The 113549-nt window shown below is 65.3% G+C and carries 106 protein-coding genes and 4 tRNA genes (1 of these 110 running past the window's edge); 22 read left to right on the top strand and 88 right to left on the bottom strand.

Going from position 1 to position 113549, the window contains the following annotated elements; genetic code table 11:
• The 3 genes from G7Y82_RS10835 to G7Y82_RS10825 form a co-directional block, all read right to left on the bottom strand.
• A protein-coding gene (locus tag G7Y82_RS10835; RefSeq protein ID WP_168148093.1) for a COG4705 family protein crosses the window boundary here: on the bottom strand, positions 1-711 show its 5' portion. 123 nt of this gene lie to the left of the window's left edge; 711 of the gene's 834 nt are visible here — the first part of the coding sequence; it begins with the start codon at positions 709-711; its stop codon lies beyond the left edge, outside the window.
• A 146-nt stretch (positions 712-857) separates the two neighbouring features.
• Positions 858-1337, bottom strand: a complete 480-nt coding sequence (gene ssb, locus G7Y82_RS10830; RefSeq protein WP_168148291.1) for a single-stranded DNA-binding protein — start codon at positions 1335-1337, stop codon at positions 858-860.
• Between the two features lie 146 nt (positions 1338-1483).
• On the bottom strand, positions 1484-2668 hold the full coding sequence (locus G7Y82_RS10825; protein WP_168148091.1) for an MFS transporter: 1185 nt from the start codon (positions 2666-2668) through the stop codon (positions 1484-1486).
• A 148-nt stretch (positions 2669-2816) separates the two neighbouring features.
• Between G7Y82_RS10825 and uvrA the strand changes: the two genes are divergently transcribed.
• Positions 2817-5651: an excinuclease ABC subunit UvrA gene (gene uvrA / locus G7Y82_RS10820; RefSeq protein WP_168148089.1), complete on the top strand. Its 2835-nt coding sequence runs from the start codon at positions 2817-2819 to the stop codon at positions 5649-5651.
• A 118-nt stretch (positions 5652-5769) separates the two neighbouring features.
• Complete coding sequence (locus G7Y82_RS10815; RefSeq protein WP_168148087.1) at positions 5770-6471, top strand: SIR2 family NAD-dependent protein deacylase; 702 nt, start codon at positions 5770-5772, stop codon at positions 6469-6471.
• Positions 6472-6722: 251 nt separating this feature from the next.
• On the opposite strand, the gene G7Y82_RS10810 is transcribed toward G7Y82_RS10815, so the two are convergent.
• Positions 6723-7619: a LysR substrate-binding domain-containing protein gene (locus G7Y82_RS10810; protein WP_168148086.1), complete on the bottom strand. Its 897-nt coding sequence runs from the start codon at positions 7617-7619 to the stop codon at positions 6723-6725.
• Positions 7620-7719: 100 nt separating this feature from the next.
• Between G7Y82_RS10810 and G7Y82_RS10805 the strand changes: the two genes are divergently transcribed.
• Positions 7720-8772, top strand: coding sequence for a YeiH family protein (locus G7Y82_RS10805; RefSeq protein WP_168148084.1), 1053 nt, complete (start codon positions 7720-7722; stop codon positions 8770-8772).
• Positions 8773-8832: 60 nt separating this feature from the next.
• Here G7Y82_RS10805 and G7Y82_RS10800 read toward each other — a convergent pair whose 3' ends face one another.
• Positions 8833-9039: a hypothetical protein gene (locus G7Y82_RS10800; RefSeq protein ID WP_168148082.1), complete on the bottom strand. Its 207-nt coding sequence runs from the start codon at positions 9037-9039 to the stop codon at positions 8833-8835.
• Between the two features lie 123 nt (positions 9040-9162).
• On the bottom strand, positions 9163-10179 hold the full coding sequence (locus G7Y82_RS10795; RefSeq protein ID WP_168148081.1) for a hydrolase: 1017 nt from the start codon (positions 10177-10179) through the stop codon (positions 9163-9165).
• 61 nt (positions 10180-10240) lie between these two features.
• Between G7Y82_RS10795 and G7Y82_RS10790 the strand changes: the two genes are divergently transcribed.
• A complete protein-coding gene (locus G7Y82_RS10790) occupies positions 10241-11185 on the top strand; it encodes an oxygenase MpaB family protein (protein WP_168148080.1) in 945 nt (314 codons plus the stop codon).
• 90 nt (positions 11186-11275) lie between these two features.
• Here the strand turns inward: G7Y82_RS10790 and G7Y82_RS10785 are convergent, their stop codons facing one another.
• From G7Y82_RS10785 to G7Y82_RS10750, 8 genes are all read right to left on the bottom strand, one after another.
• On the bottom strand, positions 11276-11593 hold the full coding sequence (locus G7Y82_RS10785; RefSeq protein ID WP_168148078.1) for a high-potential iron-sulfur protein: 318 nt from the start codon (positions 11591-11593) through the stop codon (positions 11276-11278).
• Between the two features lie 115 nt (positions 11594-11708).
• Positions 11709-13085, bottom strand: a complete 1377-nt coding sequence (locus G7Y82_RS10780) for a heavy metal sensor histidine kinase (RefSeq protein WP_168148076.1) — start codon at positions 13083-13085, stop codon at positions 11709-11711.
• Positions 13082-13771: a heavy metal response regulator transcription factor gene (locus G7Y82_RS10775; protein WP_168148074.1), complete on the bottom strand. Its 690-nt coding sequence runs from the start codon at positions 13769-13771 to the stop codon at positions 13082-13084. Before G7Y82_RS10775 ends, G7Y82_RS10780 begins: the two co-directional genes overlap by 4 nt.
• Before the next feature lie 122 nt (positions 13772-13893).
• Positions 13894-15543 (bottom strand): Aq_1262 family (lipo)protein, encoded by a 1650-nt coding sequence (locus tag G7Y82_RS10770; RefSeq protein ID WP_168148073.1) that lies wholly within the window; start codon positions 15541-15543, stop codon positions 13894-13896.
• An 8-nt stretch (positions 15544-15551) separates the two neighbouring features.
• Positions 15552-16790 carry an alkaline phosphatase family protein gene (locus G7Y82_RS10765; protein ID WP_168148071.1) on the bottom strand — a complete coding sequence of 413 codons (1239 nt, stop codon included), beginning with the start codon at positions 16788-16790 and terminating at the stop codon, positions 15552-15554.
• Positions 16791-16830: 40 nt separating this feature from the next.
• Complete coding sequence (locus G7Y82_RS10760) at positions 16831-18249, bottom strand: alkaline phosphatase family protein (RefSeq protein WP_168148069.1); 1419 nt, start codon at positions 18247-18249, stop codon at positions 16831-16833.
• Between the two features lie 125 nt (positions 18250-18374).
• Positions 18375-19790: an alkaline phosphatase family protein gene (locus G7Y82_RS10755; RefSeq protein WP_168148067.1), complete on the bottom strand. Its 1416-nt coding sequence runs from the start codon at positions 19788-19790 to the stop codon at positions 18375-18377.
• Positions 19791-19918: 128 nt separating this feature from the next.
• Entirely contained in the window at positions 19919-21118 is a 1200-nt protein-coding gene (locus tag G7Y82_RS10750; protein WP_240954236.1) for an alkaline phosphatase family protein, read from the bottom strand.
• Positions 21119-21433: 315 nt separating this feature from the next.
• On the opposite strand from G7Y82_RS10750, the gene G7Y82_RS10745 reads away from it, so the two are divergent.
• On the top strand, positions 21434-24295 hold the full coding sequence (locus tag G7Y82_RS10745) for a M36 family metallopeptidase (protein WP_168148064.1): 2862 nt from the start codon (positions 21434-21436) through the stop codon (positions 24293-24295).
• Positions 24296-24378: 83 nt separating this feature from the next.
• On the opposite strand, the gene G7Y82_RS10740 is transcribed toward G7Y82_RS10745, so the two are convergent.
• Complete coding sequence (locus G7Y82_RS10740) at positions 24379-25776, bottom strand: TAXI family TRAP transporter solute-binding subunit (protein WP_366515652.1); 1398 nt, start codon at positions 25774-25776, stop codon at positions 24379-24381.
• A 230-nt stretch (positions 25777-26006) separates the two neighbouring features.
• Here G7Y82_RS10740 and G7Y82_RS10735 point away from each other — a divergent pair, with 230 nt between their 5' ends.
• Entirely contained in the window at positions 26007-27152 is a 1146-nt protein-coding gene (locus tag G7Y82_RS10735; RefSeq protein WP_168148060.1) for a sulfotransferase family protein, read from the top strand.
• A gap of 15 nt (positions 27153-27167) precedes the next feature.
• On the opposite strand, the gene G7Y82_RS10730 is transcribed toward G7Y82_RS10735, so the two are convergent.
• Both G7Y82_RS10730 and G7Y82_RS10725 read right to left on the bottom strand, forming a co-directional pair.
• A complete protein-coding gene (locus G7Y82_RS10730) occupies positions 27168-27467 on the bottom strand; it encodes a hypothetical protein (RefSeq protein WP_168148058.1) in 300 nt (99 codons plus the stop codon).
• Between the two features lie 24 nt (positions 27468-27491).
• Positions 27492-28382, bottom strand: coding sequence for a DUF808 domain-containing protein (locus G7Y82_RS10725; protein WP_206370564.1), 891 nt, complete (start codon positions 28380-28382; stop codon positions 27492-27494).
• Positions 28383-28640: 258 nt separating this feature from the next.
• On the opposite strand from G7Y82_RS10725, the gene G7Y82_RS10720 reads away from it, so the two are divergent.
• The 5 genes from G7Y82_RS10720 (at position 28641) to G7Y82_RS10700 (ending at position 33803) form a co-directional block, all read left to right on the top strand.
• Positions 28641-29810, top strand: a complete 1170-nt coding sequence (locus tag G7Y82_RS10720; RefSeq protein ID WP_168148056.1) for a cell surface protein — start codon at positions 28641-28643, stop codon at positions 29808-29810.
• Positions 29807-30517, top strand: coding sequence for an OB-fold-containig protein (locus G7Y82_RS10715; RefSeq protein ID WP_168148055.1), 711 nt, complete (start codon positions 29807-29809; stop codon positions 30515-30517). Before G7Y82_RS10720 ends, G7Y82_RS10715 begins: the two co-directional genes overlap by 4 nt.
• Positions 30517-32148, top strand: a complete 1632-nt coding sequence (locus G7Y82_RS10710; protein WP_168148053.1) for a flotillin family protein — start codon at positions 30517-30519, stop codon at positions 32146-32148. The genes G7Y82_RS10715 and G7Y82_RS10710 overlap by 1 nt, the downstream gene beginning before the upstream one ends.
• Before the next feature lie 215 nt (positions 32149-32363).
• Positions 32364-32612 carry a CPCC family cysteine-rich protein gene (locus G7Y82_RS10705; RefSeq protein WP_168148051.1) on the top strand — a complete coding sequence of 83 codons (249 nt, stop codon included), beginning with the start codon at positions 32364-32366 and terminating at the stop codon, positions 32610-32612.
• Between the two features lie 783 nt (positions 32613-33395).
• Positions 33396-33803, top strand: a complete 408-nt coding sequence (locus G7Y82_RS10700) for a GFA family protein (RefSeq protein ID WP_168148050.1) — start codon at positions 33396-33398, stop codon at positions 33801-33803.
• Positions 33804-33839: 36 nt separating this feature from the next.
• On the opposite strand, the gene G7Y82_RS10695 is transcribed toward G7Y82_RS10700, so the two are convergent.
• The 6 genes from G7Y82_RS10695 to prpB all read right to left on the bottom strand — a co-directional run bounded on the left by G7Y82_RS10695 (position 33840) and on the right by prpB (position 41247).
• Positions 33840-34568: a DUF899 domain-containing protein gene (locus G7Y82_RS10695; protein ID WP_168148048.1), complete on the bottom strand. Its 729-nt coding sequence runs from the start codon at positions 34566-34568 to the stop codon at positions 33840-33842.
• 109 nt (positions 34569-34677) lie between these two features.
• Positions 34678-35103, bottom strand: coding sequence for a hypothetical protein (locus G7Y82_RS10690; protein WP_168148047.1), 426 nt, complete (start codon positions 35101-35103; stop codon positions 34678-34680).
• Positions 35104-35176: 73 nt separating this feature from the next.
• The gene (gene prpF, locus G7Y82_RS10685) at positions 35177-36364 is read right to left on the bottom strand and encodes a 2-methylaconitate cis-trans isomerase PrpF (protein WP_168148046.1); all 1188 of its coding nucleotides are present in this window, start codon (positions 36362-36364) and stop codon (positions 35177-35179) included.
• 72 nt (positions 36365-36436) lie between these two features.
• Positions 36437-39043, bottom strand: coding sequence for a Fe/S-dependent 2-methylisocitrate dehydratase AcnD (gene acnD, locus G7Y82_RS10680; RefSeq protein WP_168148045.1), 2607 nt, complete (start codon positions 39041-39043; stop codon positions 36437-36439).
• A 127-nt stretch (positions 39044-39170) separates the two neighbouring features.
• On the bottom strand, positions 39171-40325 hold the full coding sequence (gene prpC, locus G7Y82_RS10675; protein ID WP_168148044.1) for a bifunctional 2-methylcitrate synthase/citrate synthase: 1155 nt from the start codon (positions 40323-40325) through the stop codon (positions 39171-39173).
• Between the two features lie 37 nt (positions 40326-40362).
• A complete protein-coding gene (gene prpB, locus G7Y82_RS10670) occupies positions 40363-41247 on the bottom strand; it encodes a methylisocitrate lyase (RefSeq protein WP_168148043.1) in 885 nt (294 codons plus the stop codon).
• A 247-nt stretch (positions 41248-41494) separates the two neighbouring features.
• On the opposite strand from prpB, the gene prpR reads away from it, so the two are divergent.
• Entirely contained in the window at positions 41495-43093 is a 1599-nt protein-coding gene (gene prpR, locus G7Y82_RS10665; protein WP_168148042.1) for a propionate catabolism operon regulatory protein PrpR, read from the top strand.
• A gap of 316 nt (positions 43094-43409) precedes the next feature.
• Here prpR and G7Y82_RS10660 read toward each other — a convergent pair whose 3' ends face one another.
• The 6 genes from G7Y82_RS10660 to G7Y82_RS10635 form a co-directional block, all read right to left on the bottom strand.
• Positions 43410-44369, bottom strand: a complete 960-nt coding sequence (locus G7Y82_RS10660; protein ID WP_168148041.1) for a beta-ketoacyl-ACP synthase III — start codon at positions 44367-44369, stop codon at positions 43410-43412.
• Positions 44370-44493: 124 nt separating this feature from the next.
• Complete coding sequence (locus G7Y82_RS10655; protein WP_168148040.1) at positions 44494-47580, bottom strand: efflux RND transporter permease subunit; 3087 nt, start codon at positions 47578-47580, stop codon at positions 44494-44496.
• 18 nt (positions 47581-47598) lie between these two features.
• Positions 47599-48843 carry an efflux RND transporter periplasmic adaptor subunit gene (locus G7Y82_RS10650; RefSeq protein WP_206370563.1) on the bottom strand — a complete coding sequence of 415 codons (1245 nt, stop codon included), beginning with the start codon at positions 48841-48843 and terminating at the stop codon, positions 47599-47601.
• Between the two features lie 39 nt (positions 48844-48882).
• Positions 48883-50394 carry an efflux transporter outer membrane subunit gene (locus G7Y82_RS10645; protein ID WP_168148039.1) on the bottom strand — a complete coding sequence of 504 codons (1512 nt, stop codon included), beginning with the start codon at positions 50392-50394 and terminating at the stop codon, positions 48883-48885.
• Complete coding sequence (locus G7Y82_RS10640) at positions 50375-51100, bottom strand: TetR/AcrR family transcriptional regulator (protein ID WP_168148038.1); 726 nt, start codon at positions 51098-51100, stop codon at positions 50375-50377. Before G7Y82_RS10640 ends, G7Y82_RS10645 begins: the two co-directional genes overlap by 20 nt.
• A 73-nt stretch (positions 51101-51173) precedes the next feature.
• Positions 51174-52400: an RsmB/NOP family class I SAM-dependent RNA methyltransferase gene (locus G7Y82_RS10635; protein WP_168148037.1), complete on the bottom strand. Its 1227-nt coding sequence runs from the start codon at positions 52398-52400 to the stop codon at positions 51174-51176.
• A 396-nt stretch (positions 52401-52796) separates the two neighbouring features.
• Here G7Y82_RS10635 and G7Y82_RS10630 point away from each other — a divergent pair, with 396 nt between their 5' ends.
• Entirely contained in the window at positions 52797-53447 is a 651-nt protein-coding gene (locus tag G7Y82_RS10630; RefSeq protein WP_168148036.1) for a response regulator, read from the top strand.
• Positions 53448-53450: 3 nt separating this feature from the next.
• On the opposite strand, the gene G7Y82_RS10625 is transcribed toward G7Y82_RS10630, so the two are convergent.
• From G7Y82_RS10625 to G7Y82_RS10615, 3 genes are all read right to left on the bottom strand, one after another.
• Positions 53451-53846 (bottom strand): DUF423 domain-containing protein, encoded by a 396-nt coding sequence (locus tag G7Y82_RS10625; RefSeq protein WP_168148035.1) that lies wholly within the window; start codon positions 53844-53846, stop codon positions 53451-53453.
• Positions 53843-55024, bottom strand: a complete 1182-nt coding sequence (locus G7Y82_RS10620; RefSeq protein WP_168148034.1) for a saccharopine dehydrogenase family protein — start codon at positions 55022-55024, stop codon at positions 53843-53845. Before G7Y82_RS10620 ends, G7Y82_RS10625 begins: the two co-directional genes overlap by 4 nt.
• Before the next feature lie 83 nt (positions 55025-55107).
• Positions 55108-55710, bottom strand: a complete 603-nt coding sequence (locus G7Y82_RS10615) for a DUF2845 domain-containing protein (protein WP_168148033.1) — start codon at positions 55708-55710, stop codon at positions 55108-55110.
• A 64-nt stretch (positions 55711-55774) separates the two neighbouring features.
• On the opposite strand from G7Y82_RS10615, the gene G7Y82_RS10610 reads away from it, so the two are divergent.
• A complete protein-coding gene (locus tag G7Y82_RS10610; RefSeq protein ID WP_168148032.1) occupies positions 55775-57889 on the top strand; it encodes a protein-disulfide reductase DsbD family protein in 2115 nt (704 codons plus the stop codon).
• Between the two features lie 16 nt (positions 57890-57905).
• Here G7Y82_RS10610 and G7Y82_RS10605 read toward each other — a convergent pair whose 3' ends face one another.
• Positions 57906-59288 (bottom strand): high affinity choline transporter 1, encoded by a 1383-nt coding sequence (locus tag G7Y82_RS10605; protein WP_240954235.1) that lies wholly within the window; start codon positions 59286-59288, stop codon positions 57906-57908.
• 131 nt (positions 59289-59419) lie between these two features.
• On the opposite strand from G7Y82_RS10605, the gene G7Y82_RS10600 reads away from it, so the two are divergent.
• Positions 59420-60319: an isoaspartyl peptidase/L-asparaginase family protein gene (locus tag G7Y82_RS10600; protein ID WP_168148031.1), complete on the top strand. Its 900-nt coding sequence runs from the start codon at positions 59420-59422 to the stop codon at positions 60317-60319.
• A gap of 23 nt (positions 60320-60342) precedes the next feature.
• Here the strand turns inward: G7Y82_RS10600 and G7Y82_RS10595 are convergent, their stop codons facing one another.
• Positions 60343-61638 carry an adenylate/guanylate cyclase domain-containing protein gene (locus G7Y82_RS10595; protein WP_168148030.1) on the bottom strand — a complete coding sequence of 432 codons (1296 nt, stop codon included), beginning with the start codon at positions 61636-61638 and terminating at the stop codon, positions 60343-60345.
• A complete protein-coding gene (locus G7Y82_RS10590) occupies positions 61635-63413 on the bottom strand; it encodes a monovalent cation:proton antiporter-2 (CPA2) family protein (RefSeq protein ID WP_168148029.1) in 1779 nt (592 codons plus the stop codon). Before G7Y82_RS10590 ends, G7Y82_RS10595 begins: the two co-directional genes overlap by 4 nt.
• A gap of 146 nt (positions 63414-63559) precedes the next feature.
• Between G7Y82_RS10590 and G7Y82_RS10585 the strand changes: the two genes are divergently transcribed.
• The gene (locus tag G7Y82_RS10585) at positions 63560-64174 is read left to right on the top strand and encodes a type IV toxin-antitoxin system AbiEi family antitoxin domain-containing protein (protein ID WP_168148028.1); all 615 of its coding nucleotides are present in this window, start codon (positions 63560-63562) and stop codon (positions 64172-64174) included.
• A 20-nt stretch (positions 64175-64194) separates the two neighbouring features.
• A complete protein-coding gene (locus G7Y82_RS10580; protein ID WP_168148027.1) occupies positions 64195-65205 on the top strand; it encodes a phospholipase A in 1011 nt (336 codons plus the stop codon).
• Between the two features lie 69 nt (positions 65206-65274).
• Here G7Y82_RS10580 and rplQ read toward each other — a convergent pair whose 3' ends face one another.
• The 50 genes from rplQ to G7Y82_RS10330 form a co-directional block, all read right to left on the bottom strand.
• Complete coding sequence (gene rplQ / locus G7Y82_RS10575) at positions 65275-65658, bottom strand: 50S ribosomal protein L17 (protein WP_168148026.1); 384 nt, start codon at positions 65656-65658, stop codon at positions 65275-65277.
• Between the two features lie 35 nt (positions 65659-65693).
• Positions 65694-66674, bottom strand: coding sequence for a DNA-directed RNA polymerase subunit alpha (locus G7Y82_RS10570; RefSeq protein ID WP_168148025.1), 981 nt, complete (start codon positions 66672-66674; stop codon positions 65694-65696).
• Positions 66675-66725: 51 nt separating this feature from the next.
• Entirely contained in the window at positions 66726-67346 is a 621-nt protein-coding gene (rpsD, locus tag G7Y82_RS10565; protein ID WP_168148024.1) for a 30S ribosomal protein S4, read from the bottom strand.
• Positions 67347-67358: 12 nt separating this feature from the next.
• Positions 67359-67757, bottom strand: coding sequence for a 30S ribosomal protein S11 (rpsK, locus tag G7Y82_RS10560; protein ID WP_168148023.1), 399 nt, complete (start codon positions 67755-67757; stop codon positions 67359-67361).
• A gap of 22 nt (positions 67758-67779) precedes the next feature.
• Positions 67780-68148 (bottom strand): 30S ribosomal protein S13, encoded by a 369-nt coding sequence (gene rpsM, locus G7Y82_RS10555; protein WP_168148022.1) that lies wholly within the window; start codon positions 68146-68148, stop codon positions 67780-67782.
• 199 nt (positions 68149-68347) lie between these two features.
• Complete coding sequence (gene rpmJ, locus G7Y82_RS10550; protein WP_020651319.1) at positions 68348-68461, bottom strand: 50S ribosomal protein L36; 114 nt, start codon at positions 68459-68461, stop codon at positions 68348-68350.
• Between the two features lie 31 nt (positions 68462-68492).
• Entirely contained in the window at positions 68493-69848 is a 1356-nt protein-coding gene (secY, locus tag G7Y82_RS10545; protein ID WP_168148021.1) for a preprotein translocase subunit SecY, read from the bottom strand.
• A 12-nt stretch (positions 69849-69860) separates the two neighbouring features.
• Positions 69861-70295 (bottom strand): 50S ribosomal protein L15, encoded by a 435-nt coding sequence (gene rplO / locus G7Y82_RS10540; protein WP_168148020.1) that lies wholly within the window; start codon positions 70293-70295, stop codon positions 69861-69863.
• Positions 70296-70309: 14 nt separating this feature from the next.
• The gene (rpmD, locus tag G7Y82_RS10535; RefSeq protein WP_168148019.1) at positions 70310-70498 is read right to left on the bottom strand and encodes a 50S ribosomal protein L30; all 189 of its coding nucleotides are present in this window, start codon (positions 70496-70498) and stop codon (positions 70310-70312) included.
• 14 nt (positions 70499-70512) lie between these two features.
• On the bottom strand, positions 70513-71025 hold the full coding sequence (gene rpsE, locus G7Y82_RS10530) for a 30S ribosomal protein S5 (protein ID WP_168148018.1): 513 nt from the start codon (positions 71023-71025) through the stop codon (positions 70513-70515).
• A 3-nt stretch (positions 71026-71028) separates the two neighbouring features.
• Complete coding sequence (rplR, locus tag G7Y82_RS10525) at positions 71029-71385, bottom strand: 50S ribosomal protein L18 (protein WP_168148287.1); 357 nt, start codon at positions 71383-71385, stop codon at positions 71029-71031.
• A gap of 99 nt (positions 71386-71484) precedes the next feature.
• Positions 71485-72015 carry a 50S ribosomal protein L6 gene (gene rplF, locus G7Y82_RS10520; RefSeq protein WP_168148017.1) on the bottom strand — a complete coding sequence of 177 codons (531 nt, stop codon included), beginning with the start codon at positions 72013-72015 and terminating at the stop codon, positions 71485-71487.
• 10 nt (positions 72016-72025) lie between these two features.
• Positions 72026-72421 (bottom strand): 30S ribosomal protein S8, encoded by a 396-nt coding sequence (gene rpsH, locus G7Y82_RS10515; protein ID WP_168148016.1) that lies wholly within the window; start codon positions 72419-72421, stop codon positions 72026-72028.
• Positions 72422-72433: 12 nt separating this feature from the next.
• The gene (gene rpsN / locus G7Y82_RS10510) at positions 72434-72739 is read right to left on the bottom strand and encodes a 30S ribosomal protein S14 (RefSeq protein WP_168148015.1); all 306 of its coding nucleotides are present in this window, start codon (positions 72737-72739) and stop codon (positions 72434-72436) included.
• A 13-nt stretch (positions 72740-72752) separates the two neighbouring features.
• A complete protein-coding gene (gene rplE, locus G7Y82_RS10505) occupies positions 72753-73289 on the bottom strand; it encodes a 50S ribosomal protein L5 (RefSeq protein WP_168148014.1) in 537 nt (178 codons plus the stop codon).
• Positions 73290-73300: 11 nt separating this feature from the next.
• Positions 73301-73624 carry a 50S ribosomal protein L24 gene (gene rplX, locus G7Y82_RS10500; protein ID WP_206370562.1) on the bottom strand — a complete coding sequence of 108 codons (324 nt, stop codon included), beginning with the start codon at positions 73622-73624 and terminating at the stop codon, positions 73301-73303.
• A gap of 13 nt (positions 73625-73637) precedes the next feature.
• A complete protein-coding gene (rplN, locus tag G7Y82_RS10495; protein WP_168148013.1) occupies positions 73638-74003 on the bottom strand; it encodes a 50S ribosomal protein L14 in 366 nt (121 codons plus the stop codon).
• 15 nt (positions 74004-74018) lie between these two features.
• Positions 74019-74294 (bottom strand): 30S ribosomal protein S17, encoded by a 276-nt coding sequence (rpsQ, locus tag G7Y82_RS10490; protein ID WP_168148012.1) that lies wholly within the window; start codon positions 74292-74294, stop codon positions 74019-74021.
• Positions 74291-74494, bottom strand: a complete 204-nt coding sequence (rpmC, locus tag G7Y82_RS10485; RefSeq protein ID WP_168148011.1) for a 50S ribosomal protein L29 — start codon at positions 74492-74494, stop codon at positions 74291-74293. Before rpmC ends, rpsQ begins: the two co-directional genes overlap by 4 nt.
• A complete protein-coding gene (rplP, locus tag G7Y82_RS10480; RefSeq protein ID WP_168148010.1) occupies positions 74494-74907 on the bottom strand; it encodes a 50S ribosomal protein L16 in 414 nt (137 codons plus the stop codon). Before rplP ends, rpmC begins: the two co-directional genes overlap by 1 nt.
• 18 nt (positions 74908-74925) lie before the next feature.
• On the bottom strand, positions 74926-75612 hold the full coding sequence (gene rpsC / locus G7Y82_RS10475; RefSeq protein WP_168148009.1) for a 30S ribosomal protein S3: 687 nt from the start codon (positions 75610-75612) through the stop codon (positions 74926-74928).
• Positions 75613-75642: 30 nt separating this feature from the next.
• Positions 75643-75978, bottom strand: coding sequence for a 50S ribosomal protein L22 (gene rplV / locus G7Y82_RS10470; RefSeq protein WP_168148008.1), 336 nt, complete (start codon positions 75976-75978; stop codon positions 75643-75645).
• Positions 75979-75983: 5 nt separating this feature from the next.
• The gene (gene rpsS / locus G7Y82_RS10465; RefSeq protein ID WP_168148007.1) at positions 75984-76256 is read right to left on the bottom strand and encodes a 30S ribosomal protein S19; all 273 of its coding nucleotides are present in this window, start codon (positions 76254-76256) and stop codon (positions 75984-75986) included.
• A 12-nt stretch (positions 76257-76268) separates the two neighbouring features.
• Positions 76269-77102 carry a 50S ribosomal protein L2 gene (rplB, locus tag G7Y82_RS10460; RefSeq protein ID WP_168148006.1) on the bottom strand — a complete coding sequence of 278 codons (834 nt, stop codon included), beginning with the start codon at positions 77100-77102 and terminating at the stop codon, positions 76269-76271.
• 13 nt (positions 77103-77115) lie between these two features.
• The gene (gene rplW, locus G7Y82_RS10455) at positions 77116-77418 is read right to left on the bottom strand and encodes a 50S ribosomal protein L23 (protein ID WP_168148005.1); all 303 of its coding nucleotides are present in this window, start codon (positions 77416-77418) and stop codon (positions 77116-77118) included.
• Entirely contained in the window at positions 77415-78017 is a 603-nt protein-coding gene (gene rplD, locus G7Y82_RS10450) for a 50S ribosomal protein L4 (RefSeq protein WP_168148004.1), read from the bottom strand. The genes rplW and rplD overlap by 4 nt, the downstream gene beginning before the upstream one ends.
• A 22-nt stretch (positions 78018-78039) precedes the next feature.
• A complete protein-coding gene (gene rplC / locus G7Y82_RS10445) occupies positions 78040-78678 on the bottom strand; it encodes a 50S ribosomal protein L3 (RefSeq protein WP_168148003.1) in 639 nt (212 codons plus the stop codon).
• A gap of 13 nt (positions 78679-78691) precedes the next feature.
• Complete coding sequence (gene rpsJ / locus G7Y82_RS10440; protein WP_168148002.1) at positions 78692-79009, bottom strand: 30S ribosomal protein S10; 318 nt, start codon at positions 79007-79009, stop codon at positions 78692-78694.
• A gap of 86 nt (positions 79010-79095) precedes the next feature.
• Positions 79096-80289, bottom strand: a complete 1194-nt coding sequence (gene tuf / locus G7Y82_RS10435) for an elongation factor Tu (protein WP_168147991.1) — start codon at positions 80287-80289, stop codon at positions 79096-79098.
• Positions 80290-80346: 57 nt separating this feature from the next.
• Entirely contained in the window at positions 80347-82440 is a 2094-nt protein-coding gene (gene fusA, locus G7Y82_RS10430) for an elongation factor G (RefSeq protein ID WP_168148001.1), read from the bottom strand.
• 75 nt (positions 82441-82515) lie between these two features.
• Positions 82516-82989, bottom strand: coding sequence for a 30S ribosomal protein S7 (rpsG, locus tag G7Y82_RS10425; RefSeq protein ID WP_168148000.1), 474 nt, complete (start codon positions 82987-82989; stop codon positions 82516-82518).
• Positions 82990-83060: 71 nt separating this feature from the next.
• Complete coding sequence (gene rpsL, locus G7Y82_RS10420) at positions 83061-83462, bottom strand: 30S ribosomal protein S12 (RefSeq protein WP_168147999.1); 402 nt, start codon at positions 83460-83462, stop codon at positions 83061-83063.
• A 213-nt stretch (positions 83463-83675) separates the two neighbouring features.
• On the bottom strand, positions 83676-87950 hold the full coding sequence (gene rpoC, locus G7Y82_RS10415; RefSeq protein ID WP_240954234.1) for a DNA-directed RNA polymerase subunit beta': 4275 nt from the start codon (positions 87948-87950) through the stop codon (positions 83676-83678).
• A gap of 24 nt (positions 87951-87974) precedes the next feature.
• On the bottom strand, positions 87975-92123 hold the full coding sequence (rpoB, locus tag G7Y82_RS10410; RefSeq protein ID WP_168147997.1) for a DNA-directed RNA polymerase subunit beta: 4149 nt from the start codon (positions 92121-92123) through the stop codon (positions 87975-87977).
• 187 nt (positions 92124-92310) lie between these two features.
• Positions 92311-92688 carry a 50S ribosomal protein L7/L12 gene (rplL, locus tag G7Y82_RS10405; RefSeq protein ID WP_168147996.1) on the bottom strand — a complete coding sequence of 126 codons (378 nt, stop codon included), beginning with the start codon at positions 92686-92688 and terminating at the stop codon, positions 92311-92313.
• Positions 92689-92742: 54 nt separating this feature from the next.
• Positions 92743-93276: a 50S ribosomal protein L10 gene (rplJ, locus tag G7Y82_RS10400; protein ID WP_168147995.1), complete on the bottom strand. Its 534-nt coding sequence runs from the start codon at positions 93274-93276 to the stop codon at positions 92743-92745.
• A 295-nt stretch (positions 93277-93571) separates the two neighbouring features.
• A complete protein-coding gene (gene rplA / locus G7Y82_RS10395) occupies positions 93572-94267 on the bottom strand; it encodes a 50S ribosomal protein L1 (RefSeq protein ID WP_168147994.1) in 696 nt (231 codons plus the stop codon).
• A gap of 3 nt (positions 94268-94270) precedes the next feature.
• The gene (rplK, locus tag G7Y82_RS10390; RefSeq protein WP_168147993.1) at positions 94271-94702 is read right to left on the bottom strand and encodes a 50S ribosomal protein L11; all 432 of its coding nucleotides are present in this window, start codon (positions 94700-94702) and stop codon (positions 94271-94273) included.
• 341 nt (positions 94703-95043) lie between these two features.
• Entirely contained in the window at positions 95044-95577 is a 534-nt protein-coding gene (nusG, locus tag G7Y82_RS10385; protein WP_168148285.1) for a transcription termination/antitermination protein NusG, read from the bottom strand.
• Positions 95578-95579: 2 nt separating this feature from the next.
• Positions 95580-95966, bottom strand: coding sequence for a preprotein translocase subunit SecE (secE, locus tag G7Y82_RS10380; protein WP_168147992.1), 387 nt, complete (start codon positions 95964-95966; stop codon positions 95580-95582).
• A 43-nt stretch (positions 95967-96009) separates the two neighbouring features.
• Positions 96010-96085, bottom strand: a tRNA-Trp gene (locus G7Y82_RS10375).
• Between the two features lie 67 nt (positions 96086-96152).
• Positions 96153-97346, bottom strand: coding sequence for an elongation factor Tu (gene tuf / locus G7Y82_RS10370; protein ID WP_168147991.1), 1194 nt, complete (start codon positions 97344-97346; stop codon positions 96153-96155).
• A 318-nt stretch (positions 97347-97664) separates the two neighbouring features.
• Positions 97665-97740: transfer RNA gene (locus tag G7Y82_RS10365), tRNA-Thr, on the bottom strand.
• A gap of 40 nt (positions 97741-97780) precedes the next feature.
• A tRNA-Gly gene (locus tag G7Y82_RS10360) sits at positions 97781-97854 on the bottom strand.
• Between the two features lie 37 nt (positions 97855-97891).
• Positions 97892-97977 (bottom strand) — tRNA-Tyr (locus tag G7Y82_RS10355).
• A gap of 100 nt (positions 97978-98077) precedes the next feature.
• The gene (gene purD, locus G7Y82_RS10350) at positions 98078-99361 is read right to left on the bottom strand and encodes a phosphoribosylamine--glycine ligase (RefSeq protein ID WP_168148284.1); all 1284 of its coding nucleotides are present in this window, start codon (positions 99359-99361) and stop codon (positions 98078-98080) included.
• Between the two features lie 114 nt (positions 99362-99475).
• A complete protein-coding gene (locus G7Y82_RS10345) occupies positions 99476-100081 on the bottom strand; it encodes an outer membrane lipoprotein (RefSeq protein WP_168147990.1) in 606 nt (201 codons plus the stop codon).
• 180 nt (positions 100082-100261) lie between these two features.
• The gene (locus G7Y82_RS10340) at positions 100262-101512 is read right to left on the bottom strand and encodes a serine/threonine-protein kinase (RefSeq protein ID WP_168147989.1); all 1251 of its coding nucleotides are present in this window, start codon (positions 101510-101512) and stop codon (positions 100262-100264) included.
• A gap of 27 nt (positions 101513-101539) precedes the next feature.
• Positions 101540-102418 carry an alpha/beta fold hydrolase gene (locus G7Y82_RS10335; protein WP_168147988.1) on the bottom strand — a complete coding sequence of 293 codons (879 nt, stop codon included), beginning with the start codon at positions 102416-102418 and terminating at the stop codon, positions 101540-101542.
• Positions 102415-103353 (bottom strand): alpha/beta hydrolase, encoded by a 939-nt coding sequence (locus G7Y82_RS10330; RefSeq protein ID WP_168147987.1) that lies wholly within the window; start codon positions 103351-103353, stop codon positions 102415-102417. The genes G7Y82_RS10335 and G7Y82_RS10330 overlap by 4 nt, the downstream gene beginning before the upstream one ends.
• A gap of 247 nt (positions 103354-103600) precedes the next feature.
• Between G7Y82_RS10330 and G7Y82_RS21895 the strand changes: the two genes are divergently transcribed.
• The 4 genes from G7Y82_RS21895 to G7Y82_RS10310 are packed head-to-tail and all read left to right on the top strand — an operon-like array spanning position 103601 to position 107742.
• Entirely contained in the window at positions 103601-105388 is a 1788-nt protein-coding gene (locus G7Y82_RS21895; RefSeq protein WP_168147986.1) for a M61 family metallopeptidase, read from the top strand.
• Positions 105389-105407: 19 nt separating this feature from the next.
• The gene (plsY, locus tag G7Y82_RS10320; RefSeq protein WP_168147985.1) at positions 105408-106055 is read left to right on the top strand and encodes a glycerol-3-phosphate 1-O-acyltransferase PlsY; all 648 of its coding nucleotides are present in this window, start codon (positions 105408-105410) and stop codon (positions 106053-106055) included.
• Positions 106040-107017, top strand: a complete 978-nt coding sequence (birA, locus tag G7Y82_RS10315) for a bifunctional biotin--[acetyl-CoA-carboxylase] ligase/biotin operon repressor BirA (protein WP_168147984.1) — start codon at positions 106040-106042, stop codon at positions 107015-107017. Before plsY ends, birA begins: the two co-directional genes overlap by 16 nt.
• Positions 107014-107742 (top strand): type III pantothenate kinase, encoded by a 729-nt coding sequence (locus tag G7Y82_RS10310; RefSeq protein WP_168147983.1) that lies wholly within the window; start codon positions 107014-107016, stop codon positions 107740-107742. Before birA ends, G7Y82_RS10310 begins: the two co-directional genes overlap by 4 nt.
• Before the next feature lie 12 nt (positions 107743-107754).
• Here G7Y82_RS10310 and G7Y82_RS10305 read toward each other — a convergent pair whose 3' ends face one another.
• From G7Y82_RS10305 to G7Y82_RS10295, 3 genes are all read right to left on the bottom strand, one after another.
• Positions 107755-109584 carry a TadG family pilus assembly protein gene (locus tag G7Y82_RS10305; protein WP_366515651.1) on the bottom strand — a complete coding sequence of 610 codons (1830 nt, stop codon included), beginning with the start codon at positions 109582-109584 and terminating at the stop codon, positions 107755-107757.
• A gap of 15 nt (positions 109585-109599) precedes the next feature.
• Entirely contained in the window at positions 109600-110040 is a 441-nt protein-coding gene (locus G7Y82_RS10300) for a TadE/TadG family type IV pilus assembly protein (RefSeq protein ID WP_206370560.1), read from the bottom strand.
• Positions 110041-110108: 68 nt separating this feature from the next.
• Positions 110109-110657: a TadE/TadG family type IV pilus assembly protein gene (locus G7Y82_RS10295; RefSeq protein WP_168147980.1), complete on the bottom strand. Its 549-nt coding sequence runs from the start codon at positions 110655-110657 to the stop codon at positions 110109-110111.
• Positions 110658-110882: 225 nt separating this feature from the next.
• On the opposite strand from G7Y82_RS10295, the gene hrpB reads away from it, so the two are divergent.
• Positions 110883-113384: an ATP-dependent helicase HrpB gene (gene hrpB / locus G7Y82_RS10290; protein ID WP_168147979.1), complete on the top strand. Its 2502-nt coding sequence runs from the start codon at positions 110883-110885 to the stop codon at positions 113382-113384.
• Positions 113385-113549 lie beyond the last annotated feature (165 nt).

Raw genomic sequence — 113549 nt, 5'->3', positions numbered from 1 at the left:
ACCGGCGTCGATCGGCTTGTCGAGAAAATCGCCGACCACCGCTCCGAGCGGACGGGTCAACACGAACGCAGCCCAGAACAGCACGGTACGCGAGACCTGCGACCAGCGCTGCAGTGCGGCGAGCCCCAATAGCAGGCTACCGAACAGCAGCGCGGCGCTGCCGTAGCCCAGGCCCGGTGCATCGGCAACCCAATCGCCCCATGCGGTGCCGAGCGTTTGCGAGCACATGATCGTCACCCAGTAGAACGCCTCGGCGCGTGGCGTGACGACGCTGTCGACGGCAACCGAGCCCAGCGTCCGGCGCCAGGCCCACAGCGAAACCAGCAACAACGACAGCAGCAAGGTCGAACCACCGGCATAGCCGATCCCCAGCGAACGATCGGCAAAGTCGGCGAGCGTCGTGCCAACCGTGGTTGTCGCGATGATCGTCGTCCAGTACGGCAGCGGATGAAAGCGGTGCATGCGGATCTGCACCGTCACCGCCAGCACGAAGATCACCGCGAAGATCAGCGTGCCGACGAGGTAGCCGAGCTGCATCGACATCGACACCGCGTCGCCGCCGGTCTCGCCGAGCGTCGTCGCGGCGATCTTGATGATCCAGAACAGCAGCGTGATTTCCGGCACCTTGCTCGGGCGCGCATGACCGCCGTCCTGCAGCGCCCTGGGTTCGACCGCCCGCGCGGGGGCGATCCGTTCGGTCGAATCCGACATCGTGTTTCGTTCGGGTCTTGCCTACATGGCCGCCCACTGTGCCGGTCGCTACGTCAATCGCACGTGCCCGGCGTACAGCCCCAACGAAAAAACCCCGGACCGAAGTCCGGGGTCTGGCGATACGGGCGCGAACCGCCGCTGCCGGTTCAGAACGGAATGTCGTCGTCCTCGAACGGCGCGTCCATGTCGGCAGCCGGGGCGGCGGCCGGCGCGCTGCGCGGCGGCGCACGTGACGGCTGCGGCGCGCCGTAGCCACCGCGCTCCTCACCCATCGGCGCGGCACCGCCGGCACGACCATCGAGCATTTGCATTTCCTGCGCGCGGATCTCGGTGGTGTAGCGCTCCTTGCCTTCCTTGTCGGTCCACTTGCGCGTGCGCAGGGAACCTTCGACGTAGACCTTGGAGCCTTTCTTCAGGTACTTGCCGGCGATCTCGCCGAGCTTGCCGGGGAACACGACGTTGTGCCACTCGGTCGCTTCCTTGGCTTCACCGGTCTGGCGGTCCTTCCAGCCCTCGGTGGTGGCGATCGTCGCGTTGGCGATCGCGTCGCCGCTCGGGAAGTAGCGAACCTCGGGATCCTTGCCGAGATTGCCGATCAGGATGACTTTGTTGACGCCACGGGCCATGGTGCCTCCGAAAAATGCGGGAATGAAGAAGGCCGCCGGATCGGCGACCCCGGCCACGCCATGATGGCGCATGCGGCCGGATCGGATGCGGAATTAGAGCACAAAACCCGCCGCCGGGCCGACGGCGGCGGGCCGCCCCGCGAGGCTCAGGTGCTCGATTCCGGCGGCTGCGGCGCGTGCGCGGCCGGCGGCGCCAGCGTGAACGCAAACGTCAGCCAGACCAGCGGCAGCAGGCCGGCGGCGGCGAACGCACCACCGATGCCCCAGTGCGCCAGCGCGAAGCTGCCGATGGTGCTGCCGGCGAAGCCGCCGAGGAACTGGCTGGTGGCGTAGACGCCAAGCGCCGCGCCCTTCTGGTCGGGCGGCGCGCGACGCGAAATCATCGACGGCAACGAGCCTTCCAGGTAGTTGAATCCGATGAAGAAGATCAGCAGTGCCAGGCACAGGCCGGCCGCGTGTGCATGAACCTCGGACGCGGTCAGCAGGGCGATACAGATCAGCATGATGGAGCCCAGCAGCGCCGCCTTGACGCGGCCCTTGGCCTCGATGCGGCGGATCATCGGGAACACCGGGATGATCGACAGCAGCAGCACCGGCAGATAGACCTCCCACTGCCGCGCGTTCGGCAAGCCCAGGGTCTGCTCGATGGCCTGCGGCGCGGCGATGAACAGGGTCGTCATCATCGCGTGCAACAGAAAGATGCCGCCGTCCAGGCGCAGCAGCTGCGAGTCGGCCAGCGCCCGGCGCAGGCCGCCCGGCACCGATGGCTGCCGCGGCGCATTGGGCGCCAGGAAGACGATACCGAAGGCCGCGGCGATCGCCAGCACACCGGTCAGGTCGAAGATGCCCGGCACGCCGATGATGCCGCTCAGCACCGGCCCCAGCACCAGCGCGATGATGAACGACATGCCCATGCCGGCGCCCATCACCGCCATCGCGGTGGTGCGCACCTGCGGCCGGGTCACGTCGGCCAGCAGGGCCGAAACGGCCCCGGAGATCGCGCCGGCGCCCTGCAGCGCACGGCCGGCGATGATCCAGTGAATGTCTTCGGAGTGGCCGGCGACGAAGCTGCCGGCGGCGAACAGCACCAGGCCGAAGAGAATCACCGGCTTGCGGCCGATGCGGTCGGACAGCATGCCGAACGGAATCTGCAAACAGGCCTGGACCAGGCCGTAGACGCCGATCGCCAGACCGATCTGCATCTGGCTGGCACCACCGGGGAGGTCACGCGAGTAGAGTTCGAGGACCGGCAGGATCATGAACATGCCGAGCATGCGCAGGGCCTGCAGGAGCGAGAGCGCGGAGGTGGCGCGCCATTCGTGTGCGTTCATTTCGTAACGTGCTTGGCGAAGGCTGAGAAGTCGTGCAGAAAGACCGATCAGCGACTCAGAGGTTCCCCCGCACGCTTCGCCTTTGAATGAGCACGGGCCGGACCCATATAGTACGCCGTTCCCTGCCTTTTTCATCCCGAGCGTCCACATGGACACGATCCGCATCCGCGGCGCCCGCACGCACAATCTCAAGAACGTCTCGCTGGATCTGCCGCGCGACAAACTGACCGTCATCACCGGCCTGTCCGGCTCCGGCAAGTCCTCGCTGGCATTCGACACGCTGTATGCCGAGGGCCAGCGACGCTACGTCGAATCGCTGTCGGCGTACGCGCGCCAGTTCCTCGGGCAGATGGACAAGCCCGACGTCGACGCCATCGAAGGCCTGTCGCCGGCGATCTCGATCGAGCAGAAGTCGACCTCGCACAACCCGCGTTCGACGGTCGGCACCGTCACCGAAATCTACGACTACCTGCGCCTGCTCTACGCCCGCGTCGGCACCGCGCGCTGCCCGGACCACGGCGTCGCGCTGGAAGCGCAGTCGGTGTCGCAGATGGTCGATCTGGTGCTCGCCAAGCCGGCCGAGTCGGCCTGGCTGCTGCTGGCGCCGGTGGTGCGCGGCCGCAAGGGCGAGCACCTGGAGTGGTTCGAGCAGGCGCGTGCGCAAGGCTTCGTGCGCGTGCGCGTCGACGGCCGCGTCTACGAGCTCGACGAGGTGCCCAAGCTCAACCGCAAGCTCAAGCACGACATCGAAATCGTCGTCGACCGCTTCAAGGTCCGGCCCGACCTGAAGCAGCGCCTGGCCGAGTCGTTCGAGACCGCGCTGCGCCTGTCGGAAGGCATCGTCTACATCGCGCCGTACAACCACGACGGCGAGGAAGTCACGCTGTCGTCGAAGATGTCGTGCCCGCACTGCGGTTATGCGATCGAGGAACTGGAACCGCGCCTGTTCTCGTTCAACGCACCGCACGGCGCCTGCCCGAAGTGCGACGGTCTCGGCCAGTTGCAGGTGTTCGACGCCGAGCGTGTCGTCGTCGCACCGGAGCTGTCGCTGGCAGCCGGCGCGATCCGCTCCTGGGACAAGCGCAATCCGTACTACTGGCACTTCATCACGTCGCTGGCCAAGCACTACGGCTTCGATCCGGAAAAGCCGTTCAACAAACTCGCCGTCAAGGCGCGCAACGTGCTGCTCTACGGCAGCGGCGACGAGCGCATCGAGTTCCGCTATCCGGACGAGCGTGGCCGCATCCAGACGCGTTCGCACAAGTTCGAGGGCATCATCCCGAATCTCGAACGCCGCTACCGCGAAACCGAATCGGACGCGGTGCGCGAGGAACTGTCGAAATACCTCAGCGACAAGCCCTGCCCGGAATGCGAGGGTCAGCGCCTCAACCGCTCGGCGCGCAACGTCTTCGTCGCCGACCGCAACCTGCCGTCGATCAGCGAAATGTCGGTGCGCGACGCCGAGGGCTTCTTCGCCAAGATGAAGCTGCCGGGCCACAAGCAGGGCATCGCCGACAAGATCGTCAAGGAAATCGGCGCGCGCCTCGGCTTTCTCAACAACGTCGGGCTCGACTATCTGACGCTGAGCCGCAGCGCCGAGACGCTGTCCGGCGGCGAAGCGCAGCGCATCCGCCTCGCGTCGCAAATCGGCGCCGGCCTGGTCGGCGTCATGTACGTGCTCGACGAGCCGAGCATCGGCCTGCATCAGCGCGACAATGAACGTCTGCTGCAGACCCTGTTCCGCCTGCGCGATCTCGGCAACACGGTGATCGTCGTCGAGCATGACGAAGACGCGATTCGCCACGCCGACCACGTCATCGACATCGGCCCCGGCGCCGGCGTGCACGGCGGTCAGGTGATCGCCGAGGGCACGCCCAAGCAGGTCGAGAAAAACAAGGCATCGGTGACCGGCCGCTATCTATCCGGCGCCGAGTCGATCGCCGTGCCGGCGACGCGCACACCGCGCCAGCCGAAAAAGCACATCACCATCCGCAATGCGCGCGGCAACAACCTGAAGAACGTCGACGCGGAGATTCCGCTGGGTCTGATCACCTGCGTGACCGGCGTCTCCGGCTCGGGCAAGTCGACGCTGATCAACGACACGCTGTACGCCTATGCCGCGCGGCAGTTGAACAATGCGTCGACGCAGCACGCGCTGTGCGACGGTATCGACGGTCTCGATCAGCTCGACAAGGTCATCGACATCGACCAGTCGCCGATCGGCCGCACACCGCGCAGCAATCCGGCCACCTATACGCAGTTGTTCACGCCGATCCGCGAGCTGTTCGCCGGCGTACCCGAATCGCGCGCGCGCGGCTACGGTCCGGGCCGCTTCAGCTTCAACGTCAAGGGCGGCCGCTGCGAGACCTGCGAAGGCGACGGCGTCATCAAGGTCGAGATGCACTTCCTGCCGGACGTCTACGTGGTCTGCGACACCTGCCGCGGGCGCCGCTACAACCGCGAGACGCTGGAGATCAAGTACAAGGGCAAGACCATCGACGAAGTGCTGGCGATGACCGTCGAAGAAGCGCTCGAATTCTTCAAGCCGGTGCCGGCGCTGCGCAAGAAACTCGAAACGCTGATGGACGTCGGCCTGTCGTACATCACGCTCGGCCAGAACGCGACGACGCTGTCGGGCGGCGAGGCGCAGCGCGTCAAGCTCGCCAAGGAACTGTCGAAGCGCGATACCGGACAGACGCTCTACATCCTCGACGAACCGACCACCGGCCTGCACTTCCACGACGTCGCGCAGTTGCTCAAGGTGCTCGAACGCCTGCGCGATCATGGCAACACCGTGGTGATCATCGAGCACAACCTCGACGTCATCAAACGCGCCGACTGGCTGGTCGACCTGGGGCCGGAAGGCGGCTCCGGCGGCGGCGAGATCATTGCGTCGGGCACGCCGGAGACGGTGGCGAAAACCGCGCGCTCGCACACCGGTCGCTTCCTCAAGCCGATGCTCAAGCCGATGCTCAAGCGCTGACACGAAGCTGCGGATGCGCAGCGAGCCTGCGCATCCGCAATGGCGCGCCGCCAGCGCGGCGATACCCACTTGCGTGGCCATCGGCCTATGCTGTCTCGCCGTGCAGCAGGAGCCATCGATGTCGCCGATTCGCCTCGCCGATTTTCACTCGGTCGTGTTCTTTATCGGCGCCGGCATGTCGGCCGAATCCGGCGTGCCGACCTATCGCGGCGCGGGCGGCATCTGGGGGCAGTACCGCTACGAGGAATACGCTTGCCAGCGTGCCTTCGACCGCGATCCCGTCAAGGTGCTCGACTTCCACGAACTGCGCCGCGGCATGGTGCTGGAATGCGCGCCGCATGCCGGTCATGCAGCGCTTGCCGCATTGCAGGCCGCGCACCCGCGCGTCCACGTCGTCACACAGAACATCGACGGCATGCTGCAGCGCGCCGGCGTCCAGGTCGCCGCCGAACTGCACGGCTCTCTGTGGCGACTGCGCTGCGCACAGCATGGCGTGCGCGAGGATCTGGCTGCCGCAGCGTACCAAAGCCGCCATTGCGAGCAATGCGGCGCCACGCTACGACCGGACATCACCTGGTTCGAGGACATGGTTGACGAGACCGTCTTTGCACGCGCCGGCGAACTGATCGCGACCAGCGCGCTGTTCGTCTCGGTCGGCACTTCCGCCGTCGTCTACCCCGCCGCCAGCTTCATCCCGCTCGCCCAGCGCGCCGGTGCCTACATGATCGAGGTCAACCCGGAAGCGACCGACGCCTCACGCCTGTTCGAACGCTGCATCACCGAGCCCGCGAGCACCGCGATCGGCGCGCACTTCGTCTGAGTCCGGCAACGGCGGAACCGCAGATACGCGCAAAGCAACAGCGGTTTAACCACAGATTTCACAGATTCCACAGATATTGAATTGGGGGTCGCGGCTGGCGCCACTCCTACAACCCGACCTTCGTCGTAGGCGTGGCGTCAGCCGCGACAAAAGACCGGAAGGAGCCCAACCGGGTGGGCGACAACTCAATGCGTCTCAATCTGTGGAATCTGTGAAATCTGTGGTTCCGCTTTGCGCTTTTCACCGCACGCTCAGCCCTCGATCAGCACGCCCGGCGCGAGCACGTCGAGCATCGTGCGCAGGCCGGGGCCGATGAATTTGTTGCGGTGGCGGACCAGCCACAGCGTGCGATGCAGATCGAGGAACGGTGTTTTCAGCGCGACCAGTTCGCCGCGCGCGACGGCGTCGGCGACGACGAACTGTGACAGGCAGGCGACGCCGGCGCCCGTGGCCGCGGCGCGCAGCACGGCCTGCGGATGGCCGAGTTCGAGCGCGATACGCGGTGTGAAGCCGGCGGCGTGCGCCGCGCGGCCGAAGATCTCGCGGCCACCGGAACCGGCTTCACGTGTGATCCAGCGCGCAGCGGCGAGATGCGCAACCGTCAGCCGCCGTCGCGCCAGCGGGTGATCGGGCGCAACGACAATCAGCATCTCGTCGTCACGCCAGCGATGCGTCAGCAAATCGGGATGACGAATCAAGCCTTCGACGAAGCCAGCGTCGGCGCGAAACGCGGCGACCTCGTCGATCACCTGCAGCGTGTTGTGGATCTGCAATTCGACACGCGCCTCCGGCTCGCGCAGCAAGTGCGCGCCCAGCAGTTCCGGCAGCAGGTAGGCACCGATGGTCAGCGACGCCGCCAGGCGCACGCGCGGCGGCGGCATCGCATGGCGACCGCGCAGGCTGGCCTCGGCGATCTCGGCGCGTTCCAGCAGCTCGGCGGCGTACGGGCGCAGTTGCTCGCCACGCTCGTTGATCTGTAGGCGCCGACCGATGCGGTCGAACAACGCGCCGTCGAGCGCGGCCTCCAGCTCGGCCAGCGCCTGGCTGGCCGCCGACTGCGACAGGCTGACATCCTGAGCGGCGGCCGTGACGCTACCAAGCCGGCAGATCGCGTCGAACACTTCGAGCTGGCGCAGGCTCAAACGCATATATAAGAAAAACCGATTTATTTAAGACGAAAAATACGCTTTTCCGATTTCATGGGCAATCCTACGCTGGCCGCAAGCCTGCATTCCAAGGACTTGCCCCATGAGCACACTGACCGCCACGCAGCCGACGCTGCCGGGTCGCGTCGCCGGCCTCTTGCCCGGCCTCGCCATCGTCACCGGCATCGCCGTCACGGCGATGGCGCTCGACCGCATTCCGGGCATCGGCTCGTCCGGCATCGGCGTGCTGACCGTCGCCATCGCGCTCGGCATGCTGGTCTCGCAATTCGCCTCGGCCCGTATTCACGACCGCGCCGCGCCCGGCGCGGCGTTCTCGCAGCGCACGCTGCTGCGCACCGGCGTCGCGCTCTACGGACTGCGTCTGACACTGCACGACATTGCCGCCGCCGGCCTGCACGGCATCGCGGTGGACGTGATCATGATCAGCGCCGTGCTCGGCACCGCCTGGTTCGTCGGCACGCGCCTGCTCAAACTCGATCGCGACACCGCGCTCTTGGTCGGCATGGGCAGCGCGGTCTGCGGCGCCGCCGCAGTGATGGCCACCGAACCCGTATTGCGCGCGCCGCCTTACAAGGTCGCGATCGCCGTGGCGACCGTCACCGTGTTCGGTTCGTGTGCAGTGTTCCTCTACCCGGCGCTGTTCCCGCTGCTGGGCCTGGACCCGCAGCAATACGGCATGTTCGTCGGCTCGACCGTGCACGAAGTCGCACAGGTGGTGGCCGCCGGCAAGGCGGTCAGCGCATCGGCGGGCGACGAGGCGGTGATCGTCAAACTGCTGCGCGTCGCGATGCTGGCGCCGATCCTGATCATCATCGGCCGCCTGGTCGCCCGCACCGACAAGGACGAAACTCCGGGGAAGTCGTCGGCGCCCATCGTGCCGGGCTTCGTCATCGCCTTTGCCGGCTTGGTGCTGCTGCATTCGCTGGGCTGGCTGCCGGCCGCGGCGCATGCCGCCTTGCTGCAGCTCGACGGCGTGCTACTGGCGCTGGCGATGGCGGCGCTCGGCTGGTCGGCGCGAATCAGCATGATGAAGGCCGCCGGACCACGGCCGCTGGTGCTCGGCGCGGTGCTGTTCGGCGTGCTGACGATCGGCGGCTACGCCCTCAACTGCGCGCTGAACCTGCTGCCGTTCTGAGCCACAGACCTCAGTGATGAAAAAGGCCCGCGATGCTTGCGGGCCTTTTGATTGCCGAGTTCAGCCCGGACCACCGTGCGAGTCATGCGAGTCGTGCTGGTCATGCCCGCCGCCACCACCGCCCGGCTGCTGTTGCTGGCCACCACCACCGCCGCCCGGACCACCGCCGCCGCCACCGCGTCCACCATAGGCGCCCGGCGGCGGACAACCGGCCAGCGTCGTACACAGCCCGACGACGGCGGCCAGCAAGAACAGTTTTGCTTTCATCGATCGCTCCTGATTGCAGTTTGACGACATCAGGCCGATTGTCCGGCAAGCACCGGCGCTCGTGGGCGCCTCGAAACACATCCGTACATTCCTGACCGCCAGCCGTACGGATGCTGCCGCCGCCTACGTGTGGTCCGCCGGCACCGCCGTCTCCAGCCAGTCCGCCAGTCGCGTTTCCAGCCAATACGTGAGCCGGCCGCGCTGCCCTTCGGCGATGAAGCCGACGTGGCCACCGCGGCGCGTCAGTTCCAGCGTCACCGATGGCGCCAGTTCGCTGGCCCGCGGCACGATGTCTCGCGCCAGGAACGGGTCGTCCCTGGCGTTGATGACCAGCATCGGCCGCGCCACGGTCTTCAAGAACGCACCGCAAGCACAGCGCGCGTAGTAGTCGCGCGCATCGCGAAAACCATGCATCGGCGCCGTATACGCGTCGTCGAATTCGATGAAGCTGCGCGCCCGTTGCATCGCCGCCAGATCGACACCTGGCGGCGCCTTGAGCGGCGGGTACTTGCGTCCGACCATGCGCTTGAGATCAATCAGCAACCGCCGCTGGTACAGGCGCGCAAAGCCGGTGTCGAGCTTCTGCGCGCAGGGTTCGAGCAGGAACGGCGCGGACGCCGCAGCCGCGGCTTCGACCGGCGAGGCGGCGGCGTCCTCGCCCATGGCCTTGATGACGATGTTGGCACCGAGCGACCAGCCGACGATGGCCAGTCGCGCATTCGGGTCGCGATCGTGCAGCACCTTGAGCAGAAAGCGCAGATCGCCGGTATCGCCGTGATGGTAGTTGCGCGGCAAGCGATTGGGCTGTGCACCGCCGCCGCGCAGTTCCAGCGCGGCGACGCGCCAGCCGCGCGCGATCAGCAAACCGGCGAGGCCGCGCAGGTATTTCGACGTGAAGCCGCCGGTCAGGCCGTGCACCAGCACCGCGACACGCTGCCCCGGATGCGGCGCGCCGGCCCAGCCAATGCGGACGAAGTCCCCGTCCGGCAGTTCCAGCGTTTCGACGTCGAAGTCGAGCGGCGGTGACGGCCGCAACAGGGTGGGCACGATGGTCTGCGCGTGCGGGCCGCGCAGCCAGCGGTGCGGGCGGAACTCACTGTCGATGATGCGGCCGTGGGCCGGAGCGTGCGATGCGTCCATGACGGATATGTAGCATGCCGCAATGACGGCAGCGTAGCCGTCGCTGTGCTTGAATTCACACATGACCAGCTTCGCGCCATCCGCACAACGCCTCGCCGAATGGTGGCAAGGGCCGCTGCGCCGCGGCGTGGTTGGCGTGATTTCCGGTCCGCAAGGCCCGACGCTCGACTACGACCATCCGCTGGGCGACACCGGCCTGTTCGGCCCGGACAGCGTCACCTGGCGTATTCATAGCGATTTCCCCGGCATGATCAGCGGCGGGATCTGCGCGCTGATGCTGCAAACGCTGCAGCCGCGCGCGCTGGCCGGCGTCTGGGATCACTCCAACTTTCGCCAGGACCTGCTCGGGCGCCTGCGCCGCACCACGGCGTTCGTCGCCGGCACCAGCTTCGCGCCCACCGACGTCGCCGAAACGCTGATCGAACACGTCCGCCGCATCCACCTGCGCGTGCAGGGCACGACCGAAGACGGCACGCCCTATCGAGCCGACGATCCGGATTTGCTGACCTGGGTCCACGTCACCGAAATGGCGAGCTTTCTCGCCGGCTACGAGCGCTACCACCGCGCCGATCTCAAGCGTGCCTGGCGTGATCGCTACTTTCGCGAAACAGCGCGCATCGCCGAAGCACTGGGCGCGCGCCGCGTGCCGAAGTCGGCGCGGCAGATCGACGACTACTTCGCGCGCATGCAACCAACGCTGGTTTACTCAACGCGCTCGCGCGAAGTCCTGCGCGTGCTCGAAGGCGTGGACCTGCAACTGCCCGGCAGCACCTTGCTGCGGGGCGTGATGCTCGGCGCCGGCGCCGCATTGCTGCCGGACTGGGCCTGCGCCCTGATGCAGCGCGGACGCCTGCGGCGTCAACGCGACCGCGCCGCCGCACGCACGCTGCGTCTGGCGGCACCGGCGCTGCGTACCGCGCTGGCCAACGGCATCGCCGCGCGCTCATGCCGGCGCGTGGGCCTCGAGCCGGCGGCGCTCGCACGCTTCCCGAACGAACGCCGCTGAGACGCGCGGTCCGGATAGAAGCGGATATAAAAAAGGCGCGGGCGGCACCGCCTTCGCAGTGCCGCCCGCGCCGGATTCAAGGTGCTGCGATCAGCCCTTCGGCGCCCAGGCCATGCACCAGCCCTTGGACGCGACCAGCTTGCCGCCGAACGCGCCGCACGGCGCGAAGCCGCCCTTCTCGGCCGAGGCCTGGTACAGCGAGCAGTTGCCGCAGTGGCTGCCGGCCTTGTGCGTCGCTTCCTTGGTGGCCGCGGCGCTTTCGGTGTAATGCAGCGCCTTGGCGGTCGGATCGTCCGGCGTCAGCTTCTGCTGCGCGGCCGCGGTACCGGCGAGACCGACGCCGGCTGCGGCGGCGATTGAGCCGGCAGTCAGCTTCAAGAAATTCCGGCGATCAAACTTCTGAGTCATTTACCCGTCTCCTGGTGGCGCAGTGCGCAGAACGTGGTGGTGGAGGTTGTGCAACATGATGCCCGGCCGGCACCTGTTGATGACGGAAACGTTCTCATTGACGGTTTCGGAAACCTCAGGACGGCGCGCGATCACCCAGAGTGAAGCCGATCGTGTTGATGCCGTCTCGGCTTTCCGCGAACACGATGCCGTTGTGCATCGTCGCCACCGCCTTGACGATCGCCAGCCCCAGGCCGTGACTGGCGCCGTCACTGCCACGCGATGGATCGACACGATAGAAGCGGTCGAACAGCCGCCCGATATGTTCGTCCGGAATCGGCTCACCGGCGTTGCTGACCGAAACCCGCGCAGCACCGGCGCCGGCCTCGATGCGCACGCGGATCGGCGCTGGCGATGTCGCATGCTGCACGGCGTTCTGCAGCAGATTGGTGATCGCACGGCCGAACAGCGCGCCGTTGATGTCGGCCTGCGCGTCGCCGTCAACTTCGACCGCCAGGCCCGCCTCGTCGAGCACGACGTCCATGAACTCCAGCGACTTGCCCACTTCAGCCGCCAGCGACACCTGGCGCCGACGGTCGGCCATCTCGCCTTCGTCGACGCGTGCCAGAAACAGCATGTCGTTGACGATGGCGCGCAGGCGCGCCAGTTCTTCGAGATTGGATTGCAGCACGTCGGCGAATTCGAGCGGGCTGCGCGGCTTGGCCAGCGCCACCTCGGTCTGGCCGATCAGATTGCTCAGCGGCGTGCGCAGCTCATGCGCGACGTCGGCGTTGAAGGCCTGCAGCTGCACGTACGCGCGCTCAAGCCGATCGAGCGCACCGTTGAACGAAGCCTTGAGTTCCGACAGCTCCTGCGGCAGCGGCGCCAGCTCGAGGCGATGCGACAGCTGCCGCGGACTCAGCGCCTGCGCCTCGCGCGACAGCCGTGCCAGCGGCGACAGGCCGACGCGGGCCACCCACAGGCCGAGCATCGCCGCCAGCGCCACGCCGATCGCCGACAGCAGCGCCAGCGCCGCGGCGAAGGTGTGCAAGGTGTGCGCATACGGCTCGGCGTCGATGGCGACGATCAGCCGCGTGCGCGGACGCTGATCGGCGGCCTCGATCTCGCCGGCATAGAAATTCATCGGCTCGTGATTGCGCGTCGACGCGCGCGACGACAGGCCATCCGGCAGCGACGGCATCAGCCGCCCGAGCTGGTCGAGATCTCCGTAGGTGAAGCGCGAGTCGATGCTGGTCACCCAGAAATAGGTGCCATCGTCACCCGACGACAGGCCATCGAGCCGCGCCTGCGCGAAGTGCCAGGAGTCCGCCGTCGGGCAGTGCTCGATCAGCTGCTCGCCGATGCGGTACTTGGTATCGAGCTCATTGGCCTTCTGGCGGTCGAGCTCGGCGCGCAGCACCTGATCGAGGGCGATACCGACCAGCGCGAAGATCAGCAACGCGACGCCTGCGAACATCGCCGACAGGCGCCACGCGATCGACATCCGCGTCATACCACTTCGTCGACCTCATCCCTCGGTTCGAGCACATAGCCCATGCCGCGGATCGTGTGCAGCAGCTTGTGCTTGAACGGGTTGTCGATCTTCGCGCGCAGGCGCTTGATCGCCACTTCGACGACGTTGGCGTTGCTTTCGAAGTTGACGTCCCAGACCTGCTCGGCGATCACCGTCTTGCTGATGATCTCGCCCTGGCGGCGCGCCAGCGCGGCCAGCAGCGCGAATTCCTTGGCGGTCAGATCAAGGCGCCGCGAATCGCGCCAGGCGCGGCGGCTGAGCAGGTCGATCTGCAGGTCGCCGACGGTGATCTGCATCGGATCCTGGCCGCGGCCGCGACGCGTGATCGCCTGCAGGCGCGCCAGCAGCTCGATGAACGAGAACGGCTTGACGAGATAGTCGTCGGCGCCTTCGCGCAGGCCCTTGACGCGATCGTCGACGCGGTCGCGCGCGGTGAGCATGATCACCGGCGTCTGCTTCACGGCGCGGATCGCACGCAGCACCGAGAAGCCGTCGGCGCCGGGCAGCATCACGTCGAGAATGATGAGGTCGTAGTCGTACTGCAGAGCATAATGCTGGCCGTCCGGTCCATTACGCGCCAGTTCGACGACGTAACCTTGCTCGGTCAGTCCACGCTGCAGGTAATCGGCGGTTTTGCTTTCGTCTTCGACGATCAGAATCTTCATCGACAAGCGGGTCCTGGTGGGAATGGGCCAGGCCGCGGGCTCCGCGGCTCGATCGCATCGGGCGATGCGCGACCTGAGTGTATTACATGAACATTACCTGAATTTGTCTGAAATCTGACAATTCAGTCAGCTTCATGGGCCGGCCGCCCCCAATCCAGCCACAGACGGCCATCACGGTAGACCGTGCCCTCGGCTTCCGACAAGCCGGTCGCATCGCCTTCGACCTGATGCAGCACGTGTGCCGCGGGCGCCGGCAAGGCATCGCGCCCGCGTTTGAAGTCCTGCTCGCGCACCAATGCCCGATAGGCCTTGTCGAGCAGTAGCGCCCGTTGCGGCGACGGCTCGATCAGCAAGCGCAGATCGTCGGGTCCGCCCGGCGCGGCGCGCGCGGCGGCTTGGGCATCGAAATGTCCGCCCGGAAAGAAGCGTTGCAGCATTTCGTCGTTGGCGCGGTATTCGTCGCCGCCGTGCGCGCGCTGCAGATAGCGCGCGTATTCCGGGACATCGCTGCCGGCCTGCGGTACGTCCTGCATGCCGGCCAGGGTCTGCTCGCCCCAGCCCGCCGCACCGGGCGGCTTGCGCGGCAGACTGAAGGTGCCGTCAACGGTAACGCCGACGCCACTGTGGCAACCCATGCAGAACATCTGCTCCTCGCGGGTCTGCAAGCGCAGGCGGCCATCCGCGCGCTCGATGTACGCCTGCAACTGCCAACCGTATTCGCTGAAGACGCCGGTAAATGCATCACCGCCGAAGTACGGCCAGCCGCCGGTCTCCTGCTCACGCGCATCCTCGTCGTACTGGCGCTGAAGATGCGGATCGTCGAGCTGGAAGATCTTGCGCGCGTAACGCAGTTCCTTGAGTCGGCGCGCGCGCAGATCCGGCGCCGCCGGATCGAGATAGTAGACGCCGTGCATGAACTCGGTGCCGACCGGATAGGTCCAGCGCCGTACCGCGACCTCGCTGGCACCGCCGACGAAATGTGCCGGCAGCGCGTGGAGGCGCGTGGCCGTGCCGAGCTTGCCGTCGCCGTCGAGATCGAGACCGGCCGCGCGCTCGTCGAGTGGCTCGGTGGGCAGGTCCAGCGCGTCGTCGGCGCGCGTATCCGGCACCGCCACCGATGCCTCGACGATGGCCAGATTGATGCGATAGATGGCACTCGACGGATGACCATCGACGTCGCTGCGAAACGGCGCCGGCAGGCGGATCATCACATCGTCGGCAGCGCCGTTGGTGGGCCAGAACGTGCCGGGAAACGGCTTGTAGCGAAACGCCCGCCAGCCACTGCCGTCACGGGCAAAGCCGTCGGCGTCGAAGCCGGCTTCGAGATCGAGGTCCGGCACCCAGCGCGGCCGACGGTCCTGCGGCAGCCGTGCCAGCGCCGCGCGCAGCGGGGCATAGTTGTCGTGCCGCACATAGGCCAGCGTGTCCGCATCCGACTGCGCGGCGATGGCCGGCCGACGGTCGACGAACAGGTTGGTCCAGTGATTCGTGCGGCCCATGGCATTGAGCTGGTACTGCGCCTGCAGCTGCCAGTCGTCGGCACCATTGCGCTGATTCTGGCTCGTGTGGCAGACCCAGCACGGATTGGCGCCGCCGCGCGTGTCGGTGTAGCACTGCGGCGGAATGTGCGCGAGCACATTGTCGATGCGGCCGCGCGCCTTCTCGGCGCTGGCCGTCGCCGTCGGATCGTAGTGCGACTCGCAGGCGCCCAGCAGCAGAACCGCCAGCGCCGCCGCGAGCTTCACGATGCGGCGCTGACGCCCCCCGTGCATGCGCGCGGTCAGCTCGCCGGCCGCGCCGGGAACACCGGCATCTTCGCCGAGTAGACGTCGCTACCGAAGCTGCATGGCTGCGTCTCGTTGTCGCAGTCGGTGCCGGCGGCGGTATCGCCATCGGCGGCATGGCCGAGGTACGCGACGCCGAAGATGTCGGAAATACTGCGCAGCAGCGAGTAGTGGTTGTACGGCAGGGTCGACACCGTGCCCGGCGTGATGAACGGCGAAATCAGCACTGCGCCGACACGGCCGCCGCCGGGGCCGGTGATGCCCGGCTGCAGGAACAGCTGCGAAATCGTACCGGACTCGCCGCAGCATGCCGTGCTGTCGTCGGTGAAGCCGGTCGATTCGTCGTAGGTGATGATCAGCAGGCCGTCCTTCTTGTAGGCCGGCGAGTTGAGGATCACCGGCACCCACTGCTTGAGGAAACGATCGATGCCGGTCAGGCCGCCGACCGTGCCGTCCGCACAGTTGGCGTCGTGGCCGTCGTCGCACAGATTCGGCGTGATGAAGCTGAAGGCCGGCGTGGTGTCGGTACTCTTCAGGTCATCGACGAAAGCATCGTCGAGATTGACCACGTGCTCGTCGCAATAGGTCTGGTCGTCGATGATGTTGTGGAAGTACATGAACGGATCGTGGCGCGTCGCGTACTGGTCGGTCGCCGTCGCCGACTGCGTCTGGTCGATGCGGCCGATGGTGCCGTGCCCGCAGGTGCGCGGCCCCTGCGGGCGCGTATCGGACGCCGCCAGCGCCGGATCGTAGCGGCTCGGGTCGTTGCCCATGTCCTGCATGTAGCCCTTCCACGAGATGCCGGCGCTGCGGAACTCGTCGGCGATCGACGCGATGTTGGTCGGATAGATGCAGCCGGCGCCGACGATCTGACCGTTGCTGTTGACGACCGCGCCGGTGGCGAAGTCCGACAGCGTCGGGCAGTCGGCCTGCGTCGAGACGTTCGGCCCCTGGCCGCTGATCATCGCGATGTAGTTGTCGAGGCTGTTGTGGCCGATGCCGTAATACTCCTCGAGCAGCGCGCCCATGGTCGGCAGCGTCTGCCCCAGATACGGGGCTTCGGTGTCGGCGCCGAACGTGAGGTCATAGCTCTTGTTCTCGAGCACGATGACGAACACATGGCCGATGCTGTCGGCCTTGGGGCCACCACTGCCGCCGACGCTGTCGCTGCTGCCGCAGGCCGCCAGACCGCCTGCCAGCAGCATCGCCAGCACCCCGTACCAAAACCGAGACATGACGCCCCCTTCCCTGCATTGATCCTTGCGCATACTCGGCTCAGTCCGAATCCGGGCGCAAGCCCTGGGCGTAGGCGATGTCGACCAGCCCCTGCCACTCTTCGAGGTGTTCGGCCTGACGGCGCTTGACCTCGGCATCGTGCTCGGCGGAGATGCTCGACGTCGACGACGAGCACGCCTGCCCCCAGGAGTCGTCGTCCGGCACATCGAAGGCCGGCGCATCGAGATTCGGCGCCGAGTCGAAGTCGAGCAGCTGCGCGAAGTTCATCGACGTCGCACCGCGCGCGCCCAGCGGCGCGAAGCCGAAGCGCCAGGCGATCATGTTCAAAATCGAGTTCGGATCGAACTGACGCTGCTCCAGATGACCGCGCTTGGCGCGCGGGCCGATCGCCATGCACGGCACGCGAAAACCGAGCAGACCATCGTTGCCGGTGTCCTTGTACTCGTCATAGCTGACCGGCGCGTACGGCGGCGCGACGTGGTCGTAGAAGCCGCCCCACTCGTCGTAGTTGATGATCAGCAGCGTCTTCTCCCAGGCCGGGCTGCTGCGCAGCGCGTCGTATATCTGGTTCAACCAGACCTGGCCCTTGCGGATGTCGGCCAGTGGATGATCGTCGGCTGAGGTACCGTCACCTTCGCTGAGAAACGCCGGATCGATGAACGTGACGTCGGCCAGATCGCCGTTGGCGGCATCGGTGAGAAAGCGTGAGAACGTGCGGATATTCGCGGCGCCCGGATTATGACCGGCCATCAGCACATTGATCAGCGCCCAGCCGGCGGCGTCGGTGTAGTAGTAGCGACCGGTGCGGCCGACGCTGCCGAGCGCATCCCAGACCGACGTCAGCGAGTACGGCTTGACGCTGTTGTCATTGCGGTCGGTCTGGCCGCCGTGCATGTACATGCGGTTCGGATACGTGGAGCTGAGGATGCCGCTGAAGTAGTGATCACAGAGCGTCCAGTTCGCCACCACGCCCTTGTAGAACGGCAGGTCGTCGGCGAGGTAGTAACCGACCGGGAAGTCGTCGCCGACCGGCTGCGTCAGCAGGAAGCCGTCCATCGCGCCGTCGTTATAGTGCGTGCGGCCGCCGTCATAGCTGTGATCGGGGTCGGCCAGCGAGCAGTTCTGGTAATCGGTCAGCTTGCGTGACGAGACGGTATTGCCGTCGCTGTCCTTGAGTGCGAGCTTGGCCATGTTGGCGGTCGTCGCGCCGGACACCCAGCTGAAGTAATGATCGAACGAGCGGTTCTCCATCATCACCACGACGATGTGATCGATCCCCGAGCTTTCCGGGTCCGGCAGCACCTGCGTCACCGCACTGGCGTCCGGCGAACTGGAACTGCCGCAGGCCGCCAGGCCCGCACCGCCGACCGACGCCGCGGCAATACCGGCCAGCAACTTGCGCCGTGCCAGATCGATGTTTTCCTTGTTCTTGTTTTTATTGTTTTGCTGATCCTGCATGGTTGAAGTCCGGCGCAAATGGGGAAACGCGGCAGATTAAGACGGAAAAATGACAGCCTTGCGAAAGTGCATCATCAGGTATCGATTTACTATCGTCCGGGCGGACGATGCACTGGCGGCAAGCGTCAATTCGCCGGGCGCAAGCCGGCGTCCAGTGCCGCCTGCACCAGCGACTGCCATTCCTCGATGTGCTCGTCGCGGCGCTTCTGAACCTCGGCGTAGCGCTCGGGGCTCAGCGTTGCCTGCGCCGCGCTGCTCGCATCGGCGCAGGCCTGTCCGTCATCGGCTTCGTCCGGCACATCGAAGGCTGGCGCGTCCAGATTCGGCGCCGACGTGAAGTCGAGGATTTGTGCGAAGTTCATCGACGTTGCGCCGCGCGCACCGAGCGGCGCAAAGCCGAAGCGCCAGGCAATCATGTTGAGGATCGAGTTTGGATCGAGCTGGCGCTTCTCGACATGCTGGCGGCGCACACGCGGACCGATCGCCATGCACGGCACGCGAAACCCCAGACGGCCGTCGTTGCCGGTGGCCTGGTATTCCTCATAGGTGACCGGCGCGAACGGCGGTTCGACATGATCGTAGAAGCCGCCCCATTCGTCGTAGTTGATGATCAGCAGCGTCTTTTCCCAGGCCGGACTGCTGCGCAGTGCGTCATAGATCCGGTTGAGCAGCGCCTGACCGGCGCGAATATCCGCCAGCGGATGATCGTCGTTCGAGGTGCCGTCGCCTTCACCAAGCATCGATGGATCGATGTAGGTGACGTCGGCCAGATCGCCGCTGGCCGCATCGTCGAGAAAGCGCGAGAACGGCCGGATGTTGGCCACGCCCGGATGGTGGCCGGCAAACTCGAACGACACCAAGGCCCAACCGGCGAGATCGCCGTAGTAGTAACGACCGCTGCGGCCCACACTCTTCAGCGCGTCCCACACCGTCGCTTGCGAAAAGAACGTGATGTCGTTGTTCTTCTTGTCGGTCTGGCCGGCATGCATGTAGTAGCGGTTCGGCTGCGTCGGCCCGAGGATGCCGCTGAAGTAACGGTCGCAGAGCGTGTAGTTGGCGACGACGCCCTTGTAGAACGGCAGGTCGTCGGCCGTGTAGTAGCCGAGCGGAAAGTCATCGCCGGCCGGCTGCGTCAGCAGAAAGCCATCCATCGCGCCGTTGTTGAGCTGCGTTCGCCCGGCGTCGTAGCCGTGATCGGGGTCGGCCAGCGCGCAGTTCTGGTAATCCGGGGCCAGAGGGCGCAGGCCAACCGTGTTGCCGTCGGTATCGAGCAACGCGGTGCTGGCACTGCGCACCGTCGCGCCGGGCACCCAGCTGAAGTAGTGATCGAACGAGCGGTTCTCCATCATCACCACGACGATGTGGTCGATCCCCGAATCATCCGGCGCCGGCAGCGCCTGCGCCGACGGGCTGGCGTCGCTATCGGATGAACCCGAACCGCCGCAGGCCGCAAGACCGGCACCGCCGACCGATGCCGCGGCGAGGCCGGCGAGCAGCTTGCGGCGCGCGTGATCGACGCCGTCCTTCGTGTTGTCCTGCATGACCTGATCCTGATCCCGACTGTCGAACGTCAGGCACGCTAGGACATGCGAATGACAATCCGGCGATGGGCGTGTCGACCGCCGCGCGGCAGTATCGATTTACTACTGCCGTCGACAATCGCGACACGTCATGACGCGGGCCGCGCCGGCAATACCGGCATCTGCCGGGTGTAGACGTCGTTGCCGAAACTGCAGGGCTGCGCTTCCGGATCACAGTCGGTGCCGGCGTCGGTGTCGCCGTCGGCGGCGTGACCGAGATAGGCCACGCCGAAGATGTCGGAGATGCTGCGCAGCAGCGAATAATGGTTGTACGGCACGCTCGACACCGTGCCGGGTGCAATGAACGGCGAGATCAGTACCGCACCGACACGACCGCCACCAGGGCCGAGAATGCCCGGCTGCAGCAGCAGCTGAGACAGCGACCCGCTTTCGCCACAGCACGCGTCCATGTCGCTGGGATTGCTGGCGCTGTTGGTCGATTCGTCATAGGTGATGATCAGCAAGCCGTCCTGCTGGTAGGCCGGCGAGTTCAGGATCCGCGGCACCCACTTCTGCAGAAAGCGATCGACGCCGGTCAGACCGCCAACCTCGCCGTCGGCGCAATTCGAGTCGTGGCCGTCATCGCACAGATTCGGCGTGATGAAGCTGAAGGCCGGCGTGGTATCGACACGCTTCAGATCATCGGCGAGCGCATCGTCGAGATTGACCACGTGCTCGTCGCAATACGTCTGGTCATCGATGATGCTGTGAAAATACATGAACGGATCGTGGCGCGTGGCGTATTGATCGGTCGCCGTCGCCGACTGCGTGTCGTCCTTGCCGTCCACCGTGCCGTGCCCACAGGTCCGCGGCCCTTGCGGACGCGTATCGGACGCTGCCAGCGACGGGTCGTAGCGATCGGGCTCGTTGCCCATGTCCTGCATATACCCCTTCCACGAAATGCCAGCGGCGCGAAACTCGTCGGCGATCGACGGCACACTCGTCGGATACAGACAGCCGACCCCGACGACCTGGCCGTTGACGACCGGTGCCAGCGGCAGGAATTCCGACAGTCGTGGGCAGTCGGCCTGCGTCAGCGCGTTCGGGGCCTGGCCGCTGATCATCGCCACGTAGTTATCGAGGCTGGCATGGCCCGTGGCGTAATAGTTCTCGAGCAACACACCCTGGGTCGGCAGCTGCTTGCCGAGATACGGCGCGCCGTCATCACCGAAGGTGCGGTCGTAGCTCTTGTTCTCCATGACGATCAGAAACACGTGCCCGATATGATCGCTGACCGGCGCCACGCCGGCATCGCCGCCGCCACCGCAGGCCGCGAGCATGACGAGCATCAGCGCGGCCCACGCAGAGCGCTGCCTTGCGGGATGATGAAAAAACGACATGAACAGGCTCCCCGAAACCGGTGTCAGGTGCCTCGCCCCAACGAGGTCACTCAGAAAAACTGACACGAAACTGAAATCAAAAGAACGACTCTAGGTCGAGCTTGTGACAGGACGGAGAACTTCGGTCTTTCGGTATGTTTTTACTACCGGAGAGCTAGGGCAAATCCCCGGGCTCGCGGCGCCTGACTTGCGCTAGCGTGAAGGTCAACGGCTTCGGGGGTCCGTATGCCGCGCGCTTCACGATTGCTCGATCAGGGGGTTTCAATGCGTCACCGCTTTCCGGCCGCCCGGCCGTTTCTGCTGCGTCTGATTCCGACCGGCATCCTGGCAACGGTCACCGCCTCGGCCGCTGCCGCCACGATTTCCGCCGCCCCGTCGCCGGCCGGCAATGCCGCCGCCGAGCGCCGTGGCCTGCCGAATCTCGATACCTTCCTGGCCGAGACCGCCGACCGCAACGTCGCAATGCCGGCCGGGCTCGCCGGCCGCATCCAGAACACGCTGTTCGATCGCCAGCTTGGCAAGCCGACCTTCCTGTGGGCCACCGAAGACGCCGCACCGATTTCGGTCGGCGCACTGTCGACCGAACGTGAGCTGCTGGCCGCCAGCGCGCGCAGCTATCTGCGCAGCGAAGCATCGGCGCTGGGCCTCACCGACGCCCTCATCGACAATGCCGACGTCGTCTTCGCGTCGTACAACGGCAACGGTCCGGCCGTCGTGCGCCTGCGTCAGCGCGTCAACGGCAAGGAAGTCTTTCACCGTTATCTGAACGTGCTGCTCGACCGCGACAACCGTCCAGTCGCCGTGTCGGGCTACTTCGCGACCGGCTACAGCTCGGCACCGACGGCCTATGCGCTGAGTGCAACGCAGGCCGTATCCAAGGCCTGGAGCAGTATCGGAGGCGCACTCAGTGCCGGCTCGCTGCTGCTGTCGCACACGCAGGGCGAATACAGCTGGTTCAAGGTGCCGGCGCAGATCGCCGGTAGCCACGTCTTCGAACGCGAACCGCGCAGCCGTCCGATCTACTACGCGCGTAATGGCGCGCTGGAACCGGCCTATTACGTCGAACTGTTCGCGCGCGCCCGCGCCACCGGCCAGCTCAGCGCCTATGCCTTCGTGGTGTCGGCCAGCAGCGGCTCGGTGCTGCATCGCCGCAATCTCGTGCAGGACGCCACCGCGTTCACGTATCGCGCGTATGCCGACAACGCCAGTCCGTACATGCCGTACGACTCACCGCTCGGCAACGGCTACACGCCAGCGACGTCGCTGAACCCGATCGCCGAGATCACGCGCACCGGCGCGGCATCGAAGATGGTGACGTTGGTCTCCGGTCCGATCAGCACCGGCGACCCGTGGCTGGCCGACGACGCCACCGAAACACTCGGCAACAACGTCGACGCCTGCCTCGACGTGGTCGACACGCCGGTGTCCGGCATCATCAGCAACCCGCTGAACATCTGCACGCCGACGCTGGGCGACATGCGCGCGTCGACCAACGGCGACCATACGTTCGACTACGAAGCCCCGGCCGATCAGGACCCAAGCACCGACGCGGCCCAGAACGCATCGGTGGTCAATCTGTTCTACATCAACAACTGGCTGCACGACTGGTGGTACAACCACGGTTTCGACGAGGAGTCGGGCAACGCGCAGACCGACAACTACGGTCGCGGCGGTGAAGAAGGCGATCCGATCCTGGCGCAGGCGCAGGACGCATCCGGTCGCAACAACGCCAACATGTCGACGCCGTCCGACGGTTCGTCGCCGACCATGCAGCAGTATCTGTTCGACGGCCCGATCACCGGCGAGGTCAAGCAGACCACGCCCACCGAAGGCGACAGCCTGAAGTTCACTGGCGCCAGCTTCGGCCCGACCACGTTCGACGTCAGCGCAAGCGCGGCGCTGATCGATGACGGCATCGGCGATTCGGCAACCGACGGTTGCGGTATCACCGACCCGCTGCTCGGCCTGGTCACCACACCCGGCATCATCGACCCGACGCTGGTCGGCAAGGTTGCGCTGATCGATCGCGGCAACTGCAACTTCACGACCAAGGCGCAGTACGCCCTGCTGTCCGGCGCCAGCGCGATGATCGTCATCAACAACACCGACGGCGAGCCGATCACGATGGGCAATGGCGACATTCCCATCAGCGTCGGCGAGAGCCCGACCGATGCGATCTACCAGATCCCGTCGGTGATGATCCGCAAGTCGGACGGCGAAGCGATCAAGGCACTGGTCGCCGCCGGCGAGACGGTGACGATGCACGTGCAGCGTGACGAGTCGATCGACGTCGACGGCACGATGGACAACCAGATCGTCTCGCACGAGTTCTTCCACTACGTGCACCATCGTCTGACCGACTCGTCGAACCAGCAGTCCAGCGCGATGAGCGAAGGTTGGGGAGACATCGACGCGTTCATGTTGTCGACGCGTGCCGACGACACCAGCGCCGTCGACAACGATCACTGGCAGGGCGCCTACGGTCTGGCCGGCTACGTCACGCACAACTTCTATTACGGCATCCGCCGTGCGCCGTACTCGACGGACTTCGCCAAGAACGCGTTCACCTTCAAGCACATCTCCGACGGCGAAGCGACGCCGGACGGCGGCGACGGTTCGAGCAATTCGGAAGTGCACAACGCCGGTGAAATCTGGGCCAACATGGTCTGGCAGTGCTACGCCGCCCTGCATAACGAGCTGAGCTTCTCCGAAGCACAGACGCGCATGCAGGACTACATCATCGGCGGCCTGAAGATGACGCCGGCCGATGCCACCTACGTCGAAGCGCGTGATGCCATCCTCGCCGTCGCCAAGACCAACAACGAGACCGACTACGCGGTCTGCGCCAATGGCTTCTCGGCGCGCGGCGCCGGCCCGGACGCCGTCGCACCGGATCGCGACAGCAGCGATCTGACCGGCGTCGTCGAGGACTACACGCTGTTCGTTGAAGACGCGGGCGGCAGCACCGGTGGCAGCACTACGGGCGGCAGCAGCACCGGCGGTTCAACCACTGGTGGCGCCACCGCGGGCGGCAGCAGCTCGGGCGGCGGCGGCGGTGCGCTGGGTGGCGCGCTGCTCCTGCCGATGGCACTGCTGGCGATGTTGCGGCGCCGTCGCCGCGGCTGATCGCTAGCCAGCTAAAAAGCCCGGGGCGCTCACGTGTCCCGGGCTTTTTCATTTGCATGGATTCACCGCACGCCCGCATCGCGTCAGCGCATGATGATGTCCTCGTCCATCGTCGACGCTGACGGACCGCCTTCGAGGCCATCGCGGACGAAGCGGATGTGCCGGCGCAGGATATAGGCCTGGTCGGCGAAGGCGCCGGGCGTCTTCATGCTGACCACGGACTTTTCGATGCGGTCGAGCCTTTGCAGCAACTCGGCGCGCTGCTCCGGCGTCAACGGCTCCAGCATCGCCCGCTCCAGCGCCATCAGCTCGCCGTAGTGCTTGTAGATGCGGCGCCGGATGCGCCAGCCGTACAGGTAAGGCGCGAAACGCAGGCCCGGAATCAAGACGACGATGATCGGCACCAGCACCACTGCCGCGCGCGACACCAGACTCGCCAGCCAGAACGGCAGGTAGCGGTACGCCAGACTCTTGCCGGACTTGTAGTAGCGCGCCGCGTCCTCGCTCATCGGGTAGTCGTGCTCGATCGCGTGCGGGAACTCGCCGGGGTTCTGCATCAGCGAGCCGCGACCGTGCACGTCCTGCGCGGCCTCGACCAAGAGATCGGACAGCGCCGGATGCAGGTCCGAGTGTGCGAGCAGCTCCACGGTCGGCGCCAGCATCGTGATGCGGTGATCCGGCAGATTGGCGCCCAGATCGAAAGCGCCGGGCGGCAGCTCGAAGCGGTTCAGGTAGCGGTAGCGGCGTTCATAGGCCTCGCCCTGCACGAAGTCGAACAGACGTACGCCATCGCTGTGCAACAGATCGCCAATGATGCGCAGACCAGCCGAGTCGCCGGACACGAAAGCCGCATCGATCTTGTGCGCGATCAGCGCGTCGGCCGCGGCCTTGCCTTCGAGGTCGAGAAACGTGGTCTTGCCGCCCGGCTCGATGCCGTTGCCATCGAGCAAGGTCAGCGCCAGCACGTGGGTGCCACTGCCGTCGCTGCCGACGGCGATGCGCTTGCCGGCCAGTTCCGACAACCGCGTGATCGGCTGCGGCGCGCGATAAAAGACCAGCACCGGCTGACGGAACATGGTGCCGAGCGAGACGATGTCATCGGTGCCGCCCTGGCGCGTGACCCCGGACTGCACCAACGCAATATCGACCTTGTGCGTGGCCAGCAGATCGAGGTTGTCGGCCGAACCATGCGAGTCGACCACCTGCAGATCGATACCGTTACGCTCCAGAATCTTGTGATAGCGCTCGGCGACCATGTGAAACGCGCTGCCCGGCGGCCCGCTGGCGATGCTCAGATGCATGGGCGGCGCCGGCCGGACGAAGTGCAGCGTGAAGAAGATCGCCGCCGCACTGATCAGCACGATCGGCGTCAGCGTCGCGAACGCGTCGCGCCACGACACCAGCGAGACCGGCCGCAGGCCCAACAGGCGCCGCCGCACCGGCTCGATCCTCACCCGTTTGCTGTGTGCGTCATCCGTCACTGCCACATCCTGTGTCCTGGTCCAGGTGCGGAGCTTGCCAGAACCGCGGCCCAGGTCCATGGCCCGGTGCGCCGTGATGCAATCCGGACGCAACATCGACGGCCGGCCACTACGTCCGGCCACAGAGGCGAATTCCATTGCCAGCAGGGCCGTGTCTGGCCGATAACGCAGCGACATCGTCGGCGCGCATCGCGCGAACCGGACGAGACGAAAAAGACCACGGAGTTCACATGCAAGTGCAGCAGATCATCGGCGCGGCCAGTGCCGCCACCGGCCTCAGCGACTTTGGCGATCCGTCCGCGCTCGACGCGCTGGAACACCTGGTGCGCGCATCCAGTGAAGAGGCGCGCTTGTCACCGGCCGGCGCGCAGCGCTGGATGGGCAATCTGATCGGCATCGCCAGCAACCGCCTGAAGATCGTCGACTATCTGAAAAAGCACCCGGAGCTGCTCGAACGGCCGGTCGACAAACCGATGTTCGTGTTCGGCCTGCCGCGCACCGGCACGACGCTGACGATCAACCTGCTGTCCGCCGATCCCGGCCGCCGCTGCCTGCTGCGCTGGGAGGCGCTGAACCCGGTGCCGCCGGCGCAGTCCGGCGCGCTGTCGACCGATCTGCGCTGCGGCGCCGAGCGGCAGAAACTGCAGATGGCGCTGAGCTTCGCGCCGGAAATCGCCGCCGCGCACTTCGAGGAGGCGGACAGCCCGTCGGAATGCCAGTACGCGATGCAGCTGTCGTTCTGCGCGCAGATCTTCGACTCGACGCTGCACATCCCGAGCTACAGCCACTGGTTGCTGCACGAGGCCGACTACCTGCCGGCGTTCCGCTTCCACAAGCAGTTGCTGCAGCTGCTGCAAGCGCACAACGGCGGCCAATGGACGTTGAAGAATCCGTGGCATCCGCTGTTCCTCAACGAACTGACGACGGTCTACCCCGATGCGCAGCTGGTGATGACGCACCGCGATCCGGCCGAAGTCGTCGGTTCGGCCTGCAGCCTGCTACGCCACGTGCGGCCGATGTTCAGCGACCAGGTCGACAAGAAGGAGATCGCTGCGCTGCTGCTCGACACCTTCGACCTGATGATCGCGCGGCAGAACGCCTACCGTGACGAGCACGGCGAGCACGCGATTCACGACATCCAGTACGCCGAGCAGCTGCGTGATCCGATCGGCACCATGCGCAAGGTCTACGAGCGCTTCGACACGCCGTTCACGCCGCCGATCGAAGCCGCGATGCAGAAGCTGATGAACGACAAGCCGCAGGGCAAGCACGGCAAGCACGTCTACTCGCTCGAAGAATTCGGCTTGACTGCGAGCGGCGTCCGCCAGCATTTCAAGGACTACTGTGAGCGCTACGCGATTCCGACCAAAGCCTGAAACGAGCCGCGGCGCTTAGGAACAGCTGTGACCGCCACAGTCCGCGCCACTGCTGACACTGCCGCCGTTTTCGCCCAGCTGCATCTGCGACATCGACGTCACGTCATCGGGTGACGCGCCGCGCACGGGCACCGTCGCGCGCGTCAGCTCCCGGTTGACCGCGAGCACCACCGCGGCGCCGACCACTGGCAGCAGCCAGACCAGCAGCGCCTGCGCGATCCGCTGACCACGCTCGATGCCGCCGACGCGCACGAGCACGAGGCTCGCGACGCCGTTCAGGATCAGCAGGACCGCGGCGGCAATGACGATCAGCATGGTGTCATCGTGCCGCGGCACACCTCAGGCCGCAAACCGACGCTTCAGGCCCAGCGCCGCCGAGACGATCGCCATCGCCACGCTGCCGAGCAGCAGCCCGCAGACCAGCGCGGCGGCGCCGCCGCCGAGTGTCGAGGCCAGAAACGCCTCGCCGGTCAGCGATGCGACCCGCGCGTGCGCCGGGTGCAGGTAGTGCAGCAGCAGCGAACCGCCGACAAGGAACATGGCGACGGTGCCGACCACCGATAGCGTGCGCATGATCTTCGGCGCCAGCCACAGCATGCCGTTGCCGATGTGCGTGCCGAATGCGTTGCGGCCGCGCGCCAGCGCCAGGCCCATGTCGTCGAAACGCACCAGCAGCGCGACGAGGCCGTAGACGCCCACCGTCATCAGGATCGCCACCGCGATCAGCGCGATCACCGTGCCGAGCAGGCTCGCACCTTCGGTGCTGCCGAGCGCGATGATGATGATCTCCGCGGAGAGGATGAAGTCGGTGCGGATCGCGCCGCGAATCTTCTCGCGCTCCGACACCGGCGGCTGGGCCGGCGCCTCGGCATGCGCAGACCCGTCGTGCGCGCGACGCCACGGCCACGGGGCGTGCAGCAGTTTTTCGATGCCCTCGAAGCACAGGTAAGTACCGCCGCAGAGCAGCACCGGGCCGATCAGGAATGGCGCGAACGCCTTCATCACGATCGCCAGCGGCACCAGGATCGCCTTGTTGAGCAGCGAGCCCTTGCCGACCGCGAAGACGATCGGCAATTCACGATCCGCCTTGACGCCCGCCAACTGCTCGCCGCTGACGGCAATGTCGTCGCCGACCACGCCCGCGGTCTTCTTCGCCGCCACCTTGGACAGCACCGCCACGTCGTCCATCAGACCGGCAATGTCATCCAGCAGCGCCCACAAACTCGTCATCGCAATCCCTTGTTCCAGAACTTCCGGCCCCGCGGATGGGGCCGCTCGCGCGGTCGTTCGTGTCGCAGCGGCCGCGTGCCGCCCATTATCCGGGCGAATGGCCTGAAGATTCAAATACGTCGCGTTAGCTACACATAGTTTGCATTTATTGCTCGTCGCTCGTAAGATTTGCAACACATGAGTTGCAAGTGCAGCTCATCAACAACGTTCGAATCCGCGGCCGCCGCAAGGCGCGCCACCTGACAGGGAGTTCGCCTCATGACCCGCACCGCCGTCGCCGCCCCGATGAAATACCTCGACCAGGCCCTCACCGGCCTGCGCGCGATCGGCCAGCCGGCCCCGCGCGATGCCGCGACGCCGGCCGTCGCGCTGGTCATGCAACTGGCGCACGTCGACGAGGCGCGCGTCGTCTCGATCTGCCGCGTGCTGCAGCAATCCAGCCACTTCAATGCGCTGATGCGCGAGCAGATCACGACGATGACGGTCTCCGAGCGCTATGCCGCGATCGCCCAGGACTTCGACTCGATCCGCGACGACGCACAGCGCCTGATCGAGTCGTCCACGCACGGCGCGCCCGGCATGTACGAGCGCCTCGGCCAACTGTGGATGCGCGCGACGCGCGGCGACATCGCCTCGCGCTTCGCCAAGATTCGCCGCCACTATCTCGACGTCTCGCACGACGCCGAGCAGCAGTTACGCACACAGCGCGCGATGCTCGAGATCTACGCCGACTTCCGCCTGGCGATGAAGGAAGCCGAGATCCAGGCGCAGGAACTGCTGGCCCTGCAGCGCACGCGTCTCGACGACGCGCATGCCGCGCTCGACCGCGCACAGCAGACCGCCGATGCCGCCACCACCGGCGACGGCGCGACGCTCGGCCGCCTGACGCTGGCGCGCGACGAGGCGATGCGCGTCGTCCACGACGAGGACGCGCGTTATCAGATCGCCAAGGACCTCGCCGACGATCTGCGCGTCGGCTACGCGACGTCCGAGGCGGTGATGGCGCGTCTGCAGCAGACGCAGCAAATCCGCCAGCGCGTGCACGCGCGCTCGGTCTCGTTCTTCGCGACCAACGAAACGGTGTTCACCGCCCTCAGCGCGGCGTTCACCGCGCAGCAGGGCCTGCACGAGAGCACCGAGACGCTCAACGCGCTCAGCGGCGGCATCAGCCGCGGCGTCGAGTCGGTCGCCGACCTCGGCGACGAGACGCTGCGCACCGGACTGCGCGCCGGCTACGGCCCGACGCTGCGCGCCGACGCCGTGAAAAAACTCGTCGATGCGGTCGTCGGCTTCCAGGACGGCGCGCTGCAACTGATCGACGAGCTGCGCACCCAGGCCACGCGCGACGCCGCCGAGATCGCCGACTACGTCGAAGACGGCAAGCGCCGCTACGCCGCCCAGGCCCGCAACCCGGAGCACGCGAAATGAGTCTGCTCACCTTCGTCACCGCCGGCGGCAATCTGCCGTTCGCGATCAGCGCCGCCTTCCTGTTGCTGCTGCTGACGCTCGAACTGGCCGGACTGCTGCTCGCCGGCATCGGCGTCTCGCATCTCGGCGAGTGGTTCGGCGATCACGGCGACGCCGATCTCGGTGGCGTCGCCGTCGACGCGCTCGGCTATCTGCACTGGGGCAAGGTGCCGCTGCTGGTGCTGCTCGCCTCGCTGTCCGGGCTGTACGCGCTGGCCGGCTTCGGCGTGCAGTCGCTGGCCGCCGCCTATGCGCCGGCGCTGCTGCCGGCGTGGCTGGCGTCGATCCCGGCCGTCGTCGCCGCCGTGGTCGGCACCCATGTGCTGGCCAAACCGATCGCACGGCTGATGCCACGCGACAGCGGCGACGCCATCAGCGAACGCGGCCTGCTGTCGCTGGTCGGCCGCGTGCGGCTCGGCCCGGTCACCGCGGAGCTGCCCGGCGAAGCGCTGGTGCGGGACGCCGAAGGCCACGACCACGTCGTGCGCATCGTCGCCGCGCCCGGCGTGTCGCTGCCGCCCGATACCGAAGTCGTCATCACCGGCCGTGCCGGTGCGTTTCACACCGCCGCGCCCTTGGCGCCGGCGGTCGATCACCCCGCCCGTGCCGACGCCCGCGCGCCGGCCGCCGGTCGGTCCTCGCAACCTTCCGTCAGGAGCACCTCGTAATGGACCAGCTCATCTTCATCGGTGTTTCGGCACTCACCGGCCTGATCATCATCGCCTTCATCGGCCTCACCCTCTCGCGTCTGTGGCGCCGCGCCACGCCGGAGCGCGCCATCGTGCGCACCGGCGGCGGCAAGGAATTCGTGACGATGACCGGCGGCTGCTTCCAGATTCCGGTCATCCACGAAATCACCGTCGTCAACATGTCGACGATGCGTCTCGACATCGAGCGCACCGGCGAGCGCTCGCTGATCACGCGGGACCGCCTGCGCGTCGACGCCAACGTCGCGTTCTTCACCCGCGTGATCCGCACCGCCGAGGGCATCTCGACGGCCGCCAAGTCGCTCGGCCGCCGCACCTATGACACGGACGAAATCCGCAAGCTCATCGAATCCAAGTTCGACGACGTGATTCGCGCCGTGGCGATGGGCATGACCCTGTCCGAACTGCTCGACCAGCGCGACCAGTTCCGGCAGATGGTGCTCAAGGCCGTCAGCGCCGATCTCGAAAAGAACGGCCTGGAACTCGAAGCCGTGTCGGTGACCACGCTCAACCAGACCGACCTCAAGTTCTTCAAGGACGACAACGTCATCGACGCCGAAGGCAAGACGCTGATCACCCGCGAAACCGAATCGCGCCGCCGCGAGCGCAACGACATCACCCAGGAGACCGAGGTCGCCATCGCCCAACGCAACCTCGAAGCCTCGCAGCGCAAATTCTCGATCCGCCAGGCGGAGGAACAGGCGCGCCTCGAACAGGAGGAAAAAGTCGCCAATCTCACCGCCGAGCAGAACGCCCGCGTCGCCGCCGTGCGTGCCGAACAGGAGAAGCGCTCCAAGCAGGCCGACATCGAAACGGCACGCGCCGTCGAGCAATCCGAGATCGCCCGCCGTCAGGGCATCGAGATCGCCGAACAGCAGCGCCGCATCGCCATCGCGCAAAAGAGCAGCGAACAGTCGGCGGCCGAAGCCGAGGCCAACAAGGCCCGCGCCGAAGCGGCGAAGTCCGAGCAGGACGTCGTCACCGCCAATGAAGTCGCCCGCGCCGAGCGCGAGCGCCGCGTCGCCGTGATCGTCGCCGAGCAACAGGCCGAGCAGCAGGCGGTCGCCACGCGCGTCGCCGCCAAGACCGAACGCGACGCCGCCGAGGACCGCGCCAACGCCGTGCTGACCGTCGCCAAGGCCAATGCCGACGCGATGACCATCGAAGCCGACGGCCTCAAGGCCAAGCAACTCGCCGAAGCCGAAGGCCGCCGCGCCATCAACGAGTCGGAGAACGCCCTGTCCAAGGACATCATCGCCCTGCGTCAGGCGCTCGCCGTCATCGAAAAGCTGCCGGCCATCCTCGAAGCACAGGCCAAGCCCATCGAAGCGATCGACGATCTCAAAGTCGTGCTGTTTCCCGGCGCGCCGGGCACCACCGGCGCCAACGGCAACGGCCAGCCCGCCGCCGCCAACAGCGCCAACGGCGGCCTCGCCCAGCAACTGACCGACATGCTGCTGAGCCTGCGCATGCAATCGCCGATGGTCGACGCCGCCCTCAAGTCCGCCGGCCTGCTCGACGAAACCGGCAAGCTCGGCGTCCCCACCAGCGCCCTCAGCGCCACGGAACCCGCGGTAAAAGCCGCCGCGTAAACCACCACAGAGCGGCCGTCACCCCGACGGCCGCTCTCCCCCGGCGGAAAAGCCCGGACAGACAGCCCACCGGTTTATTGGAGATTGCGTGCTCCCTTTTCCGCACCGCCTTCCTGTTATTCGACGGCCTGCTGATACTGTGACCGCGCGATCACACGCCCCACTCTTTTATTGGACAATTCCGTGTCTTCTAAATGGCGTAGGCGTAAAAGAACATGACCTTGCCCTTGCGCTGTCCCTGCTGTGGTTACAAGACGCTCGTCGAGCGTGCTGGGGACGAAATTTGCCCCGTGTGCTTTTGGGAAGATGACGGACAGGATGATGCGGATGCAGATGAGGTCTGGGGCGGGCCAAACGGAAATCTCAGCCTGTCGCAGGCGCGTGCAAACTACAGAGCGTTCGGCGCTTCGAGCGAGCGGCGCAAGCCGTTCGTCCGGCCTCCAATTCCGGAGGAGTTGTTGTGAGCGCACCCAACAATTGCATGCGGCATCGGATAGGTGGCACCACGACTCGACTGCATAGATGCTATGTGCCGGCATCCACGCCTTCGTCGCGGCCGCGCCTGAGCTTGAGCGTTCTGCGGCGTGGAGGAGCGGGGAGAGCGTCGAGTAATGGGAAGGCGTAGGTCGCTGCGGTCAGTGGCGGAAGGGATGGCCACATCATTCGCCGCGCGCAACAACGATGTTTGCGGCTACTGGGCTTTGGGCTTTCTTCGCGCGCAGGCGGAGGCGAACGGAACGAGTCAGTTGGAGATCAAGATCAAGCCCGCCCTTCCTGCTACCTCGCCTGTTTTTGAGGTCGTGCAAACCCGATATTCCTTGATGCTTGATCGTCAACTTCAAGCCAATGGGCTTCCGAGGGAATGGGTTCAGCGTTGTCGGATCTCATTAGATCTAACCACGCCAGAGTCTGCACTTCGAGGCTATGAACGCTTCGGGGTCGGGAGCGGGTTCGAGTGCCGAGTAGATATCATGGACGATCGCGGCAAGACATTTTCCGCACGAGCGCGAAGCAGGGCGCGGAGTCATGACCCCCGTCTCGAGATGAAGTCTATACGGAGAAACGAGCCTTGGAATCGAGGTTTATGAAATCAAGACCGCAGGCGATGGTCGCCGCCGAACAATACGCTCCAGCTCAGCCTAGCAGCTCAGTAGGGCGGGATTCATCCCGCCGGTCGCGCCCATTCCACTGATGGCGCGATAGGTCGGCAGCCGATCGGCTGCACCCCACATCAACAGGAGCAACGAATGGGCTTCACGACAATAGGTGCCGCGCCGGTACACGCGAAGCACAAAGCCAGTTGCCACTGCGGCGCTGTGGAATTGCGGCTCGATCTGCCGGACGGCGTGGTCGATCCGCGGCGTTGTAACTGCTCGTATTGTCGGCGCCGCGGCACCATCGTCGCATCGGTGCCGCTGAGCGGCCTGCACGTTGTCAAAGGCGCAGAGCATCTCAAGCTTTATACGTTCAATACGCAGACCGCCAAACACTACTTCTGCTCGATCTGCGGCATCCACACGCATCACCAGCGCCGCTCCAATCCCGCGCTTTATGGCTACAACCTCGCGTGCCTAGACGGCATCGACCCCTTCGATCTGCCCGACGTTCCGACCAGCGATGGCGTCCACCATCCTGCCGATCGACACGCGGAATGACGCGGAAGGCGGGATGAATTCCGCCCTACGCCGGCCTCAGCCGTAGGTCGGCTTCTGCGGCCAGCCCGGCGGGGAGTCTTCCCAGTCTTCCTGGCGACCGTAGGGTGTGACGTCGAGCAGGCGATAGGCGTCGGTCAGGTATTCGCAGCCGCGCGCGTAGCTTGAGTAGCTGTGGAAGACAGTGTTGTCGTCGCCGCGGAAGAACACGCTGAGGCCGGGGATCTCGCCCTTAGCGCGTCCGCGGACGTTTGGCGCCAGCTCGTCGAGGCCGCGATAGTTGAGTTCCGGCGGCGCTTTATCCGCGTCGAGCGTCGCGTGAAAGTCGTAGTTGAAGTCGCTGGCGAACGATGAGTACCACGGCAGGGTCCAGCCTCGCTTTTCGCGATAGGCCTTGAGCTTCTCGTACGGCGCGCGCGAGATCAGGACCATCGAGGTCTGGCGCGCGGCCAGCATCGACAGATCACCGATCGCGTCGACCCAGCCGGTGCAGCCGTGACAGCCTTTTTCCCAGGCTGGGTCGAACATGAAGTGGTAGACGATCAGTTGCCGCCGCCCCTCGAATAGATCGAGCAGGCCGCAGCCGCCCGACTCACCTTCGAAGCGATAGTCCCGGTCGAGTCGGACCATCGGCAGGCGACGGCGCTTGGCGTTGACCGCATCGCTCAAGCGCGTCACCGCCTTTTCCTGTTGCAGCAGGCGTTTGCGTTCGCGCCGCCAGGTTTCGCGGTCCACGAGCGGCGGGTGTGCGAGCATCGATTCGTTCATCGGCGGCGCCTCGTTCGTCAGGGTTCAGTCTGACGACGAACGAACACGGCCGGAATCGACACGCGATGCGGCGGGGCTTTGCCGCCGCGATCGCGAAGGTTGCGAGGGCTCAGTCCAGACCGGCGAGGATCTGGCTCATGCGCTTGCCGGTGGCGGACTTGGTCAGCGCGTGCACGATGGCCTTCTTCAGCACGTCTTCGGAGAATTTCGGCTGGGCCAGGTCGGTGGGGCACTGCAGCGGGCCGACGAAGGTGGGCCAATCCTGACCGACCCACCATTCGCAATCGAACGGATCAGTGCCGTCCTCAACCGGCTTGGAGACGAAGCGCTGCGTTTTCGCGTCGAACGACACGTCTTCGTTGACGCCGGTCACGACAAAGCGGACCACGGCATCGGCGTAGACGTTGCAGAAGGATTCGTGAATGCTTCTTTCAGTTTTCATCTGCGAAATTTTAAACCCGATCGACGAACGCCGCCGTCCCGGCCGGCGGGCACCGGCGGATTCGGCCGCGCTCGCATCGTAGGAGCGGCGCAAGCCGCGACCCTCCGCGCCCGAAGATGACGCAGGTCGCGGCTTGCGCCGCGCCTACGACAGAAGAGCGCTGGCGTCAGAATGCATCGCCAGGCACGCGCACCCAGCCTTCCATCAGCACCCGCGCGCTACGCGACATGATGGCTTTCTTCACCACCCACTGACCGTTCTCCAGCGCCGCGGCGGCGCCGACGCGCAGGCTGCCGGACGGATGGCCGAAGCGCACGGCTTCGCGCTCGCCGCCGCCTGCGGCGAGATTGACCAGCGTGCCCGGAATCGCCGCGGCGGTGCCGATGGCGACGGCGGCAGTGCCCATCATCGCGTGGTGGAGCTTGCCCATCGACAGCGCGCGGACGTTGAGGTCGATGTCGTCGGCCTTGATCGCCTTGCCGCTGGACGCGACATAGTCCTTGGGTGGCGCGACGAACGCGACCTTGGGCGTGTGCTGGCGCTGTGCGGCCTCGGCGACGTCCTTGATCAAGCCCATGCGCAGCGCGCCGTAGGCACGGATCGTCTCGAACCTTGCCAGTGCCTTGGCGTCGCTGTTGATCGCGTCGCGCAGCTCGGTGCCGGTGTAGCCGATCTCGTCGGCATTGAGGAACACGGTCGGAATGCCGGCGTTGATCATCGTCGCCTTGAACGTGCCGACGCCCGGCACTTCGAGCTCATCGACCAGATTGCCAGTCGGGAACATCGCGCCGCCGTCTTCGCCGTCATCGGCGGGGTCCATGAACTCGATCTGCACTTCGGCGGCCGGGAACGTCACGCCGTCGAGTTCGAAGTCGCCGGTTTCCTGCACCGCACCGTTGGTGATCGGCACGTGGGCGATGATGGTCTTGTTGATCTGCGTCTGCCAGATGCGCACGATGCAGACGCCGTTGTCCGGGATGCGCGCGGCGTCGACCAGACCGTTGCTGATCGCGAACGAGCCGACCGCGGCGGTGAGGTTGCCGCAGTTGCCGGACCAGTCGACGAAGGGCTTGTCGATCGACACCTGACCGAAGCGGTAGTCGACGTCATGATCGGGCCTGGTGCTCTTCGACAGAATCACGGTCTTCGACGTGCTCGACGTCGCGCCGCCCATGCCGTCGATCTGCGCGCCGTACGGATCGGGCGAGCCGATCACGCGCAGCAGGAATTTGTCGCGCGCCGTGCCCGGCTCGCGGCAGCGCTCGGGCAGCTCGTCGAGCTTGAAGAACACACCCTTGCTGGTGCCGCCGCGCATATAGGTGGCGGGGACTTTGATTTGCGGGACCTGAGTCATGATGCACACCTCAAAAAACATGGGCGGCGCGTGATCGCGCCGCCCTAGGGAAATGACCGTCAGCGGCACATCTCACGCCGCCTTGCTCGACTCCAGGAAGTCCTGCGCGAAGCGCTGCAGTACGCCGCCGGCTTCGTAGATCGACACTTCTTCGTCGGAATCGAGTCGGCAGGTCACCGGCGCTTCGACGGTTTCACCGTTCTTGCGGTGAATGACCAGCGTCAACGTCGCGCGCGGCTTGCGCTCGCCGATCACGTCGAAGGTTTCGGTGCCGTCGATGCCCAGCGTCAGCCGCGTGGTGCCCGGCTTGAACTCCAGCGGCAAGGTGCCCATGCCGATCAGGTTGGTGCGATGGATGCGCTCGAAGCCTTCGGCGACGATGGCCTCGACACCCGCCAGGCGCACGCCCTTGGCCGCCCAGTCACGCGACGAGCCCTGCCCGTAGTCGGCACCGGCGATGATGATCAGCGGCTGCTTGCGCTCCATGTAGGTTTCGATGGCTTCCCACATGCGCACCACCTTGCCTTCCGGCTCGACGCGGGCCAGCGAACCCTGGCGCACGCTGCCGTCCTCGTTGCGCACCATCTCGTTGAACAGCTTCGGGTTGGCGAAGGTCGCGCGCTGCGCAGTGAGGTGATCGCCGCGATGCGTCGCGTACGAATTGAAGTCTTCTTCCGGCAGGCCCATCTTGTGCAGATACTCGCCGGCCGCGCTGTTCATCAAGATCGCGTTCGACGGCGACAGATGGTCGGTGGTGATGTTGTCCGGCAGCACCGCCAGCGGCCGCATGCCCTTGAGCGTGCGCTCGCCGGCCAGCGCGCCTTCCCAGTACGGGGGGCAGCGGATGTAGGTGCTCTGCGGGCGCCAGTTGTAGAGCGGGCTGATCTTCTCGCCCTCGACGACCTTGAACGTGAACATCGGGTCGTAGACCTTGCGGAACATTTCCGGCTTGACGCTCTGCGCGATGACAGCGTCGATTTCCTCGTCCGTCGGCCAGAGATCCTTGAGCGTCACCGGCTTGCCGTCCGCATCCGTGCCCAGCGCATCCTTCTCGATGTCGAAGCGCACGGTGCCGGCGATCGCATAGGCGACGACCAGCGGCGGCGACGCCAGGAAGGCCTGCTTAGCATACGGATGAATGCGGCCGTCGAAGTTGCGGTTGCCGGACAGCACGGCCGTCGCGTACAGATCGCGGTCGATGATTTCCTGCTGGATCTTCGGGTCCAGCGCGCCGGACATGCCGTTGCAGGTGGTGCACGCGAACGCGACGATGCCGAAGCCGAGCTGTTCGAGTTCCGGCAACAGCCTGGCTTCTTCCAGATATAGCTGCACGGCCTTGGAGCCGGGCGCCAGCGAGGTCTTGACCCAGGGCTTGCGCGTCAGGCCGCGCGCGTTCGCATTGCGCGCCAACAGACCGGCGGCGATGACGTTGCGCGGGTTCGACGTGTTGGTGCAACTGGTGATCGCGGCGATGATGACGGCGCCATCCGGCATGGTGCCGTGGCCGGCTTCCGGCATCTTCCACGCGTCGGCAATGCCACGCTCGTGCAGCGCGCTGGTCGGCAGGCGACGATGCGGATTCGACGGGCCGGCCATGTTGCGCACGACGGTCGACAGATCGAACTTCAGCACCCGCTCGTACTGCGCGGTCTGCAGCGAGTCGGCCCAGAAGCCGGCTTGCTTGGCATAGATTTCGACGAGCTGGATCTGCGATTCGTCGCGGCCGGTGAGCTTCAGATAATCCAGCGTCTGCTGGTCGATGTAGAACAGCGCCGCGGTCGCGCCGTACTCCGGACACATATTGGAGATCGTCGCGCGATCGCCGATCGTCAGGCTCTTGGCGCCCTCGCCGTAGAATTCGAGGTAGGCACCGACGACCTTTTCCTTGCGCAGGAATTCGGTCAGCGCCAGCACCACGTCGGTGGCGGTGATGCCCGGCTGCGGCTTGCCGGACAGCTCGACACCGACGATGTCCGGCAAGCGCATCCACGACGCGCGGCCGAGCATGACGTTTTCCGCCTCCAGGCCGCCGACGCCGACGGCGATGACGCCGAGCGCATCGACGTGCGGCGTGTGCGAATCGGTCCCGACGCAGGTATCCGGAAACGCGACGCCGTCCTGCGTGTAGATCACCGGGCTCATCCGCTCCAGATTGATCTGGTGCATGATGCCGTTGCCCGGCGGAATCACGTCGATGTTCTCGAACGCTTCCTTGGTCCAGTTGATGAAGTGGAAGCGGTCGTCGTTGCGGCGATCTTCGACCGCGCGGTTCTGCGCGAACGCATCCTTCTCGAAGCCGGCGTGCTCGACGGCCAGCGAGTGATCGACGATCAACTGCACCGGCACGACCGGATTGACCTTGGCCGGATCGCCGCCCATCTCGGCGATCGCATCGCGCAGGCCGGCGAGATCGACGAGCGCGGTCTGACCGAGGATGTCGTGACAGACCACGCGCACCGGGAACCACGGAAAGTCGAGATCGCGCTTGCGCTCGATCAACTGGCCCAGGTAGGCGTCGAGCTTTTCGGGCTCGCCCTTGCGCACCAGATTCTCGGCATGCACGCGCGCCGTATACGGCAGCGTCGCCCACGCACCCGGCTTGATGCTGTCCACGGCCTCGCGCGCATCGAAGTAATCGAGCGCGCTGCCGGGAAGTTTCTTGCGATATTTAACGTTCATCGGAACTTCCAAAAAGATATGTGAACCACAGATTGCACAGATTCACACAGACTTAAAAGATGAATTTCTTTTCTTTTTAATCTGTGAAATCTGTGCAATCTGTGGTTAGCCGCTTTTGATGTCGCGGTTACTTGCGGTCTTTCAGCGGCACGAACTTGAGGTCTTCCGGACCAACGTAGTTCGCCGACGGACGGATGATCTTGCCGTCGATGCGCTGCTCGATGATGTGCGCGCTCCAGCCGGCGGTGCGGGCGATGACGAACAGCGGCGTGAACATGTCGGTCGGCACGCCCATCATGTGGTAGCTGACGGCGCTGAACCAATCGAGGTTCGGGAACATCTTCTTGATGTCCCACATCACCGTTTCGAGGCGCTCGGCGATGTCGAACATCTTCAGGCTGCCGGCTTCATTCGACAGGTCACGCGCCACTTCCTTGATGACCTTGTTGCGCGGATCGGCGATCGTATAGACCGGGTGGCCGAAGCCGATCACGACTTCCTTCTTCTCGACGCGCGCCTTGATGTCGGCTTCCGCTTCGTCCGGGTTGTCGTAACGCTTCTGGATTTCGAACGCGACCTCGTTGGCGCCGCCGTGCTTGGGGCCCCGCAGCGCGCCGATGCCGCCGGCGATGGCGCTGTACATGTCCGAGCCGGTGCCGGCAACGACGCGGCAGGTGAAGGTCGAGGCGTTGAACTCGTGCTCGGCGTACAGCACCAGCGAGGTGTGCATGGCCTTGACCCACGAATCCGACGGCGTCTTGCCGTGCAGCAGGTGCAGGAAGTGGCCACCGATCGAATCGTCGTCGGTTTCCACTTCGATGCGCTTGCCGTTGTAGGCGTAGTGGTACCAGTACAGCAGCATCGAACCGAGCGACGCCATCAGCTTATCGGCGATGTCGCGCGCGCCCGGATGATTGTGATCTTCCTTCTCCGGCTTGACGCAGCCGAGCACCGACACGCCGGTGCGCATGACATCCATCGGATGCGCGGACGGCGGCAGCTGTTCGAGCGCCGTCTTGACCGCGGCCGGCAGGCCGCGCAGCGCCTTGAGCTTGCCCTTGTACGCGGCGAGTTCGGCGGCGGTCGGCAGCTTGCCGTGCACCAGCAGGTAGGCGATTTCCTCGAATTCGCACTGCGCGGCGACGTCGAGAATGTCGTAGCCGCGGTAATGCAGGTCGTTGCCGCTGCGGCCGACCGTGCACAGCGCGGTGTTGCCGGCGGCAGTGCCGGACAGCGCGACGGACTTCTTCGGCTTGAACGTCGGGGCGGTGGTTTCGCTCATCGTCAGTCTCTCCTTGGAATGGGCGGCGCGGCGCGCCTTACTTCTTCTTCGACGCGAACAGCGCGTCGAGCTTCTGCTCAAAAGCGTGGTAGCCGATACGGTCGTACAGCTCGGCGCGCGTCTGCATCATGTCGACGACGTCCTTCTGATGGCCGTTGGCGCGGATCGAGGTGTAAACCGCTTCGGCGGCCTTGTTGGCGGCGCGAAATGCCGACAGCGGAAACAGTTGGATGCCGACGCCAGCGGTGGCCAGCTCGTCGCGACTGAACAGCGGCGTGGCGCCGAATTCGGTGATGTTGGCGAGCACCGGCACCTTCACGGCATCGGCGAACTTCCTGTACGTCGGCAGATCGTAGGCGGCTTCGGCGAAGATGCCGTCGGCGCCGGCCTCGACACAGGCGATCGCACGCTCGATCGCGGCGTCGACACCTTCGGCCTGGATCGCGTCGGTGCGCGCGATCAGGAAGAAATCGGCGTCGGTCTTGGCGTCGGCGGCGGCCTTGACGCGGTCGACCATCTCGCCCTGCGTGACGATCTCCTTGCCCGGACGATGACCACAGCGCTTGGCGCCGACCTGGTCCTCGATGTGGCAGGCGGCGGCGCCGGCCTTGATCAGGCTCTTGATCGTGCGTTCGATGTTGAACGCCGACGGGCCGAAGCCGGTGTCGATGTCGACCATCAACGGCAAGTCGCAGACATCGGTGATGCGGCGTACGTCGACCAGCACGTCGTCCATGGTGTTGATGCCGAGGTCCGGCAGGCCCAACGAACCGGCGGCGACGCCGCCACCCGACAGGTAGATGGACTTGAAGCCGGCGCGCTGCGCGAGCAGCGCGTGGTTGGCATTGATCGCACCGATTACCTGCAAGGGCTTTTCGGCAGCGAGGGCGGCGCGAAACTTGGCACCGGCGGAAGACGTCATGGGCGGCTCCTGTGAGCGCGGACCGACAGCGGGCCGTTCCGCGTGTTCTTGTGTGGTGCCCCCAATACTCAAGGGGCGTGCCAGCCACAAACCGCACGCGCCGCATCGACGGCCATCGCCCATGCCGTTGAAATATCTGTCTATTTCTCGACGCCGCGGATGCTCGCCCGCGCAGCGCCAAGGTTTCGCGTTTCACCTCACCATTGAAGTGAAACATTGAAACGAAATTTGGAACATAATCTGCAACATGCAATGGCAGGACAGCAGCGCGCAGCCGACCATCTGGACCGTGAGCGTCACGCGGCTCTCGCGGCTGTTTCGTGACGTCACGCCGTTCTTCGACGGCCGCGCGCATATCGAGACCATCGACCTCGGCTTTGAGGAAGCGGTCACGCACATTCGCGAGCGGCTGCGCAACGAAGACTGCGACGTGCTGCTGTCGGCCGGCTCCAACGGCGAATACCTGCGCAACCGCATCGACAAGCCGATGGTGCTGGTCCGCCCGGACGGTTTCGATCTGATGCAGTCGCTGACGCGCGCGCGGCGCCACGCCGAGCGCATCGGCATCATCACCTACGGCGACGAGCTGCCGGCATTCGCAGCCTTCCGGCAGCAGTTCGGCCTGCACGTCGAACACCGCACCTACCACAACGCCGAAGAGGCGCGCGACGTGGTGGCCGAACTCGGCGCGCTGGGCTGCGGCGCCATCGTCGGCACCGGCTACATCACCGAGCTGGCCGACCGCGCCGGCCTGAACGGCATCCTCATGTATTCGCCGGAGTCCATTCACCGCGCGTTCGATCAGGCGATCGACCTGGCGCGCATGCTGCACAGCGCGCGCAGCGGCGCGCCAGCGCGCGCCTCACGCAGCGACGCCGACGCGCGCTACAGCCTGCGCCGCCTGCTCGGCAACAGTGACGCCACCGTGGCGCTGCGCGATCAGGTGCGCGTCTACGGCAGCAGCGATCGCACGGTGCTGATCACCGGCGAGACCGGCACTGGCAAGGAACTGGTCGCGCAGGCGCTGCACGGCGCCAGCCCGCGGCGCAGTGGGCCGTTCGTCGCCGTCAATTGCGGCGCGATCGCCGAATCGCTGCTCGAATCGGAGCTCTTTGGCTACACCGAGGGCGCGTTCACCGGCTCGCGGCGCGGCGGCCGCATGGGTCTGATCGAAGCGGCCAGCGGCGGCACGCTGTTTCTCGATGAAATCGGTGAAATGCCGCTGGCGCTGCAGACGCGGCTGCTGCGCGTCCTTGAAGAGCGCGAAGTGCTGCGCGTCGGCAGCGTGCGGCCGGTGCCGGTCGACGTGCGCGTGATCGCCGCCACGCACAACCCGCTCGATGCGCTGACTGCCGACGGCCGCTTTCGTCGCGATCTGTTCTATCGGCTCAACGTGCTGCGCATCGCGCTGCCGCCGCTACGCGAGCGTGCCGACGACATTCCGTTGCTGCTGATGCATTTCCTGCGCGCGGCCGGTGCGGGGCCGATGGTGATCGACGCGCCGGCGCAGGCGACGCTGCGTGCGCACGACTGGCCGGGCAATGTTCGCGAGCTGCGCAATCTGGCCGAACGCATCGCCGTGATGGCGCATGCCGAATCGCCGCTGTCGGCGCTGACCCGTCCGCTGTTGTTGCGCTGCGCCCCGGAGATCGCCAGCCAGAGTGCGGCGCCTCCCTCGCCGCCCCCCGACGGCAACAGCGGCCAACGCGCGCGCGGCACGCTGGACCCCGCCACCATCGCCGAAGCCCTGCGCCTGCACGGCGGCGACCGCCAACGCGCCGCCGCCGCACTCGGCGTCTCACGCACGACGCTGTGGCGGCACCTGAAGGCAACCCGAGCGCCGTGAGCTCGGGGGAGCCGGCGGGTGAAAAGCGCTGAACCGCAGATTGGCGCAGAGACTAAAGACAAGCTGGATGGGACACTGCTTACGGCGCAGCGGTCGCGGTTGGCGCCGCTCCTACAAAAGCTGTGCGCAGGTGCAGGAGCGGCGCCAGCGGCGACCTCCCGGCATCGCAGCGCAGGTTTCACCGATTGAAAGGCGCAAACCCGGCGACCGCTTCCCTTCTGTGCAATCTGTGAAATCCGTGGTTCATCACGCTTTTGACTCTGCGTGAATCTGCGCAATCTGCGGTTCAGCGCTTTTTAGACGCGCGCGCAGAGGCTCAGAACACCAGCAGCGCCGAACCCCAGGTCATGCCGCCGCCGACCGCTTCGAGCATGACCTTGTGCCCGGGCTTGATGCGGCCGTCGCGGACCGCGGCGTCGAGCGCCAGCGGCACCGAGGCGGCGGAGGTGTTGCCCTGGCTCTCCACCATCGTCACCACGCGCTCGCGCGGCAGGCCGAGCTTGTCGGCGGTGGCCTGGATGATGCGGATATTGGCCTGGTGCGGCACCAGCCAGTCGATGTCGGCGCCGGTCATGTTGTTGGCCGCCAGGGTCTCGCGGCAGACCTCGTCGAGCACGCGCACCGCGAACTTGAAAACCGCGCCGCCGTCCATGTGCACGAAGGCACGGCCGAGGATCTCGCCGTTGTGCACGGCGCCGTCGACGTTGAGGATGCCGCTCTGGCTGCCGTCGGCGTGCAGATGCGTGGAGAGGATGCCCGGCGTTTCGCTGCGTTCGAGCACGACGGCGCCGGCGCCGTCGCCGAACAGTACGCAGGTGCGTCGATCGCTCCAGTCGAGCAGCCGTGAGAACACCTCGGCGCCGACCACCAGTGCGCGCTTGCTCTGGCCGCTGGCGACGAACTTGTCGGCCACCGCCAGCGCGTAGACGAAGCCGGTGCAGACGGCCTGCACGTCGAGCGCGGCGCAGCCTTTGATCCCGAGCTTGTGCTGCAGCAGCGCCGCCGTCGACGGAAACATCATGTCCGGCGTGGTCGTGGCAACGACGATCATGTCGATGTCGGAAGCCTGCACGCCCGCCGCTTCGAGCGCCTGGTGCGCCGCCTGCAAGGCCAGGTCCGAGGTCTTTTCCTCGGGGGCGGCGACGTGGCGGCTGCGAATCCCGGTCCGCGAGAAAATCCACTCGTCGGTGGTGTCAATCCGGCTTTCGAGATCGACATTGCTCAAGGACTTCGCGGGCAGGTAGCTGCCGGTACCGACGATTCGGGAATACGCCATCTTTCGCTCGTGGGGAGGGCCGTACGCTGCGGCCGGGAGGCGTATCTTAGCGCGGCTGGTGGCCCCGCTACGACAAAGGCCCGCCGGCCGACAATGGCCGACGGGCCCTCACCTGTCCGTCACCTCAGTGCAGCGGCGCGGGTTCGCCGTTCTGCGACTCGTCGTCCTGTGCGGCGGCGGCCTTCTTCTGATGGTCGGCGCCGAGCCAGCGATACATCGCCGGCACCACGAACAGCGTGAACATGGTGCCGATCAGGATGCCGGTGAAAATCACCAGCCCCATGTGGTTGCGACCGACGGCGCCGGCGCCGCTGGCGAGCACCAGCGGAATGACGCCGAGCGCCATGGCCGCCGTCGTCATCAGGATCGGTCGCAGCCGAATCGACGCGGCCTCGCGGATCGCGTCAACCTTGCTCATGCCGGATTCCTGCAACTCGTTGGCGAACTGCACGATGAGGATGCCGTGCTTGGCGATCAAACCGACCAGTGTCACCAGACCCACCTGGGTATAGATATTCAGCGTCGCGTGCAGCACACCGAGGAACACGAAGATCATCGCGCCGAAGATCGCCATCGGCACCGACATGATGACCACCAGCGGATCGACGAAGCTCTCGAACTGCGCCGCCAGCGCCAGGTAGATGATGATCAGCGCGAACGCCATCGTCACCGCGAACGCGCCGGACTCCTGCATGTACTGCCGAGACTCGCCGGCGTAGTCGATGTTGTAGCCGGTCGGCAGCACATCCTTTGCGATGTCACGCAGCGCCTTCAGCGCATCACCCTGTGTGCCCTGAAACACGCCCTGGACCGTCGCCGCGTTGAGCTGCTGAAAGTGCGGAATGGATTCCGGCACCGTCTGCGTCTTCAGTGAGATCACCGTCGACGCCGGAATCGACGCGCCGTCGGCCGTGCGGATGTAGTAGTTCTTCAGCTGATCGGCATTCAGCCGGCTACGTTGCTGGACCTGCGGGATCACGCGATACGAGCGGCCGGAGATGCTGAAATAGTTGACATAGCCGCCGCCGAGCATCGCGCTCAGCGTCTGGCCGACGTCCTGCATGGTCAGGCCCATCAACGCCACCTTGTCGCGATCGACGGATACGACCGTCTGCGGCGCGTCGAGCTTGAGGCTGTTGTCGATGACGAAGAACTTGCCGGTCGCCTGTGCCTTTTCGAGCACCGACTGCGAAACCTGATAGAGCTCGTTGAACGGTCTCGTGGTGGTAATGACGAACTGCACCGGCAGACCGCCATCCGAACCCGGCAGGGCCGCCGGCTGGAACGCGAAGATCTTGGCGCCGGCAACGTCGTTGTACTTCTTCTGCAGCTCCTTCTGGATCTGCGTCGCGTTTTCGCTGCGCTCATCCCAGGGCTTGGCCAGATACAAGGACACACCCTGATTGATGGTCGGCACGCCGTTGACCTGCACCAGCTGCTGGAAGTCCGGTCGCGTCTTGATCGCGTTGTAGACCTGATGCGTGTACAGGTCCATCTGATCGACGCTGGCGTTCGGCGCGGCCGTGGTCAGCGCGAAGACCAGGTTCTGATCCTCGGTCGGCGCCAACTCCTGGCGCGTGAACTTCATCATCGCGAAGATCATCGCGACCACGGCGAAGCCGAACACCACCACCACCGGCCAGTTCGACAGCGCACTGCCGAGCCAGCTGCGATAGCGCGCAGTGACGCGCTCGGCCGTGCGGTCGACGAGTTTGACGAACGGCCGCTCGTGATCGTCGGCACGCAGGAAGCGCGAGCACAGCATCGGCGACAGCGTCAACGCGATGATCGCCGATACCGCGACGGCGCCGGCCAACGTGAAGGCGAACTCCGAGAACAGCTTGCCGGTCAGGCCGCCCTGGAAGCCAATCGGCACATAGACGGCGATCAGCACGACCGAGATCGAGATGATCGGCCCCGCCAGTTCGCGCGCGGCCAGCAACGCCGCCTGGTAGGGCTTCTTGCCTTCCTTCATGTGTCGGTCGACGTTCTCGACGATGATGATCGCGTCGTCGACGACCAGACCGATGGCCAGGACCAAGGCCAACAAGGTCAACAGATTGATCGAGTAGCCGAGCACCAGCATCATGAAGAAGGCGCCGATCAGCGACAGCGGCATGGCGATCACCGGAATCGTCACCGAGCGCACGCTGCCGAGGAACAGGAAGATCACCGCGGTGACGATGACCAGCGCCTCGACCAGCGTCACGACCACCTCATCGATGGCACTGCGCACATACGAGCTGGCGTCGTAGCCGATGTTGCCCTTGATCGCCGACGGCAGGTTCGACTTGATGTCCGGCCAGACCTTGCGGATGCCGTCCATGACCGACAGCAGGTTCGCGTCCGGCGCCACGAAGATGCCGATGAACACCGCAGTCTTGCCGTTGTACGCGACGTCGCTGTCGTAATCCTCGGCGCCGAGCGTGACCTTGGCCACGTCATCGAGCCGAACGATGGCACCGTCCTTCTGCTTGACCACCAGATTGCGGAACTCGGACAGCGAGTGCAGATCCGTGCCGGCGGTCATGTCGACGCTGATCATCTGGCCGCGCGTCTTGCCGATCGCCGACAGGTAGTTGTTGGCGGCCAGCGCGCTGTAGATGTCGGTCGCGGTGACATTGCTCGCCGCCATCTTCACCGGGTCGAGCCAGGCCCGCAGCGCAAAGCGCCGACCACCGATGATCTGCGCCTGCTGCACGCCGGGCACGGTCTGCAGCTTCGGCTGCACGACGCGAATCAAATAGTCGGTGATCTGGTTGTTGGCCAGCGTGTCGCTGGTGAACGCCAGATACATCGACGCCGTGGTCTGGCCGTTCTGCAGGCTCAGCGTCGGCTGCTGCGCATCGGCCGGCAGCTGGTTGAGCACCGAGTTGACCTTGGTGTTGATCTCCGACAGCGCCTGATTGCCGTCATAGTTCAGCCGCAGATGCGCGGTGATCGTCGACACGCCGCTGGCGCTCGACGAGGTCATGTAGTCGATGCCCTGCGCCTGCGCGATCGCCGACTCCAGCGGCGTGGTGATGAAGCCGGCGACAACGTCCGGACTGGCCCCGTAATAGACGGTGCTGACGTTGACGGTCGCGGTCTCGGTCTCGGGGAACTCGCGAACCGAGAGACTGAACGCGGCCCGCAATCCCAGCACCAGAATCACGAGGCTGACGACGCTGGCCAGCACCGGCCGGCGAATGAAGATATCGGTGAAGTTCATGGCGATCGCCCGTATCGCTTACTGGTCGACCGGTTGCGGATCCGGCGAGGCCGCCGGCTGCACCGAATTGTTGACGACGACGGTCGCGCCGTTCTGCAGCTTCAGCTGACCGCTGGTGACGACGACATCGCCAGCCTTGAGCCCGTCGAGGATCGCCACCTGACCGCCGCGCGACGGACCGACCGTGACAAAGACCTGATACGCGACCAGATCATCCGGACTCTTGCCGTCGTCCGCCGCCGGCTTCTTCTTGGCATCGTCCGCCTTGGCGTTGAGCTTGGCGTTGTCGGCATCGATGCGCTCGGCCTCGACCATCGCCGCCGGCTTGTGCGCATCGACCTTGTCGGCATCGCTGCGTTTGACGACCACATAGACCGTTTCACCGTACGGGTTATAGGCGATCGCCGTCTGCGGCAACGTCAGATACTGTTGTGGCGCACCGGACTCCAGCTGCACCTTGGCGAACATCCCCGGCAACAACTGGTGCTCGGGATTGCGCAGCACCGCTTCGATCTTGATGTTGCGCGTGTCGGTATCGACGATCGGATCGATCGCCGTGACCTTGCCGGCGAACTGCGTGCCGGCAAACGCATCGACGCCGATCTCGACCTTGGCCCCGACCTGCAGCGCCGACAGCTCCTGCTGCGGAAGGTTGAAGTCGACGTAGATGGGATCGAGTTGCTGTAGCGGCACGATGTCGGCGCCGGCCGCCAGAAACTGGCCCGGATTCACCGTCGAGATCCCCAGTCGACCGGAGAATGGCGCGCGCACCGTCTTCTTCGCGACCAGCGCCTCCTGTTGCGCCAACTGCGCCTCGGCGCTGGCGAGGTTGGCCTTGTCGGTATCGAGCTGCGCCTGCGAAATCGCCTTGGCGGCGTACTGCTTTTCGCTGCGCTGATAGACGATCTTCGCCAGATCACGCGACGCCCGCAGGGCGTTGGCGGCGGCGATGTCGGAGTCATCGACCAGTTCGAGCAGCTTCTGCCCTTTCTCGACGTCCTGGCCCGACGTGAAGTCGACCGTGTGCACGATGCCGGCGAGTTCGTTCGACAGCGTCGCACCGCGGACCGCGCGCAAGCTGCCAACCGCATCCAGCGACGGTTGCCAATCCTGCTGCTTCACCACCTCGGTCGACACGGTGAACTTCGGTCCACCCTGCACCTTGAAGCCCTGAATCATCTTGTAGATGCCAAATGCCTTGAGCGCGACGAGCACCACGACGATGCCCAAGATGACCAGAACCAGCTTGATCCAGCGATTCATGTGCTTCCCTCAAATCCTTTTTCGGTATCCGCTACGGCACTACTGCGCCGACGACACGGCCGTGGCCGTGGGCGCCGCACCGTCATTCTGTGGGTTCCACCAGCCACCGCCCAGCGCCTGGAACAGCGCCGCGGTGTCGGTGTAGCGCGCCGCCTGCGCCGTGATGAAATCGATCTTGGCCTGCTGCTGCTGACGCTGCGCATCGAGCACGTTCAGATAGCCGACCGCACCGGCACGGTACGAGCGCTGCACCAGATCGAGGTTCTGATCCGCGCTCTGCAGCGCCGCGTAGCGCGACTGCAGCGCCTGCGCATCATTGCCGAGCGCATGCAGGCTGTTGGCGACATCGGCAAAGGCTTGCAGCACGGTTTGACGATAGTCGGCCGCCGCCTGGTCGTAGGCCGCCACGGCGGCGCGCTTGCGTGCGCGCAACTCGCCACCGTGGAACAGCGGCGCCGTCAGACCACCGGCAATGCTCCAGACTTCGGTCGAACCATCGAACAAATCACCGGACTTGGTCGCTTGCGAGCCGTAGCTGCCACTGATCGTCAGGCTCGGCAGCTGATTGGCGGTGGCGACACCGACATTGGCCGACGCCTGATGCAGCAGCGCCTCGGCGGCGCGGATATCGGGCCGCTGCTGCGCAAGCTTGGACGGAACCGACAATGGAATCTGCTGCGGCAACGTCAGCTTGCTCAGGTCGAGCGACGCGTCGTCGAAGTCCGACGGCAGCACGCCCAGATAGACGGCGAGCTGATTGCGCGTTTCGCTCAACTGCTGGCGCAGGCCCGGCAGTGACGCACGCGTGCCTTCGAGCTGCGTGCGCGCCGACAGCACATCGGTCATCGCCACCGCGCCGAGCTGATACTGTTTCTCGGTGATGCGCTGCTGCTCTTCGAGCGACTTGACGATGTCCTCGGTCGCCGCAACCTGGGTCTGCAGCGAGGCTTCGCGCACGCTGGCGGTGACAACATTGGCCGCCAGCGTCAGATACGTGGCCTCGGCTTCGTACTGCTGATAGTCGGCGGCTGCGGTCTGCGCCTCGATCGAGCGGCGCACCGCGCCGAAGATGTCGAAGGTGTACGACACGCCAACCGACGCGCCGAACAGATTGTAGATGTAGCCGCCGTTCGCGCCGCCCTGCGTCGCCGTGTTGATCTTCTGCCGCGAGGCCTGACCGTTGAGATCGAAGCTCGGCCAGTAACCGCCGTTGGCGGCTTTGACGTTCTCCTGCGCCTGGCGCAGCGACGCCTGCGCCGACGCCAGCGTCGGGCTGTGCGCGAACGCCTGGTCGATACGCTTGCTGATCAGGTCGGAGCCGAACAAGGACCACCACTGCGCCGGAATCTCGGCGCCGAACTCCAGCGTCTGCGCTTCGCCGCCGGCGACCGGCGTCGCCACGGTCTTCTTTGCAAGCTCGCCGGCGGTGTACGTCGTCGCCTGATCCGGCGCCGGGGTCTTGTAGTCGGGGCCGACCGCACAACCGGCCATGGCCAGCGTCAGGGCCGCGGCAGCGGCGGCCACGGCCGTCTTAGAGATCGAGGTCTTCATTCATCACTTCCCTGCTGAAACGGGCCGCCAGCTCGTCGTAGGCGGCAGTGTCCGAAGTATCGGCGAGCGGCTTCCAATCCATGCCGTTGAGCAAATCGCTGAGGTGCCGCAGCATCAGCTGATACGGCTCGCGGATGCTGTACTGCTCGAGCAGCCCCTCGTGGTGAACGATGGCGTGCAGGCCCACTGCCAGCGCCCACGGCGCGAGGCAAATCTGTTCGATCGACAGACCGCGCGCCTGCAGCTCGCCGCTGCGCAAGGCGTCGTCGATCACATCGAGCGTTGCCTGCCGCAGCGGCCGGTGCATGTCCATGCACGCCTGCCGTCGCGCTTCGGGCGCCGCCCCCCACACCACTTCGGTGAAGGTGAACTGCAGCAGTCGGAAATGATCGGGACAACGCCGCGCCAGCATCATGTCGGCGAGCGCGAAGCCGAGCATGCGATCACGACTGCTGGCCTTCCAGTCGCGGACACGCTCGAACATCTGTACCCGCCCTTGCGACTGATCGGTCGCCAGCGCCAGCAACAGGTCTTCCTTCGACACGAAGTGCTGATACAGCGTGCCCACCGCGTAGTCGCACTTCTCGGCGACCCGGCTCATCTGCAGGTTCAGCAACCCATCCTGGACGATCAGTTCACGGGCAGCGGTCAGAAACCGCTGTTCGCGTTCCGCGAAGTCCCGCAGGCGCCGTTCCTTGGTCCCCATGTCGTCCTGAATCCGTACCGAGCGGCGCATACTGAATGAGATTCAAAAAACGATCAAGCGTCACTTCACGTCATCACGTATCGCCGTGTAACGCACGCTGCAGACGGGCCGCAAAGAAGCCGTCGGTACCGTGCCGGTCCGGCCGCAAACGCAGGCGCGAGGCGTCGCCGCCGCCTTCGAAAAACTGCGGATGGTCAGCAAGAAAGTGTTCGACGACCGCATCGTTTTCGACCGACATCAGGCTGCAGGTGGCGTAGATCAGCCGTCCGCCCGGGCGCAGCAGTGGCGCCGCCTGCGCCAGGATCTGGCCCTGCACCTGCGCCAGCGCCTCGAAATCGACGGGCCGCAAGCGCAACTCCGGATTGCGCCGCCAAGTGCCGGTCGCCGAACACGGCGCGTCGACCAGCACGGCATCGAACTGCCCGGCATGGGCCGCCAGCCAATCGGGGTCCGGCAGGCTGCAGGCCTGCACGATGTCGAGCCCGGCGCGCTGCGCGCGAGGCCCCAGCTTGGCGAGCCGCTTGGCGGCAATGTCCAGTGCCCACAGCTCACCGTCATTCGCCATCGTCGCGCCGAGCGCCAAGGTCTTGCCGCCGGCGCCGGCGCAGAAATCGGCAACCCGCTCGCCGGGCCGCGCGTCGACGAAGTGCGCCAGCATCTGGCTGCCCTCGTCCTGCGGCTCGAGCCAGCCGTCGCGATAGGCAGCCAGCGTCGGCAGCGCGACGCGGCGTGCCAGCCGCAAGCCCCACGGCGACAGCGGCGTCGGCGCGGCATCGATGCCGGCCTGCGCGAATGCGGCCAGCACCGCCTCGCGCGTCGCCTTCAGCGTATTGACGCGAACATCGACCGGCGCCTCGTGATTCAACGCCGCTGCCAACGCCACGGCATCGTCGCCGTATTGCGCCTGCCATGCCGACCAGATCGCTTCGGGCACATTGGCGTGCTCGGCCGCAGTCGGCTCGGGTGCCGCCTCGCAGGCGCGCTCGGCCGCCATCGCCAGCGGCTCATCCGCCAGTGCGGCCAAGGCATGCCGATCGAGGCGGCCGGTCCGGCGTACGTGGATCGCCAGCAACAGCGCGGCATCGTTGCCCGCCAGGCGCTGCAGGCGCATGGCATCACGCAGTGCGCCATAGACCAGCGCACTGACATTGGCGCGATCGCGGCCGCCCATTTCACGATGCTCGCGAAACCAGTGTTGCAGCACGGCGTCGGCCGGCTCGCGCGCTTCGAGCGTGCGCGCCAGCACGGCGACCGCCGCTCGCCAGTGCGGCGGCCGCAAACGCGGCAGCGGCGCACTCATCGCGACGCCTCCGGCGCGGCTGGTCGCAGCGGACACTTTTTGACCGTTCGTCGGCTCATTGACACAACCCATTGTGTTTCGATAGTCCCAGTGACACGATCAGTCGTGGCTGGCGCATCGCAAGCATGGGGCTTGCGAAACCACCACGCTTCTACGGCTTGAAAGGAGATTCCCATGGCTGCTGCCAAGAAGGCGAAGAAAGCTGCTCCGAAGAAAGCTGCAAAGAAGAAGTAGTCCAGATTCACAATTCAGGCGCGACGCCGCAAGGCGCTCGCGCCTGTCTTGTCTCCAAGACGGCGCTGACGATGGCGCCGTTTTTCGTTGGCGAACGGTCGTCGCGACAAGCAGCGGGAATGCTAGATTGATGCCCCCGCACTTTGTCGCGTTGAGGCTCCCATGCAGCGAACGGCGCTGGTCGTCGATGATTCCAAATCCGCACGCTTCGCGCTGCGTCGGCATCTCGAAGGCCGCGGCTTCAAGGTCGACACGGCCGACGGCGCCGAAGACGCGTATCGTGCGATCGACGCGCAGGCACCGGACCTCGTCTTCCTCGATCACATCATGCCCGGCATCGATGGCTTCACCGCCCTGCGCCACCTCAAGGCCGACCCGACGACGGCGACCATCCCGGTCGTGATCTGCTCGTCGAACGAAGGCGCCGCGTTCGTCGCCGAGGCGCGCGACCAAGGCGCGGCCGATGTGCTGTCGAAACCGCCGACACCGGATCAACTCGAACGCCTGCTCGCGGCGCTGGCCGTCAGCGCGCGGCAGAGCGAGATCGACGCCAGCCTCGCCGCCGCCGTCGACCCCACCGACGATGCCCTGCTGGCGGCACTCGACGAGCCCACCGCCCAGATACCGGCACCGAGCGCGGCGCCGTCGGCATCTGCCGACGAGATCGCAGCGCTACGTGCGCGGGTCGAGACCCTGGAAACCGAACTGGCGTCGTTGCGCGCGCAATTCGCGGCACAGATCGATGCGGCACAGCAAGCTACGGTGCGCCGCGTGGCCGAGACGCTGCTGCAATCGCTCAGCGCGCCGCGCTGAGCATCAGCCGGGCGGCAACGGTTTGACGGCAGCCCACAGCAACGCCGCCCACGCGACCAGGAACAATACCCCGCCAAACGGCGTGATCGCGCCCAGCATGTCGGTGTCGGTCAGCACCAACGCGTAGAGGCTGCCGGAAAACAGCGGCACGCCGATGCCCAAGCAGATCGCCGCAACATGCAGCGCGCGACGCGGCTGCCACTGCAACCACAGGCCGCAGAGCAGCAAGGCCAGGGCGTGATAGAACTGGTATTCGACGCCGGTGTGCCAGATCACCAGGCGGTCGACCGTCAGATGCTCACGCAGCGCATGCGCACCGAACGCGCCGAGCACAACACAGAGAAAGCCATAGAGCGCCCCCAGCGCCAGGCAGCGTCGCGCCGCCACCGACAGCGTCATCGCACAGTCTCCATGACGCGGAAGCGAATGCCGCGCGCCTGCAGACGCGTGATCAGCGCGTCGCCCATGGCCTGCACGGGCGTGATGCAGCCGGCGGCATGTGGCAACTTGTCGAACGCCAGACACAGCGCGGACTCGGCCAACATCTTCGCGGTTTCGGTATAGCCAGGATCGCCGCCGGTGACTTCGCAGCGCACCGCGCGACCACCGCCTTCGCCGAGGAAGGTGACCTTGAACCAGCTCTTCGCCCGCTGCTCGGCGCTTGGGCCGTCGCCGCTGCCGCGGACCCTCAGCAGCCGCTCGCGCGTGGTCTTGAACTGCGCGGCCGCGGCCACCGCAGCGACACCGGCAACCAGCTGCATCGCCGAGCGCAGTTTCTTGAACTGCACGTAATGGCCATAGCGGAAATCCGGGCCATAGCGATCGAGCGCGGCGGCACTGCGGCGCACGATCTGCGGATCGACGGTGGGCATCGGCAAGGCCCAGCTGTCGAGTTCGGAGACATAGCGGAAGCCCTGATGCATCGAGCCGATGCTGCGGTCGACCGGCCAGCCTTCGCGCTGGCGGCGCTCGCGGCGCAGCTTGGCCGACTCGCTCATGCGCGACATCGCCAGCACCGCCGAATGCAGGGTGCCGCCGGAGAAGGTGCCGCCGGCGCGCACGAAGCCGCGCACGCGCAACGGCACGTCGACGGGCAATTGCTGGACGGTGAACCAGCAGCCGAGATCGTGCGGGATGCTGTCGAACCCGCAGCAATGAACGATGCGTGCGCCGCTCTCGCGAGCCTGGTCGTGGTAGCGCAGCCACATCGCGTCGACGAATTCGGGCTCGCCCGTGAGGTCGACGTAGTCGGTACCAGCCGCCGCGCAGGCCGCCACCAGCGGCTCGCCGTGGACGACATAAGGACCGACCGTGGTGATGACGACGCGCGTGCTGCGCGCGAGGCTGGCCAACGACTCGGCGTCATCGACGTCGGCGTGCAGCAGATCGAGGGCCGCCGCTTCGGGGATCTGATCAGCGAGGCGCGCGCGCACCGCCTTGAGCTTGTCCGGCGAGCGGCCGGCCAATGCCCATTTCAGCTTCGCCCCGCCGTGACGGGCCAGATACTCGGCAGTCAACTGGCCGGTGAAGCCGGTCGCGCCGAACAGGATCAGATCGTACTTACGGCTCCGTGCCATGCTGCGCTTCTCCTCCTGTGATAGCGGATCATAGAGTCGCCGCGGCCAGCGCGGTCAAGCCTCGCGTACTTTCGGCACGCCCCTCAGGGCGATTCACGCCGGCCCCGGTCGCCGAACTCGATGTCCGTAACGCGGCCGTCCTCAAGCTCGACGATGCGCACGAGACGGTCGGGACCAAAGTCGTAAATCCAGTGTTCGCGATAGACCGCATGCCAGCCGCTGTACGCATAACGCGGATCGTAAACGCGATGCCGCGCGTCGTATGGAACCTGGATCACATCGGCGTGATGGCGGGTTGGCGGCCCACAGCTGGCAAGCAGGCGGTACTTGCTCATGCCCGGCACGATGCCGAGCTGGGCGCAATCGCCGGGGCCGTCGTCGACGAAACCGCGGCCATCGGTGTCGATCCGCTGCAACTCGCCATTGCGAAAGCGCAGCAGGCGCAGCAGCTGGCCGGAGCCGAGGTTGTAGGTCCACTCCTCGGCATAGCCGAGCATGGGGTTTCCGGCCGGCGTCCAGGCGTCGCGCAGGCTCGGCTCGCCACAGGCGTCGAGGACTTCGGACATCGTCATGCCGACGCTGACCAGACGCGATCCGCAACGCACGGTATCCAGCGCCAGGGCCGGCCGCGGCGCCAGCAGGACGCTCGAAATCAGCAGGGCGAGCAGGATCGAAAGCCGCTTCATCGTTATGCTTGCGAACCGACGCAAGTGTTGATGTGTCATTAGAACGCTTTTTCCCGGCTCGATCATGAATATCCGTCCGCTGTTCCGTCTGCTGCTCATCACCGCCTTGTTGTTCGCGTCACCGCTGGTGCGTGCCGCGGCGATGCAGACTCCGCATGTCGAAGCCGAGCTGATTGCCGAACGCGATGCGCTGGTGCCCGGCCAGACCAACTGGATCGCGCTGCGCCTGGCCCCGGAATCCGGCTGGCACGTCTACTGGCGCAATCCTGGCGATTCCGGCATCCCGACCAAGCTCGAATGGACGCTGCCGAAGGGCATCGCCGCCGGCGACATCGTCTGGCCCTACCCGCACGTCGAACGCCTCGGCGACCTGGCGAACTACGGCTACGGCAGCGAAACCCTGCACCTCGTGCCGCTGACGGTCGACACCGGCGTGCATGGCCGACAAACCCTGCACGCCAAAGCCAAATGGCTGGTCTGCAAGGACATCTGCATTCCCGGCGAAGCCGATCTGGACCTGACGCTGCCCACCGCCCAGAGCGCGAACGCCGATCCGAAGTGGACGGCGGCCTTCGCCAGGACGCGCAGCGAAGTCCCGCAGCCGGCACAGGGCTGGAGCGCGCACTTCGCGGTGGCACACGACACCGTGTCGCTGGCCGTCGACGGCAGCGCGCTGCAGGGCGCCGATCGCGTCGCGTTTTTTCCGTACGCCAACGACCTCGTCAATCACGCCGCCACACAGCGCACGGCCTTCGACGGCCAGCAGCTGCGGCTGAGCCAGGCGGCCAGCACCTATCTGGTCGACCCGCCGAAAGCAGTCGACGGCGTGCTGGTCGTCTGGCACGGCAAGACCGCGCAGGCCTATCAGTTCTCGGCGACGCCGGGCAACGTCGACCCGGTAGCCGCCTCGCACGAGAAAGCGTCGACGACGACCGAACCCAGCGTCGGCCCGGCGCCGGACGCGCCCCCCGATGCCGACGACGGTCGCGCGCCCGCCGGTCTGATGCTGGTTCTGGGCTCGGCCCTGCTCGGCGGCCTGATCCTCAATCTGATGCCTTGCGTGTTCCCGGTGCTGTCGTTGAAGGCGCTGTCACTGGCGCGCGCCGGACCGCACGGCCAGCGTGCCCAGGCCGTCGCATACAGCGTCGGCGTGATCGCGTCCTGCGTCGGCGCCGCAGTGGTGATCTTGCTGCTGCAGCGGGCCGGCAAGGCCGCCGGTTGGGGCTTCCAATTGCAGTCGCCGGTGTTCGTCGGCCTGCTCGCCTATCTGCTGTTTGCCCTGGGGCTTTCGCTGTCGGGCGTCGCCAGCTTCGGCACGCGGCTGATGAACCTCGGCCAGAGCCTGACCGAGAAACAGGGCCTGTCCGGCGCGTTCTTCACCGGCGTGCTGGCGGTCGTCGTCGCCAGCCCGTGCACGGCGCCATTCATGGGAACGGCGATCGGCTACGCGGTCACGCAACCGGCGGCGATCGCGCTGTCGGTGTTCGTCGCGCTGGGCCTGGGCCTGGCGCTGCCGTTCCTGATCATCGGCTTCGTGCCCGGCGCCGCGCGCCTGCTGCCGAAGCCCGGCGCGTGGATGGAACGCTTCAAGCAGCTGATGGCCTTCCCGCTGTATCTGTCGGTGGTCTGGCTGGTCTGGGTGGTCGCACGTCAGCTCGACAGCTCGGCCGGCGCGCAGATTCTGATCGGTCTGGTGCTGATCGCCTTCGTGCTGTGGCTGTGGTCGGCGCGTGGCGTGTTCGCGGCGCTGTGCAAGCTGGCGGCGGTGGCACTGGCGATCGCGCTGCTGGTCAAGCTGCCGTCGCCGGCCGATGTCGCCGCCGACTCGGCAACCGCGCAGGTCGACGTCGGCAGCGAACCGTGGTCGGCGGCACGCGTCGCCGAGCTGCGCGCTGAAGGCCGCACCATCTTCGTCGACTTCACCGCCGACTGGTGTCTGAGCTGCAAGGTCAACGAGCGCGTCGCGCTGCACGCAGCGTCGGTCGAAAAGGCGTTCCAGGAACAGGACGTCACCGTGCTGGTCGCCGACTGGACCCGCGCCGATCCGGCCATCACCGCCGAACTGGCGCGCTTCGGCCGCAACGGCGTGCCGCTGTATCTGGTCTACAAACGCGGCGCCGAGCCGCAGATCCTGCCGCAATTACTGACGCCGTCAATCATCGTCGATGCCGTGAAGTAGGGGCGCCGGTCCGCGCTCAGGCGCGGGCCGCGACCGCAGGCCGGCCGAGCGGCACACAGATCAAATAACCGGCCGCCGCGGCGAGCAGCGATGCGACGTACGGATACGACCAGCCGAGCACGTGCTCGCCGAGCACATAGACGCCGACGCTGAGCACCAGCGCGGCGACCGCACTGGCGACGCCGCCGAGCCGAGGCAGCCACAAGGCCGCCACCATCATCACGAAGATGCCGGACGACCCCAGCCCGGATGCCTCCTCGACCAGCTCGTACATGCTGTCGGAGCCGAGTGCGAGCGCGTAGGCGATGACGCCGAACAAGACCACAGCGACGCGGTTCCAGCGCAGCTTGGCGCGCTCGCTCATCACATGACCGGCGCGCTGCACGAGCGGCGAGACGACGTTGTGCGCGGCCAGCGAGCCGGCGACCAGCAGGCTGCCCGACAGCGTCGACAGAATCGCCGACACCAGTGCCCCGAGAAAGACGATGTACAGCGGCATCGGCAGATGCTGTTGCGCCAGCGTCGACAACAGCTGCTCCGGCTCGATGCCGGGCCCGACGCTGGCGGCCGCAGCGAGTCCGAGCAGTACCGGTACGATGCCGACCGCCAGATACAACAGCGCGCCGCCGACCGCGGCACCACGCGCGAGCTGTGGGCTGCGCGCGGCAAGTAGACGCGCGACCAGTTCCTGCGCGGCGATGGTGCCGAAGATCGGCACCGCCAGCGTTTCCAGCAGTGGTCGCGGGCCGTCCTCGAGCGGCTCGCCGAGGCCGTGCACACTGAACTGCGCGAATCCGCCGTCATGCGCGAACACCAGACCGATCGCAGCGACACCGGCGATCAAGACGATGCCCTGTACGAGATCGGTCCACGAATCGGCCCACATACCGCCGACTGCGGTGTAGACGACGACCACGACGGCGGCGATGGTGGTCGCCGCAAACACGCCGAGCGCGCCGGTCGACGCCAGCACTTCGCCGAACGCCCGCACCTGCGCCGCCGCCCACAGCAGCGAGCCGGGAATCATCACCACGGCGGCAAAGCGCTCGACGCCGCCGCCGTAGCGCTGCCGGAACAAATCGGCGAGCGTGACGAGGCCGCGGCGCCACAACGTCGCGGCAAAGAACAGGCCGGCGCAGGCCAGCCCCAGCGAATAGCCGAAAGGATCGGATGCGACTGCCAGCAGACCGCTGCGATAGGCCTCGCCGGCAGCGCCGATGCAGGTCTCGGCACCGAACCAGGTCGCAAAGACGCCGAAGGTCGCCAGCCAGGGGCCAAGCCGGCGCCCGGCGAGCAGATAATCGGATTCGCTGACGACACGACGCGAGACGAAGAACGCCACCGCCAGTTGCAGCACGATGTAGAGCAGGACCGCCAGCAGGACCACGTTCAAATGCATCCCCCCAATTTCAGTTCCCGGGCTGGCCGCAGCGGTGACCGATCCCGCCCCGGACCCGCCGACGAATTCACAACACGCGCGCGCAACACCGCACTATCCTCTGCAGCCTTTCCCGAACCGGAATCTTGCGCATGATCCGTCTCGCCATCCACGGCGGCGCCGGCGAACTCGACGACAGCGTCGACACTAGCGAACAACGTGCCGCCTTGCGCCGCATCGCCGCCGAGGGCCTGCAGATGCTGAAGGACGGCGCCAGCAGCGTCGATGCCGTCGAGCGACTGGTGCTACGCCTCGAGGAATGCCCGCTGTTCAACGCCGGCATCGGGGCGGTGCTGAACCGCGACGGCGCTCCGGAACTGGACGCGGCGATCATGGACGGCCGCGACCGTCGCTGCGGCGCGGTCGCCGGCGCGAGGCGCGCCAGGAGCCCGATCCACCTGGCACGCACGATCATGGAGCGCTCGCCGCACGTCATGTTCCAGGGCGAGGGCGCAGACGCGGCCAATGTTGAGCTGGGCCTCGACAGCGTTGATCCCGAGTATTTCATCATCGAGCTGCGCCGCCGACAGCTGCGCAAGGCGCAGCAGCACAACGTCGTGGTGCTCGATCACGACTCGGCCTTCGGCACCGTCGGCGCGGTCGCGCTCGACGCCGACGGCCACCTCGCCGCAGCGACCAGCACCGGCGGGCTGACCAACAAGCTGCCGGGCCGCGTCGGCGACACGCCGATCATCGGCGCCGGCACCTTCGCCGACGACCGCAGCGCCGCGGTGTCGTGCACCGGCACCGGCGAGGTCTTCATTCGTGTCGGCGTCGGCTTCGAGATCGACGCGCGGATGCGCTATGCCGGCAGCTCGCTGGTCGATGCCGGTGCGCGCACGCTCGACGACGTCAGCAAGCTTGGCGGCCGCGGCGGTTTCATCTCGATCGACCGGCACGGCAACATCGCGATGCCGTTCAACTCGGCGGCGATGTTCCGCGCCTGGGTGGGCGACGACGGCGAGATCGGCGTGGCGGTTGGCGCCGACTAGCGATCGCCGGCTGGGCCGCCGGATCAGCCGAGCGCGTAGCGCGGCACCGGCTCGGCGAAGCCTTTGACGGTCACCGCGTCGCGCTGCTGCAGGCGATCGGCACCGGCCAGATCGGCGGTGCGCGCGTCGACCAGGATTTCGCCGCTCCCGGCCTGCTCGCAAAGCCGCGACGCGAGATTCACCGCAGAGCCGACCGCGGTGTATTCGAGCCGCGACGCCGAGCCGATCACGCCGACCGTGACGACACCGGTCGCGACGCCGAGGCCGATCCCCAGGGGGTGCTGGACCGTGCTCCAGCGCTGCGTCAGCGTCTCACCCGCCTCGCGGATGCGCGCCGCCATCTCCAGTGCGCGCGGCGCGTGATACGCCATCGGCAGCGGCGCACCGACCAGGATCAGGATGCCGTCGCCGGCGAAGTCCTTGATCGTCGCCCCGTAGTTCGACACCACGTCGCCGACGGCGTCGTAGTACTCGCGCAAGACCTGCAGTACCTGTGCCGACGGCTGCGCCGCCGCGTACGGCGTGAACCCGCGCAAATCGCAGCAGACGATGCTGATCTCGCGCTGGCTCTCCTGCATGGCGCGCTGCAGGCCCTGCTCGGCGACCAGCTTGGCGACCTGCGGCGACAAGAAGCGCGACATGAATTGGCCGCGCTGACCCTGCAGCACGTGATAGTGCGTGGAGCCGATGAAAAAGATGATCTCGCCGAGGATCACCGAGATCGCCGCAGCCTCGACCGGCAGGATGAAGCTGGCGCTGAGAAACGGCACGGCCAGTGCCATCGCCAGCACCCGAATGGTCTCGGCACGCTCCGGGCGGCGACGCAGCAACAGCAAAATGCCGACCGTGCCGCTCAGCGTCGCGTACAGCAGCGGCAGCGCGAACAGCCAGAATCCGCCGCTGAGGAAGACCTCGGGGTTGGAGCTGGCACGCAGAAAATGCGAGATGCGGATGTCCGGCCACATCAGCGAGAACAGTCCGTACAGCAGGCCGCCGATCTGGCCGCTGCGCAACACCCGATCACCGAAACGCGGGTCGAGATCGGGGTCGACCGGCACCGTCCGCCGCACGCGGATGATCCATTCGAGCATGGTGATCGTCGCCGCGGCCTCGGGCAGCGCGAACCACGCCGTCCACCAGGGCAACTCGGGCACCGGCGAAGTCCACGCCAGGTTCAGATAGATCGACAGGCCGATGAACGCATAAGCCGCGGCCAGCGCGCGCGACGTCGGCGAGCGGCGGTCGGCCGACACGAACGCCAGGCCCATGCCCAGCGCCACCAGCGCGACGATGCTGTTGGCGATGATGTCGCCGCTCACGCCGGACGGTCCTCTTTGCCGGGCGGATGCGTGTCGGCCGCGAACAGCGCCTCCAGCTCGCCCGCCGCCTGCTGCGTGGTCTGCCGCATCTGCTGCAAATCGTCGCGCGGCACCTTGAACTGGCGCAGCAACACATCGGCGTCGTGACGGCGGAATACGTCGATGGCCTGATTGGCCGCTTCGTCGCTGTCACCAAGGCCCGCGAGGACGCGGCGCGTCATCTCCAGCGACGAGAAATAGCTGCGGCGGATCACATCCTCCGGCGCCACGCCCAGATCCATCAAGCGCAGCGCATGCTGGCGATTGGCGGCGGCGGCAAAGATGCGCAGCTGCGGAAAGTGGCGACGCACGGTCTGCGCGGTGCGCAGCGACGCCTCGACGTCGGGAATCGCCAGCACCAGCAACCTCGCCTTGTCGGCATGCGCGGCGCGCAGCAGATCGAGGCGACTCGCATCGCCATAGAAGATACGGTTGCCGAACTGGCGCACGAAATCGACGTGCTCGAAGTCCTTGTCGAGCACCGTGAAACCGATGTGCTTGACGCGCAGGATACGCGCGACGATCTGGCCGAACGGGCCGAACCCGGCGATCAGCACCTCATGCTCGCCGGTCACGATCTTGTCGTAGGGTCGCGAGCCGAAACGCTTGCGCAGCCGCGTCTGCAATGTGAACAGCGGCGGCGTCGCCATCATCGAAATCGTCACCACCAGCACCAGCAGCGCCGACAGCGACGGCTGCATGACGCCGACGGCGACGGCCGCCGAGAACAGCACGAAGGCGAACTCACCCCCCTGCGGCAGCGCCGCCGCCAGCGCCGCGCCGGTCTGGTGCCCGTAGCGTCCGATCCAGGCGGTCAGCCACAGCACCAGCGCCTTGATCGCCATCAATCCGAGGACCGCCGCAACAATCAGCAGCGGATGTGCGATCAGTAGATGCAGGTCGGCGGACATACCCACGGCAATGAAGAACAGGCCAAGCAGCAGCCCCTTGAAGGGCTCGATGTCGGCCTGCAGTTCGTGGCGAAACTCGGATTCCGACAGCAGCACGCCAGCCAGGAACGCGCCGAGCGACATGGTCAGTCCCACCGCTGCCATTGCCAGCGAGGTCCCGATGACGATCAACAGCGCCGCGGCGGTGAACAGCTCCGGGGTTTGCGCCGCAGCAACCCGTTTCATCACCGGCCGCACCGCGTAACGCCCGCCGAGCACGACCAGCAGGAACATGCCCATGGTCTTGGCCGCTTTCAGCCAGCCGCCGCCCGCGGTCGGCTCGATGCTCGCCAGCAGCGGCACCAGCGCCAGGAACGGAATGATGCTGAGATCCTGAAACAGCAGGATCGAAAAGGCGGCGCGGCCGTGTGGCGTGGTCAACTCGCGGCGCTCGCCCAGCATCTGCAGCGCCAGCGCCGTCGACGACATCGCCAGACCGAAGCCGGCGACAAACGCCGCCCGCGGCTCGACGCCGGCCAGATAGGCCGTGAGCGCCAGTAGCGCCGTGCTGACAAAGACCTGCGCGGCACCGAGGCCGAATACCGACTTGCGCATCGCCCATAGGCGGCTCGGCTGCAGCTCGAGGCCGATGATGAAGAGCAGCAGGATCACGCCGTATTCGGCGAAGTGCAGCACCTGCTCCGGCTCGCCAATGGCGCCGATCCCGGACGGGCCGATGACCACGCCGGCGGCCAGATAGCCGAGCACCGCACCCAGCCCAAGGCGGCGAAACAGCGGCACGAAGAGCACGGCGGCCGCCAGAAACAGGGCGATGTCCGCGAGCATCAGCGCCCTTTCTCGCAAAAATTATTTATTTTCAAGTGTTTCTTAAAACTATCCAGTATTCGCCTTACAAGACTTTTGCTTGCGCCTGCCGCTTCAATGTTTTTTAATGTACACAGATATTCAGAACTCCGCCGATTGCTCACAGCGTGGACGAACAGACAAAGTCCGAGCGCATCTTAGCCCTCGCGCAGCAGATGGGCGTGCTGCGGCCCAAGGATTTGGCGCCATTCGACATCCAGGCCGAGTATCTGCGGCGGCTTTGCGATCGCGGCCAACTCAAGAAGTTGGGGCGTGGCAGCTATGTTCCGGCGACGCGCCGGGTCTCGTTCCCGCTGAGCTTGGCATTGGTTGCACGCGCCGTGCCGCATGGCGTGATCTGTCTTAATTCGGCACTGGCTTTCCACCGCCTCGGGGAGCCCAATGCACGCGAGATCGCAGTGGCGATCGAACGCCGCGCCGCGCGACCGCGGCTCGACTTCCCGGCCCTGCGCATCGCCCGCCTCGGCGGCGCATCCTTCACTGAAGGCGTCGAAGAACACGTCATCGAGCATGTCACGGTGCGCATCTACCGTCTCGAAAAAACCCTGGCCGACCTGTTCAAGTTCCGCAACAAGATCGGGCCGCATATCGCCGTCGATGCCTTGCGTGCCGCGATGCAGGCCGGTCGCGTCGATCTCGATGCGGTCCGCCACTATGCACAGCTCGGCCGCGTCGAGCGTGTGATGAAGCCGTACGTCGACGCCCTCGCCGCCCCTTACTGAAAACCACCTGCCGAGCCCTCATGAACCGGCCCGTACTCGATGCCAGCCTGCTGCTCGCGCTCGCCGCCAGCTTGCCCGCCTATGCCAACGACACCGTGACGCCAAACGCCGCCGACAATCCGGCGGCGAGCATCGCCCCGACCCCCAAGCTGCCGGACGTCGTCGCGCCTGCCCCCTCAGTGCCGGCGCCCGATACGCAACCGACCATCCGCGGCGGCAGCCAGGATCCGGTGGTCGGTCCAGCGACGCCGACCGTGTCGACACAAGCGATCCTGTCGCCGAAGCTGCTGTTCGGCAACCTGCAGCGCGAGTCCGACGAGTTTTCGCTGGTCAACGACAAGAGCCGGATTTCGTTTCACAAGCCGATGTACGTAATGCCGGCGACTTACAGCAACCGCTACGACGGCAGCGAAAGCGAATTCGTCTTTCAGATCAGCTTCAAGCTGCACCTGCTGTCGAACTTCTACTTCGCTTACACGCAGCGCTCGTTCTGGCAGATCTACAACGAGGATGAGTCGCGGCCGTTCCGCGCCACCGACTACAACCCCGAACTGTTCTACCGCTGGAAGCCGGCGTTCGACTTCTGCCCGCGCTGTGGCTTCGACGTCGGCATCGAGCATCAGTCGAATGGCCGCGACGTGCCGCAATCGCGCTCGTGGAACCGCCTCGACTTCGCGGCGTATCACGAGTGGAACCGCACCCTCGTCTACCTCAAGACCTGGTACCGCATTCCGGAGAAATCCAAGAAGAGCCCGGATGATCCCAAGGGCGACGACAATCCGGACATCGCCCACTACTACGGCTATGGCGAACTGCGTGTACAGCAGGAGCTGTTCGACCAGCATCACGCGTCACTGATGCTGCGCGGCAACCCGTCGACCGGCAAGGGCGCGATCGAATTCAACTACAGCGTACCGTTCGGCGACTACCTGTACTGGAACGTCTACGTCTTCAACGGCTACGGCGACAGCCTGATCGACTATAACCACAGCGTCACGCGCGTTGGCATCGGCATCATGCTGGCGCGCTGAGCGCACCCCAGCACAACGAAAAACGGGCGCCGAAGCGCCCGTTTTTCGTTCACCGCCAGATAGCGGTGATTATTCGCCAGCCGCTTCGACCGCCGCCGGACGGTCAACCAGCTCGACATACGCCATCGGCGCGTCGTCGCCAGCGCGGAAGCCGCACTTCAGGATGCGCAGGTAGCCGCCCGGACGCGCCTTGTAGCGCGGACCGATTTCGTTGAACAGCTTCTGCACGGCATCGCGGTTGCGCAGACGCGCGAACGCGATACGACGGTTGTGCACCGAGTCTTCCTTGGCGCGCGTGATCAGCGGCTCGGCCAGACGGCGCAGTTCCTTCGCCTTCGGCAGCGTGGTCTTGATCATCTCGTGCTCGAAGAGCGCGATAGCGATCGACTGCATCGTCGCCTTGCGGTGGCTGCTGGTACGGCCGAACGAGCGGCCCGACATCTTATGACGCATGACTTATTTCCCGTAAATTCTGATGCGAGCGCCGTTTACGCGGGCACCTTCGGCGACGACCAGTTCTCGAGCTTCATGCCGAGATCCAGTTCATGCGAACGCAGGGCTTCCTTGATTTCGTTCAGCGACTTCTTGCCGAGGTTCGGCGTCTTCATCAGCTCCATCTCGGTGCGCTGCACCAGATCGCCGATGTAGTAGATGTTTTCGGCCTTCAGGCAGTTGGCCGAACGCACCGTCAGCTCGAGATCGTCGATCGGACGGAACAGAATCGGCGACAGCTCCTTCTTGCCCGGTGCCGCAGCAGCCTGCGCCGCTTCGGCTTCGAGGTCGACGAACACCGACAGCTGGTCACGCAGGATGCGCGCGGCCAGACGCACGGCTTCGGCCGGGTCGATGCCACCGTTGGTGTCGACATCGAGGATCAGCTTGTCGAGGTCGGTACGCTGCGCAACGCGAGCACGCTCCACGGCGTAGCTGACGCGACGCACCGGGCTGTAGCTGGCATCCAGCTTCAGCACGCCGACGCCACGCACGTCTTCCTCACGCACGGCGCTGGCGGCCGGCACGTAGCCGCGGCCACGCGTGACCTTCAGCGTGACGTTGAGCTTGCCGCCCGTCAGGTTGGCGAGCACCAGTTCCGGGTTGACGATCTCGACGTCGTGGTCGAGCTTGATGTCACCGGCGGTGACCGGGCCCGTACCCGACTTCTCGAGACGCAGCGTCGCTTCCTCACGCGAATGCATGCGGATCGCGATGTTCTTGATGTTCAGCAGGATATCGAGGACGTCTTCCTGGACGCCTTCGACCGCGCTGTACTCGTGCACCACGCCGTCGATCTGCACTTCGGTGATCGCGGCGCCCGGGATCGACGACAGCAGGATGCGGCGCAGGGCGTTGCCCAGCGTGTGTCCGAAACCACGCTCCATCGGCTCCAGCGCGACGCGAGCATGGCTCGGCGAAACGACTTCGACTTCGATCTGGCGCGGCTTGAGCAGGTCGGCGACAACGTTCTGCATGATGTACCTCTATTCGTGAAACGGGACGGCGGGCGAGGACTCGAAAGCGGATTACTTCGAGTACAACTCGACGACCAACGCCTCGTTGATGTCCGGCAGGATCTGATCGCGCGTCGGGACCGCCTTGAAGGTGCCCTTCAGGCCCTTCTCATCGACCTCGACCCAATCGGCCAGACCGGCCTGGGTGGCAATCGACAGCGCTTCGACGATGCGCGACTGACTGCGCGAAGCCTCGCGGATCTCGACCACATCGCCCGACTGCACCTGGTACGACGGGATGTTGACGAGCTTGCCGTTGACGACAATCGACTTGTGCGAGACCAGCTGACGAGCTTCGGCGCGGGTGCGCGAGAAGCCCATGCGGTAGACGACGTTGTCGAGGCGTGTTTCGAGCAGCTGCAGCAGCAGCACGCCCGTCGAGCCCTTCTTCGACGACGCCTTCTTGTAGTAATTCAGGAACTGGCGCTCGAGAACGCCATACATCTGCTTGAGCTTCTGCTTTTCACGCAGCTGCAGCGCGTAGTCCGACAGACGCGTCTTCGCGGCACCATGCTGACCCGGACGGGTCTCCATGTTGCACTTGCTGTCGATCGAGCGAGCACGCGACTTCAGCAGCAGGTCGGTGCCGGCGCGGCGGGAAAGCTTGCACTTCGGGCCAATGTAACGAGCCATGGATATCTCTCCTTACACGCGGCGGCGCTTGGCGGGACGGCAGCCGTTATGCGGAATCGGCGTTACGTCCGTGATGTTGGTGACCTTGAAGCCGGCGGCATTGAGCGCACGAACAGCCGACTCACGGCCCGGACCCGGGCCCTTGACGCGGACTTCAATGTTCTTGACGCCGTGCTCGGCGGCGATCTGACCGGCCTTGTCGGCCGCGACCTGCGCCGCGAACGGGGTCGACTTGCGCGAGCCCTTGAAGCCCGCCGCACCGGCCGTGCTCCACGACAACGCGTTGCCCTGGCGATCGGTGATCAGGATGATCGTATTGTTGAAGGAGGCATGAATATGCGCCACCGCATCGGTGACGTTCTTCTTGACCTTCTTGCGCTTGGCCGCGCTGGCGGCAGACGGGTTAGCCATGTGCTGAGTCCGGCTCTATAAATTATTTCTTGTTCGTCGCGACGGTGCCGCGGCGAGGACCTTTGCGCGTACGCGCATTCGTACGGGTGCGCTGACCACGCAGCGGCAGACCGCGGCGGTGACGCAGACCACGATAGGCACCGAGGTCGATCAGACGCTTGATGCTCATCGACACTTCACGACGCAGGTCGCCTTCGACGATCAGCTTGCCGATCTCGGCGCGCAGCAGCTCCAGCTCACCTTCAGTCAGGGAGCGGATCTGCACGGTCGGATCGATGCCGGTCGCCGCGCAAATCTGCTGCGCGCGGGTCTTGCCGATGCCATAGATCGCCCGCAGAGCGATCACCGTGTGCTTCCGATCCGGGATGTTGACGCCCGCGATACGTGCCATGTTCTATCTCGATTGATGCCTAACGCGCGAAAAGCCGCGCATTATAGGGATAACAGGTGCTTTGTTCAATCCTTAACCATAACTGCGGCGGTACCGTCCCTGGCGCTACAGCCGGAGACTTCGGATCGCCCTGCCGCGCCATCCGTGGCGCGGCGTGAATCGGCACGCGATGCCCACCGGGCACCGCTAGCGCACCGACTCACCCCTGCCGCTGCTTGTGGCGGGGATCGGTGCAGAGGATGCGAACGACGCCATTGCGACGGACGACCTTGCAATTCCGGCAGATTTTCTTGACCGATGCGCGGACTTTCATGACTAACCTCAGGACTTACAGGTAATCGGGATCAGCGGCTCTGCGCCGGTCCCAGAGACTTCAGATTGGCCTTCTTCATCAGGCCTTCGTACTGGTGCGACATCAGGTGCGCCTGCAGCTGCGCCATGAAGTCCATCACCACCACGACCGTGATCAGCAGCGAGGTGCCGCCGAAGTAGAACGGGATGCTGCTGACGAACGAGCGCAGAATCTCCGGCACCAGGCAGACCACCAGGATGTAGATCGAGCCGACCACCGTCAGACGCGTCAGCACCGTGTCGATGTAGCGCGCCGTCATTGCACCCGGACGCACGCCCGGAATGAAAGCTCCCGACTTCTTCAGGTTGTCGGCCGTCTCGCGCGAATCAAACACGAGCGCCGTGTAGAAGAAGCAGAAGAAGATGATCAGCACGCCATAGAGCAGCGTGTACAGCGGCTGGCCCGGCGACAGCGCATTGGCGACACGCTGCAGCACACCAGCGGCCGTCGACGACGTGCCGTCGCCACCGAAGAACTGCACCAGCGACGCCGGGAACAGGATGATCGACGACGCGAAGATCGGCGGAATCACGCCCGACATGTTCAGCTTCAGCGGCAGATGCTGGGTCTGCGCCGCAAAGATCTTGCGGCCCTGCTGGCGACGCGCGTGGTGGATCGGAATCCGCCGCTGCGCGCGCTCGAAGTAGACCACGCCATAGGTCACTGCCGCGATCAGGACGATCACCGCGATCACCGTGAAGCCGCCGATCGAGCCTTCGCTGACCAGCTGAGCGGTCGAGCCCAGCGCCCGCGGGAAGCCCGCGACGATGCCGGCAAAGATGATCATCGAGATGCCGTTGCCGATACCGCGCTCGGTGATCTGCTCACCCAGCCACATCAGGAACATCGTGCCCGTGACCAGGCTCACCGTTGCGACGAACATGAAGCCGAAGCCCGGGTTGATCGCCACGCCCGACTTCTGCAGCGCCAGCGCTGCGCCGAACGACTGGAAGATCGCCAGCGCCAGCGTGCCGTAGCGCGTGTACTTGGTGATCTGCCGGCGACCCGACTCGCCTTCCTTCTTCAGGTCCTTGAGCTGCGGCACGACCGTCGCCATCAGCTGCACGATGATGCTGGCCGAGATATACGGCATCACACCGAGCGCGAAGATCGACAGGCGATGCAGGGCCCCGCCCGAGAACATGTTGAACATGTCCAGGATCGTGCCCTTGCTCTGATTGAACAGGGCCGCCAGCTGCACCGGGTCGATACCCGGCACCGGGATGAAGCTGCCGATGCGGTAGACGATGATCGCCCCGAGCAGGAAGAACAGGCGCCCACGCACCTCGTTCATCTTGCTCAGGTCCGGCATCATCGCGCCGCCCGGCGAACCCGGAGTCTTGGCCATGGCTAAGCTCGTTTACTCGGCGATCGAACCGCCGACGGCGGTGATGGCTTCGCGGGCACCCTTGGTCGCGAGCACGCCCTTGAGCGTGACCTTGCGGCTGATGTCACCCGACTTGATGATCTTCGCGGTCAGCGCCGTGGCCGGCACGACGTTCTCGGCCTTGAGGGCCGCGAGGTCGATTTCCGTCGCGTTCATCTTCTCCAGTTCGGACAGGCGAACTTCCGCCGTGTCGCCCTTGGCCGGCGAGTTGAAGCCACGCTTCGGCAGGCGACGCTGGATCGGCATCTGGCCGCCCTCGAAGCCCACCTTGTGGTAGCCACCCTTACGGGCATGCTGACCCTTGTGGCCGCGGCCCGCGGTCTTGCCGAGGCCCGAACCGATGCCACGGGCGACGCGGACCTTCTTGATCTTCGCGCCCTTGGCCGGCTTGATCGTGTTCAGTTTCATCGTGATTCGTCCGCTTAGACTTCTTCGATGCGCAGCATGTACGAGACCTTGTTCACCATGCCCATGTTCTCCGGCGTGGCGGTAACGGTCACCGTCTGATGCATGCGCTTGAGGCCGAGGCCATGCACGCACGCCTTGTGCTTCGGCAGGCGCTTGGCGAGGCTACGGATCAGCGTCAGCTTGATCTGCTTGGGGGCGGTCATCGTCGTACCCGTCCTTAGCTCAGGATTTCTTCGACCGTCTTGCCGCGCTTGGCAGCCATCTCAGACGGAACATTCATTTCGGTCAGCGCGTTCATCGTCGCACGCACCAGGTTGATCGGGTTGCGCGAACCCAGCGCCTTGGCGAGCACATCCTGCACGCCGGCGACTTCGAACACCGCGCGCATCGCACCGCCGGCGATCACGCCGGTACCTTCCGAGGCCGGACGGACGAAGACCTTCGCCGCGCCGTGAATGCCCCAGATCTCGTGCTGCACGGTCTGGCCCTTGAGCGCGACCGACTTCATGTTCTTGCGCGCCTGGTCCATCGCCTTGCTGATGGCCTGCGGCACTTCGCGCGCCTTGCCATAGCCGAAGCCGACGCGACCGGCGCCGTCACCGACCACCGTCAGCGCGGTGAACGCGAACTGCTTACCGCCCTTCACCGTCTTCGAAACACGGTTGACGGCGATCAGCTTTTCCTTGAATTCGCTGCCCTGCTGGCTGTCGTAGTTTGCTTGCGTCGCCATTGCTTAGAACTCCAGGCCGGCTTCACGCGCGGCGTCGGCCAGGGCCTTGATGCGGCCATGAAATTGAAAGCCCGCGCGGTCGAACGCGACCTTCGAGATACCCTTTTCCTTCGCACGAGCGGCGATCGTCGCACCGACCTTCTTGGCCGCCTCGACGTTGCCGGTTCCTTCGACGCCCTCGAGCACGGCCTTCTCGACCGTCGAAGCGCTGACGATGGTCACCGACGCGTCCGGCGCGATGATCTGCGCGTAGATGTGTTTCGGCGTGCGATGCACGGCAAGACGATGCATGCCGAGTTCGCGGATATGAGAGCGCGTACGGCGAGCACGGCGCAGGCGAGTCTGTTTCTTGTCCTTCATCTTTCTTCCAACTTTTTGGTTGATACCAAAATGTTTGCGAGAAGCAATCCGGCCCATCTGCGCAGTGCAGCCCGAAGGAGGGCCGACCACGCGAGCACGTTATTTCTTCTTCGCTTCCTTGAGTTCCACCTTCTCGGTGGAGTAACGCACGCCCTTGCCCTTGTACGGCTCGGGCGGACGGAAACTACGAATGTCCGAGGCGACCTGACCGACCATCTTCTTGTCGGCGCCCTTGACGATGATCTCGGTCTGCGACGGCGTTTCCACCGTAATGCCTTCCGGAATCGGATATTCAATGGGGTGCGAGAAGCCCAGCGACAGATTCAGCTTCTTGCCGGCGGTGGCGGCACGGTAGCCGACGCCGACCAGCTGCAGCTTCTTCTCGTAGCCCTTCGACACGCCGACCACGGCGTTGTTCAGCAGTGCGCGGAACGTACCGGCCTGCATGTTGTCGGCGGCGACCGAAGCAGCGGCAACGGTAACGACATCACCGTTCACATCGATCTGCACCTTCTTCGGCACATTGATCGTCAGGCTGGTCTTGGCGCTCTTGACCGTCAGCTGGCCATCGGTCGTGCTGACCTGAACACCGGCCGGCAGCTTCACCGGCATCTTGGCAACGCGGGACATGGATAGCTCCTTAGGCGACGTAGCAGAGCACTTCGCCGCCCATACCGGCGGCGCGTGCAGCGCGGTCGCTCACCACGCCCTTGGGCGTGGAAACGATGGCGACGCCGAGACCGCCGAGAACCTTCGGCAGCTCGTCCTTGCCCTTGTAGACGCGCAGCGCCGGCTTCGACACGCGCTCGATGCGCTCGATCACCGGCTTGCCCTCGAAATACTTCAGGGCCAGCGTGATGGTCTTCTTCGGGCCGTCGACGGTCACGTTGAAGTCAAAGATATAGCCTTCGTCCTTGAGGACGGCGGCGATCGCTTCCTTGACCTTCGACGACGGCGAGCTCACCTGCTTCTTGCGGGCGGCCTGCGCATTGCGAATGCGGGTCAGAAAGTCGGCGATAGGATCGGTCATGCTCATATCGAATTCCTCTTACCAGCTCGCCTTCTTGAGGCCCGGCACTTCGCCGCGGTTGGCGGCTTCGCGCAGCTTGTTGCGCGCAAGGCCGAACTTCTTGTAGACGCCGCGCGAGCGGCCGGTCAGCTTGCAACGCGCGCGCTGGCGCGTCTTGCTCGAGTCGCGCGGCAGCTTCTGCAGCGCGACGACAGCCTGATCCTTCTCTTCGTCGGAGGCGGTCGTGCTCGAGATCGTCTTCTTCAGCTCGGCGCGCTTCTTCGCGTAGCGCTCGGCAAGCGCGACGCGCTTGTTCTCGCGCTGAATCATGTTGGTCTTGGCCATGGTTTCGCCTGCCTTACTTACGGAACGGGAAGTTGAACGCTTCGAGCAATGCCTTGCCCTGCTCGTCGTTCTTCGCCGTCGTCGTGATGGTGATGTTCATGCCGCGGACCGCATCAACCTTTTCGTACTCGATTTCCGGAAAGATGATTTGTTCGGTCACGCCGAAGTTGAAGTTACCCGAGCCGTCGAAGCCCTTCGCCGAAACGCCGCGGAAGTCGCGGATACGCGGCAGCGCGACAGCGATCAGGCGCTCGAGGAACTCGTACATCTTTTCGCGGCGCAGCGTCACCTTGACGCCGACCGGATAGTTCTCACGGACCTTGAACGCCGCAATCGCCTTGCGGGTCTTGGTGATCACCGGCTTCTGGCCGGCAATCGCGGTCATTTCCTCAACCGCCTTCTCGAGGACCTTGCGGTCGGCCGTGGCTTCGCCGACACCCATGTTCAGGGTGATCTTCGAAATGCGCGGCACTTCCATCGCACCGACACCGAGCGAGCTCTTGAGCTCCGGCGCCAGCTTTTCGCGGTATACAGTCTGCAGATTCGCCATGACGTTTGACCTCAGCCCACCAGCTCGCTGTTGGACTTGAATACGCGCACCTTGCGGCGCGATTCGCCTTCGCCTTCGATACGGAAACCGACGCGGTCGGCCTTGCCCGTCTTGGCGTTCCAGATGGCCACGTTCGACACGTCGATCGGCATTTCCTTCTCGACGATACCGCCCGCGACGCCGGCATTCGGGTTGCCGCGCTGATGCTTCTTCGCGACGTTCACACCCTCGACGACGACCTTGCCGGTCGCCAGGACCTGCGCGACCTTGCCGCGACGCCCCTTGTCCTTGCCGGTGATGACGACGACTTCGTCGCCCTTCTTGATCTTGCTCATGATCGCTCTACCTTCAGATCACTTCGGGCGCCAGCGACACGATCTTCATGAAACGGTCGCGCAGTTCGCGCGTCACCGGTCCAAAGATACGGGTGCCCAGCGGCTCCAGCTTGTTCGTCAACAGCACGGCGGCGTTCGAGTCGAAACGGATCACCGAGCCGTCAGCGCGCTTGATCGGGAAGCGCGTACGGACCACGACGGCGTCGTGAACCTCGCCCTTCTTGACCTTGCCGCGCGGAATCGCGTCCTTGACGGTGACCTTGATCAGGTCGCCGACGGCCGCGTAACGGCGATAGGTCGAACCCTTGACCTGGATCACCTGGACCTCACGGGCGCCGCTGTTGTCAGCGACGGTCAGAAAGCTTTCCTGTTGAATCATGGTCTCGCTCTCCGATCAGACGGCGCTGCCGGTCTTGAGGATTTCGACCAGACGGAAACGCTTGGTCGCCGACAGCGGGCGCGATTCGACGATCGCCACCGTGTCACCTTCCTTCGCCTGGTTGTTTTCGTCGTGCGCGCGCAGCTTGGTCGAGCGACGCATGGTCTTGCCGTAGAGCGGATGACGCTCAACGCGCTCGATCAGCACCGTGATCGTCTTTTCGCCCTTGTCGCTGACGACGCGGCCGACAACGCGGTGGCCGCTGGTCTTCTTTTCAGTCTGTTCGCTCATGACGCCTTCACCTGCTGCGCAATCGTCTTCACTCGCGCAATGTTCTTGCGCGCTTCGCGCACCAGGTGCGGCTTGGTCTCCTGACCGGCAGCCGACTGCATGCGCAGATTGAACTGCTCGCGACGCAGCGCGGCGAGCTCTTCTTCGAGCGCCTTCGCGTCCTTGCCGCGCAGGCCCTTCACATATTCGGAGGTCTTCATTACATGATCGTCCGGTTGACGAAGCTGGTCTTGACCGGCAGCTTCGCAGACGCGAGACGGAATGCCTCGCGCGCAGTCTTTTCGTCTACGCCTTCCATTTCGTAGAGCACCTTGCCGGGCTGCACCTTGGCCACCCAGTACTCGACGTTGCCCTTACCGGAGCCCATGCGGACTTCCAGAGGCTTCTTGGTCACCGGGGTGTCCGGGAACATGCGGATCCACACCTTGCCGCCGCGCTTGATGTAGCGCGTGATGACTCGGCGGGCCGCTTCGATCTGGCGCGCGGTGATACGGCCGGGTTCGACCGTCTTCAGACCCCACTCACCGAAGCTGACCTTGTTACCCACCAAGGCCATACCGGTGTTGGAACCCTTGCGCTGCTTGCGGAACTTGGTTCGCTTGGGCTGCATCATGGCAGTTATCTCCCGACCTTAGGCCGCGCGGGCCTCGGTGGTTTCGTTCTTTTCCTGGCGGCGCTCGGCGTCGAACACTTCGCCGGTGAACACCCAGACCTTGACGCCGATGATGCCGTACGTGGTACGCGCCTCACCGACGGCGTAATCGACATTGGCACGCAGCGTGTGAAGCGGCACGCGGCCTTCGCGGTACCATTCGGTACGGGCGATTTCGGCGCCGTTCAGTCGGCCGCTGACCTGAATCTTGATGCCGCCGGCACCGAGGCGCATCGCGTTCTGCACCGAGCGCTTCATCGCGCGGCGGAACATGATGCGGCGCTCGAGCTGCTGCGCGATGCTGTCGGCGACGAGCTGCGCGTCGAGTTCCGGCTTGCGGATTTCCTCGACCGAGATGTGCACGGAATCGGCCTTCAGGCCCATCCGCTTGGCAACCTCCTGCTTCAGCTTCTCGATGTCCTCGCCCTTCTTGCCGATCACGATGCCCGGACGGGCAGTGTGAATCGTCACGCGCGCCGACTTCGACGGACGGTCGATCTGGATGCGGGACACCGACGCCTGCGCGAGCTTCTTGCGCAGGAAGTTGCGGACCTGCATGTCCTTAATCAGGTTTTCGCCATACGCCTTGCGCTCGGCATACCAGTTCGACGTCCACGACGTCGTGATGCCAAGGCGGAAGCCGTTCGGATTGACTTTATGACCCATGCGTATTCTCTGTTCCGGAGCGTGGCGGCCTTACTGGCCGTCCGAGACCTTGATCGTGATGTGGCTGGTCGGCTTGACGATGCGATCGGCACGGCCCTTGGCACGCGGCATGATGCGCTTCAGGACCGGGCCCTGATCGATGTAGATCTCCTTGACGCGCAGTTCGTCGACGTCAGCGCCGTGGTTGTTTTCGGCGTTGGCGATCGCGGACTCGAGCACCTTGAACAGGATGCGGGCCGGCTTGCGCGTGGAGTACTTGAGGATGTTGCGCGCCTCGTCCACCGGCTTGCCGCGGACGAGATCAGCAACCGCCCGCGCCTTCTTCGGCGACAGGCGAACGAACTTGAGGATGGCTTGCGTCTGCATGGCGCTCACTTCTTCACGGCTTTGTCGCCGTGCCCCTTGAACGTGCGGGTCGGCGCAAACTCGCCGAGCTTATGACCGACCATGTTGTCGGTGATGAAGACCGGCAGGTGCTGCTTGCCGTTGTGCACCTGGAACGTCAGACCGACGAAATCCGGGGTGATCATCGAGCGACGCGACCAGGTCTTGATCGGCTTCTTCACGCGCTGGCCCACCATCGACTCGACCTTCTTGGCGAGGTGATGGTCAACGAACGGGCCCTTCTTGACGGAACGAGGCATGACAGTACCTGCTTACTTCTTCGAATGGCGGCTACGCACGATGAACTTCTGCGTGCGCTTGTTGTTACGGGTGCGGAGGCCCTTGGTCTGCTGACCCCAAGGCGTGACCGGGTGCGGGTTGCCTTGGCCGCTGCGGCCTTCACCACCGCCGTGCGGATGGTCGACCGGGTTCATCACGACACCACGGACCGTCGGACGCACGCCCAGGTGGCGCTTGGCGCCGGCCTTGCCGTACTGACGCAGGTTGTGCTCGTTGTTGCCAACTTCGCCAACCGTGGCGCGGCACTCGTCGAGAACCTTGCGCATTTCGCCCGAACGCAGGCGGATCGTCGCGTAGGCGCCGTCACGGGCGACCAGCTGGATCGCAGCGCCGGCCGAGCGCGCGATCTGCGCACCCTTGCCCGGACGCATTTCCACGCAATGAATCGTCGAACCGATCGGGATGTTGCGCAGCGGCAGCGCGTTGCCGGCCTTGATCGGCGCGTCCTTGCCGGACTGCAGCTTGTCGCCAGCCTGCACGCCGCGCGGCGCGATGATGTAGCGGCGCTCGCCGTCGGCGTAGCACAGCAGCGCGATGTGCGCGCTACGGTTCGGATCGTATTCGACGCGCTCGACGGTGGCGACGACGCCATCCTTGTTGCGCTTGAAATCGATCTTGCGGTAGTGCTGCTTGTGACCGCCGCCCTTGTGGCGCGTCGTGATGTGGCCGTTGTTGTTGCGGCCGCCCGACTTCTTCTGCTTTTCGAGCAGCGGCGCATGCGCCTCGCCCTTCCACAGACCCGGGGTGACCACCTTGACCTGGTGGCGCGTACCGGGCGACGTCGGCTTGAGTTGGACCAATGGCATCGTCGTGTCCTCGTTATGCGCCGGCGCCGCTCAGGAAATCGATTTCCTGGCCCTGCGCAAGCGTGACGTACGCTTTCTTCCAGTCCGAGCGCTTGCCCGAGAACCGGCCGAAACGCTTGTTCTTGCCCTTCACGTTGAGCGTGCGGACGCCGTCAACCTTGACGTTGAACAGCTTTTCCACCGCTTCCTTGATCTCGGGCTTTTCGGCATCGCGGGCGACCTTGAAGACCGCCTGGTTGGCCTTTTCGGCCACGCGCGTGCTCTTTTCCGAGACGACCGGCGCGATGATGATCTGATGCAGACGATCGACGTTCATTGCAGCCACGCCTCCAGCTTCTTGACCGCATCCGCCGTCATCAGCACCTTTTCGTGGCGCAGCAGCGAGACCGGGTTGAGGGCTTCGACGTCGCAGACCGCCACGTGCGGCAGATTGCGCGCCGAAAGGAACAGGTTCTGATCGAGCTCGCCGGTGACGATGAGCACATCCGAGCCGATCGGCGCCAGCTGCTCGACCAGACCTTTGGTCTTGGCGGCGGCGACGCTGAACGATTCAGCAATGATCAGATGGTTCTGGCGAACCAGCTCGGCGACGATCGAACGCAGGGCGCCGCGGTACATCTTGCGGTTGACCTTCTGCGAGTGGTCGCGCGGGGTCGCGGCAAACGTCGTGCCGCCGCCACGCCACAGCGGCGAGCGAATCGAGCCGGAGCGGGCACGGCCGGTGCCCTTCTGCTTCCACGGCTTCTTGCCACCGCCACGGACTTCGCCCTTGGCGAGCTGCGCCTTGGTGCCCGAGCGGCCGCCAGCGAGATACGCGCTGACCACCTGGTGGATCAGCGGCTCGTTGTAGTCGGCGCCGAAGATGGCATCCGAAACGTTTAGTTTGGTCGTGCTGTTATGTACTTGAATATCCATAGCCGTTTTTCCCCAGTGAACGTTATGCCTTCACCGTGGGGCGCACGATGACATCACCATTCGTGGCACCCGGCACCGCACCCTTCACCAACAGAAGGTTGCGCTCCACATCAACGCGGACCAGGTCGAGATTCAGCGTCGTAACGCGATCCGAACCCATATGGCCCGCCATCTTCTTACCCTTGAACACACGGCCCGGCGCCTGGCGCTGACCGATGGAGCCCGGGGCGCGATGCGACAGCGAGTTACCGTGGGTGGCGCGGCCGCCACCGAAATTCCAGCGCTTCTGCACGCCGGCGAAACCCTTGCCCTTCGAGACGCCGGTCACGTCCACGGCCTTGACGCCGTCGAACAGTTCGACCTTCAGCTCGGAGCCGGCTTCCAGGTCCGCACCCTCGCCTTCGGCGAGACGGATTTCCCAGAGACCGCGGCCGGCAGCAACGCCAGCCTTCTTGTAATGCCCGGTCAGCGCCTTGTTGACGCGGCCCGGCTTCTGTTCGCCAACCGCCACCTGCACGGCGCGGTAGCCATCGGTCTCGACCGTCTTCACCTGAGCGACGCGGTTCGGCGTGCACTCGATAACGGTCACCGGAATCGACACGCCGGCATCCGTGAAGATGCGCGTCATGCCGGCCTTGCGGCCCACAATTGCAATCGTCATGTCCGTGGTCTCCTTAGCTCAGCGAGATCTGAACTTCGACGCCCGCAGGCAGATCGAGCTTGGAGAGCGCGTCGACGGTCTTTTCCGTCGGATCGACGATCTGCATGAGCCGCTTGTGCGTGCGGATTTCGTACTGGTCACGCGCGTCCTTGTCGACGTGCGGCGATGCGAGAACGGTGAAACGTTCCTTACGCGTGGGCAGAGGAATCGGCCCGCGCACGACGGCACCGGTGCGCTTCGCGGTCTCGACGATTTCCTTCGCTGACTTGTCGATCAGACGATGGTCAAAAGCCTTGAGCCGGATGCGAATAGATTGGCTGGTCGCGGCCATGCTGTGGTTTCCGGTTTAAAGAGCGAGGAACAAAAGGGGCGCGAATTTTATTCGCGCCCCCGACAAAAGTAAAGCGGTTTCGAGAATTACTCGAGGATCTTGGTGACGACGCCGGCGCCGACGGTGCGGCCGCCTTCGCGAATGGCAAAACGAACGCCGTCTTCCATCGCGATCGGGTTGATCAGCTCAACCGTCATCTGAACGTTGTCGCCCGGCATCACCATTTCCTGGTTGAACTGGATCGAACCGGTCACGTCCGTCGTGCGGAAGTAGAACTGCGGGCGATAGCCCTTGAAGAACGGCGTGTGACGGCCGCCTTCGTCCTTCGTCAGCACGTACACCTCGCCCTCAAACTTCGAGTGCGGCTTGATCGTGCCCGGCTTGCACAGCACCTGGCCGCGCTCCACGTCTTCCTTCTTCGTGCCGCGCAGCAGCAGACCGACGTTGTCGCCCGCCTGCCCCTGGTCCAGCAGCTTGCGGAACATTTCAACGCCCGTGACGATCGTCTTCGCCGTGTCGCGGATACCCACGATCTCGACTTCTTCACCGACCTTGATCACGCCACGCTCGATACGGCCCGTCACCACCGTGCCGCGGCCCGAGATCGAGAACACGTCTTCGATCGGCAGCAGGAACGGCTTGTCCGTCTCGCGCGGCGGTTCCGGAATCCAGGTGTCGATCGCGTTGTACAGCTCTTCGAGCTTGCCAACCCACTCGGCTTCACCGGCAATCGCCTTGGTCGCCGAGCCGCGGATGACCGGCGTGTTGTCGCCGTCGAAGTCGTACTTGCTCAGCAGGTCACGAACTTCCATCTCGACCAGGTCCAGAAGCTCTTCGTCTTCCACCAGGTCGCACTTGTTCAGCCACACCACGATCTTCGGAACGTTGACCTGCTTGGCCAGCAGAACGTGTTCGCGCGTCTGCGGCATCGGGCCGTCAACCGCCGACACCACCAGGATCGCGCCGTCCATCTGCGCCGCACCCGTGATCATGTTCTTCACGAAGTCCGCGTGTCCCGGGCAGTCAACGTGCGCGTAGTGGCGGTTGTCCGTTTCGTACTCAACGTGCGACGTCGCGATCGTCAGAATCTTCGTCGCGTCGCGACGCCCCTGCGATTCAGACGCCTTCGCAACCTGGTCGTAAGGAACGTACGTCGAGCCATACTTGTCCGACGACACCTTCGTCAGCGCAGCCGTCGTCGTCGTCTTGCCGTGGTCAACGTGGCCAATCGTGCCCACGTTCACGTGCGGCTTCGTGCGTTCAAACTTACCCTTTGCCATGATCGTATTCCTCTACCAATCTGCAGATCAGAGACGCCGGAGGCGCCGCGTTGATGATTAATCCTTCTTGGTCAGCGTAGCCGTGACATTGGCCGGCGCTTCCTGGTACTTCTTGAATTCCATGCTGTACGTCGCACGGCCCTGGCTCTGCGAGCGCAGCGACGTGGAGTAGCCGAACATTTCCGACAGCGGCACTTCGGCGCGAATGACCTTGGCGCCATAGTTGTCGTCCATGCCGAGGATCATGCCGCGACGACGGTTGAGGTCGCCCATGACATCACCCATGTAGTCTTCCGGCGTCTCGACCTCGACCGCCATGATCGGCTCGAGGATGACCGGGCTGGCCTTGGCGCAGCCGTCCTTGAAGGCCATCGACGAAGCGACGCGGAACGCGATTTCGCTGGAGTCGACGTCATGGTACGAACCGTCGAACAGCGTGATCTTGATGTCGACGACCGGATAGCCAGCCATGACACCGCTCTTGATCGCATCGCGCAGGCCCTTGTCGACGCCGGGAATGAATTCCTTCGGAATCACGCCGCCGACGATCGCATTGACGAACTCGTAGCCCGCACCCGGCTCCTGCGGCTCGATACGAAGCCACACGTGACCGTACTGGCCCTTACCGCCCGACTGCTTGGCGTACTTGCCTTCCTGCTCGACGGTCTTGCGGATCGTTTCGCGGTAGGCCACCTGCGGCGCGCCGATGTTGGCCTCGACCTTGAACTCGCGCTTCATGCGGTCGACGAGAATTTCGAGATGGAGCTCGCCCATGCCCGAAATGATGGTCTGGCCGGTTTCCTCGTCGGTCTTGACGCGGAACGACGGATCTTCCTGGGCAAGCTTGTTCAGCGCGATGCCCATCTTTTCCTGGTCGCTCTTGGTCTTCGGCTCGACAGCCTGGCTGATGACCGGCTCCGGGAATTCCATGCGCTCGAGGATGACCGGCTTGTCCTGCGCAGCCAGCGTCGTACCCGTGTAGACCTCCTTGAGGCCCACGCAGGCGGCGATATCGCCGGCGCGCACTTCGTCAACTTCCTCGCGGTTGTTGGCGTGCATCTGCACCAGACGGCCGATGCGCTCGGACTTGCCGCTGCGCGAGTTGTAGACGCTGTCACCCTTCTTCAGCACGCCCGAATAGACGCGGATGAAGGTCAACTGGCCGACGAACGGGTCGGTCATGATCTTGAAGCCGAGCGCCGAGAACGGCTCGCTGTCGTCGGCGTGACGCTCGACCGGCGCGCCGGTCTCGGCATCTTCGCCCTTGATCGCCGGCACTTCGGTCGGCGACGGCAGGTACTCGATGACGGCATCGAGCATGGCCTGCACGCCCTTGTTCTTGAACGCCGAGCCGCACAGCATCGGCACGACTTCGAGCGCGATCGTGCGCTGGCGCAGTGCCTTCTTGATCTCTTCCTCGGAGAGGTCGCCCTCTTCGAGATACTTGTTCATCAGGTCTTCGCTGGCTTCGGCGGCGGTTTCGAGCAGCTTTTCACGCCACTCCTTCGCGGCGCCAACGAGTTCAGCCGGAATATCGGCGTACTCGAACTTCATGCCCTGCGACGCTTCGTCCCAGACGATCGCTTTCATCTTGACGAGGTCGACGACGCCCTGGAACTTGTCTTCGGCACCGATGGGGATGACGATCGGCACCGGATTGGCCTTGAGCTTCTCCTTCATCTGCTTGATGACTTTGAAGAAGTCAGCGCCGGTGCGGTCCATCTTGTTGACGAACGCCAGACGCGGCACGCCGTACTTGGTGGCCTGACGCCACACCGTTTCCGACTGCGGCTGCACGCCGCCCACAGCGCAGTACAGCATGCACGCGCCATCGAGCACGCGCATCGAACGCTCGACTTCGATCGTGAAGTCGACGTGTCCCGGGGTGTCGATGATGTTGATGCGGTGCTGCTCGAACTGGTTGCCCATGCCCGTCCAGAACGTCGTCGTCGCCGCCGACGTAATGGTGATGCCGCGCTCCTGCTCCTGCTCCATCCAGTCCATCGTGGCCGCGCCGTCGTGGACTTCGCCGAGCTTGTGGTTGATGCCCGTGTAGAACAGGACACGCTCGGTCGTGGTGGTCTTGCCTGCGTCGATATGAGCAGAGATGCCGATGTTGCGGTAACGCTCGATGGGCGTCGTGCGGGACATGTTGAACTCGTTCTAACTAAGCGGGCTCCCGATATGAGGCCGGGAGCCCGCTGTGCAATGGGGAAGAGGTCTTACTTACCAGCGGAAATGGGCGAAAGCCTTGTTGGCTTCGGCCATCTTGTGCGTGTCTTCGCGCTTCTTGACGGCGGCGCCGCGATGTTCGGACGCATCGATCAGCTCGCCGGCCAGGCGATTTTCCATACCCTGCTCGCCACGCGCGATCGCCGCAGCGATGACCCAGCGCATGGCCAGCGTGGTACGACGGCTGGCGCGAACTTCGACCGGCACCTGGTAGGTGGCACCACCGACGCGGCGGCTCTTGACCTCGACCGTCGGCGCGACGTTGTCGAAGGCGGCCTGCAGGAACTCGGCCGGGGCCTCGACGCTCTTCTTGGCAACGATCTGATCGAGGGCGCCGTAGACGATCTTTTCGGCGACGGACTTCTTGCCGTCTTCCATCACCATGTTGACGAACTTCGAGACGAGTTCGCTCTTGAACTTCGGATCAGGGAGAACCTTGCGGATTTCCGGCTTGCGACGACGGGACATGACTTGAATCCTTCAGTGGTCTTCAGGCGCGAGTGATTTCGCGCCTTACTCGGGCCTTTCGAGGCCCGGCCTTACTTCTTCTTGGCAGCGGTGGCGCCGCCAGCCTTGGGACGCTTGGCGCCATACTTCGAACGGCCCTGGCGACGCTTGTCGATGCCAGCGCAGTCGAGCGCACCGCGAACCGTGTGATAGCGCACGCCGGGAAGATCCTTGACACGACCGCCACGAATCATGACGACCGAATGCTCCTGCAGGTTGTGGCCTTCGCCACCGATGTAGGAGATGACTTCGAAACCGTTGGTCAGGCGCACTTTGCACACCTTACGCAGGGCCGAGTTCGGCTTCTTCGGCGTCGTCGTGTAGACGCGGGTGCAGACGCCACGCTTTTGCGGCGAACCGGTGAGCGCAGGCACCTTGCTCTTGGTGGCTTCGACGTAGCGGCCGCTGCGCACTAACTGGTTGACTGTTGGCACGATGGAACTTCCCAGCTTGACAAAGAAAAGACGGACCACCCCTTGGGCGGCCGTCGGGAAAGGGCGCGAATCATAAAGGTGAGCGGCCTCGGAGTCAACGACAATCTTGTGTCAAGTCCGTTTCCCGCTCCGGGGCGGCACCCGTGGCGCCCCGCTTCGACAAAAAAGGGCCCCGGCACGCGGCCGGGGCCCCGATCCTGCTACGCAGGCGTCTTACTCTTCACCGCCCTCGTCGTTGTCGGCGCTGGACTCGGTCTCGCCGTCTTCGGCGGTGACCGGCGCCGCCGGACGCGACGACGACAGGCGGTCGCCACTGGTGGCGTCGAAGCTGCCGGTCGACGTCAGCGCCGAGGCCTGCAGTTCGGCCAGCAGGCTGCCGCCACGCGCCTTGCGGCGCTGTTCGTGGTAGGCAAGGCCCGTACCGGCCGGGATCAGACGACCGACGATGACGTTTTCCTTGAGGCCACGCAGTTCGTCGCGCGAACCGCGCACCGAGGCTTCGGTCAGCACGCGCGTCGTTTCCTGGAACGACGCCGCCGAAATGAACGACTCGGTCGACAGCGAGGCCTTGGTGATGCCGAGCAGCTGACGCTCGAAGCGCGCGCCACGCTCGCCCTTGGACTCGAGCCGCTTGTTCTCGGCCAGCACCTGGAAGATCTCGATCTGCTCGCCCTGCAGGAACTTGGAGTCACCCGGCTCGGCGATCTCGACCTTGCGCAGCATCTGACGAACGATCGTTTCGATGTGCTTGTCGTTGATCTTCACGCCCTGCAGGCGGTAGACGTCCTGGATCTCCTTGACGAGATAGTTGGCCAGCGCCGTGACGCCCTGCAGACGCAGGATGTCGTGCGGGCTCGGCTCGCCGTCGGAGATGATTTCGCCCTGCTCGACCGATTCACCTTCAAACACGCGGATTTCGACCCACTTCGGCACCAGGATTTCAGCTTCGGTGCCGTCGGTACGGACGATCTTGATGCGCTGCTTGCCCTTGGTACCGGGGCCGAACTTGACCGTACCGCTGGTCTCGGCGAGCACCGCCGGCTCCTTCGGCTTGCGGGCTTCGAAGAGGTCGGCGACGCGCGGCAGACCGCCCGTGATGTCGCGCGACTTCGACGCTTCCTGCGGCAGACGGGCGACCGTTGCACCGACGCTGACCTCGTCACCGTCTTCGACGACGACGATGGCCTTCGGCGGCAGCGTGTAGGCGGCCGGAATGTCGGTGCCCGGGAACGTCAGCTGCTTGCCCTTGGCGTCGACCAGCACGATGGTCGGCTTGAGGTCCTTACCGGCCGAGCCGCGCGCCTTGGCGTCGGTCACGACGCGGGTCGACACGCCGGTCAGCGGGTCGGTCTCGCGGGTGACCGTGAGGCCTTCCTGGAAGTCGTGCAGCTTCACGAAGCCGGTCAGCTCGGTGATGATCGGGTGGGTATGCGGATCCCACTTGGCCAGACGCGTGCCGGCCTTGATCTCGTCACCGTCGCGAACCAGGATCGTCGCGCCGTACGGAATCTTGTAACGCTCGCGCTCGCGGCCGTTGGCGTCGATGACGCCGATTTCGCCCGAACGCGACACCGCCACCAGCAGGCCTTCCTTGTTGGTGACCGTCTTCAGGTTGTGCACGCGCGCCGTACCGGCCGCACGCGAGTCGACGCCGTCGGCCGACGCCGCACGCGACGCCGCACCACCGACGTGGAAGGTACGCATGGTCAGCTGCGTGCCCGGCTCGCCGATCGACTGCGCGGCGATGACGCCGACCGCTTCGCCGATGTTGACGAGATGGCCGCGCGCCAGGTCACGTCCGTAGCACTTGCCGCAAACGCCGAACGGCAGTTCGCAGGTGATCGGCGAGCGGACCCAGATTTCGTCGATCGAGTTCTTCTCGAGGACGTCGGCCCACTTTTCGTCGATCATCGTACCGGCCGGGATCACGACTTCGTCGGTGCCCGGCTTGTGCGCGTCGCGCAGCGTGACACGGCCGAGGACGCGGTCGCGCAGTGCTTCGAGCACGTCGCCGCCTTCGACGATCGGCATCATCTGCAGACCGTTCTCGGTGCCGCAGTCTTCGCCGGTGACGACCATGTCCTGCGCGACGTCGACCAGACGGCGGGTCAGGTAACCCGAGTTCGCCGTCTTCAGCGCCGTATCGGCCAGCCCCTTACGGGCACCGTGCGTCGAGATGAAGTACTGGTTGACGTTCAGACCTTCGCGGAAATTCGCGGTGATCGGCGTTTCGATGATCGAGCCGTCCGGCTTGGCCATCAGGCCGCGCATGCCGGCCAGCTGGCGAATCTGCGCCTGGCTACCACGGGCGCCCGAGTCGGCCATCATGAACACCGAGTTGAACGACGGCTGCTTCACTTCCTTGCCGTCGGCACCGATCGCCGTTTCCGAACCGATCTGCGCCATCATCGCGCGCGAGATGTCGTCGTTGGCGCGAGACCAGATGTCGATGACGCGGTTCTTGCGCTCACCGCCGGTGGTCAGACCCTGGTTGTACTCGGTGTCGACCTCCTTCACCTTGGCCTCGGCCTGCTCCAGGATCGTCGCCTTCTCGGCCGGGATCATGATGTCGTCGAGGCAGAACGAGATGCCGGCCTTGGTCGACATACGGAAGCCCGTGTACATCATCTGATCGGCGAAGATCACCGTGTCCTTCGTGCCGCAGCGGCGGTACACGTAGTTGATGACGCGGCTGATTTCCTTCTTGGTCAGCGTCTTGTTGACGACCGCGAACGGCACGCCGTCCGGAATCACTTCCGACAGCAGCGCACGGCCGGTGGTCGTGTCGATGACGTGAATGAAGCCTTCGCCGCCGGCTTCGTGGTAGTCGCGCAGACGGACCTTGATCTTGGCCTGCAGATCGACGATGCCGTTCTCGTAGGCGCGATGCACTTCGGCCACGTCCGAGAACACCATGCCCTCGCCCTTGGCGCCGACGCGTTCGCGGCTCATCCAGTACAGGCCGAGCACGACGTCCTGCGACGGCACGATGATCGGATCACCCGACGCCGGCGACAGGATGTTGTTGGTCGACATCATCAGCACGCGCGCTTCGAGCTGCGCTTCGAGCGACAGCGGCACGTGCACGGCCATCTGGTCACCGTCGAAGTCGGCGTTGAACGCGGTGCAGACCAGCGGATGCAGGTTGATGGCCTTGCCTTCGATCAGCAGCGGCTCGAAGGCCTGAATGCCGAGGCGATGCAGCGTCGGTGCGCGGTTGAGCAGCACCGGATGCTCCTTGATGCACTCTTCGAGCGCGTCCCAGACCTGCGACTCCTCGCGCTCGACCATCTTCTTCGCCGCCTTGATGGTGGTGGCGATGCCGAGGCGCTGCAGACGCGAGAACACGAACGGCTTGAACAGCTCGAGCGCCATCTTCTTCGGCAGGCCGCACTGGTGCAGCTTCAGCGTCGGACCGACCACGATGACCGAACGGCCCGAGTAGTCGACGCGCTTGCCGAGCAGGTTCTGACGGAAGCGGCCCTGCTTGCCCTTGATCATGTCGGCCAGCGACTTGAGCGGGCGCTTGTTGGTGCCGGTGATCGCACGGCCGCGACGGCCGTTGTCGATCAGCGCGTCAACCGATTCCTGCAGCATGCGCTTTTCGTTGCGCACGATGATGTCCGGCGCCGACAGTTCGAGTAGGCGCTTCAGACGGTTGTTGCGGTTGATGACGCGGCGGTACAGATCGTTGAGATCCGAGGTCGCGAAGCGGCCGCCGTCGAGCGGCACCAGCGGGCGCAGATCCGGCGGCAGCACCGGCAGCACCGTGAGGATCATCCATTCCGGCTTGTTGTTGGACTGGATGAAGTACTCGATCAGCTTGAGGCGCTTGGCGAACTTCTTGATCTTCGTTTCCGAAGTCGTGGTGTTCAGCTCTTCGCGCAGCTTCGCCGCTTCGGTCTGCAGGTCAATGCCACGCAGCAGATCGCGCACGGCTTCGGCACCCATGCGGGCGTCGAAGTCGTCACCGTACTGCTCGACCGAGTTCAGGTAGTCCTCTTCGGTCAGCAGCTGGCCACGCTCGAGGGGCGTCAGGCCGGGGTCGACGACGATGTGGGCTTCGAAATACAGCACGCGCTCGATGGCGCGCAGCGGCATGTCGAGCAGCAGGCCGATACGGCTCGGCAGCGACTTCAGGAACCAGATGTGCGCGACCGGCGACGCCAGGTCGATATGACCCATGCGCTCGCGGCGGACCTTGGCGACCGTGACTTCAACGCCGCACTTCTCGCAGACCACGCCGCGGTGCTTGAGGCGCTTGTACTTGCCGCACAGGCACTCGTAGTCCTTGATCGGCCCGAAGATCTTCGCGCAGAACAGGCCATCACGCTCCGGCTTGAACGTGCGGTAGTTGATCGTTTCCGGCTTCTTGACTTCACCGTACGACCACGAGCGCACCGTCTCCGGCGACGAGAGGCCGATCTTGATGGCGTCGAAGTCTTCCGCTTCTTCCGGGTTGCGGATCAGGTTGAACAAATCTTTCATCATTAACTCCTGTCGTCCGCCAACTTACTGATTCTGTTCCAGCTCGATGTTCAGACCAATCGAGCGGATTTCCTTGACCAGCACGTTGAACGATTCGGGCATGCCCGCGACCATGCGGTGATCGCCATCGACGATCGACTTGTACATGCGCGTACGGCCGTTCGTGTCATCCGACTTGACCGTCAGCATTTCCTGCAGCGTGTACGCCGCACCATAGGCCTCGAGCGCCCAGACTTCCATCTCACCGAAGCGCTGACCGCCGAACTGCGCCTTGCCGCCCAGCGGCTGCTGGGTGACGAGCGAGTACGGACCGGTCGAACGCGCATGCATCTTGTCGTCGACCAGATGGTTCAGCTTCAGGTAGTACATGTAGCCGACCGTGACCTGGCGCGCGAACTGCTCGCCCGTGCGGCCGTCGGTCAACTGCGCCTGGCCGGTACGCGGCAGGCCGGCGAGCTCGAGCAGCGTCTTGATCTCGGCTTCGGCGGCACCGTCGAAGACCGGCGTCGACACCGGCAGACCCCCGGTCAGATTCTTCGCCAGATTGACGACTTCCGCGTCGCTCAGCTCGGCGATATCGACATCCGCCTTGCCACCGGTCTGGTTGTAGACCTTGTCGAGATACTGGCGCAGTTCGGCGACCGACTTCTGCTGCTGCAGCATGTCGTCGATCTTGCGACCGATGCCCTTGGCCGCCCAGCCCAGATGGACTTCGAGCAACTGGCCGATGTTCATACGCGAAGGCACGCCCAGCGGGTTGAGCACGATGTCGACCGGCGTGCCGTCTTCCATGTGCGGCATGTCTTCGACCGGCACGATCTGCGAGATGACGCCCTTGTTGCCGTGACGGCCGGCCATCTTGTCGCCCGGCTGGATGCGACGCTTCACGGCCAGGTAGACCTTGACCATCTTCAGCACGCCCGGCGACAGCTCGTCACCCGACTGGATCTTGCGCTTCTTGTCGTCGAAGCGCTTGTCGAACTCCGAACGCATGTCACGCAGCTGCTTGTTGGCCGCTTCGAGCTGGGTCTGCGCGTCGTCGTCCGACATGCGGATCTCGAACCACTTCTCGCGCTCGATCGAATCGAGATATTCGTCGTCGATCTTGGCGCCCTTCTTCAGCTTGTTCGGGCCGCCGTCGGCCTGCTTGCCGAGCAGGATCTTGCGCAGACGATCATAGATGTCGTCCTCGAAGATGCGCTGCTGGTCCGCAAGATCCTTGCGCACCGCGGCCAGTTCGGCCTCTTCGATCGCCAGCGCACGCTTGTCCTTCTTCACGCCTTCACGGGTGAACACGCGCACGTCGATGACGGTACCGTCCATGCCGGCCGGCACGCGCAGCGAGGTGTCCTTCACGTCGGACGCCTTCTCGCCGAAGATCGCGCGCAGCAGCTTCTCTTCCGGCGTCAGCTGCGTCTCGCCCTTCGGCGTGACCTTGCCGGTCAGCAGATCGCCGGCCTTGACCTCGGCGCCGATGTAGACGATGCCCGACTCGTCGAGCTTGCGCAGCGCCGCTTCGTTGACATTCGGAATGTCGGCGGTGATTTCTTCCGGTCCGAGCTTGGTTTCACGCGCCGAGCAGGTCAGCTCTTCGATGTGAATCGTCGTGAAGCGGTCTTCCTCGACGACGCGTTCCGAGATCAGGATCGAGTCTTCGAAGTTGTAGCCGTTCCACGGCATGAACGCGATCAGCATGTTCTGGCCGAGCGCGAGCTCGCCGAGGTCGGTCGACGGGCCGTCGGCGATCACGTCGCCGCGCGCGACCACGTCACCCGGGGTGACGATCGGCTTCTGATTGATGCAGGTGTTCTGGTTCGAGCGGATGTACTTGACCAGGTTGTAGATGTCGACGCCCGCTTCACCGGCCACCGTCTCCTCGTCGTTGACGCGGATGACGATACGCGCAGCGTCGACCTTCTCGACGACACCGCCACGCTTGGCCTGGATGGCATTGCCGGAGTCGACGGCGACGCGACGCTCGACGCCGGTGCCGACCAGCGGCTTGTCGGCGCGCAGCGTCGGTACCGCCTGACGCTGCATGTTCGAACCCATCAGCGCGCGGTTGGCGTCGTCGTGCTCGAGGAACGGAATCAGCGCGGCGGCGACCGACACGATCTGACGCGGCGACACGTCCATGTACTGGATCTTGTCCGGTGCGGTCAGTGCGAATTCGTTCTGGAAGCGAACCGAGACCAGGTCACCCTTGAAGCGGTTCTGATCGTCGAGCTCGGCGTTCGCCTGGGCGATGACGTAGCGGCCTTCTTCGATCGCCGACAGGTACTCGACCTCGTCGGTGACCTTGCCGTCGATGACCTTGCGATAGGCCGTTTCGAGGAAGCCGTATTCGTTGGTGCGCGCGTAGCACGCCAGCGAGTTGATCAGACCGATGTTCGGGCCTTCCGGCGTTTCGATCGGGCAGACGCGGCCGTAATGCGTCGGATGCACGTCGCGGACTTCGAAGCCGGCGCGCTCACGGGTCAGACCACCCGGGCCGAGGGCCGACACGCGACGCTTGTGCGTGACTTCCGACAGCGGGTTGTTCTGGTCCATGAACTGCGACAGCTGCGACGAACCGAAGAACTCCTTGATCGCCGCCGAGACCGGCTTGGCGTTGATCAGATCCTGCGGCGTCAGGTTCTCGGCCTCGGCCAGCGCCAGGCGCTCGCGGACCGCGCGCTCGACGCGGACCAGACCGGTGCGGAACACGTTCTCGGCCATTTCGCCGACCGCACGAATGCGGCGGTTACCGAGATGGTCGATATCGTCGGTCTGCTGCTCACCGTTGCGGATCGCGATGATTTCGCGGACCACGTCGATGATGTCCGAATGCTCCTTGCCGAACTTGGCAAACAAGCCCTTCGAGAACTCATCGTTGAACATCGAGAACAGCTGGCCGTCGTAGACCACGCCCGGGCCTTCGACCGTGTCGCGGCGCAGGCGGCGGTTGAACTTCATGCGGCCGACGGCCGACAGGTCATACTTCTCGGGCGAGAAGAACATGCCGTGGAACAGCGCTTCGGCGGCGTCCTTGGTCGGCGGCTCGCCGGGGCGCATCATGCGATAGATTTCGACCAGCGCTTCGAGCTTGGTCTTGGTCGGATCGATGTTCAGCGTCGTCGAGATGTACGGACCCTTGTCGACGTCGTTGACGTACAGCGTCGGCAGCGTCTTGATGCCCGACTCGCGCATCTTCGCCAGCAGATTCTGCGTCAGCTCGGTGTTGGCGGCGGCAATGATCTCGCCCGTACCTTCGGCAACCAGATCCTTGGCGACGATCTTGCCGACCAGATAGGTATCCGGCACCGTCAGCTTCTTCAGGCCGGCCTCGGCGATCAGCTTGATGTGGCGCGCCGTGATCAGCTTGCCTTCTTCGACCAGCGTCTTGCCGTCGGCCACGATGTCGAACTGCGCCTTCTCGCCCTTCAGGCGTTCCGGGATCAGGTCGATCGTCGCGCCGTCCTTCTCCAGCGTGAAGACATTCTGCTCATGGAACATCTCGAGCATCTGCTCGTTGCTGTAACCGAGCGCGCGCAGGACGATGGTCACCGGCAGCTTGCGGCGACGGTCGATACGCGCGAACAGGTTGTCCTTCGGGTCGAACTCGAAGTCCAGCCAGGAACCGCGGTACGGAATGATGCGGGCGCTGTACAGCAGCTTGCCCGAGCTGTGCGTCTTGCCCTTGTCGTGGTCGAAGAACACACCCGGCGAACGGTGCAGCTGCGAGACGACGACGCGCTCCGTGCCGTTGATGATGAACGTGCCGTGGTCGGTCATCAGCGGCACTTCGCCGAGATAGACCTCCTGCTCACGCACGTCCTTGACGCGCTTTTCCTTGGACTCGCGATCGAAGATCACCAGGCGCACGGTGACCTTCAGCGGCGCGGCGAAGGTCATGCCACGGACGCGGCACTCCTTCTCGTCGAACGCCGGCTCGTCGAAGCGATACTTGACGAACTCCAGCGACGCGGCGCCGTTGTAGGACGTCATCGGGAACACCGACTTGAACGAGGCTTGAAGGCCGTTGTCGCGCCGCTTCGACGGTTGCGCCTCGGCCTGCAGGAACTGGCGGTAGGAATCAATCTGCGTCGCCAGCAGATAAGGAATTTCCAGCGTTTCCTTCAGCTTGCTGAAGTCCTTGCGGATACGCTTCTTCTCGGTGAACGAGTAGGCCATCGGTTACCTCTGTCGTCAGTGGGCGCCACAACGCGCCTCGAAAAATTCAAACGTCTGGCTCGCTACCTGAAACCTCGCCAGAGGTTTGAGTTCTCCCGCTAGCGGCGAAAGGCCGGGAGCCGATCACGGCTCCCAGCCTTCACCTCAACGCTTAGAAGTTGCCTTGAAAAGCAACGACTTGGTCTGCTTACTTCAGCTCGACCTTGCCGCCGCCTTCTTCCAGCTTCTTCTTGATCTCTTCGGCGGCGGCCTTGTCGACGCCTTCCTTGACGGTCTGCGGCGCGCCTTCGACCAGGTCCTTGGCTTCCTTGAGGCCCAGACCGGTGATTTCGCGCACGACCTTGATGACGTTGACCTTCTTGGCCGAGTCGATGCCGGCGAGAACGACCGTGAACTCGGTCTTCTCTTCAGCAGCCGGGGCAGCCGCAGCAGCCGGACCGGCAGCAACCGCAACCGGGGCGGCAGCCGTCACGCCGAACTTGTCTTCCATCATCTTGACGAGCTCGACGACGTCCATCACGGACATGCCGGCGATCGCGTCGAGGATTTCTTCCTTCGTAGCCATCTTTAAAAACTCCAATAAAAAGTGTGGTAATGCCTTGGATTCGGAATTGAACGCTTACGCCGACGCGTCCTGCTTGGAATCGCCCACGGCCTTGACGGCGCGGGTGACCTTCGCAGCGGGTTCCGCCAGAGTGCGGACAAACTTGCTGATCGGCGCCTGGAGCGTGCCTGCCAGAATGGCGAGGGCCTGCTCCTTCGTCGGCAGCGAAGCCAGACGTTCGATGTCCGCAGCACCGTACAGGGTGCCACCGACCGCGACCGCCTTGACCACGAGCTTGTCGTTGTCTTTGGCGAAGTCCTTGATGACGCGACCGACCGAACCCGGATCCTCAAGCGAGAAACCGAGAACAAGCGGTCCCACCAGCGCTGTCTTCAGGCACTCGAATTCGGTGCCCTCGACCGCCCGCGTCGCCAGCGAGTTCTTGACGACATGCAGGTAGACGCCGTTTTCACGGGCCTTTGCACGCAGTTCGTCGAACTTGCCGGCCGTCAGGCCGCGATATTCGGCCGCAACGGCCGATAGCGCGCGCTTGGCGACATCGTTCACTTCCGCAACCAGGGCCTTCTTGTCATTCAGCCTGAGAGCCATCAGAACTCCTAGTTGCCTCAAAAATCGGCTCTTATGCCTTGCGGCTTTATCGAACCGGCCTATCTACGACAGCGGTCTTGCGACCTTTAATGCCCGTCCCTGCTGCTCGGGGCCACTGACGGTCTTCGATGTGAGGCATGCGCCACACTTCAAAGTTACGACTGCGACGACGGCCATCCCGCACCGCCACGCATCATGCTGGGAAACTTTCACGGCTCGGTGGCGCAGGCGGCGTGCCCGCCCCACCGAACCGGCACCGATGCCCTTACTTCAGGGCATCGGCACGGGATTCAACTTATTCCGGCAGCGAACCGACATCGATGCGCACGCCCGGGCCCATCGTCGTCGACAGCGTCACCTTCTTGATGTAGACGCCCTTCGACGAAGTCGGCTTGGCCTTGCGCACATCGCGCACGACCGCGATCAGATTGTCCTTGATCTTCTCGACGTCGAAGTCGACCGCCGCCACCGAGCAATGCACGATGCCGCCCTTGTCGGTACGGAACTTCGCCATACCGGCCTTGGCGTTCTTGACCGCTTCGGCGACGTTCGGCGTGACCGTGCCCGTCTTCGGGTTCGGCATCAGGCCGCGCGGACCCAGCACCTGACCCAGCGCACCGACGACGCGCATCGCGGCCGGTTCGGCGATGACGACCTGATACGACAGATCGCCTTCCTTCATCTTGGCGGCGAGGTCGTCCATGCCGACCGCGTCAGCACCGGCGGCCTTGGCCTGCTCGGCCTTCTCGCCCTGCGCGAACACCGCAACGCGAACCGACTTGCCGTTACCGTGCGGCAGCACCGTCGAACCGCGAACATTCTGGTCCGACTTGCGCGGATCGACGCCGAGGTTGATCGACATGTCGATCGACTCCTTGAACTTCGACGTCGCGCATTCCTTGAGGATTGCGATCGCACCGTCGAGGTCGTACAGCTTGCCGGCTTCGACCTTGCCCGCCAGCGCCTTCTGCTTCTTCGTGATCTTCGCCATGGCTTACTTCTCCACCACTTCGATGCCCATCGAACGGGCGGAGCCTGCGATCAGGCGCATCGCCGCGTCCATGCTGCCGGCATTGAGGTCCGGCATCTTCGCCTTGGCGATTTCCTCGACCTGCGCCTTGGTGATCTTGCCCACCTTCTTGGTGTGCGGCGTCGGCGAACCGGAATCGATGCCGGCGGCCTTCTTGATCAGCGTCGTCGCCGGCGGCGTCTTGGTGATGAACGTGAACGAGCGGTCCGAATAGACCGTGATCACGACCGGAGTCGGCAGACCCGGCTCGAGCTTCTGCGTCGCAGCGTTGAACTGCTTGCAGAACTCCATGATGTTGACGCCGTTCTGACCGAGCGCCGGACCGACCGGCGGCGCCGGGTTGGCCTTGCCTGCAGGAATCTGCAGCTTGATGTAGGCCGAGACCTTCTTTGCCATGACTTACTCCAAAGTGGGTGCAAACGCCTGTTGTCAGGCTCCCCGATGTTTCGAAGCCCTGCGGGAGCGGCTTCGTCCTAAATACGTTCGACGGCGGACCCGACTGCGGCCCGGAGTCTGTTGGCGCGCTGCTGGCGCCGACACCCCTGGCGCGACCGGCGCGGCGGGGTGTCTGACCGCGCCATTTCTGGCGGGGCGGTTACGGCGGCGCGCCGTTCAAGGCGCGTTCCGCTGATACCTCTGCGTGGCCGTCCCGGGCGCAACTTCGTCGCGGCTGGAACGCCCGGCCCGGCCATCCCTGGCCGGGCGTGAACTGCAGGGGAGCCGTGCTCCCCTGCAGTTCACCCCTTCTCGACCTGACCGAATTCGAGGTCGACGGGGGTGGCGCGGCCGAAAATCAGGACCGACACGCGCAGACGGTTCTTTTCGTAGTTGACCTCTTCGACAACGCCCTGGAAGTCCGCGAACGGACCTTCCTTGACGCGCACCGACTCACCCGGCTCGAACAGCGTCTTCGGACGCGGCTTCTCGACGGACTCGGTCACGCGATTGAGGATGCGCTCGGCTTCCTTGTCGCTGATCGGCGCCGGCTTGTCCGGCGTACCACCGATGAAGCCCATGACCTTCGGCGTCGATTTGACGAGATGCCAGGTGTCTTCGTTCATGTCCATCTGGACCAGAACGTAACCCGGGAAGAACTTGCGCTCAGTGGTGCGCTTGACGCCTTCCTTGATCTCGACGACCTCTTCGGTCGGCACCAGGATGTCGCCAAACTGCTCCTGCAGACCCGCCCGATTGATACGCTCGCGGAGCGCCTTCATGACCGAATTTTCGTACTGCGAATACGCATGTACGACGTACCAGCGCATCGTCATCGTCACGCCCCCCGTCCGGTCAGGAGCTCGACGCCGCGCAACAGCACCCAGTCGAGTCCGGCAATCAGCAGCGCCATCACGGCCACGACGATGACGATCATCAGGGTTGTCTGCACGGCTTCCTGGCGCGTCGGCCAGACGACCTTGCGCATTTCAATGCGCGCGCCGCTGACGTAGCCCCAGAGGTCACGCCCCAGCGCCGTCTGATAGGCGAGCGCAAGCGTGGCCGCGAAGGCACCCAGGATCATCAACGTCCGCACCAGGGCGTTGAGCTGGCCTTCGAAGTAATAAAACGCAAACATGCCGCCGATCAGAACGATCGCGGCAATGATCAGAAGAGCTGTGTCCTTGGCCGCAGAACCAGCTTTCTCGGTATGTTGGGCTTCCATGAACTCGCTACTTGGGCCCCGCAGACATTCCGGCGACGCTGCGTGGCAGGGCGAGAGGGTTTCGAACCCCCAACCTGCGGTTTTGGAGACCGCCGCTCTACCAGTTGAGCTATCGCCCTGTGCTTACCGCGGAAAGCCAAAAAGGGGCGCGGATTTTAGGCAATCCGCGCCCACAAGTCAAAACCCTTACTCGAGGATCTTGGTGACGACGCCGGCGCCGACGGTGCGGCCGCCTTCGCGAATGGCAAAACGGACACCGTCTTCCATCGCGATCGGGTTGATCAGCTCAACCGTCATCTGAACGTTGTCGCCCGGCATCACCATTTCCTGGTTGAACTGGATCGAACCGGTCACGTCCGTCGTGCGGAAGTAGAACTGCGGGCGATAGCCCTTGAAGAACGGCGTGTGACGGCCGCCTTCGTCCTTCGTCAGCACGTACACCTCGCCCTCAAACTTCGAGTGCGGCTTGATCGTGCCCGGCTTGCACAGCACCTGGCCGCGCTCCACGTCTTCCTTCTTCGTGCCGCGCAGCAGCAGACCGACGTTGTCGCCCGCCTGCCCCTGGTCCAGCAGCTTGCGGAACATTTCAACGCCCGTGACGATCGTCTTCGCCGTGTCGCGGATACCCACGATCTCGACTTCTTCACCGACCTTGATCACGCCACGCTCGATACGGCCCGTCACCACCGTGCCGCGGCCCGAGATCGAGAACACGTCTTCGATCGGCAGCAGGAACGGCTTGTCCGTCTCGCGCGGCGGTTCCGGAATCCAGGTGTCGATCGCGTTGTACAGCTCTTCGAGCTTGCCAACCCACTCGGCTTCACCGGCAATCGCCTTGGTCGCCGAGCCGCGGATGACCGGCGTGTTGTCGCCGTCGAAGTCGTACTTGCTCAGCAGGTCACGAACTTCCATCTCGACCAGGTCCAGAAGCTCTTCGTCTTCCACCAGGTCGCACTTGTTCAGCCACACCACGATCTTCGGAACGTTGACCTGCTTGGCCAGCAGAACGTGTTCGCGCGTCTGCGGCATCGGGCCGTCAACCGCCGACACCACCAGGATCGCGCCGTCCATCTGCGCCGCACCCGTGATCATGTTCTTCACGAAGTCCGCGTGTCCCGGGCAGTCAACGTGCGCGTAGTGGCGGTTGTCCGTTTCGTACTCAACGTGCGACGTCGCGATCGTCAGAATCTTCGTCGCGTCGCGACGCCCCTGCGATTCAGACGCCTTCGCAACCTGGTCGTAAGGAACGTACGTCGAGCCATACTTGTCCGACGACACCTTCGTCAGCGCAGCCGTCGTCGTCGTCTTGCCGTGGTCAACGTGGCCAATCGTGCCCACGTTCACGTGCGGCTTCGTGCGTTCAAACTTACCCTTTGCCATCGCGAAGTCTCCGAATTGCTCAAATCACGTTGAAACCACGGCCACACCGCGGCCTAAAAACAAGTCCGGCGCCAGACAGGCCGGCGCCGCTTCATGCTGCCACCACGGTTCGCAGCCAGGCGCTGCGAACCTCGATTGCGCATCCCGCAACCGCTTGAATCTGGTGCCCTCCGGCCCTCGCGCATCGCGCTCGGGCGTTCGGCAGGGAAAAGGTCCACCGGACCTTTTCCTTTTTCCGCCTCACCCACTGGAATCAAACCAGCGAGCTTGTCTTTGAGGCCGCTGGCTCGATTCCTCGAAACCGCGACCGCTTGAATCTGGTGCCCACCACTGGAATCGAACCAGCGACCTCACCCTTACCAAGGGTGTGCTCTACCGACTGAGCTAGGTGGGCGGAATCGATCTTCTTGAAGCTCGCGTTCGCCAGTGCCGACTGGAGCGGGTGAAGGGAATCGAACCCTCACAGGAAGCTTGGAAGGCTTCTGCTCTACCATTGAGCTACACCCGCCTCACCCACAGCAACCGGCGCACAACAAAATCGAATTTGGTGGAGGGAGGTGGATTCGAACCACCGTAGACATAAGTCAGCAGATTTACAGTCTGCCCTCGTTGGCCGCTTGAGTATCCCTCCGCCACGGCCTTCCCGGACAGGTCCGGTAAGGGCCGCGTATTCTGGTCGGCGAAAAGCGCTTCGTCAAGGAAATTTCGGCAAAAAAGTCGCCGGAAGTTCCTCAATTACCACGCGCGATCGCCCGATAGCCGATATCGCGGCGATATTGCACGCCATCCCAGCGAATTTGCGCGACCGCGGCATAGGCGGACTGCTGCGCGGCAGCGACGCTGCCACCACGCGCGACGACGCACAACACGCGACCGCCGCTGGTCAGCACCGCGCCGTCGTCGCGCAGCGTGGTGCCGGCATGAAAGACTTTGGCGCCGCCGAAGTCGGCATCGAGGCCGCTGATGACATCACCCTTGCGCACGGTCCCCGGATAGCCGCCGGCGGCCATCACCACCCCCAGCGTCGGCTGCGCGCTCCACTGCGCCTGAACCTGATCGAGGCGACCGTCGACCGCCGCTTCAAGAATGTCGAGCAGATCGGATTCCAGGCGGAACAGGATCGGCTGCGTCTCCGGATCGCCCATGCGCACATTGAATTCGATCACGCGCGGCGCGCCCTGCGCGTCGATCATCAGCCCGGCGTAGAGAAAGCCGGTGAACGGCGCGCCTTCGGCCGCCATGGCACGCAGGGTCGGCTCGACGATCTCGCGACAGGCGCGCTGGTGCACGTCGGCAGTGACCACCGGCGCCGGCGAATAGGCGCCCATGCCGCCGGTGTTCGGGCCGGTGTCGCCGTCGCCGATCCGCTTGTGGTCCTGCGAGGTTGCCATCGCCACGTATTGCTGCCCGCTGGCAACGACGATGAAGCTCGCCTCCTCGCCTTCGAGAAAGTCCTCGATGACGACACGCGCGCCGGCCTGGCCGAACATCGTGCCGCCGAGCATGTCGCGCACGACGTTCTGCGCTTCGTCGACCGTGGTCGCGACCACCACGCCCTTGCCGGCCGCCAGGCCGTCGGCCTTGACGACGATCGGCGCGCCGCGCTCGGCGATGTACGCCACCGCCGGTTCGATCTCGGTGAAGACACGGTACTGCGCGGTCGGGATCGCGTGGCGTTCGAGAAAATCCTTGGTGAAGGCTTTCGACGCCTCGAGCTGCGCAGCCGCGCGGCTCGGCCCGAAGATGCGCAGACCGGCAGCCTGGAATGTGTCGACCACGCCGAGCGCCAGCGGCGCTTCCGGACCGACCACAGTGAAATCGACACCTTCACGCTGCGCGAGCTGCAGCAGGCCCGCAATGTCGTCGGCGGCAATGGCCACATTGCGGCAGCCTGTTTCGCGCGCGGTACCGGCATTGCCCGGCGCGACAATGACCTCGGCGATGCGCGGTGACTGCGCCAGTTTCCACGCCAGCGCGTGTTCGCGCCCGCCGTTGCCGATCACCAGTACCTTCAGCGCTTGCGCCATGGTCCGCCCTGCCTGCCGAGAAAAAAGGGGCGCTAGGGTAGCGGAAAGCAAAAGCCCGCGGCAGCCGAAGCTGCCGCGGGCGGTCTTTTTCGCAAGCGCCGCTTACTGCGGAATGATGCTGCTGCCGTCGATCTTCACCTTCTCGCCGACGGTAAGACCGTTGAGCGCCGAGACGTTGATGGTGCGCGTCGAGCCCGATTCCATCGCCACGGTGACGTCATACGTCGTCGTCGCGCGAATCTGCTCCTCGGCCATGTGGCCGCCGATCGCACCGGCCAGCGCGCCGAGCACGGTCGCCGCGTCCTTGCCCTTGCCCTTGCCGAACTGATGGCCGATCACACCACCGGCCACACCACCGGCCACCGCACCGGCACCGGAGCCCGAACCCTTCTGGCGGACTTCGGCGATGTTGCTGATCGTGCCGCAGTCATAGCAAACCTGCGGCTGCGGGGCGGCCTGCGGAGCCGGAGCCGGAGCCGGGGCCGGCCGCGGCTTCGGTTTTGGCTTGGGGGCCGGCGCTGGCGCCGGCGCAGGGGTCGGTGCGGGCTGCGCCGGCGCCGGCTGTTCGGCCGGCGGCGGTGCCTCCTGCGGCGCCGTCTGCTGCGACGGATCATCGACCGGCGGCGGCTCGGCCGGCTTGCTGCAGGCAGCCAACACGGCACTCAAGGCCAGTGCGGCGACGGCGGAACGCAGGAATCCGTTATGCATGATGAAGCCCCTCTGGTTTTTTGGACTGCAGTTGCGGCGGACTGTAGGTGGCGGCAATGAGCCAAAGCTGAACCGCCAGGGTCGGCTTCAGGATCGACGCCTGCCGCCGCGGATGCAAGTCTGGCGAATCCGGCTGCGTGTGTAGGCAACCCGATGTATCGCCAGGTAACGGTTGCGCAGTCAGTTCGCAGACCTTATGGCGGAACGCGACAGCGCCGCCGTCATGGCCCGATAAAAGCGCAGCTGCGTGTCCGCTGATGCCTGCTCGAGGCGTCGAAGGTCGACGCGCAGCGCGAGCACCCGTGTGCGCGCCCTCAGCGCAGCCTCGCCAGCGGCGACGAGATCGACACCGTCGCCTGCTGCGAAGCGCTGCGTGCGCCCGTCGCGTGACCATTCCAGTTCGCCGCGCAGGATGATGAGCATCGCCGGTGGCCCCGCCGTCGGCCAGCGCCCGTCCGCTGCACAGCTGACGACACGACTGGCTGCCAGCAGTTCATCAAAGGCCGCCACCGAAAATCCGGCGAAAATTTCGAGCCTCCGCAAAGCATCATGTGACGCGAGGCCGTCTACGCCCGGTCCCTGCGCCGCCTCGATCAATGGCGCCAGCGCTGCCGCCAGCGCGCGCCCCGACACGAACCGTCGGTCGGGCGCCTTGTCCAGCAGGCGTGCGACCAGCGCCGCCACCGCCGGCGCAATTCCCGCCCGTCGCTGCGCCAGATCAGGTGCCGGACGGTTGCGGATGTCCTCGAACAAGCGCTCGCGATCAGCCTGCGCGAACGGCGGTGCGCCACACAACAGCTGATACAGCACCGCACCGAGCGCGTACAGATCGCTGGCGCGGCTCGCGCCGTCACCGCGGACCTGTTCCGGCGCCATGTAATACGGCGAGCCACGCAGACGCCCATCGGACATCTTCGTGCCCGGCTCGGCCCTGAATTCGGCCAGCGAGAAGTCCATCAGCTTCGGCGTGCCGTCACGCATCAGCATGATGTTGCCGGGCTTGATGTCACGGTGCAGCACCCCGCGCTCATGCGCGTAATCGAGCGCCAATGCGCAGCGCGAGCCGATGTCGAGGACCTGCGCCACAGGCAATCGCGCGCCATCGGCGCGACAGTGGGGGCGCAGCGTCTGGCCGTCGACGTATTCCATGACCAGGTAGCTGATCTCACCTTCAACGCCAGCGTCATAGAGGGCAACGATGTTCGGATGTTGCAGTGCGCCAGCGGCGCGCGCCTCGGCAAAGAACGCGCGCTCGTGATCGGCGTCGTGGCGGTGACTGGGATCGTGAAAGGCGAACTTGACCGCGACCTCGCGCTGCACGAATGGGTCATAGCCGCGACAGACGATGCCGGAGTCGCCGCGGCCGATGGGTTCGCGTAATTCGTATTTGCCGATCCGGGTGGGCCACGCGGCCGCAGCAGGCGTGGTCATCGTATCGCGCCGTCTCGTCGGAGCCGCTCAGCCACGGCGCGCCAGCGCATCGTGGAACGCCAGCACCGCCCGCGCAACCCGGTCCGGCGCCTCGACGTGCGGAAAATGGCCGATTCCATCGAGCAGAGCGACATCGGCGTCCGGCCTGAGCTGCTGGTAGTGCGCCGCGACGCGCCGCCCCGAAACCGGGTCGTCGGCGCCGATGATCAAGCGTAGCGGCGGCGCATCGAGGAGCAGCGCATCCCGCCATCGTTCACGCTGCTCACGGCGCTCGTGCGCGTAGCGCAGTACCGCGCGCAGCGCCGCACGGCCACCACTGCCATCCACCAAGGTCCAGTAATCGTGCAACTCGATCGGGCCGGGTTTGGTGTCGGCACCGAACAGCGCCGAGAACGCGCGCCAGAAGCGGCGCTCGCCGACCATTCGGACGTACAGCGGGCCGATCGGGCTGAGGAGCAGCCGGTGCGGCCACCAGCGCTGCTCGACCTCATAAAACAGCGGCGCGTTCATCAATACCGCGCTCAGCATTTGCGGGCCCTGCACCCGGTCGCGCTGCCGCGCCAGCAGCTCCTGCGCAACGCAAGCGCCGTAGTCGTGCGCAAGCAGGTGCACGCGCCGCACGCCGTGGGCTTCGAGCACGGCACGCGCCAGATCGGCCTGCTCGGCGATCGAATAGCGATGCCGCTGCGGCTTGTCGGAAAAGCCGAGTCCCAGCCAGTCGAGGGTGACGATACGACCGAACCGCTTCGCCAGCCGTGGCCACAAGGCCTCGAAATCCCACGATGCGGTCGGAAAACCGTGCAGCAGCAACAGCGCCTCGTCGCCCTCGCCGGCCGCGCGCGTGAAGATCCGGTATTCGCCGAAGCTGAAATCGCTGCCAGTGTCGCGCCAGCGTGTCAGGCTCATGTACGGCGAGGCTCGACGGCGACAGCCGTGCAGCGCAGCACGAATTCGGCCGCCCGGCGCAAGGCGGCGTCGGCTTCCGGCACCTTGCCGGCCAGCGCCTGCCAGACGTGCCAGAGACCGGGGCTGACGTCGAGCGTCGCAACGCCGCCGGCCGCCTCGACGCGCGCGGCCAGCTGCCGCGCATCGTCGTAGAGAATTTCGGTATCGGTGACCTGGATGAGCATCGGCGGCAAGCCGCCGAGGTTTGCGTGCAGCGGCGACGCCAGCGGCGTACGCGGATCGTGTCCGGCCAGATAATCGGCCGCCGCCTCGCGCAGCGCCTCGGCCTCCAGCATGATGTCCTGCGCCGCCTGCGCTTCGATCGAGGCACCACCGAGCGTCAGGTCGGTCCACGGCGAAAACAGGACCAGCCCCGATGGCGCCGGCAGACAGCCGTCGCGAATCTGCAACGCACAGGCCAGTGCCAGACCACCGCCGGCCGAATCTCCAGCGAGGACGATGTCATCTGCGTTGATGCCAAGCTCGAGCAGGCCGCGGTAGGCATTCAATGCGTCGTCGGGGGCGGCGGGAAACGGATGCTCCGGCGCCAGCCGATAGTCGACAGCCGCAACGCGTGCCTGCCCCCACGTCGCCAAACGCGCATTGACGTCGCGATACAGGCGCGCGGCGCCAACGATGTAGGCGCCGCCGTGAAAATAGAGGATGACGCGCTGCGTGTCGTCACCGGAATGCGTGACCCACTCGACCGGCACGCCGCGCAGCGTGTCCTGGCTGACGCGGGCGTGCAACGACAGGGGCAGGCGGGACAGTGCGCCGACCTGCAGCAAGGCCCGGCGCCGCAATTCAACCGAGCGTCCGGCGCGAAACGCAGGCGCCAACAGCCAGCGGATCGGACGCCGCCACAGGCGCGCGCGCATCGACAGGCCAGCACTCATCGTCAGGTCCTCACCCGTACCGCGCGGCAAAATGGATGCGATGCACGCGCACCACGGCAAACGCCGGTGTGGCATTACGCCGCTCCCCGGGGCCGCCGCTGCTGTCGCGTCTGAACACGCATCCTCCTGTGATCGCTCGTCCATCGGGGACTCGATTGGACGACTGGCGCCCCAGAGCATAACCAAGCGTCCGCCATGGCAGCATCAAGCGGCATAATACGCACCACCTTTGCCGCCGCCCTGAGTCGTGACTCCTGCCGTCATCTATCGAGTTCGTGCCGCAGACCTGCGCGCCCACCTTTACGAAGTCCAATGCCGTGTGGCGACGCCGGATCCGCAGGGACAGGTGTTCCGGATGCCGGGCTGGCTGCGCGGCAGCTACCTGGTCCGCGACTTCGCCAAGCATGTTGTCGACATCCGCGCCAGCGCCGACGGCCAGCCGCTGGCAGTGGAGCGCATCGACAAGCGCACGCTGCGCTGCGCGCCCACCGACGGTCCGCTGGAACTGCACTACACCGTCTATGCGTTCGACGAGTCGGTGCGCAAAGCCTGGCTCGACACGCGCCGCGGCTTCTTCAACGGCAGTTCGCTGTTCTACTGCCCGAACGGCTGCGAGACGACACGTTTTCACGTTGAACTGCCCGCGCCGGAAGATCCGCTGGCCGCCCGCTGGCGCGTCGCCACCACGTTGCCGGCGCTGCACGTTGACGCGCGCGGCTTTGGCGAGTACGTCGCCGACGGCTACGAGGCGCTGATCGACCACCCGGTCGAACTGGCCGACTTTCAGCGCGTCGACTTCGACGTCGACGGCATTCCGCACGCCCTGGTGCTGTCCGGCCGGGTCGACACCGACCTGCCGCGACTGGCGGCCGACCTGACGCGGATCTGCCACGTCGAGCGTGAGATGTTCGGCCAGCAGCCCGGCCTCGATCAGTACCTGTTCCTGACCAATGTGGTCGGTGCCGGCTATGGCGGCCTCGAGCATCGCGACTCGACGGCGCTGATCTGCTCGCGCAGCGATCTGCCGGTGCCCGGCGAGCGCAAGCTCGGCAAGGATTACCGCAGCTTCCTTGGCCTGTGCAGCCACGAGTATTTCCACCTCTGGAACGTCAAGCGCATCACCGCCGCCAAGTTCCTTGAATCCGACCTCGGCAGCGAGGCGTATTCGCGTGATCTGTGGCACTACGAGGGCATCACCTCGTATTACGACGATCTGTTCCTGCTGCGCGCCGGGCTGATCGACGCGGCCAGCTATCTGGATGTCGTGTCCGAAAACGCGACGCGTGTCGAGCGCACGCCGGCACGGCAGGTGCAGACCCTGGCCGACGCCAGCTTCGAGACCTGGATCAAGTACTACCAGCCGAACGAAAACACGCCAAACAGCGCGATCAGCTATTACGTCAAAGGCGCGCTGGTCGCCCTGTGCCTGGACCTGATGCTGCGCCGCGACGGTGGCTGCACGCTCGACGATGTGATGCGGGGCGCCTGGCAGCGCTGGGGCGCGACCGGCGTCGGCGTCCCGGAAGGCGGGCTCGAAGCGCTGGCGCAGGAAATCTCCGGGCTCGATCTGAGCGGCTTCTTCGACCGCGCTCTGCGGTCGACGGACGAACTGCCGCTGGCGGCGCTGCTCGCCGACTTCGGGGTCCGCGCAGTGCGCCGCGCTGCGGTCTCCGACACTGACGCTGGCGGCTGGGTCGCTGGCGAGCCGGCGCGAGCCTGGGCCGGCCTCAAACTGCGCGCCGGCGACACGCGCGTGCAGTTCGTCTACAGCGGCGGGCCCGCGCTGCGCGCCGGCGTGTCTGCCAACGACCAGCTGGTCGCGATCGACGGGCTGCGCGTCACGGCAGCGAACTGGAGCGCTCGCGTCGCCGCCCTGCAGCCGGGCCAGCACTACGCGCTGCACGTATTCCGCGGCGACGAGCTGCTGACGCTCGACTTCGTACCGGACGCGCCCCCCGAAGACACCTGGATGCTGACGCTGATTGACGCCGATGAGTCGGTAACCGCACGCCGCAAGGCCTGGATCGGCGCATGAGCGCGTCACGGATGCCTCGATGCTTGACCTGATCGTCAAGACGGCCCTCGCCTACTTGCTCGGCAACCTGATGGGCGGCCAGTTGATCGGCCTGCTGCGCGGCGGCATCGATCTGCGCACGGTCGGCAGCGGCAACGTCGGTGCGACCAATGCGCTGCGCACACAAGGCAAGGGCTTCGCGCTCGGCGTGCTGCTGATCGACATCGCCAAGGGCGTCCTCGCAGTGCTGGCGATTCCCCACCTGCCGACGCTGGGCGATGTGCTGCTAACGGCGCGCGAACAAGCCTACTGGTGCGGCGTCGCCGTCGCCATCGGGCATTGCTATCCGGTGCTCTACGGCTTTCGCGGCGGCAAAGGCGTAGCGACGCTGGCGGGCGTATTCGGCGCCCTGATGTCCGCGGCACTGGTCTGGATGCTGGCACTGTTCGTACTCGTCATCCTGGTCAGCGGCTATGTCAGTCTGGCGACGCTGGGGGCGGCACTCACCGCCATCATCTGGGTGGCACTCGTACACCCCGAGGGCCTGTTCAGCGCCAGCGGCGGCTTTGTACTGGCGATGGCCGCGCTCGTTGCATGGAAACATCGGGAAAACATCGTGCGCCTGGCCCAGGGCAACGAACATCGTTTCGAGAAAGCGAGGATCATCGGCCGATGGCTGCAGCGCTGAGCGAAGCCGAACTGCTGGCGTTGGTCGATGCGCTCGCGGACGGTGAATGGCATTCCGGCGAAGACCTGGCGGCCGCATCTGGGATCACGCGCGCGGCATTGTCGAAGCGTGTCGAACGGCTGCGTGATTGGCAGCTCGATGTCGAATCGCGGCAAGGCCTCGGCTATCGCTTGAGCGCGCCGATCGAACGGCTCGACGCCCACGTGCTGCAGGCCACGACACCGATGCGGCTGCGCGTCGCCGCCGTCGTCGACTCGACCAATACGCAGGTGCTCGATGCCGACGCCAGTCATGACCCGCAAGTCCTGCTCGCCGAGCTGCAGACCGCCGGGCGCGGTCGGCGCGGCCGGCAGTGGATTTCACCGTTTGGCGCCAATCTCTACCTGTCGATCGGCTGGAGCTGGGCGGCGTGGCCGCGTGAGCTGAGCGCCTTGTCGCTCGCCGTCGGCGTCGCCTGCGTCGAGGCGTTGACCGAACTCGGTGTCACCGGCGTGCAGCTCAAGTGGCCGAACGATCTGCTGGCGGGCGGGCGCAAGCTGGGCGGCATTCTCATCGAGCATCGCGGCGAAGCCGGCGGCAGCTGTCGGGTCGTCATCGGCATCGGCATCAATGTGCAGATGGCGGCGCAACAAGCCGGCGGGGTCACCCAGCCGTGGATCAATCTCGGTGAGCTCTGCGAGATACAGCAGCGGCCGATGCCCGGACGCAATGCGCTCGCCGCAGCGCTGCTGCGCCAACTGACGACACGGCTGTCGCGTTACGCAGACGAAGGCTTCTCGACAATGGCCGCCGACTGGTCACGGCTCGACGCCAGCCGCGACGCACCGGTCCGCATCCTGAACGGCGACGCCGGATTCGACGGCATCGGCCGCGGCGTTGATCGCGATGGCGCGCTACTGGTCGAAACCGCTGCGGGCATGCAGCGCGTCCACGCCGGTGAAGTCAGCCTGCGCCTCGCATGAAACTGCTGATCGACGTCGGCAACACCCGAATCAAATGGGCGCGGTCAGGTTCGGCGGGCGCGCTCGTCGAGCACGGCGCCCTACCGCATCACGGCGACCCGGCACAGACCGTGTCGCAGCTGCCGTCCGGCGGCGTCGACGCGATCTGGATATCCAATGTCACCGGTGCGGCGCACGAATCTGCCCTGATCGAAGCCATGCGCGGCCACTGCAGCCTCACCCCGCATATCGCGCGCAGCACCGGACAGTGGCGCGGACTGATCAATGCGTATCGCGAGCCGCAGCGACTCGGAGTCGACCGATGGCTGGCGATGATCGCGGTCTGGCATGCGCAACATGGAGCGGCGGTGATCGCCAACGCCGGCACGGCCTTGACGGTTGATGTCATCACCGCCCAGGGCCAGCATCGCGGCGGCATCATCGCCGCCGGTATCGCGGCGCAGCAGCGCGCCGTGCTCGGCGCGACGCGCTTCGAAACTCGCGATCTGAACGGCGTGCATGCCGACACGCTCGGCAGCGACACCGAAAGCTGCGTGCAGCTCGGTGCGCAGCTGGCATGCGCCGGCGCCATCGACCGAGTCGCCACGCTAGCTGAGACCGGCGCGAGCCGCTGGCTGACCGGCGGCGACGCGGAATATCTGCACGCCGACCTCGGTGCCGACTGGCAGCATCGGCCGCACCTGGTACTCGAAGGGCTTGCCGCTCTGGCGAGCCCGGTCCCCTGATGGGCAGCCGCCTCAGTTGACGAGCACCGCGCCGGTGCCGTTGCAGCTCAAGGCCGCGCCAACTTCGGCGTCGTCGAGGTTCAAACCCAGAGCCGTCAACAAACCGTTCAACACCGGGTCAAGAATCGGCGCCAGTACGCTCTGTACCAGAGCAGCGACGCTACTAAGCAAGCCGTTCAGAATGGCACCCAGCAGCCCAGAGTTGAGAACGACGACATTAAGTCTCAGGGAGCCGATCGTGTCGGCCAGGCTGGCGACAATGTCCTGCGAAGACAATTCCCGGTACATCTGATCGGTCTCCGTGCCGATTTCGGGCAGCCCGTTCGGACTGTCGGTCGTCGCCGTGTAGGTCAGGTCGCTAGAAGTCGCGGCAACCGGCACATCGCTTGCCTGTAGCTGCACTTCGGCAACGGTAATCCCGAGCAGTGTCAGCTTGAGGATGTTGAGCGGCCCCGCTGACGGAAAGTCGGCGGTGGAGCTGAAAACATCGTTCTCCTGTGTTGTCGTCAACTCGCCGATGGTGGCCTGCGCCAATGATGTCGTGGCATGGACATCAAGCTCCTTGTAGCCGTCGGTGCCGCAGCTATAGCCGGTGACATAGGCCTGCGCACCGCCGACTTGCAGCGCGACATCGAGTTGATCGTTGAGCAGCTGCACACCAACCAGCGGGTAGAGGATATTGGTCAGCCCATTGACCAGACCGATCACCTGCAAATCCGTCGCGACCAACGCTCTCACTTGGCCAGTGCGTACGTAGATGCGAGGGGTACTGGCGTCGCCCGGATAGGTCGGGTCGATCAGTGCCGGATTGCCGATTGCGGACGGTTGCGGCGGCTCAACGACGGAGGCTCGGATCGTCACGCCGGCGACACCGGGGATGCTGATCGGCACGTCGGCCGAAATCGCATTTGCTCCATTCGCAGCCTGCACTACCGCATTCAACAGATCGAACGCATTGACCACCGCGTTGAGGCCGGCGGTTTGCGCCCCCGTCTGTAACTCGAGCAGATCGCCCAGCGGGACATCGAGCGTTCCGACGTCGACGCCCACAGCGCCCAACTGCTGCTCGAACAGGCCGACCGTCGCCGCCGCGGTCGTCTGGCTAGCGTTGTTCAGTGCGGTAATTTCAGCATCAAGTATCTGTCCAACCGAGACGGTGGTGTCGAGCAAGCTCTGGTAGCTACCGATGTCGACGTTGGCATTGACGCCGAGTAAGCCGTTGAGGAAGTCGAGCAGGTTGATGTCGGCATCGGCCACGCCTTGCCAGCCAAGGACGCTCAACGAGGCATTGCCGCCGAGCAATGCGCTCAGCAACGCGTTGACGGCACCGTCGTCCAGTGTGGCAGTCGTGGTCCGTATTTTTAGCTGCGCCTGCGGCGCGTTGACCATTGCCGTTGCGTGCGCCGTGATCGTCGTGATCGGCACGTAGGGCAGGAAGCGTGGTGGCGTTCCGGACACTTGCGCCTGCACGGCGTTCTGGTCGATGTCGGTATCCGACGCCGATGCCGTGAAGCGTTGCGACGCCGATGGCGACCAGACGCCGCAGGTCACCGTCAGGGTGTAGCTGCGCGAGCCCAGGTTCTGACTGGCATTGGTCGTGGCCGCCGGCTTGGCGTTGTTGTCGCAGGAGCGCGAGCCGTCGTCATTGACGAGCTTAGAGGCGCCAGCCAGCGCCGCGAGGTCGGCCGCTTTCTGAAAGTCGCGCTTGTACCAGTACAGCATGCCGATGTCGGCGACCGACAGCAGGATCACGCCGATGCTGATCGCGAGCACGGCAAAGATCAGGATCGAACCCTGCTGCCGCCGCCGCGCGCTCCATCTCTTCAAGCTTCGATCACGCACGAGAGCTCCCCGATCTCAAAACTGGAATACCGCACAGCCCGTCAGCGTGTCGGGCAGCCACGAATACGTGCCCTGTAACAGGCGCGTCTTGTTATACGGAAAGTCGATCTTGACGCGTACGCCGTCGTCGTTGGTGGCCTGTCCACTACAGGTGCCGTTGTCGACGAGGATGTCGGCGTCAGGAAGGTTGGTCTGCAACCACGCCAGACGCGTGGCGTAGTCGGTGTCGTAGGCGCTCGGCACGATACTGCTGCCGGCCAGCGATTCGCGGACGTCGTCACGAATGCTTGCCGCATCGATGTCGCTATAGCTTTGCACGCCCGGAATGAAGCCCACCGCTCGCACACCATCTTCGGCTGCGCGCGCGATGACGAGCTGGGTATGAAACGCAGAACCGAACGTGATCAGGCCCAGCAGGATCAGCACCAGGATCGGCAGCACCAGCGCGAACTCCATTGCCGCCGCGCCGTGTTGCGCCGAACGACGCGTAGCGCATGAGCACGACACGGCGATCACTCGAGCCGTCATGAGGTGAACACCCGCCCGTCGATGAGCACTCTCGCTGAACCTTGCAGCGTCGTCGGCGTCATCGGGCCCAGGCCACTACCGGCCAGCGAGGGCACGATGGGGTGCGTGGCGTAGTCATAAGTTACGGTCATCACGACTTGGCACAGGACGGTTTGGCTGCAATCCGGATAGCCCCCTGCGCCGCCGCCGGCCGCGTCGCAAACGGCGTCGCTCAAACAAACATTGACGTTGATCGTCGGCGTCTGGAATCCATCGATCCAACTGGCCTGCGTCGCCGCGATGGACTTGGCGTAGGCGATGCGTGATTCCAGCTGTTGCTCGACGGTCAGGTCATTGCCGTCAGCATCCTCGGTGTCCTGCGCCCGCAGCACGGCGCGCACGCCATCCTCGGCTGCATGCTGCAATGTCAGGTGCGCGAGGAAGATCAGACCGTAGGTCAGGCTGCCGTAAAAGATCAAAAAGAACAGCGGCAGGACCAGCGCGAACTCGATGGCCGTCGCACCGCTTTGCGCCTTCCGCCTCCATCGTGCTGGCATTCCCGTCATTCCCTTCGGCCTCCAAACCCGCCTCTCGGCGGCGCAAACGCCATCGGCGATTCCCCCGCAATGGCTGATACAGCATGAGATGATCCCCGACGCCTCCCGCTCACTGACCGGTGAGCGGCATATTCGGGCTGACGAAGCGCCGTGGCCGGGCGTTATGATTTGCGACAGATAAGCGGTAATGTAGGAATTTAGCTACAAAACCCCCAGATTCCCCTCCCCGCGTCCATGCGCCCCACGCTTCCCGAACTCCCCGTCGCTCAGAGTTTGCCTGACTTGCGTCGCGCCTTGCGTGCGGGCTCGGCAGCCGTGCTGGCGGCGCCCCCCGGTTCCGGCAAGACCACCCTGGTACCGCTGGCCTTGCTCGATGAGCCTTGGCTGGCGAACCAACGCATCGTCATGCTTGAGCCCCGCCGCGTTGCGGCTCGCGCTGCGGCGAGACGAATGGCCAGCCTGCTGAGCGAGACGGTCGGGGAAACCGTGGGCTACCAGATTCGCTTCGAACGACGTCAGTCGGCGCGCACCCGCATCGAGGTCGTCACCGAAGGCATCCTCGCACGACGCCTGCAAGCCGATGCCGAGCTGCCCGGCGTTGGCCTGCTGATCTTCGACGAGTTTCACGAACGCAGCCTCGATGCGGACCTGGCGCTGGCCTTGGCGCTCGACGTCCGCGAGAACCTCAACCCCGACCTGCGCATCCTGGTGATGTCGGCGACGCTCGACAGTACCCGCGTGGCGGCATTGCTCGGCAATGCGCCGGTGGTCGAGAGCGGCGGGCGCATGTTCCCGGTCGACATCCGCCATCTCGAATCGGGCAGCCCGCCGTCCTTGCGCGAGCATGGCGACTTCGTCGCCCGTCACATCATCTGCGCGCACGCGCAGACGCACGGCGACATCCTCGCGTTTCTGCCCGGTGGTCGTGAAATCGGCGCCGCCGAGCGTGCGCTTCATGATCGCTATGACAACACGGTGGCGATCCGCCCGTTGCACGGCAGCCTGTCATCCGAGGCGCAGGATCTGGCGCTGCAGCCGGATGCCGGCGGCCGGCGCAAAATCATTCTGGCGACGAATATCGCGCAAACCAGCCTGACCGTCGAAGGGGTCGACACCGTCGTCGACGGCGGGTTGGTTCGCGCAGCACGTTTCGATATGGCGGCAGGCGCCAATCGCCTCGAAACCGAGCGCATCTCGCGCGCATCGGCAGACCAGCGCGCCGGACGTGCTGGGCGTCTTGGCCCGGGGGTCTGCTTTCGCTTATGGAATCGTGACCAACACGGTGGCCTGGTCGCGCACGACATACCCGAAATCCTGTCGGTCGATTTGACGCGCTTCGCTCTGGATCTCGCAGCCTGGGGCATCGCCGATCCGGCAGCCTTGTCGTTTCTCGATCTCCCGGGCGCCGCCCAATGGGCATATGCCCAGGACCGCCTGCATGAAATCCAAGCGATTGATGCCGCCGGGCGCATCACCGCACACGGCCGCGCATTGCTTCGCCTGCCGGCAGCACCTCGCGTCGCCCATATGCTGCTGACCGCCCGCGCCGCTGGCCTGGGCGGTGCCGCCGCTTGGGTCGCTGCCGCGCTTGAGGGCCGAGACGCTCACGGCCATGCCGATTTCGCGCAATCGGTACAGACTCTCGCGAGCGGTCGCGGCGGCGATCCTGCCAGCCGGCAAGCCGTGGAATCGGCGCGACAGTTCCGGCACATCGCCGACATCGATGAGCCGGCCCGCGCGATCGACGAGCGCGCGATTGCACGCTGCATCGGCTGGGCCTTTCCCGAACGACTGGCGCGTCGACGTCCCGGTGTTCGTGGCACGAGAGAGATTGCGTTTCTCTGTGCTGACGGCAGCGAAGCTCGACTGCTCGAGCACGACGCACTGGCGCAGCAGGAGTGGCTATCGATTGCGCATTGGGAGCCAGGGCCGCCGCGTCGTATTCGTGCCGGGGCGGCGCTCGCAGAAGCCGACGTCATGACCGACCAGGCGCCGCGCATCGCCTGGCACGCGGTGGTCGCCTGGGATCCACAGCGAGAATGCGTGGTCGCCGAATCCCAGCAACGCCTCGGCGCGATTGTGCTGCGCACTCGGGCGCTACCCGCCGACGAACAACGAGCGCTCGGCAGCCCCGCGATGCTGGCGGGCATCCGCAGCATCGGCCTTCACGCGCTGCCGTGGACCGATGCTGCTCGCGAACTACAGGCGCGGACCGGCTCGCTACGGACCTGGCGCCCTGAGCTCGAACTTCCCGATTTCAGCGACGACGCCTTGCTCGCGAGCCTGGAGCTTTGGCTCGCGCCGCATCTGCACGGGATGACGCGGCGCGATCATCTGGCGAGGCTCGATCTGACCGAGGTTCTGCGAGCGCAGCTCGACTATGCGCAACAGCAGGCGCTGGCACGTCTGGCACCGACGCACATCGAAGTCCCAACCGGCTCGCGGATCCGCCTCGACTACCAGCCGCCGGGCGCTCCGGTGCTGGCCGTCAAGCTGCAGGAGATGTTTGGCAGCCCACACACCCCGACCGTCAACGACGGACGCGTTGCGGTCACCCTGCACCTGCTATCCCCCGCGCAGCGGCCGGTAGCGGTCACCGCCGACCTCGGCGGCTTCTGGGCCGGAAGCTATGCCGACGTCCGTAAGGATTTGCGCGGCCGCTATCCACGTCATCCGTGGCCCGAAGATCCGGCGCACGCCATCCCGACACGACGTGCCAAACCCCGCGGCACCTGAGCAGCGACGCCACGCCGCCGCCTGCCGATAAAAGCAGCCAAGATCGCCCAACTTGCGGGCAAGTACGCGGCGTCATTTTGCGCCCGTTTGTAATGACCCACCGAAATCTGCACAGGTCAGGCCGCTAAGGCATAAGCCTCGGCGGGTGTTTTCATTCCGAGCGCC

Source organism: Solimonas marina (genome assembly GCF_012241385.1).
Classification (GTDB): domain Bacteria; phylum Pseudomonadota; class Gammaproteobacteria; order Nevskiales; family Nevskiaceae; genus Solimonas; species Solimonas marina.
The sequence above is the reverse complement of the archived record's forward strand: the minus strand, read 5'-3'. Positions and strand labels throughout refer to the sequence as shown.

What these genes read in the sequence shown, in the direction of transcription:
- ssb (WP_168148291.1), bottom strand. Translation starts at nt 1,337, where the DNA reads ATGGCCCGTGGCGTCAACAAAGTCATCCTGATCGGCAATCTCGGCAAG.
- G7Y82_RS10825 (WP_168148091.1), bottom strand. Translation starts at nt 2,668, where the DNA reads ATGAACGCACACGAATGGCGCGCCACCTCCGCGCTCTCGCTCCTGCAG.
- uvrA (WP_168148089.1), top strand. Translation starts at nt 2,817, where the DNA reads ATGGACACGATCCGCATCCGCGGCGCCCGCACGCACAATCTCAAGAAC.
- G7Y82_RS10815 (WP_168148087.1), top strand. Translation starts at nt 5,770, where the DNA reads ATGTCGCCGATTCGCCTCGCCGATTTTCACTCGGTCGTGTTCTTTATC.
- G7Y82_RS10810 (WP_168148086.1), bottom strand. Translation starts at nt 7,619, where the DNA reads ATGCGTTTGAGCCTGCGCCAGCTCGAAGTGTTCGACGCGATCTGCCGG.
- G7Y82_RS10805 (WP_168148084.1), top strand. Translation starts at nt 7,720, where the DNA reads ATGAGCACACTGACCGCCACGCAGCCGACGCTGCCGGGTCGCGTCGCC.
- G7Y82_RS10800 (WP_168148082.1), bottom strand. Translation starts at nt 9,039, where the DNA reads ATGAAAGCAAAACTGTTCTTGCTGGCCGCCGTCGTCGGGCTGTGTACG.
- G7Y82_RS10795 (WP_168148081.1), bottom strand. Translation starts at nt 10,179, where the DNA reads ATGGACGCATCGCACGCTCCGGCCCACGGCCGCATCATCGACAGTGAG.
- G7Y82_RS10790 (WP_168148080.1), top strand. Translation starts at nt 10,241, where the DNA reads ATGACCAGCTTCGCGCCATCCGCACAACGCCTCGCCGAATGGTGGCAA.
- G7Y82_RS10785 (WP_168148078.1), bottom strand. Translation starts at nt 11,593, where the DNA reads ATGACTCAGAAGTTTGATCGCCGGAATTTCTTGAAGCTGACTGCCGGC.
- G7Y82_RS10780 (WP_168148076.1), bottom strand. Translation starts at nt 13,085, where the DNA reads ATGACGCGGATGTCGATCGCGTGGCGCCTGTCGGCGATGTTCGCAGGC.
- G7Y82_RS10775 (WP_168148074.1), bottom strand. Translation starts at nt 13,771, where the DNA reads ATGAAGATTCTGATCGTCGAAGACGAAAGCAAAACCGCCGATTACCTG.
- G7Y82_RS10770 (WP_168148073.1), bottom strand. Translation starts at nt 15,543, where the DNA reads ATGCACGGGGGGCGTCAGCGCCGCATCGTGAAGCTCGCGGCGGCGCTG.
- G7Y82_RS10765 (WP_168148071.1), bottom strand. Translation starts at nt 16,790, where the DNA reads ATGTCTCGGTTTTGGTACGGGGTGCTGGCGATGCTGCTGGCAGGCGGT.
- G7Y82_RS10760 (WP_168148069.1), bottom strand. Translation starts at nt 18,249, where the DNA reads ATGCAGGATCAGCAAAACAATAAAAACAAGAACAAGGAAAACATCGAT.
- G7Y82_RS10755 (WP_168148067.1), bottom strand. Translation starts at nt 19,790, where the DNA reads ATGCAGGACAACACGAAGGACGGCGTCGATCACGCGCGCCGCAAGCTG.
- G7Y82_RS10750 (WP_240954236.1), bottom strand. Translation starts at nt 21,118, where the DNA reads ATGCTCGTCATGCTCGCGGCCTGCGGTGGCGGCGGCGATGCCGGCGTG.
- G7Y82_RS10745 (WP_168148064.1), top strand. Translation starts at nt 21,434, where the DNA reads ATGCGTCACCGCTTTCCGGCCGCCCGGCCGTTTCTGCTGCGTCTGATT.
- G7Y82_RS10735 (WP_168148060.1), top strand. Translation starts at nt 26,007, where the DNA reads ATGCAAGTGCAGCAGATCATCGGCGCGGCCAGTGCCGCCACCGGCCTC.
- G7Y82_RS10730 (WP_168148058.1), bottom strand. Translation starts at nt 27,467, where the DNA reads ATGCTGATCGTCATTGCCGCCGCGGTCCTGCTGATCCTGAACGGCGTC.
- G7Y82_RS10725 (WP_206370564.1), bottom strand. Translation starts at nt 28,382, where the DNA reads ATGACGAGTTTGTGGGCGCTGCTGGATGACATTGCCGGTCTGATGGAC.
- G7Y82_RS10720 (WP_168148056.1), top strand. Translation starts at nt 28,641, where the DNA reads ATGACCCGCACCGCCGTCGCCGCCCCGATGAAATACCTCGACCAGGCC.
- G7Y82_RS10715 (WP_168148055.1), top strand. Translation starts at nt 29,807, where the DNA reads ATGAGTCTGCTCACCTTCGTCACCGCCGGCGGCAATCTGCCGTTCGCG.
- G7Y82_RS10710 (WP_168148053.1), top strand. Translation starts at nt 30,517, where the DNA reads ATGGACCAGCTCATCTTCATCGGTGTTTCGGCACTCACCGGCCTGATC.
- G7Y82_RS10705 (WP_168148051.1), top strand. Translation starts at nt 32,364, where the DNA reads ATGACCTTGCCCTTGCGCTGTCCCTGCTGTGGTTACAAGACGCTCGTC.
- G7Y82_RS10700 (WP_168148050.1), top strand. Translation starts at nt 33,396, where the DNA reads ATGGGCTTCACGACAATAGGTGCCGCGCCGGTACACGCGAAGCACAAA.
- G7Y82_RS10695 (WP_168148048.1), bottom strand. Translation starts at nt 34,568, where the DNA reads ATGAACGAATCGATGCTCGCACACCCGCCGCTCGTGGACCGCGAAACC.
- prpF (WP_168148046.1), bottom strand. Translation starts at nt 36,364, where the DNA reads ATGACTCAGGTCCCGCAAATCAAAGTCCCCGCCACCTATATGCGCGGC.
- acnD (WP_168148045.1), bottom strand. Translation starts at nt 39,043, where the DNA reads ATGAACGTTAAATATCGCAAGAAACTTCCCGGCAGCGCGCTCGATTAC.
- prpC (WP_168148044.1), bottom strand. Translation starts at nt 40,325, where the DNA reads ATGAGCGAAACCACCGCCCCGACGTTCAAGCCGAAGAAGTCCGTCGCG.
- prpB (WP_168148043.1), bottom strand. Translation starts at nt 41,247, where the DNA reads ATGACGTCTTCCGCCGGTGCCAAGTTTCGCGCCGCCCTCGCTGCCGAA.
- prpR (WP_168148042.1), top strand. Translation starts at nt 41,495, where the DNA reads ATGCAATGGCAGGACAGCAGCGCGCAGCCGACCATCTGGACCGTGAGC.
- G7Y82_RS10660 (WP_168148041.1), bottom strand. Translation starts at nt 44,369, where the DNA reads ATGGCGTATTCCCGAATCGTCGGTACCGGCAGCTACCTGCCCGCGAAG.
- G7Y82_RS10655 (WP_168148040.1), bottom strand. Translation starts at nt 47,580, where the DNA reads ATGAACTTCACCGATATCTTCATTCGCCGGCCGGTGCTGGCCAGCGTC.
- G7Y82_RS10650 (WP_206370563.1), bottom strand. Translation starts at nt 48,843, where the DNA reads ATGAATCGCTGGATCAAGCTGGTTCTGGTCATCTTGGGCATCGTCGTG.
- G7Y82_RS10645 (WP_168148039.1), bottom strand. Translation starts at nt 50,394, where the DNA reads ATGAAGACCTCGATCTCTAAGACGGCCGTGGCCGCCGCTGCCGCGGCC.
- G7Y82_RS10640 (WP_168148038.1), bottom strand. Translation starts at nt 51,100, where the DNA reads ATGGGGACCAAGGAACGGCGCCTGCGGGACTTCGCGGAACGCGAACAG.
- G7Y82_RS10635 (WP_168148037.1), bottom strand. Translation starts at nt 52,400, where the DNA reads ATGAGTGCGCCGCTGCCGCGTTTGCGGCCGCCGCACTGGCGAGCGGCG.
- G7Y82_RS10630 (WP_168148036.1), top strand. Translation starts at nt 52,797, where the DNA reads ATGCAGCGAACGGCGCTGGTCGTCGATGATTCCAAATCCGCACGCTTC.
- G7Y82_RS10625 (WP_168148035.1), bottom strand. Translation starts at nt 53,846, where the DNA reads ATGACGCTGTCGGTGGCGGCGCGACGCTGCCTGGCGCTGGGGGCGCTC.
- G7Y82_RS10620 (WP_168148034.1), bottom strand. Translation starts at nt 55,024, where the DNA reads ATGGCACGGAGCCGTAAGTACGATCTGATCCTGTTCGGCGCGACCGGC.
- G7Y82_RS10615 (WP_168148033.1), bottom strand. Translation starts at nt 55,710, where the DNA reads ATGAAGCGGCTTTCGATCCTGCTCGCCCTGCTGATTTCGAGCGTCCTG.
- G7Y82_RS10610 (WP_168148032.1), top strand. Translation starts at nt 55,775, where the DNA reads ATGAATATCCGTCCGCTGTTCCGTCTGCTGCTCATCACCGCCTTGTTG.
- G7Y82_RS10605 (WP_240954235.1), bottom strand. Translation starts at nt 59,288, where the DNA reads ATGCATTTGAACGTGGTCCTGCTGGCGGTCCTGCTCTACATCGTGCTG.
- G7Y82_RS10600 (WP_168148031.1), top strand. Translation starts at nt 59,420, where the DNA reads ATGATCCGTCTCGCCATCCACGGCGGCGCCGGCGAACTCGACGACAGC.
- G7Y82_RS10590 (WP_168148029.1), bottom strand. Translation starts at nt 63,413, where the DNA reads ATGCTCGCGGACATCGCCCTGTTTCTGGCGGCCGCCGTGCTCTTCGTG.
- G7Y82_RS10580 (WP_168148027.1), top strand. Translation starts at nt 64,195, where the DNA reads ATGAACCGGCCCGTACTCGATGCCAGCCTGCTGCTCGCGCTCGCCGCC.
- rplQ (WP_168148026.1), bottom strand. Translation starts at nt 65,658, where the DNA reads ATGCGTCATAAGATGTCGGGCCGCTCGTTCGGCCGTACCAGCAGCCAC.
- G7Y82_RS10570 (WP_168148025.1), bottom strand. Translation starts at nt 66,674, where the DNA reads ATGCAGAACGTTGTCGCCGACCTGCTCAAGCCGCGCCAGATCGAAGTC.
- rpsD (WP_168148024.1), bottom strand. Translation starts at nt 67,346, where the DNA reads ATGGCTCGTTACATTGGCCCGAAGTGCAAGCTTTCCCGCCGCGCCGGC.
- rpsK (WP_168148023.1), bottom strand. Translation starts at nt 67,757, where the DNA reads ATGGCTAACCCGTCTGCCGCCAGCGCGGCCAAGCGCAAGAAGGTCAAG.
- rpsM (WP_168148022.1), bottom strand. Translation starts at nt 68,148, where the DNA reads ATGGCACGTATCGCGGGCGTCAACATCCCGGATCGGAAGCACACGGTG.
- rpmJ (WP_020651319.1), bottom strand. Translation starts at nt 68,461, where the DNA reads ATGAAAGTCCGCGCATCGGTCAAGAAAATCTGCCGGAATTGCAAGGTC.
- secY (WP_168148021.1), bottom strand. Translation starts at nt 69,848, where the DNA reads ATGGCCAAGACTCCGGGTTCGCCGGGCGGCGCGATGATGCCGGACCTG.
- rplO (WP_168148020.1), bottom strand. Translation starts at nt 70,295, where the DNA reads ATGAAACTGAACACGATCAAGCCGGCCAAGGGCGCGAAGATCAAGAAG.
- rpmD (WP_168148019.1), bottom strand. Translation starts at nt 70,498, where the DNA reads ATGACCGCCCCCAAGCAGATCAAGCTGACGCTGATCCGTAGCCTCGCC.
- rpsE (WP_168148018.1), bottom strand. Translation starts at nt 71,025, where the DNA reads ATGGCGACGCAAGCAAACTACGACAGCCAGCAGGGCAGCGAATTCAAG.
- rplR (WP_168148287.1), bottom strand. Translation starts at nt 71,385, where the DNA reads ATGAAGGACAAGAAACAGACTCGCCTGCGCCGTGCTCGCCGTACGCGC.
- rplF (WP_168148017.1), bottom strand. Translation starts at nt 72,015, where the DNA reads ATGTCCCGCGTTGCCAAGATGCCGGTGAAGCTGCCGGCCGGTGTTCAG.
- rpsH (WP_168148016.1), bottom strand. Translation starts at nt 72,421, where the DNA reads ATGAGCATGACCGATCCTATCGCCGACTTTCTGACCCGCATTCGCAAT.
- rpsN (WP_168148015.1), bottom strand. Translation starts at nt 72,739, where the DNA reads ATGGCCAAGACCAACATGATTCAGCGCGAGAACAAGCGCGTCGCGCTT.
- rplE (WP_168148014.1), bottom strand. Translation starts at nt 73,289, where the DNA reads ATGGCGAATCTGCAGACTGTATACCGCGAAAAGCTGGCGCCGGAGCTC.
- rplX (WP_206370562.1), bottom strand. Translation starts at nt 73,624, where the DNA reads ATGAGCAAGATCAAGAAGGGCGACGAAGTCGTCGTCATCACCGGCAAG.
- rplN (WP_168148013.1), bottom strand. Translation starts at nt 74,003, where the DNA reads ATGATTCAACAGGAAAGCTTTCTGACCGTCGCTGACAACAGCGGCGCC.
- rpsQ (WP_168148012.1), bottom strand. Translation starts at nt 74,294, where the DNA reads ATGAGCGAACAGACTGAAAAGAAGACCAGCGGCCACCGCGTTGTCGGC.
- rpmC (WP_168148011.1), bottom strand. Translation starts at nt 74,494, where the DNA reads ATGAAGACCTCCGAATATGTGAAGGGCCTGCGCGGCAAGGACGCGAAG.
- rplP (WP_168148010.1), bottom strand. Translation starts at nt 74,907, where the DNA reads ATGATGCAGCCCAAGCGAACCAAGTTCCGCAAGCAGCGCAAGGGTTCC.
- rpsC (WP_168148009.1), bottom strand. Translation starts at nt 75,612, where the DNA reads ATGGGTCATAAAGTCAATCCGAACGGCTTCCGCCTTGGCATCACGACG.
- rplV (WP_168148008.1), bottom strand. Translation starts at nt 75,978, where the DNA reads ATGCAGACGCAAGCCATCCTCAAGTTCGTTCGCCTGTCGCCGAAGAAG.
- rpsS (WP_168148007.1), bottom strand. Translation starts at nt 76,256, where the DNA reads ATGCCTCGTTCCGTCAAGAAGGGCCCGTTCGTTGACCATCACCTCGCC.
- rplB (WP_168148006.1), bottom strand. Translation starts at nt 77,102, where the DNA reads ATGCCATTGGTCCAACTCAAGCCGACGTCGCCCGGTACGCGCCACCAG.
- rplW (WP_168148005.1), bottom strand. Translation starts at nt 77,418, where the DNA reads ATGAACGTCGATCGTCTGCATCAGATCATCATCGCGCCGGTCGTCTCG.
- rplD (WP_168148004.1), bottom strand. Translation starts at nt 78,017, where the DNA reads ATGGATATTCAAGTACATAACAGCACGACCAAACTAAACGTTTCGGAT.
- rplC (WP_168148003.1), bottom strand. Translation starts at nt 78,678, where the DNA reads ATGACGATTGCAATTGTGGGCCGCAAGGCCGGCATGACGCGCATCTTC.
- rpsJ (WP_168148002.1), bottom strand. Translation starts at nt 79,009, where the DNA reads ATGGCCGCGACCAGCCAATCTATTCGCATCCGGCTCAAGGCTTTTGAC.
- tuf (WP_168147991.1), bottom strand. Translation starts at nt 80,289, where the DNA reads ATGGCAAAGGGTAAGTTTGAACGCACGAAGCCGCACGTGAACGTGGGC.
- fusA (WP_168148001.1), bottom strand. Translation starts at nt 82,440, where the DNA reads ATGTCCCGCACGACGCCCATCGAGCGTTACCGCAACATCGGCATCTCT.
- rpsG (WP_168148000.1), bottom strand. Translation starts at nt 82,989, where the DNA reads ATGTCCCGTCGTCGCAAGCCGGAAATCCGCAAGGTTCTCCCTGATCCG.
- rpoC (WP_240954234.1), bottom strand. Translation starts at nt 87,950, where the DNA reads ATGAAAGATTTGTTCAACCTGATCCGCAACCCGGAAGAAGCGGAAGAC.
- rpoB (WP_168147997.1), bottom strand. Translation starts at nt 92,123, where the DNA reads ATGGCCTACTCGTTCACCGAGAAGAAGCGTATCCGCAAGGACTTCAGC.
- rplL (WP_168147996.1), bottom strand. Translation starts at nt 92,688, where the DNA reads ATGGCTACGAAGGAAGAAATCCTCGACGCGATCGCCGGCATGTCCGTG.
- rplJ (WP_168147995.1), bottom strand. Translation starts at nt 93,276, where the DNA reads ATGGCTCTCAGGCTGAATGACAAGAAGGCCCTGGTTGCGGAAGTGAAC.
- rplA (WP_168147994.1), bottom strand. Translation starts at nt 94,267, where the DNA reads ATGGCGAAGATCACGAAGAAGCAGAAGGCGCTGGCGGGCAAGGTCGAA.
- rplK (WP_168147993.1), bottom strand. Translation starts at nt 94,702, where the DNA reads ATGGCAAAGAAGGTCTCGGCCTACATCAAGCTGCAGATTCCTGCAGGC.
- nusG (WP_168148285.1), bottom strand. Translation starts at nt 95,577, where the DNA reads ATGACGATGCGCTGGTACGTCGTACATGCGTATTCGCAGTACGAAAAT.
- secE (WP_168147992.1), bottom strand. Translation starts at nt 95,966, where the DNA reads ATGGAAGCCCAACATACCGAGAAAGCTGGTTCTGCGGCCAAGGACACA.
- tuf (WP_168147991.1), bottom strand. Translation starts at nt 97,346, where the DNA reads ATGGCAAAGGGTAAGTTTGAACGCACGAAGCCGCACGTGAACGTGGGC.
- G7Y82_RS10345 (WP_168147990.1), bottom strand. Translation starts at nt 100,081, where the DNA reads ATGCATAACGGATTCCTGCGTTCCGCCGTCGCCGCACTGGCCTTGAGT.
- G7Y82_RS10340 (WP_168147989.1), bottom strand. Translation starts at nt 101,512, where the DNA reads ATGACCACGCCTGCTGCGGCCGCGTGGCCCACCCGGATCGGCAAATAC.
- G7Y82_RS10335 (WP_168147988.1), bottom strand. Translation starts at nt 102,418, where the DNA reads ATGAGCCTGACACGCTGGCGCGACACTGGCAGCGATTTCAGCTTCGGC.
- G7Y82_RS10330 (WP_168147987.1), bottom strand. Translation starts at nt 103,353, where the DNA reads ATGAGTGCTGGCCTGTCGATGCGCGCGCGCCTGTGGCGGCGTCCGATC.
- plsY (WP_168147985.1), top strand. Translation starts at nt 105,408, where the DNA reads ATGCTTGACCTGATCGTCAAGACGGCCCTCGCCTACTTGCTCGGCAAC.
- birA (WP_168147984.1), top strand. Translation starts at nt 106,040, where the DNA reads ATGGCTGCAGCGCTGAGCGAAGCCGAACTGCTGGCGTTGGTCGATGCG.
- G7Y82_RS10310 (WP_168147983.1), top strand. Translation starts at nt 107,014, where the DNA reads ATGAAACTGCTGATCGACGTCGGCAACACCCGAATCAAATGGGCGCGG.
- G7Y82_RS10300 (WP_206370560.1), bottom strand. Translation starts at nt 110,040, where the DNA reads ATGGAGTTCGCGCTGGTGCTGCCGATCCTGGTGCTGATCCTGCTGGGC.
- G7Y82_RS10295 (WP_168147980.1), bottom strand. Translation starts at nt 110,657, where the DNA reads ATGACGGGAATGCCAGCACGATGGAGGCGGAAGGCGCAAAGCGGTGCG.
- hrpB (WP_168147979.1), top strand. Translation starts at nt 110,883, where the DNA reads ATGCGCCCCACGCTTCCCGAACTCCCCGTCGCTCAGAGTTTGCCTGAC.